The following is a 114,835-nucleotide window of genomic DNA, read 5'->3' as shown; positions in this document are numbered from 1 at the left end:
ACCTTGGATTATTAAATAGGCAATTTCTGTAAATTTACGGATCTTTTTGTATTGGGAACTACAAAAAATACGGATTAACGTTGGATCATTGATCTGTTGTTCGATCGCCCTGCCCGATCGAACAACAGTGAAAAAAGGCCCCTGAACTCGTAAAGCAGCAAAAATCGGTGAAATTGGGCGATCAATTCCCAAGACCGCCATTGGGCAACCAGTCCCGAGCGGAAAGCAAGGTGAACAGTCACATTTCACCCGCCAGCACTTCACCGATCCCTTGGCCCTCGGTCAGCCGCTTGAGGCGCAAAAGCCTTCATTAACGGCAGTTTGAAGACTTGACCTGGGATCTTGCGCACTGAAATCTTCATTGACCTGAGGGCCAGCCTTTCAACCCTTGAGTTACTTGAGTACCAATGGGGTTGTGGCATGATGGGTAGGCCCAATTTTGGTCATGGGTTGCGCCCAAAGCTGCGTTCCAGGCTGGCAACGCCCAAAGCCTGATGCGGCCCCAGGAAGGGCTGTGCCTTGCCTGCGATTCGAGTAGTCTGGTTTTGTCCTCCCCATGACCTTGGCCGTCATCAGGAATCGCCGCATGGTTAGCCCGCCCACTGCTCCGAACGACAATCCCGACTTTAATCCCGACTTTGGCCCCACCTTTGCCCCGGAAGGGCCCGATCGCCCCAACCGGCGATCGCTTCTGTGGCGGCGAATGGGGGCTTGGGCGGTGGAAGTGGCGCTGATTGCGGCCAGCGGCGGCTTGCCCTTTGCGATCGGGCAGGCGGCACGCACGGCCTTGGAGGGGCCGCCCGTTCCGCTGAATCCGGTGCTGGCCAGCGTCGAGGACGCGGCCGCTAAAACCTTTGCCATCCCGCCACACTTGCGCCCCACGGCCGTGGCTCCGATGACAAATCTCTTTTGGTCCGGGGCGTTGGTGTTGCCGGTGGCGCTGGGCGGCTTACAACTTTTTTTGCTGGCCACCACGGGCAAAACTTCGCCGAAGGCCTGGTTTGGTCTGCAATTAACAGATGAGCAGGGACGCGCTCCCGGTTTGGGGCGGGTGTTGTTGCGGGAAGGGGTGGGCCGTTGGGGGCTGCCGCTGGGAACGGCCTATGGCGTATGGCGGGCCAGTGGAGCCTATCCGGATTTATCGATTTTGCTGGGTTTGGCGGTGGTGGGGCTGGCGGTGGAGTCAGGAGCAGCACTGTTGGATCCTCAGCGGCGGCCCTGGCGCGATCGCCTGGCCAAGACGCGGGTTGTGGATTTGCGAGACCCGGAAGGCTGGGTGGAGCCGGGGATGGCGGCCATGGAGCCGGGGCCGATCGAACCGGCCACCATGGGCCGATCGATCCTGGTCAATGGTCGATCAGGCAGTGGTTCGCTCACGGAGCGATCGGCAGCGCGGCTGACGCTGAATCATCCCAACGGCCCGGAAACCACAAATTTGATTCTTTCCCCGATCGGGGCCCGGGGGCTGTGGGCTTGGGTGCGCCAAAACCCCGGCACGGCGATTGTGGTGGTGGGATCGCTCGGTCTGGTGCTGGTGTTGGGAACCTTTGCCGCTACGCAAATCTATGTCCAAGATCAGGCCGATCGACGGGCGGCCCAAGCCCAGAAGCAGGAACTGCTGCTGGATTTGGTGGCTAAATATAGCCAAAATGCCCCTGACCAGCGGCGGGGTTCCGTGCTGGCCCTGGGGGCCGTGCAGGATCCAAACCCGGAAATTGTGCTGTTGCTGAATTTGTTGGGTCAAGAGGAATCTCCACAACTCATCGAAGCCCTGCAACAGTCGATCACCAGCGCCGGGCCTGCCGCCTTGCCCTACTTGCAACGGTTAAACCAAACTCTCAAGACCGATGCGGATAGTTTGGCGGCGGGGCCCAACACCGGAGAGGCCACCCGGGCCGCCCTGCGGTTGCGAGCCACCCAACGGGCGATCGCCAAATTGCTGCGGTTGCGATCGGGCGCTGACGGGTCGATCGACCTCAGCCGCGTGGATTTGGGCCAATCCAATTCGCCCAATGCCCAATTTTCCCTGGTGCTCGATCGGGCTGATCTTTCGGGGCTAAAACTCCGCAGTGCCGTGCTCACCGGGGCCAATCTCCGCGGCTCCGTTTTTCGATCGGCCGGGCCCGATGGCCGCTGGAACACCTTTGACGATGCCCTCACCGACCTCTCCGGAGCCGATCTACGGGGAGCCGACCTGACCAGCGCATCCTTAATTACTGGTCAACTGGAGCGCACCAGCCTGGTTGGGGCCGCCCTGAATGGAACCAACCTCACCAGTGCGCGCCTGATTGGAGCCAACCTCAGCCAAGCCAAACTGCTGGGGGCCAACCTGGAAGCGGCCAACCTGGATGGAGCCAGCCTCACGGGGGCCGATCTCGGGGATGCCAAGCTGAACCAAGCCAGTCTGCATGGAGCCAAACTGGGTCAAGCCCGGGCCGTGGGAGCCAGCTTGGCCCAAGCCGATCTCACCGAAGCCAGTTGGCGCGGGGGCGATCTGTCCACCGCTGATTTAAACCGGGCTAACTTGCGGAATGCCGACCTGAGCGCCACCCGTCTGATTGGAGCCAATTTACAGGGGGCACAACTGCAAAGCGCCCAATTACAAGGCACCGATTTTTCCCAGGCCGATTTACGCGGGGCCCTGTTTGAGGGAGCGAACCTGAAAGGCGCGATCTTTGCCCCAACCAACGCAGCCCCGGCCGGCGGGTTTGTGGGGCGCACTGACAGCGAAAAACCCTCCGCCCTGGTGAAGGGGGCGGACTTCAGCCAAGCCAAAAATCTGGATCCTCGCCAGTTAGCCTATCTCTGCACCCAAGGGGCCATCCACCCCCAATGTCCCCAATAGATTGGCAACCATCGCTCTAGGGGTTGAGGGCGTGGGTTTGCCAACCGTCGGGGGTGCGATCGAACTCGGTGCGATTTTGCGGCTCCCCCTTCAGCTCCAACCAATCCACCCGCTCAGGGATGAGCCACAACAGCACAAAGGTCTCCAGCGGCGCGATCGGATCCGGCGGCGGCGGCGCAAAGGCGGCCGGGTCAACCGTGCGATCGCCACGAGGATTGGGCCAAGCAAATTGCAATCGGGCTGCATCCGAAAGGTTTTGCCACAGGCGCGATCGCTCGGCCTGTTCCGTGGGGTCGGGCGTAGTGGCCAGCACCGCCCGCAAGGTTCCGGCAATCCGAAATTGCTCGCGCGTTTTGGGAAAGTACCAACAGGCTTCCGCGCGGGGATTCGTAGCCAATTGCGGCATCTTTTCGCTGCGGCTGTCCGTGATCACCGTGAGCCAATCCGTGCGATCGCGAAATCCCCGAAAGACCACCGTTCGGTTCGCGGGACTGCCATCAGGGCGCACCGTGGCCAACTGCAAATAGCGGGCATAGATCAGCGATCGGTTGCGGTGCAAGGCTCGCGACAAGGGCGATCGCCAAGGGGCCAAATCAGGGGATGGGGGCGTTGGGGAGTTTGAGGGTTGGGAGTTTGAGATTTCGGGATTTGAGATTGGGGAATCTGAAGCTGGGATCATAGCCGTTGCAACGAGAGGATAGGGGCGATCGGGCGGAATCCTGGGGCGATCGATTGCGATCCCCCTAAGCCACCCCAAGACAGCAGCACCGATCCCATCACCCGCGATCGATCTAACTCATTGCCCACCGCCGAAACCGTCGTTCCCTTAGTGGCGTTGTAGATCGCATAGCGACCATTATTCAGAATGCGATTCTCGCCAGGACTGAAGGCCGTGCCCAAATCCGGCTGTGCGCGATCGATCATCACCAACCCATCGTTACTGTTGCCTTCAATTTGGTTACGGCGCAGCAGCGGTTGGGCCTGATTAGAAATCACCACCCCATCTCGGTTTTGGGTAATTTGATTATCTTGAATCACCGGGCTGGCATTGCCCCCGATCGCCAGGCCAAACCCCGTTGCCTGAAACCGGTTTTCGCGCACAATTCCCCCCGCATCACGGGTGATGGACAGGCCATTACCGCCGTTGTTTTGGAACCAATTTCGCAGAATTTGCGGTTGGGCCCGCCCCGTCACAAAAATGCCGTCGCGATGGTTGTTCAAAAGGCGGTTGTTGGCAATCACGGGCGTGGCTCCGTCGCTTTCCACCCAAATGCCCGTACCACGTGGCACAGGATTGCTGACCGTGACCCCCAACACCGACCCGCTCCCCGTCAGGGCGATCGCCACGGCCTGTTGAGAAAAACTGCGACTGCTGAAGCCGCCGGCCCCTTGAATGACCACCGCTTGGCCCTGGCCGTCGAGATCGCCGCTGAGGGTCACCCCATCGGGCACGCGCAGGGGAAACTGCTCGCCTAATTCCGCACTGTAGCGGCCCGGAGCCAGACGAATGGTGACCCCATTGCTGTATTGACTGGCATGGTCAAGGGCGCTGGTGATGGTGCGGAAGCTACCGCGGCCCGATCGAGCGGCCGCATCATTACCTTGGGGATCGACCGTTAACACCACGCTGGAACGGGCAGGCGGCTGAAACGGCCCGCCTAATGTCCCGATCGCCCCGACCAACAGCCCCAGCCCGATCGCCCGAACAGCCCGACCCGACCAGCAACGGGAAAAATGGCGCAGTGGCAGACCCATGAGATCACGCTCTGATCAAAACTAGGCTGCATTTTAAGCTGAATTGCGGGGCGATCGAGCCGGTCAGCCCAGCGGATGCGGTAGGATGGCAACACCAACTTTGTTGCAATTCCGTTACAAAATCTCGCCTCGATCGCTCGATTTAACGGCCCTTCAAACCCTGCCCTGCAAACCATGATTTACAGCAATCCCCACAGCACGCAATTCGTTCTGGTTACCCTGTTCTTTGCCCTGGCCTTTGGGCAAATTTTTAAGAACATGCTGGAATTTCAGGTGAACCGCTGGTATGAAAACCGCCGCACCCAGCCCACCGTGGAATATAAAAAGCCCCAAATGCGCATCGCCTACTTGGGTTTGGCAGTGTTCACCTTTTTGTGCATGGGCGAAAGCTTGAAGGTTTTGGGATTTTTCACCCTGTTGGCCTATGGGGTGAGCCTGTTGGTGGTGGTTCCCACGGCGATTTTCATTTGGCTGCAAATGGGATCGATGTTTAGCCTGATGGTGAAGGGGGGTTCCGCCGCGATCGACATTGAATCGAATTATGGTCTGTCGGCAGAACAGATCAAGATGAAGAATCAATAGCTTGAATTTAGGCCGCCCGATCGATTCGATCGCCCGATTGATTGCGGCCAAAATTCTGCGGGTCTTGATTTCAATCCCCCCATCGATCAAGATTTGCTTTAACAAGATTTGCTCTAATCAGATTCCCGCGCACCGCATCAAAGAGCGCAAGCTCCATCAAAAAAGTACAAACAAAAAGCACAAAAGCGCAAAACAAACCGATGAGTAAAAAGTGGACTTGGTACATCAAAGCCCAAGCGGGTGTCTTGCTGTTTCCCTTGGGTCTTTGTTTATTTGGGGAAGCGGTAACGCGCCGCATTAACGGCGATTCTTGGTTTTGGTGGGGCACGATCGCCCTAGCGGTGATTAATGCCGGTGTGGGGTTGATGATTGAAAGCGGCCTGATTGGTGGTTTTCCCCGCGACCAAAAACCCAATGAATAAATGAATAATTGGGGTCAAATCAATCAAAATGATCTGTGATCCCGCCATTGGATGATCCAGACATTCGCCCCTTAAGCCAACCATTGACCGATCGAGGCGATCGCCCAGTCAACGCGATCGCCCATGGAAATTGACCCGCTCGATCGACCCGTTCGATCAATCGGCTAGCGGGTTGATCGGGTTGATCAACGGCCTATTGCACCCAGCCGATCGCCCCAGACAGGTCAGCCCCACGGGTCACGGCCCCGTCTAAGGCGGCTCCGGTGAAATTGGTGTTGCGGGTCACGATGCTTCGCAAGTCTGCCTGAACCAGGTAGGCGCGATCAAGCCGAGCATCGGTGAGCACAGCCCCTTGCATCACGGCCCCGCCCATCTTGGCCTGTTGCAGATTCGTGCCAATCAGGCGAGCTTGCCGAAACACCGCCAAGCTGAGGCCCGCCCGCTGAAGATTTGCCTTGCTGAGGTCAGCTTGGGTGAAGTCGGCTCCCGTGGCGATCGCGCTGCGGAGGTTCGTTTCCAAAAACCGCGCCCCCACCGCCTTCACGCTGCTGAGGTTGGCTTCTTCCAAGTTGGTTTGCCGCAGACCCGCCCCCAACAACAGAGCATTGGCGAAGTTGGCTTGAAACCCGTCCGCGCCGCCCAGCTTGGCTTGGGAGAGATTGGCTCCTTCAAAATTCGCCATCACCAGGTTTGCCCCCAGCAGGGTGGCTCCCGTCAGGCTCGATCGCACCAATTTGCTCGATCGCAACTGAGCATCGGACAAATCCGCCCCATCCAACTGGGCAAACCGCAGATCAGCTCCCTGCAAGTTCGCTTCCTTCAGGCGACTGGCCACCAACAGGCTCTGCACCAAACTGGCGCGGGTCAGGGTGGCCCCTCGAAAGTTCGCTTCTCGCAGGCGGGCCTTGTCCAACACCGCTTCCGTGAGGTTAGCCCGCTGGAACTTGGCCCCACGCATCCGCGCATCGGTCAGGGTGGCCCCGCTCAAATCCGCATCCCGAAACTGGGCTTCTTGGCCGGCAATGCCATCGAGCCGGGCCCCGCGCAGGTTAGCCCCGTTCAAAACCGCTGCCGTCAGTGTGGCCCGCTGTAAGTCAACGCCCCGCAAGTCCAAGCCGCTCAGATCAACCCCAGACAGGTCGCACTCAACGCAGGCACGGGTGGTTTGCAACCGTTGCAGGGGGGTGAGCTGGTTGCTGGGGGCCGCCGCCAAGGGCTGGGCCCCCAAGCCCAAACCTAGCCCGATCGCCCCAAAAATCAGGCCCGATCGCCCGAGGCTATTTGCCGCCGTAGTAAAACGCAATTTCCTTCTCCTTGAGGGGGGTCAGGTCAGCATCCAGCAACATTTGATTTAATTCCGCTTGGGCAAAGTGCTTAGCCCCAATCCGCACAATTCGCGATCGCATGGTGTTGGTCACGCCGCTGCGTTGGCGCTGGGCTTCAATGGCCATCACCTTGCGATAGAGTTCCAGACGCGCGGCCGAGATCGGCGTTCCGTCAAAGTCAATCCCCTGCTCGATCGCCACATCGATCGCGTCTGCTCCAGTCGTTTGCGCCATGGTTTGACTAAATCCTTTTGGTTGAATCTTGGGGAATGAAAATGCCGTGGCCGATAAATGCGATCGCCACCGCCATCACAGAGTGCAATCGCAAAATGCCATCGCAAAGGGCAATTGCAAAAAACGCAATAGCAATAGGATGACATCAACCGCGATCGAACCGCTCACCCTCCTTGGGCGAAATTGCGTCGGGTCTAGCTGCTGGCGACCTCGGCCACCAATCGCTCCCAAGCGGCCACCGGATCCGCCGCCGCCGTCACAGGTCGGCCCACCACCAAATAACTGGCTCCGGCCGCGAAGGCCTCGGCAGGCGTGAGGGTGCGTTGTTGATCACCGGATGCGGCCCAAGCCGGCCGCACCCCAGGACAAACCAACAGAAAATCCGCACCACAGTGCGATCGCAAGGTGGCTGCCTCCTGGGGAGAGCAAACGGCCCCCGCCAAGCCAGCCGTTTTCGCCAATTGCGCCAAATGGGCGGTGTAGTCAGCCACGCCCGCAGACACCTGCAAATCGGCCGCCAAGCGATCGGGGCCAATGCTGGTGAGCAGGGTGACGGCAATCAGTTGGGGCGGCGTAACGCCCGCTTCGGTGGCTCCTGCGATCGCCGCCGCTTGGGCTGCTTCCAAGGCCGTCAGCCCGGCCGCCCCATGCACCGTCAACGAATCCACGCCATAACGCCCCACGGCCCGGGCCGCCCCAGCCATGGTGTTGGGAATGTCATGGAGCTTCAGATCCAGGAAAATCCGCTTTTGTCGCTGCTTCAGTTCCTGCACGATCGCAGGGCCCGCGCTGATGAACAGCTCCAAACCCACTTTCCAGAACGACACCTCCGGCAAGCGATCGACCCAAGCGATCGCCGCCTCATAGGTAGACACATCCAGCGCCACAATTACTCGATCGCCACTCACGGTTTTGTCCTCGATCGGCCCCATGGGCCCAAAAAGCAAAAACAGGATAACGCTTTGACTGCGCATCCTGTTGCTGCGGCCCTGGGGCCAGAATTTCAAACGAGAGCGAAAAAACCAACGCCTGAGCGCCAGCCCGCAAGCTGAGTCAGAAATCAGCACTCATGTGAGTGATTCGCCAGTGGCCGAACGCCCCAAATCATGAATCTTCAGGTGATCAGTCTTGGGATTTTGAATGGGGGTTCGGCTGCCAAACTTTTGCTAGATGACCGAGAAGCACTATGGCTTAGTCGTCGTAGAGACGGCATTCAGCCGCATCTGGGTTGTCATCGCAATACTTTTCAAAGGAATTCTTTTCAGGATGCCCTTCTTTTTGGTGCGATGCTTCGGCTTGCAGTTCTTCCAGTGCATCCCAAGCAGCCGCACATTCAGGCGAATGAACTCCATTCACACTGCACGCTTCGCGGGCAGCCTGCCGTTCTTCTTCGATTTGTTCGTGGATGTTGGTGTTGTCAGACACTTGACGATGGCCCTCCCAATAAAAGCCGAGTCCGTCCGAATAGTTTGGCAAAAATCTTCGCGATCGCGCCGCGAGTTTGCCAGAAAGTTTCGATCGGCTCTGGTGTCGTTGTTGGAACGACTCGATCGAGTCTTGGCGAAATGCCAAGGGTTAGGTTTGTTGCAACAGGGGCCCATCAGCCAGCACAACCGAGCATTAAGCCTGCACAGCAAATGCAGCGCAGATTCGGTGGCCAAGCCTCAAGGGTGTAGAGGACGAGTCTGGAACCGGGTAAGGTTCTCAGTCCCAAGGCCCACTCCCAATTCCATTGCTACTTGAGCCAAGCTAGGACGATCGCCTCATGCAGTGTTTTGCTGCGTTGGTGTATCGCTAGGGTGTTTGCCAAGCAGGTTGCTGACCTGTCTTCTACTGTACCCTGACCTGCCCTGACAATCTAGCGAAGAATTGTGGGAAAACCGTACTGCACAGCCCTGGAAACGACGGCTAGCCTTGCCTTGCAGCCCTTGGGAGTGATTACTCACCCTTGGTCTTTTGCAATGAGTCGCAATCAACCGAAATGCTATAGATTACGGGGATCACACCAAACTGGTCTAATCTGCCCAATTTGTCTAAGTTATTCATATTTAACTGGCCTGATTTGTTTATATTTAACTGGCCTAATTTGGTTAACTGGCCTGATTTGGCTGAGTCCCGTCTGAGCTGGCCTCAGGCGATCGGGACAAGGCATGGCGTTTTAAGGCCTCTAGGGGCACAATTCGCAGGGCCGCCTCATGGGTTGCTTGCAAATCCACGGGCGGAGCCGCTCCGGCCGCCACGGCCTCTAGCCACCGACTGGCGCATAAACACCACCGATCGCCCGGTTTCAGTCCCGGAAAATCAGCCCAAGGTAGCGGAGTGCTCAGATCATTGCCGCGCGATCGGGTGAATTCCAAAAATGCCGCCGTCACCTGGGCACAAACCGTATGGGATCCCCGATCGAGCGGCCCCGTTTCGCAACAGCCCGTGCGATAGAACCCCGTGATCGGATTTTGGCCACAAAGCGCCAGCGGCCCGCCCAAGACGTTTTTTGGCCCCTGGTCAGCGCCCTTTGATGGGTCAATGCCTTTTGATGGGTCAGATGGATCCGTTCGATCGCCAGCGGTGAAGGATTGCTGGTTTGGTTCTGGCCCTGGTTTCGGTTCCTGCTCGGGTTTGCGTCCGGTATTTTCAGTATTCATGCCAGGATTAATTGCAGGATTTGCGCCCATACTCCACATTCGGGTTAAAGAAACAAGCCACGCCCGGCGTACCGTTCCTCCGCCCAGGGTTCACCACGCTTGTGATAACCATTGCGTTCCCAAAATCCCAGGGCTTCGTGATCTAAAAATTCCAAGCCCTTCAGCCACTTGCCGCTTTTCCAAGCATACAAATGGGGAACCACCAACCGCAGCGGCCCGCCATGATCCGGGGGTAAAGGCTCGCCAAACAACGTGTGCGCAAAGAAGTTTTCCTCGCGCAGGAAGTCCTCGATCGCCAAGTTGGTGGTGTAGTCCCCATAGCAGTGCTGCATCACATGCACAGTTTTCGGATCTAGATCGATCGCCCGCATAAAGTCCGTCACCTTCACGCCGCGCCACTGCACATCCAACTTGGACCAGCGGGTAACGCAGTGAAAATCTGCCGTGAAGTCCGACTGGGGCATAGCCATCAGGTCATCCCAACGGAGCGTGACCGGCTGGGCACAACCCCAAGCCTCCAGTTCCCAATCCTCTAAGCGAATTTCCGGTGTATCACCATAGGTCAGCACCGGAAACCCCGTCGCTAGGTATTGACCCGGTGGCACGCGATCGCCCTGATTGGGTTCTGGTTTTTGGAAAAATTTGCCTAGCATAGTCACAGCACCGGGTAGAGACTGATTAGGAAAACAATTGCTTTAGTTTGCTGGCTCTAATTTTCTGGCTTCAATGAGCGGAATTTAGCTTGCTGGCTCTAGTTTTCTGGCTTTAATTTTTTGCCTGAGTGGTCTTGTTTTAGTGTTCTTGTGTTGATTTTAAAGCGCTCTCTTGGGACTTCCAATTTTAGTCTGGCTCGATGTTGACTAGGTTAATCCTGAGCAGCTCTGAGCAGCTCTGAACAGTTAAAAATTTAGCCATTCAGGATCACGAGCCAATAAACCAATCATTTCAATAGAAGAATTTTAATAACTAAGTAAATAGTGAATCAAGAATGAATTAAGTAACCATATGAATAGCTGGTTTAGAAACCCGATTGCCCCAAACTCGGGTCACGGGGCTAGGCAAAATAGACAAACGATCGAGGGCGGTGGTGGCGCACTTGCAGAGAGCGACATCAACCGCCGCAAGATGACTTATTCTTCGGTTTCGTCTTCGGTTTCTTTGGTGGGGAAGACAAAATTCGATCGACCGGTCAGGATCGACTTGCCCAGGGACAGGGCTTGCTGAGCACGCAAATTGGCTTTGCGCTTCCAAGTGGCACGGCGTTGATCGCGCTTGCCGTTGGAGGTTTTCTTCTTAGGGACTGCCATACGATCAGGTGTCGTGTCGCGACAAACAGACAACCTTTCGATTCTAGACTAGTCGGGTCGTGATCGCTAGACGGTCAATGGGGTTTCTCCCTAGGCAGCCACCCTGGATAATTCAAGCAGCGCCGTGCAAACCAAGTTGATACGCGATCGCCCTGGGTGATCGATTCGCCAGCGATCGATCCGGCCGGCTCAGCGTTCTGCCGCCATCCACCGCCCCTAACCACCGTCCGATGACTTTTCAAACCCTAAAACCATTTCAAACCTTTTTTGAGCATTGTGTTGGCGACTGGAGCGCCGAACGCACCTACCATTACTTACGCAGCCAAACCGTGGAGCGATCGCACACGGAATTTCAAATTCGCCCGATTTCACTCGAGCAAAAGCAACAAGTCCTACAGGACAATGAACGACCCGATCGGGCCGATCTCGACCAGATTCCGGGCTATCACCTCGACTTCCAAACGGTTTCCGAGCATGGCGAGCGGGTGGCCCAGAGCTTGAATTTTTTGTTCGTCCCCAACGCTGAAACGGGATCAATCCTGGAGGGCGACTACCTGCGCGATCGCGCCTACGAGGAAGCTAAACCAATGGTGGCCCAATTTCACTTCACCATCGCCACTCGGGAATTGATCATGACAACCCACTATCAACGGGTGGTGTCGGTGGATTCAATTACCCTGGTGAATCCTGCCCTTCGCCTGCGGCGAATTTTGAACTACCATCGCCCCGCCACAGCGGATGCGCCGTTGGATCAAATTGCGCTGGCGGGATTTGGTGTTGAACAGAAGATCAATTAGCCTAGAACCGTTGCGCCGGGTTCAACGGCTGGCAAGCAATCTGGACGAGACTGGGGCCGTGAGGGGCGATCGAAACAACAATGGCGAATTTTCGAGTGTGGCTCGTTTTGGTGGTTGGTTTCTTTCTGGCGGCGGAACTGTGGCAGTTGCTCCGAGCAGTGACGCTGCCCACTCCTCTACTGTGGGTGGGGGGCTTGGTTCTGGCCACCGCTTCCAATTGGCATCATCGGGCGGGCTGGCCCTTCAAGTGGTTAGATCAGTGGGCAGCGTTTTCCCGTTCCCAGTCCCAAGGGCCCGTTGCTCAACCGTTTCACGCGCCGGGTTCAGAGGTGCGATCGCCCGATCGTCGTTGAAATTAATCGTTGAAATTCACTGAAATTAATCACTGAGATTCACCGCTGAGATTGCCGCTGAAACCACCCTTGAGAGAAAAGGGCCCCTGTTGGTCTCAGGCGAAATTGGGAAAATTTAGCCAGTTACCCTGACCCGTTGTTCCTGGATTGTGGCCGATCGAGCATCAGTATCCCAAGCGCTTGGTGCAACTCTCCGGTGGCCAACGGAATCGCCAGGGCAACGCAAGCCGCCTGTAGCCCCGCATTCTGGGCTTCCAAGTCAAAAGTCTGGGCATCGATCGGCCCCGATCGCGCCGGCCATTGACCCGTTTCCCAACCCTGTTGGCAATCGGCAGCACAGGTGGAATAGTGCGATCGACAAGTGGCCGGCCGCACCGGATAGATTCCGCAAGTGCCATCGGATTCCAAAAAAGCACAGGGAATTTTATGACCCAGCCGATCGCCCGGGTTAATCAACTCAAGCTGCCCTAAGGTTTGCGCCAACCGCTCCAGGATCAGCCGCCGCTGAGCCATCGGCAGCTCGGCAATCCAATCGGCAATCACCTGGGCTTCGATCCCCGCGATCGGCACGTTCAGATAGCAGCACCAATCACAACCCCGATCGCAGGCCACAAGACAATCGGCCCGCTCCAGGCGCTCTGCAATCGCCCGATCGCCCGCAGCCCACAGTTCCCGTTGCAAGCGCAACAAACCAGGCAAGCCCGCCACCGACCACCGTTCGATCGCAGTCTGTTCCGTCTCTTGGGCTAATTGTTGTGCCCGTTGCCAGCGTTCTCGGGCGGCCCTGGGGTCAAGCTCTGCCATGTTTTTTCGCCTCGCCTGCAAAAACACAGAGACCCCCGACTAGCGAGGGTCTCTGTTAAGGGCGATCGGGTCATCCCGCAGGACAAACCCGATCAAATTGCCAATCGCTCGATCGATTAGTCGAGGTCGGGCATCGCCAGCGCGGGTTCGCTCTCGCGGTTGATCCCCTTCTCGAAGCCCGCTTCAGCCGCGCGAGCGCGACCAGCGTGCCACAGGTGACCCACCAGGAAGAAGAACGCCAACACAAAGTGCGACGTAGCCAACCAAGCGCGGGGCGACACATAGTTAAACGAGTTAATTTCGGTCGCCACACCGCCCACCGAGTTCAACGAACCCAGAGGAGCGTGCGTCATGTACTCAGCCGCGCGGCGAGCTTGCCAGGGCTGAATGTCATTCTTGATCTTGTTCAGATCCAAACCGTTGGGGCCGCGCAGGGGTTCCAGCCAAGGGCCTTGGAAGTCCCAGAAACGCATCGTTTCACCACCAAAGATGATTTCACCCGAGGGCGAACGCATCAGATATTTACCCAGACCCGTGGGGCCTTGAGCCGAACCCACGTTCGCACCCAAGCGTTGGTCACGGATCAAGAAGGTCAGCGCTTGAGCCTGCGATGCTTCAGGGCCGGTGGGGCCAAAGAACTCGCTCGGATAAGCGGTGTTGTTGTACCACACCATCGTCGAGGCAATGAAGCCCATCAACGACAGAGCGCCCAAGCTGTAAGACAGGTAAGCTTCACCAGACCAGATGAACGCACGACGCGCCCAAGCAAAAGGCTTGGTCAGGATGTGCCAGATACCACCGGCAATGCAGGTCAGACCCACCCAAATGTGGCCGCCGATGATGTCTTCCATGTTGTTCACGGAGACAATCCAGCCTTCGCCGCCAAAGGGAGCCTTGGTCAGGTAGCCAAAGATCCGAGCCGGGTTCAGCGTCGGGTTCGTGATCACGCGCACGTCACCGCCACCGGGAGCCCAGGTGTCGTAAACGCCGCCAAAGAACATGGCCTTGAACACCAGCAGCAACGCACCGCAACCCAGCAGGATCAGGTGATAGCCGATGATGTTGGTCATTTGGTTCTTGTCCTTCCAGTCGTAACCGAAGAAGGACGAGTACTCTTCGAGGGTTTCAGGGCCGCGGATGGCGTGGTAAATCCCACCCAAACCGAGCACCGCCGACGAAATCAAGTGCAGCACGCCCGTCACGAAGTAGGGGAAGGTATCCACCACTTCGCCACCGGGACCCACACCCAAGCCCAACGTGGCCAGGTGAGGCAGCAGGATGAAGCCCTGCTCATACATGGGCTTTTCGGGGATGAAGTGCGACAGTTCAAACAACGTCATCGCACCGGCCCAGAACACAATCAAGCCAGCGTGGGCCACGTGAGCACCCAGCAGCTTTCCGGACAGGTTAATCAGACGGGCGTTACCCGACCACCAGGCAAACCCGGTGGAATCTTGGTCACGGCCGCCCACGACCATTGCAGTATTAAAGGGCGTTTCCACGGGGCAGGACCTCTTCGGGGAAGATGAAGTTTTCGTGGGGTTGGTCTTGCGGAGCCATCCAAGCGCGGATGCCTTCGTTCAACAGGATGTTCTTCGTGTAGAACGTCTCGAATTCGGGGTCTTCAGCCGCCCGCAGCTCTTGCGACACAAAGTCGTAAGCTCGCAGGTTCAAGCCCAATCCCACAATCCCGATCGAGCTGGTCCACAATCCCATCACGGGCACGAACAGCATGAAGAAGTGCAGCCAACGCTTGTTCGAGAACGCAATCCCGAAGATTTGCGACCAGAATCGGTTCGCCGTCACCATCGAGTAGGTTTCTTCGGCTTGGGTCGGCTCAAATGCACCAAAGGTGTTCGCCTTTTCACCGTCTTGGAACAGGGTGTTCTCTACTGTTGCACCGTGAATGGCACACAGCAACGCACCGCCCAGAATCCCGGCGACACCCATCATATGGAACGGATTCAGCGTCCAGTTGTGGAACCCTTGCAGGAACAGCAGGAACCGGAAGATCGATGCCACTCCAAAGCTGGGCGCAAAGAACCAGCCCGATTGACCCAACGGGTACATCAGGAACACCGACACAAACACCGCGATCGGGCCTGAGAAGGCGATCGCGTTGTAAGGACGAATCCCCACCAGTCGCGCAATCTCAAACTGACGCAGCATGAAGCCAATCAGCCCAAATGCGCCATGCAACGCCACAAAGTTCCACAGGCCGCCCAACTGGCACCAGCGCACGAAGTCTCCCTGGGCTTCGGGACCCCACAGCAGCAGCAGCGAGTGACCCAAGCTATTCGCCGGGGTGGACACGGCGACAGTCAGGAAGTTGCACCCTTCCAGGTACGACGAAGCCAATCCGTGGGTGTACCACGAGGTGACGAAGGTGGTGCCGGTCAGCCAGCCTCCGAGGGCGAGGTATGCGCAGGGGAACAGCAGCAGACCCGACCAGCCGACGAAGACGAAGCGATCCCGCTTCAGCCAGTCGTCCACTACGTCGAACCACCCGCGTTCCGTGCCCACGCGTCCAACTGCGATGGTCATGGAGTTCCTCTCTATCTGTTAACAGAGGTTCAAAATTGCGATATCTACGGTCGTGAGGCGGGTTTGAAGCACTTCCGGTTCCGTAGAATTTTGACCCGTCTCGCGATCGGGGCCTGGGCAACGATGAGAATCCGCAGGGGGTTGGGGCATGAGTTGCACTTCCACCCAGAAGAGCGCCGTTGCCGATGCCATCGATTGCTGAGATCGGTTAATTTTTCTTAACCTACCACACTCATTTCGGGTGAGGGTAGGGCGATCGCAAGTCTGGCAACCAAATCAGAAAATTTGGACTGGTTTCCAGGGTTTAGTCGAACGATCACATCGATTACAAATCTCATGATAATTGAAGGGGCGATCGGGGGGGTGGGGAATCTCGTAACGGAGTTGATCAAACCCAGGCGAATCGCGTCAATCGGGCCCGCTGGCGGGATCACGGGCGGCGGAAACCCTTCCGATCAACTTCAGACTAATTTAAGAATTGCGGGGATCAACGCACGGCTCCGTAACAGACCACTGCCAATTCCCATGCCAATCCACAGCCCATGGGTGGTCAATCTCGCAGCCCGATCGCGATTCAGCGCCAAGTCACGATCACCGAGTTCGCGGCTCCGGGTGATCGCGCTGTTGCGATTTTTTTCATTTCCCCCAATCTAAGACCTTCGTTAAGAAAAAATAAGTAATTATGCTTAATGTTTGTTAGCCATTCTCGGATCGTTGTCTTTCGCCAAGATTTTTAGGAATCTGCCAAGTTTGCTTAGACTGTTGAAGGGACGGTTCCTGATGGAGCAACCGGGCCCGATCAAATCATGGCCGGTCTGAGCCAACAGTTTGGGGCAAACAAGCGTTTCATCCCCCCTGCGTTCCCACACCTGTTTTCGATACACAAGCAATTTTTAAGCCATACACCTATGACTGTCTCCACCGATCCCCAATCCGATCGCCTGTTGCGGACGGAGATTGTCGGCGCGCGCCGTCTCAGTAGCTATGCGATCGCCACGATCGTCACCATCGGCGCTACGGGCTTTTTGCTTGCCGGTTTGTCGAGCTACCTGGGCGTGAATCTGCTGTTGTTCTCAGACCCCACCAAGCTCGTGTTTGTCCCCCAAGGACTGGTGATGGGGCTGTATGGCACTGCCGGATCACTGCTGGCCACCTATCTGTGGTTAACCATTCGCTGGAACGTGGGCGGTGGTTATAACGAGTTCGATCGCACCACGGGTAAAGCCACCATTTTTCGCTGGGGCTATCCCGGCAAAAATCGTGAAGTGAAGCTCACCTGCGACCTGAGCGCGATTCAATCCGTGCGCGTAGACCTCAAGGAAGGGATTAACCCCCGGCGGGCCTTGTACCTGCGAGTGAAGAATATGCGCGATGTTCCCCTAACCCGTGTGGGCCAACCCCTGTCCTTGACGGCACTGGAAACGGAAGGAGCCGCTTTGGCCAAGTTTCTGCGTGTGCCGCTGGAGGGTCTGTAACGATGAACTATTTAGCAACCTACTGGATGAAAACCTGCGCCAAAGCATTCCGGGGGCTATGGCTGGCCCCGATTGCCGCGTTGCTGGTTTTTTCGACCGCGGGCTGTGCTGGCCAGCCGGCCGATAGTCGCCAAGTGAGCAGCCCCGCGCCGTCGGTTGCCGCCACGCCGGCCCAGTTGCCCGCCGGTTTGCCCCAGTTAACCGGAAAAGCAACCGTGACCATGACCATCAAGGGTCAGCCGGTGGAAATTGAGGTGGACGGAACCAACGCACCCATCACGGCCGGAAATTTTGTGGATTTGGTGAACCGTGGGGTATATGACGGCTTGATGTTCCATCGGGTGGTGCGGGAGCCGGTGCCCTTTGTGGTGCAAGGGGGCGACCCGCGCAGCAAGGATCCCAAGGTTCCGATCACGGAGTTGGGGATGAGCGGTTTCACGGATCCCAAAACGGGCCGCGAGCGCACCATTCCCCTCGAAATTAAGCCAAAGGGTCAAGCCCAACCGGTTTATAGTGCGACGTTCCCCGATTTGGGCATTGCAGAAACACCGGTTTTAACCCACAAGCGGGGCGCGGTGGCCATGGCGCGATCGATGTCGCCGGATTCTGCCTCGTCGCAGTTTTACTTTGCGCTAGCGGAGTTAACGCCGTTGGATGGTAGCTATGCGGTGTTTGGCTATGTGACCAAAGGCATGGAGACGATCGACCAGGTGCAACAGGGCGATCGAATTGAAAAAGCCAGCGTCACGGCAGGTCTGGAAAATCTGAAAACCACGCCCTAGTCCAAGCGATCGCAAAATTCAGTCTGCAAAATCACGCTCGCGTCCAACCAGGGATTTCCTAAGCCTGTTTTTTCAAGCTTGAATTAAATGAAAAGCAGATAAGTTGATTAACTTACCTGCTTTTTTATTGGGCACATTTTTCAATTTGTGTCAGCAGTGCAATCAGGCTATCGACACTCGATAACTTTCAACAATCGATAGCCTTGAAACAGGACTCAACCTAACTTTTGCGAGGCCGGTTGCTATTCAAAAACAAAGTTCTCTCGACCCAAACGTGCTGGGGCGACGTTATCAATAGTCACCACATCAAGCCCATCGAAACGAATCACAGAACCTGATCCTCGTGCAGAAATTTGCAAGCCACTGTAGCGGCCCACAACTCCCTTAAACACAATCAAGTCCACATCGGGAGTGAAATCAGTAATCGTGTTAATTCCCGCAGGCAACGAACCATTAGTCACAACAAAGCGATCGCGCCCTTCTCCTCCAGTGAGACGAGAGCTACTACCCGCATAGAGAATGTCATCACCTTGGTCGCCAAAGAGCTGATCGTTGGCAAAGCCCAATAGTGTGTCGTTACCTTTTCCACCGCGCAACGTGTTACGGCCTACGCCGCGAGACAGCAAGAGATCGTTACCCTCATTGCCGTTAATTGTTGCGTTACCAGCGCCAGTCAATGTGTCACCCTTGGGGGTAGATACAGTTGTCCGATTAATATTGAGTGTCATGACTGATGGAAGCCATAGCCGCAGAGATTAGGCGAATCATAACAACTAAGTTTTAGAATTTCAGTCTCGCGCGCTATTGTCAATTGTTAAATAATCTGATAGAGAGCCATACTCTTGCAAAAGAGTTTAATGAACGATTTTTAAGAAAGCCGCCAATTTCAATTGATCTTTGTTGTTTGATTAAAAAACGTCAAAATAAGCGTTGATTTGATCTGTAATCCTTAAGAAAAATTTCCTGAAAACAGTTATCATTAGCAATTGTGAGGCAATATTTCTATAAAGAGTTTCCAAAATACCAAAGATTTAATTTAAAGATTATTACTGAATGACAGCAACATCAGATTAACAAATCATTCATAAATTACTTTTGAGCGATTTGAACGTTTGAAATGAATCACATTCAAGAGAAATCCAGAAGGATTGTAGTCACTGGTATTGGATTGACTTCAGCTCTGGGTAATCGAAACGTTACTTGGCAATCACTGCTTGCTAGGCAATCAGCCATTCAACTCCATCAACCCTTTGTTTCAATTCCTGCGCGTCCATTAGCACTAATTGATTCGGAGCCAATTGAGCTAACACGGTTAGTAGACCAGGTAACTCAAGCAGCTTGGGTTGATGCAACCACGGTTCCCATTGATGCACCTATTGATCCAGATCTTGTTGATCAACATCTCGGGGTTTGTGTGGGATCCAGCCGCAGCTATCAGGGAGTTTTGGAGCAATACGCCGCCGGGCAACACCCCTTGGATGATCAATGGTTAAGGCATTTGCCCCACGGCCCAGCGGTGCGGATCGCCCAACAATTGGGGGCAGGGGGCCCGCTGCTGGCTCCGATGACTGCCTGCACAACCGGGATCAGCGCGATCGCCCGGGGAGCGGACTTAATTCGGGAAGGCTGGTGCGATCGGGTCTTGGCGGGAGCCGTGGAAGCCCCGATTACGCCCCTGACTTTGGCGGGGTTTGCCCAAATGGGGGCCCTGGCGGCCACGGGTTCCTATCCCTTTGACCGATCGCGCGAGGGGCTGGTGTTGGGAGAAGGGGCGGCTCTGCTGGTGTTGGAAGCGGCCGACCTGGCCCGATCGCGCGGAGCCAAAATCTATGGAGAAATTTTAGGGGCCGGCTTCAGCACCGATGCTTATCACCTCAGCGCGCCGGATCCAACGGGGCGATCGGCTCGGATTGCGGTGCATTGGGCCCTGGAACGTAGCGGCTGGCGACCGGAACAGGTGGACTATATCCACGCTCACGGCACGGCCACCAAGCTGAATGATGCCCAGGAAGCCAATTTAATTCAAGATCTTTTTCCCCAACAACCGCCCGTGAGTTCCACCAAAGGAGCCACCGGCCATACACTGGGGGCTTCCAGTGCCTTGGGCGTTGCGTTTTGTCTTTTGGCGATCGAGTCCGGCCAGTTGCCGCCCACGGTGGGATTGCAGGATCCAGGATTTGCCGGGTTTTGGCTGCAAACCTCGATCGCCCGACATGTCGATCGAACCCTTTGTTTTGCGTTTGGGTTTGGCGGCCAAAATGCGGTGCTCGCTGTTCAGCGATTTGAAGATTGAGAGTTGAGGATTGAGGAACAGGCTAGGCCGTCAATTTGCAGCAACCAGATTTGCAGCAACCTAGAAGCCTGGAGAGGCTCAGCACTTTAGCTTTCCACAATCCTGCGGCCCGACTCTCAGCGATCAGGTGTGGATTGCACTGGGCGATCGGGTCGAGCGGTTTTGACGGGCAAGGCGGAATCGGTTGCCAAAGTCCAGCCATGATTGGGCGATCGCCACAGTTCGATCGCGCTTTTGATCGTTCCCGCCAACGGAACCGCCAAAACCACCCCCAACAAGCCACCCACCTTAGCCCCCGCCAACAGGGACAACAGCACCCAAACTGGGTTCAGCCCCGTAAATTGCCCCAACAGGCGCGGAGCAACCGTATTTTCAATAATTTGATCCACCAAAAAGGCCAACAAAAGCACCTGTAGCCCCAGCCAAAAACTCTTGACCGCTAACAGCAAGCTCACCACCACAATGCTGATTCCCGCGCCAAAGGGCACTAGCGTCATGACCCCAATGCCCAGACCAAACAGCAACCCAAACGGCACTTGCAGCATCAGAAAGAGCAACACCATGGCCACCCCGATCGTGGTGGCCAAAGCCGCTTGACCGGCGTAGTAATTTTGGAAATTTTGGCGAAAACATTGGCGCACCTGCTCCCGTCGCTCGGGCGGCAACCAACTAAAAAAACCATCCCAAAATTGCTCGCCCCGCAACAGCAAATAAACCGCCAACACCATCGCAATCAGAGCATCAAAGGCCCGCCCAGCCATTTGCACCAACAGGCTCACCAGTTGGGTGGTTAGGTTTTGAATTTGGGCTGAGAATTGGGCGATCGCCTGGGTTCCCAACTGCTGAAGGTCGATCGGGAGCCGCTTGGCAATGGCCCAATTAGACAGGTTTTCAAGCTGTTGCCGACTCGAAGCCACCCAACCGGGCAACCCATTGGCAAAGGCGGCAAATTGGTCATAGAGCACCGGAGCCAGCGTTAGCCCCAACAGACTCACAATCCCCAAGGTCAACAGGACGATCGCCAACACCGCAAATTCCCGCCGCACATGCCAGCGTTTTCCCTGCGCTTCCAGCCACCGCACGGGATAGTCCAACAGAAAGGACACCAGCGTGGCCACCACGAAGGCAGACAGCAGGGACTGAAAGTAATTGAAGACCTGAAGCAACATCCAGCCGTTCAAAAACGCCAGCGGCAACAGCAACCCCAATAAAAACCAGCGCAGGAGTGATCGGATGGACATTAATTATCGAGATTGATCGAAGTCGAGCGGCCACCCCAAAAACGGAGGAGCCGCGCACTGAAAATGGTCAAGGCAGCTCACTCAGGCTTCCACCGTCGCCCAGCGCAGCGGAACTGATGGCAATCATTTTGGCGCAGGGAAAGCCGACCGTGGAGATCGATCACCCTTCCCCGCTGCCACATCGCCCTAGGGAGCCACCACCTCATCGGCAAAGCTGGCCACCTTCACAAAGTCAAAGGGCCCGGCCACCGCCCCCCACACATGCTCATCGGTTTCCGGGTCGCGGCCCCGATCCCAGCTCACAAATCGATCGGCTGTGATTTCAAACTGACTATCCAAGTAGGTTTCCTTGCCCTTGCGCGTGACCATGCAGGCCTTGCCGGGTTCCACCTGGCCCGTGAAGGTTTGCCCTGTCCGGCTCACCAAAAAATTGCAGTGACAGAGCCGCTCCAGGCGATCGGCCGTCAGCGCTTGCAGGCGATCGGGCTGTCGAGAAGCACCAAAAAATTCCTGCTCATGGGCAACGGCATAGTTTTCAATTTGGATTTGCCCATCCACCTCAATCAACTTCAACACCCGCACACGATAGGGCTGGTTGAGGGCGTAATCATAGGCCTGTTCCACATAGAAACTAATGCCGCCTAGCAGGGCGACCGGCAGGGGCCGCATACAGACCCGAATATGGGCGAAAAAGGGCGGATTTTCAAACGCTTGGGCTTGGTTGCTGAAGTCGGCGGCCATCCAACGGCCAAGGGTCACCAAATCAGCAGCGGGGGCGATCGCTTCAGACACTTGGGTCATGGTGTGATTAATCGGGGATTTCGTAAGGATTGAAAGGAATGAATGGTTATCGGAGCGAATCAAAATCGATCCCAACAATGGCGAGGGCAAGGCTGACCCCTGCCCGCAGCGGATGACCGTTGCAGTTCGTTGCAGTGGCTCCCCGCGATCGCATCTTAATCGCCAACGCGCCGATAGCGAAATGGGCCCATGATTGCCCCCCAAATCGGTTTGCCTGTGTCGGGATCGATGCCCTTGTCGTAGCTGAGAAATTCGCCCGATCGCACCTCAAACCCCAAGCTCACCTGGCGCAATTGCCCATCGGCCTGGAAACAACAACGCCGATCGGGCGGAAGCTGGGCCCGGAAACCTGCATCCTCTGCCAAAACCGCCATGGGCAACAGGCAACCGGGCAGTGGCTCCAAGTCCGCCAAGGTCAAGGGTTCCAAAATAGCGGGATCCAACCCCCCGCCGCGCCACCGCTCCGGCTGTCGCAGGGCAAAGTAGGCCACCGCCAGCGGAAAATCAGGATCAGAGGTGGGAGAAATCTGGAACACCCTGGGGCGATAGATTTTGGCAAAGGTGGGGGCGCTGGCCTGTTCCGCATAAATCCCCAAGTGACCGGGCCCAAAGACCCCGATCGATCGATGCCACAGCCGCACACCCACGTACCAAGTGGGATCCGCCAGGGCCTGTTCCCGATTTTCAAAAGTCCCCGGCAGCCAAAGGGCCAGGCGATCGAGCCAAGCAGAAACGTGATGGGTCATGGGAAACCAGAATCCATCTGGAACGATTGGGACTATTGCAATTTTTCCTTAAATTTTGTCCCCAAGCCTTGCCACCCAGCTTGGGTTACGTCCTAGCAGAAACCATTACTGAAAACTGTTATCTACTAATGCCCGAGCATTGGCTTCCCGGGGATTCAGAGTGGTCAAATCTTGCATGTTTTGGCGAACGGTGTTGCAAATGGCATCTAGGGGCAAATCATTTGGATCCGTGCCAAAGGGATTTTCGATTTCTTCGCCAATTTCTTCAATTCCAAATAGGGTGAAAGAAATGATGGCAACGAGTAATCCTGTCCACCAACCCACCTTGGACACCAATTCAAAAGGCAAAATTAAGCAGTAAATTAATAGCAATTGCCGCAGGTGAATGGCGTAGGCAAAGGGCATGGGCGTTCGCAAAATTCGCTCGCAGCCTCCCAAAGAGTCCACCAACACATCAAGCAGACGGTGCATGGAAGCCAGTTGATAGGGGTTGAGGTTACCGCGATCGCGCTGCTCCTCTAGAAAAGCGGCGATTCGTACTGATAAATCCAGAGGCGCATGATCAGTGGTTCGCAGGTTGTCCAGCACATTTGGCTCAACTAAATCCGCAACCGCTTCGGTGACGGATGCCCCTCGTAAATGTTGCTTGGTGGCAATGCCAAAGGCAGCAATGAGATTCAAAGCTGAGATTTTTTGTTCCCGAATTTCTGGCGTTGGTTCGTCAATTGCTACCCAAATTTGTCGCCCCAGGTTACGGGAGGTGTTAACAATTCCGCCCCAGAGTTTGCGCCCTTCCCAGAATCGTTCGTAGGCGGTATTGGTGCGGAAAACCAATAGCAACCCCAGCACCACGCTGGGAATTAAATTTGCCCAGCCCGGTTGGGCCACGGGAACTTTCAGGGCATGTAGCCAACTGATGATGGCGGCAAAGGTTCCACAAAGCAGCACGCGGGGCGCAATGGTGGGCACAACGGAGCCGCGCAGTTGCAGAATGACCCGCAGCCAGGGACGGCGATCTTTTTGTCTGAATTGAAAAATGCTGGTTGCCATTACGATTTCAGAGTTCTCGCAAAATCCTGAGTAGGGAAGTGGGTTGATTGTACTCAGTTGGCTGACTCTGCCGCAGGGCGATCGCTTGGGGCGATGGGTTTTGTGTTTTGTTGAGCAATTTCGCTAGAACGGTTTCCAGCACGCTGAAGACCGCAGGAATGGCGCAAGGTTGGCCGTGGCGGATGGGCAAGCCTAGGGCGATGAGCGAGGGGAGTCCGGGGTTTCGCCAGAGGGTGATGCGGGGCTTTCGGTGGTGGGTGCGGGGCTAGGTGTGGGGCTAGGGGTCGGGTCGGGGTTGGCGGTGCGACAAGGGGGATAGGTCAGGGTGTAGATATAGATGAGATAGCCCGGACGATCGGAGAGTTTTTTGCCGGTGAGCTGTTGGGTCAAAAAGGCGATCGCCTCGTCATCCAAGGCTGAGTAGCCGGAGCTTTGCGCCAACCGCACGGGGTTCAAACTGGGGGCCACCAATCCCCGATCGCCCACCAAGACAACCAAGCGGATCGGTTGGGGCGGGTTGGCGCTTAGGGTGGTGCAAGCCCGCAGGTCAGCAAATTTGCGCCATTGAATGGGGGTGTCTTTCTTTTGAATGGAGTCTCCGACGGTGAGCATGTCGCGGAAAACGCCGTTTAATTCTTTGCCCGTGCCCGGCAACAGGGATCCATCTGCGTTGCGCATGGGGAGATCGTTGACCCGTTTCACCCAATCGGCCAGTTGGCTCAGGCGGCCTTGGGTGGCGGTGCTGCTCACCAGGTTTGGATTGAAGGTGTAGTTAGCGGGGCGATCGGTGGGTTCCGGGTTCAGACCGCTGGCCAAGGCCTGGAAACCGGCCGCCATTCGCGATTGATCTCGAAATTGGGCGATCGCAACGTTGGCGGTGGACTGGGCCAGGCGATCGGCAGCGGTGGCGGGGGTGGCGGCCGCGGGCGATCGGGATTGGCCATTGGGCTGGCGACCCCGACGACCGCGATCGCCACCGTTGGGGCGAGGGGGCGGATTTTGGAACTGATCCCAGCCAGCGTAATCGTTATAGGGATTGATGTAGGAGTTGTTATAGGGGTTGTTATAGAGGTTGCTGTTGGGATTATTCTCAAACTGGTTCGCGGCCCGATCGCCCATGCGACTGTTGGAACGACCCTGGTTGCCCGCCGCGCCACCAAAGGTATTGAAGGGATCGGCGGCGGCTCCGCGACCAACGGACGGCGACGAACTGCCCAAACCTAAGCGATTGAACAGATCGTTGGCGCTCCCAGAATTGGGGTTGGCATTGGGGGGATTGGTCAGGCCGGTTGGATTTTGGGGTTGGGCGGCCGCTTCCCGGGCAAAGGCCGGCAGCTCTTGCAACTCCTCGGGGGTCAGCTCCAACAGGGCCACTTTGCGCTCGTCCTCGGGGGGTGAGGCCGGATTCCAGTCCGCCAGCAGAGGCAAGGCCGCCAAATGCACCACAAAGGACAAGACCATGGCCGACCCCAAGGGCGATCGCAGTCCTTGCAGCAGTTGCTGTGATCTTTTCAGGATTTGCTCCATGGTTTGTTTAGCCCTCCTCCCCAGTGCCACCGAGGAGAATTGTCCCGCATCTTATATGTTTCCCTCAGTGTAGAGGGCCGATCGAGCGAGGGGGACGATCCAGGCTCGATCGGAAAAAAGCCAAACCAAGCTAGACGAAATGACTGTTCAACGGCTAAGATGTGTGCTTGTGGTTTTTTGAACCAGTCATGAACGCGCAAGAAGTCATCCGCTCAATCGAAGCTGAGCAACTCAAATCAGACCTGCCCGTCCTTTATGTCGGGGACACGGTTCGAGTTGGTGTTGTGATCCAAGAAGGCGGCAAAGAGCGCGTCCAGCCCTACGAAGGCACCATCATCGCGATGCGCAACGGCGGAATTAACGAAACCGTCACCGTGCGTCGGGTGTTCCAAGGTGTTGGCGTAGAGCGCGTGTTCTTGCTGCACTCGCCCCGCGTCGCGAATATCAAAGTCGTGCGCCGTGGTAAAGTCCGTCGTGCCAAGCTGTACTACCTGCGTCAGCGCATTGGTAAGGCAACCCGCATCAAGGAACGGTTCGATCGCAAGAAGTAAGATCCTCCCCGGATCTTCGTTCGATCGGTTCATCCATTTCAAATGGTTTTTGAGCGACCGGCCTCGATTAGTGCTAAACTGAGAAAACGTCCAAACGTGCGCTCTTAGTTCAGTCGGTAGAACGCAGGTCTCCAAAACCTGATGTCGGGGGTTCGAGTCCTCCAGGGCGCGCTGGCATTCATCGCCGATGAATCTACCCAAAGGCTGACCGCCATCACCGGCAAGAGGTCTTTGGGTAGATTCTCATGAGGCGTGTTTTCCGATCAGCCCCGATCGACCAACCGGGTATCACGACCGATCGAACGCCTCTTCACCGGAGCCAGTCTGTGGCCCTATGGCCCATCAGCCTTTGGTCTTCCGTGCGATCGAGTCCCCATCCTAAGGAGCATTGGTCAACAGAGGAACCCACCCGTGAGCAAACCAGCGGAATCGCCAGCCCCAGATAACGAAAAATTCGACCCCACCGAGTTTCTGCGCGGCACTCGCGAAGAACTCAGCAAAGTCGTTTGGCCCAGTCGCCAACAACTCATCAGTGAGTCCGTGGCGGTGGTGTTGATGGTTGTTCTCTCCGCCACAACTATCTATCTGGTTGACAACCTCTTCACTTGGATCGCAAAGCAGGTGTTCCAATGAGCCTGAGCGACGAACAGTTTTACGACAGCGACGAACAAACCGAAGAGCAAGCGCCCAAGGTTTTAGCCCGTCGTGCTCGCTGGTATGCCGTGCAAGTGGCTTCCGGCTGTGAAAACCGCGTCAAGATGAACCTGCAACAACGGGTGCAAACCCTTGACGTGGCCGAACGAATTTTGCAGGTGGAAATTCCCCAAACCCCCACCGTCAAAATGCGCAAAGACGGTAGCCGTCAGCATGGCGACGAGAAGGTTTTCCCCGGCTATGTCCTGGTGCGGATGCATCTGGACGACGAAACCTGGATGGTTGTGAAGAATACCCCCAACGTGATTAACTTTGTGGGGGCAGAACAACGGCGCGGCCAAGGTCGCGGGCGCGGCCATGTCAAGCCCGTACCCCTGAGTCCCGCTGAAGTCGAGCGCATTTTCCGCCAGGCCCAGGAGCAAGAACCCGTCATCAAAATTGATATGGCGGCCGGTGACAAGATTGTGGTTTTGTCTGGGCCGTTTAAGGATTTTGAAGGCGAGGTGATTGAAGTGAGTCCCGAACGCAGCAAGCTGAAGGCTTTGCTGTCGATTTTTGGTCGGGATACCCCGGTTGAACTGGAGTTCAACCAAGTTCAAAAGCAAAGCTAGCTCGTCCCATAGCGCAATAAACGAATGGCTAAGAAAGTCGTCGCAATCATTAAGCTGGCGATTACCGCCGGCAAAGCGACCCCTGCTCCCCCGATCGGGCCTGCCCTGGGTCAGCATGGGGTCAACATCATGATGTTCTGCAAGGAATATAACGCCCGCACGGCCGACAAGGCTGGGCTGGTGGTTCCGGTAGAAATCTCGGTGTTTGAAGATCGGAGTTTTACCTTCGTTCTGAAAACACCGCCCGCTTCCGTTTTGATTTGCAAGGCCGCTGGCATCGATCGCGGTTCGAGTGATCCGAAGTCCAAAAAGGTGGGCAAAATTACCCGTGCCCAGCTTCAGGAAATCGCCCAAACTAAGCTGCCTGACCTGAACACCAACGATGTGGAAGCCGCCATGCGGATCATCGAAGGGACGGCCAACAACATGGGCGTGACGATCGTCGAGTAGGAGCCATTGGTTCGGTTGGGGGCAGTCGGCTCGATCGACTCCTAAATTCACCGAGTCATTGACCGATCGCAGACCGATCACAAACAGATTTGCTGAAAACCATCTGGGGGAGAAGATCACCTCTTCGCTAATGACCCCGAAGGAGTGTTTTAATTCATGACTCGTAAGATTTCGCGCCGGATGCGCGAGCTAATGGCCAAGGTGGAACCGCGTCCCTATGCGCCCGTGGAGGCGCTGGAGCTGGTGAAGGAACTGGCCACAGCTAAGTTTGTGGAAACGGTGGAAGCCCACATCAAGTTGGGCATTGACCCGAAATACACTGACCAACAATTGCGAACCACAGTGGCCCTGCCCAAGGGCACGGGTCAAACCGTGCGGGTGGCGGTGATTGCTCGGGGGGAAAAGGTCGCGGAAGCAACGGGCGCTGGCGCTGATATTGCCGGTTCCGAAGACCTGATTGAAGAAATCCAAAAGGGCATGATGGATTTTGACATCCTGATTGCCACGCCCGACATGATGCCCCAGGTGGCAAAGTTGGGTCGGCTGTTGGGTCCCCGGGGCTTGATGCCGTCGCCGAAAGGTGGTACGGTGACGTTCGACTTGCCTCAGGCGATTTCGGAGTTCAAGGCTGGTAAGCTGGAATTCCGGGCCGATCGCACGGGTATTGTCCACGTGGGCATCGGTAAGTCTGCCTTTACGGCAGAAGATTTGCTGGTGAACCTGAAGGCGTTGCAAGAGACGATCGATCGTAACCGTCCTTCGGGTGCCAAGGGTCGCTACTGGCGCAGCATCTACGTGACCTCCACCATGGGGCCGTCGGTAGAAGTAGATGTAGCTGCCCTGCGCGACTTGAAGATTGGCGAGAACGCTGCCTAAACGGGCGGTGCTGGGGGGTAGAGATTTACCCCTTCGCGAATCCAAGCTTCGGCTGTTGATCTAGCTCGATCGCGGTGCTAATCAACAGCCAAGACCTCCTCGATGTTGAACTAGCGGCCCAGCAGTCGCTTCTCAAAACCCTAGCTTCAAAACCCAACAACCAAAGACAGTGGGTGTGTTCGCAATTTCGCGATCGCTTAATCAATTCCCACCGAGGTCTGTCCTGTTTTGAGCCAACTCGCTACCCGCTCAGGGTGCTGTTTGGCTGTCAAATCGAACCCCCTCGACCCGTCTTTGGCTGACCGTCGAGGGGGTTCTCGTTTCCAGACTGCGCGACAAACCGAAAGGAGGTGATGACGAATGGGTCGCACGCTGGAGGACAAGCAAGCAATTGTCGCGGATCTGAAGTCGCTGCTCACTGAAACCGAAATGGTGGCAGTGATCGACTACGCGGGTCTGTCGGTTGCTGAATTGTCGGATCTACGCAATCGCATCGCTGCGAGCGGCGCGGTTTGCAAAGTGACGAAAAACACGCTGATGCGGATCGCCGTTGAGGGTGATGCCAACTGGCAGCCCATGACGGAGTTTCTGAAGGGTACTTCGGCATTTTTGTTGCTGAAGGGAGACCTGGGTGCTGCCCTGAAGGCATACCAAGACTTCCAGAAGGCCTCGAAGAAAACCGAGCTGCGCGGCGGTGTGATGGAAGGTCGCGCCCTGACGCAGGCCGAGGTTAAGGCAATTGCCGACCTGCCCTCGAAGGAGCAACTCATTGCTCAAATCGCTGGTGGGATCAATGGCCTGGCCACCAAGATCGCGTTCGGTGTCAAGGAAGTGCCTTCGATGCTGGCTCGTGGGATCAAGGCAATTTCCGAGAAGCAAGCCGCCTAGGCGATCGCTTCAGAATCGAGCAGTGCGATCGCCCGGCGGCCTAAGGTTTTGGCCCACAAGCCGACGGCCCCGATCGACTGTGTTGGTTTCCCCTGTTGCTGTTATTGCTGTTCAACCATTGCAAGGAGCAAATCCATGTCTGAGAAGGTCGCATTGATCATTGAAAGCTTGAAGTCGCTGACCCTGCTGGAAGCGGCTGAGCTGGTTAAAGAAATCGAAGAAGTGTTTGGCGTGAGCGCTGCGGCTCCCGCTGGTGGGGTGATCGTGGCGGCAGCTCCCGCTGCGGTTGAGGAAGTGGAAGAAAAGACCGCTTTCGATGTGGTGCTGGACAAAGTGCCCGCCGACAAGAAGATCGCCGTGCTGAAGGTGGTGCGCGAACTGACCGGTTTGGGTCTGAAGGAAGCCAAGGATTTGGTGGAAGCTGCTCCCAAGGTGGTCAAGGAAGGCGCTTCCAAGGACGATGCCGAAGCAGCCAAGAAGAAACTGGAAGACGCTGGCGCAGAAGCTTCGGTCAAGTAAGATTCGATCGACCTTTTTCGATCGGTCTGATCCAGTTATTTGGTCAATTAGATTGGTCAGTGGTTTTGGTCAGCCGGGGTGCAGATCCAGCGCGATCGCCCCTGGGCGACCAACAACCATCAACCATCAAATCAACCAAGCCAAGATCCAATCAACAGCAACTCTCCTAGTTCATGAACTGGGGGAGTTGTTGCTATTGGGGCCTTGGGAACCCGGTTGAACGCGCTTGAACTCGATCGAGGCTGGTCTCTTCAGCTTGCAACCTGTTCCCCAAGGCCTGAGCCGGAGCGATCGCCCCTTGCTGGCTGAACCGCTTTGGAGGCAAAATCCGAGAACAAGACTGCGTACTCCGTTGCGCGGCCGCAAGACAAAAGCCATGCGCGGGTTTGCTCAATTTGTGTTGATTGCCAACAGCCTATTTTTTGGGGCCTTGCTGCCTCCGGGGTTGTTGGCTGCGGTGGCTTCACCGTCTCTTTTCGTCCAGGCTGATTCAGCGGCCCCCATAGGAGCCGGGCTGGCGTGGGTTGCGATCGCCCTGTTTCCTCCGGTGGCCATTTTGGGGCTAACGGGGGGCTGGGTGCTATGGCTACGGGGGCGATCGCGTCAGGGGGCCATTTTCAGCAGCTTGCCCTACGCCAACTGGTTGTTGTTACTGTTGGGACAATGGGTGCAATGGGTGGCGGGGCTATCCTAAGCGCCACTGGTGCTCTCGCCCTCAGCCGATCGCTGAAAGATCACGACCCGATCGCCCACCACGGGACTGCGGGCCAACAGTTGTCCCTCTCGATCCTGTAGCTCCAGCTTGTTGAAATCTAAACGGCGCGATCGCTTCAATAAATCCGCCGCAAACCGATCCTGATTGCGATCGCCCAACCCGTACCACAAATCAGCCGGAACCGTCACAATCAGCCGACTGGCACGGAAGTCCGCTTGGATGGAGTCCACCAACGCCTGATCGCCGTAGCGAGTAGCAATTTCGCTGGTTTCGTCCTGAATCGCCGCAATTAATTGTTGTTCCGGCGATCGCTCCAGTTTGGGCGGCGGGCTAGAAACCGGGGTCGTCTCGGAAACTCCCACGTCCCCGGATTCTGCGGCGGTCTGACCAGGAATTTCCGTTGTTCGAGGCGTGGACTCCGATCCCGCCGCTCCGTTACCAGAAGGGGCGATCGGTTCCGCTTCCTCCGCGCCAGACGGCAGTTCCAACAGGGTGGGAATCAACGGCTTGAGAGGAGCAGGCTGAGACTCCGGCGGCTGTTGAGCCACCGTGGCAGGTTGAAACTTGGGCGGGAAAATGGCGATCGCGGCAACCAGCACCACACTCCCCATCATCGACAGGGCAATGGTCAGGTTGCGATCGGACAGCTTCCGTAGGGATTCGGGCAACCAAGGGCGGGCCCAGCCTAAAACTTGATGGCCCGCTTGGGCTGGGGTCAACCGGGGCGATCGCACCGAGGTGGCCGGAGGCAAGGCCGACTCCGTTTCCAGTTCCGTCGCCGCCCAGTCCAACAAGCGAATCAGGCCCCGCAGCAGGCGAGCGATCGCCCGCCGCCACGATCCCTTCGTGGGTTCGGTTCCAACCGACTTGGGTGAGTCCGACGACATAGCCATTTCCAAAACAGCGCAACAGCCAGCGACCCTCAATGGCTCAGGGCGGATGAATCCAGTCCCTGGGAATGCCCACAAATTGACCTGAACTCCATATGCCAGCGCCGCTAAATCGCATCGTAACAGCCTGGGTCACGGGTCGTAACAATCACGGCCGGGTTGTAACGTTGAGCAATGGAGGCAACCCAATCCCGCTTTTCGGTTCCATCCTTAGGATGTCGATCGCTCCTGCACACCCAACTCAACCAGCACCGTCGTGCCCCCTTCCGGTTCGCTGGTGATGGTCAGGGTTCCCCCGTAGAGGGTGCAAAGGCGCTGGGCCAGGGTTAACCCCAAACCCGACCCCTGTTGTTCATGCAACTTGCGATCGAACTGTTGATAGGCCCCCACCGATTTGATCTGATCCGAAGTCATGCCCCGGCCGCTATCTTTCACCACCAACTGGTAGCGATCGCCCTGAATTTCCGCAAACACCGCGATCGGCTGGCCCGGCTGCGAAAACTTGCAGGCATTATCCACCAGCTCAATCACCATCTTTTGCAGCGCCGATTCTGAAATGCCCACGATCGCATCCACCGCCTGCACCGACAAATCAGCCGATCGCCCCGCCCAGTCCTGCGCCTGTCGGCGTGCCGTTGTTTCAATCATTGCCGCCGGACTCTCCACTTGCAGTTGTCGCAGCTCGTGCAACCGCTGGGGATCCCGAGCCGCCAACTCCAAATCCGCGTAGAGCAAAAAGTTTTGAATTAACCGAAACAAGCGCTGACCCGAATTGTGAATATCCGTCAGCATCTCGCGGGTTTCTTCGGGATCCAAATCCTCCAACTCTTCAAGCATGAACTGCGACGTGGCCACAATCCCATTCAGCGGCGTTCGCAACTCATGGGGCAGCGAGAATGCAATGCTATAGCGCAACGCATCGAGCTGTTCTTGGGATTGCTTTTGGGTGGCCGATTGCCGTTGCAACCGAGCAGCCACCGCCCCCAGCAGCTCATCCCGCGTAAACGGCTTCGTTAAATAATCATCGGCTCCCAAGTGCATTCCTTGGCGCACATCGCCCTTGGTGGTGCGGGCCGTCAGGAACACAAAGGGAGTTGTGGCGGTAATGGGCGATTGGCGCAGGGCCGCCAGCACCCCGTAACCATCCAACTCCGGCATCATCACATCGCACAGAATTAAATCGGGTTGGAAGGCTTCGGCCAAACGAACGCCCGCATTGCCATCAGCGGCTCCCGCCACTTCATACCCCTCGGCTTCCAAAATATCGAGAATAATTTCCCGAACATCCGGTTCGTCTTCGATGGTCAAAATTTTGGTCACGGCGATCGCTCCCTTAACCCGATGCGTTGTCCACAAAGAATCGATTAACTCAATGGCCACCCATTTTATGGATTTCCTTTCCAGGATTGAACCTGGCCGGCCTGGATCAGAACAGCACCCGGTAGACCGCGGCCGCCGTGGTCTGCAAACCGCCCCCAACGCTCAAGACTGGTTCAAGACTCAAGCATCAAGGCTCAAGCATTGAGGTGATCTTCTTCACTGCTGAGCGGTTGCCAAGGGGTGACCGGTAGGGTGACCGAGAAGGTGGTTCCCATACCTTCAGTGCTGTCCACTTGGATTTGTCCCCCGTGTAAGTCAACCGATCGCTTAACGATCGCCAGGCCCAACCCAGTCCCGGGAATGGTTCCCACATTGCCAGCCCGGTGGAAGGACTCAAACAGACGCTCCCGATCGGCCGCTGGAATGCCAATGCCCTGATCTTGAATCACGAACCGCACAGACTCTGGAGCACAGATCAATCGAAACTGAGTGGTGCTGGCGTTGGGGGAATATTTCAAAGCATTAGACAGCAGATTAGACAGGATGTGCCGCAGCAGCTTTTCATCCATGGCCAACACCGGAGCCGCCGCCCCTCGGTTCACCACTCGAAACTCGATCGCCTGGTGTGCCTTCAGGTTCAAAGACATTTCCTCCACCAACCCGTTGCAGAACCCTTCCAGGTCAACGGGCCCCGGCCGAAACTGCAACCGCCCCGAGTCCGCCTGCCCCAACACCAACACCGACTCCAACAATTCCGTCAGGTGATGCACCATGGTTTGGATGCGGCGGAGATAGTTGCGACTTTTATCGGGCCCCCACCGATCGCCATAGTGCTCCAGGGCTTCCGCCGAGGCCAAGATGGTGGTTAAGGGGGTGCGGAATTCGTGGGAAGTCATGGACACGAACTGGGATTTCATGCGGTTCAGATCTTTTTCGGCTTCCAGGGCGCGGCGAATTTCCACCTCGGCCGCCTTGCGGGTGCTGACATCGGCCACCGTGCCCTCATAGCCAATGATTTGCCCCCGCACGTCATAGACCGCTCGGGCATTTTCCACAATCCAGGTGGTGGAACCGTCCGATCGATAAATTTGAGATTCAAAGGCGATCGCCTGGCCCTCTGTGGCCAGAATGTGGCAAAACTCATCCCGCCGCTTGGGATCTGAATACAAACTCGGAATTTCCGTAATCCCCGCGATCGCAGCTTCCGGCGAGTCATAGCCCAGAATGCGCGCCAGGGCAGGATTCATGCTGATGAAAGATCCATCCACCGTGGACTGAAAAATTCCCTCCACGGCGTTTTCAAAAATGCTGCGATATTTGGCCTCGGCCGCCTCCACTTGCTCATAGGCATCGGCGAGCTTGCTGCGAGCGCTAAATTCCGCGCGCTGGAGCCGTTCATAGAGATAAACCGACAAATCGCAAACCACACAAATCCAAAACAGCTCTAGCAACAGGCCAAAGCGCGATTGGATCGGTGAGGAGCGAATGGCCGCCCCCAGCAATTCCCGCAACCCAAAGGAATGGATCAACGCCAAGGCTTGGGACAACACATGCAGGGGCCAGCGCGCCGGAATGAGGGTCGCTTGGGCAAAAAAACCAAAGGCCCATCCAAAAAGACGCGGGGGCAACCGGTTCAGGGTCACGGGCGACAACAGAACCTGGCAAGTTTCGGGGACGATCTGGAAGGAAAATAAAAATCCCAAAAACAGAATCCGCAGATGGCGCGCTCCCCAGCGGGTGTCGGATAAATACCAAAACCCCAACAGGCTAATCAGGGTGGCCAACCGTGCGGCCACGTTATCCCAACTGAGAGTTTCCTGGCGCAAGACCGATCGCGCCAGGTCTAAGACCGCAAAGCTCCAGGAAATCAGCAGCCCTAACCCAAAGGCTAACCGAACCCGAGCTAGCAGGAAGCGATTTTGCCAGCCTTCATAGGACATACGATCGAGATTGCTCCCATCGTCCGCCGCCACATTGACCGCAGCTAAGTATTCGATCGCTGTCCTGACAACCGGAATTCGCTGAAGCCACTGTTGGATCAACCGCGTTACGCGCGCCCGCAACAAGGTTTGCATCAACTACATTAACGACCCTATGAATGGCTCGTACATTAACGACCCTACGAACGGCTCGACACCACCGTCACGATTTCCCTAAACCCTTGCCGCAAAATGCTAGCAATCAGGGAACTTCCTGCACCATCGCGGCGAAGTTGGCTTCATCCGCGGCCCAGGCTGACACGACCGAACTGGCCGTGTTTCGTGCAAATTTGCCAATGACCGTTTTGGCGATCGGTTTTGGTCATCGCTTGATCATCGCCCATGAGCCTTCTGATCAATGCCCTAAACAATCCCTAAACAAAACGAAACAACGCTGTCGAGCCGAGAACCGGGACATCGCCAGCGGGCAAAAACCGCCCCCAGCGTGACAATCGCCTGATGACAATCGCCTGATGAGTTGTCTTCTCTAGAATGGCATAGCTTGGGAAGGAGGCGAGATGTCTATTGCGATGGGCGCAAGCTAGATTAAAACTGGGGCTGCGATCGAACCGTGGTGGTCTTTGGTGCGATCGCTCGCCGGGCCTTGTTTGAATAGCCAAGGAGTGCCCAAGCCATGTGCATTTGTGTCAACTGCCTCCATATTGATCGCTGCACGACTTACCACGCGGTTGAAGCCCAACACCAACAGGCACATTTGACGGATTTCCCAGATTTTGAGCCGATCGAACCCAGCATTAATGTCAACATCCGACCGCGCGACAACGAGATTGAAATGGAGTGGGATGTGGTGGGTTGCCAAAGCTTCACGGCTGACCAAGGCCGCTGGGCCCGGCTGCGACCCGGCGAACTGGTTCCCACCTGATTGGGGATGTTGAGGGAGACCTCATCTGTGGGATCGCGGGGAGTTGGCGGTGATCGATCGTGCTCCCCGACTGATGATTTGTCGTCACTTCTGGTTTTAGTGACTGGTTTTCATGACTAGCTTTCATGACTAGCTTTCACGACTGGTTGCCGTTGCTGGTTAGCGTTCTCAATTCACCACGCCAGCCGCAAACCAAACCAACTATTCCCCAAAGCCCGCCGGATTCCGAATGGGTTTAATCCGCACATCTTGCCCCAATTGCAATCGTTCACCGGGCAGGGCTTGCAAAAATACTTCAACGGCTTGCAGATAGTCCCGAACCATTTGGATATCTAATTCGTATTTCTTTTCAATGGAAATGGTTAAGAACGGTTGATATTGACCGCTATAGCCATCATCATGCTTATAAGCATTCACCACTTTGCGCATGGCTTCCACGTCCTGAAACCCTGGCAATGTTTCTATTTCGACCTGAAATTCACGTTCAATAATTCGATAGATTTCCGCGATCGTTTTGTGGGAAAGTTTGCGGCGATAGTCGCGATGGGAGCCATATTTTTTTTGATAAATTGACCTCACCACCCACTTCAACTCATACTCCACCACGGAATTTAATTCACTTAAAGCGGCTCGTAGGACAATGCCTTCGTAATCTAACAGTAAACCTGTGGCGCGATCGTGTTCGGCGGCTCCGAAGCGCTGCCATTCTTCAGGGGTGTAGGCACGGTTTACGCTGTTGATGTTGGCATCGTCAACTTTGAAGGCGCGATCAATAAACATTGAAATTGCACTCAATCGCGCGGAAAAGTGCCGAATAGGCATAGGAGCAATTTGGCCGGGGCGATCAGGTTTTGAGTTTTGTGGTCAACTTTTCGTAGTCAACTTTTCACGGTTAACAATTTGTAGTCAACAATGGCAAGCTTGACAGTCGCCACCATTCTATACCTAGCGATCGCGCTCTCCCACGAATCAGTCAGGAGTTAGGAACACATGTCCGATCGATCATTTAGCTTTCGTCAACTACAAAGCCAATTTGGTCTTGGTCAGGCATTGCAGTCCTTATCCTTGGGAGCCAAGACCACCGCGATCGAGCCGTCTTCTTGGTTGCTCAGAACCTTGGAAATTGCCCAAAGTACAACTCTCCTCACCGAAAAGGAGCGATCGGAGCGGTTAATTTCTCCCATTTTATTGGAGCTGCGGGAACAAACCCACCGACAAGTTTCTATTTTTTCTGGTTTTGAATTAACCATTCAACCTGATCAAGGGCTAAATGGAGAATGTGATTGTATTGTCGCCCGATCGCCCCTAGATGTTGAGCTACAAGCCCCCATGTGCACGATTGTGGAAGCGAAGCGGGGAGAATTAGAATCAGCTCTGGCCCAATGTTCAGCACAAGTTTGGGGAGCATACCAATTCAATCAGAAATTTAATTCCCACTGGTTGTCGTCAATAATTAATCCCCCAAATATCAATCCCCCAGATATCGATCGCCCAGATCAGGAATCAAGATTACCCTTGCCCCTTTTCGGCTGCGTAACCACCGGGGAAATTTGGCGTTTCCTACAGCTCATGCGGACACCTAACGACCATTACTTGATTGCCATGGATCGGGAGTCCTACTACCTCGACCAAATCCCCACAATCCTAGGAATTTTGCACTACATTGCCATCGTGGCCTAGCCGGATGATGACTGCCACTCCCAAACATCAGGTCAACATTAATTGACCCTTTAGTTTCAGGATTTTGCAACAGAAGAGCCAAGGCAAAAGTTAGGGCAAGGCAGCGGGGGCTAACTCGGCCTGTTGGCGGGCCTGTTGGCTGTTTTGGCGGTAGCGTTGGGCCCGATCGCGCGCGGTGGCGGCCCGGCGATCGTCTGGGGTCACCTGCTCCATCAAGTCGGCGGCGGCTTGCCACTGGGTCGCCAGTTCTAGCCACTGCTGGCGCGTTTTGGCCGTTTGCCCCCCAAGAGCAGCCGTTTCCGCCAAGCGAACAGCCTTCACGAAGGGATCATTGGTGGTGCTGGCGATGGGGGTGGCCGGCGGGTTGCCAATGGTGATCCATTTCAAATTCCAGGCCACTAGCCCCAGCAAAAAGACACTCAAGATTGCTCCCCCGGCGGCTCCGACCCAAAATTGAGTGCGGGCGGCCTTGGCGGGCAAGGTGGATCCAAGGGTGGGTAGGTTGAGGTCTCGTTGGCGGGAGGTGAGATTGCGAAAAACCCACCGGAACCAGTGCGATCGCTTCAAAATCATCGGCTCTGACCACAACAGATCCTCCGGCTCTCGCTGGATCGCCTCTAGCCACAAAAGCTGCTGTTCTTGCACAAGACGGGCATAGAGCGTGACTTTGCGAATTCCTCGGGGGGCCACTTGTTCCAAGATGGCGCGTACCCGCTCGACCGTGTGGTCGCGATCGAGGTTTTCCGCTGTGGGGGCTTCACACAGCAACTGCAAGCTACCACCCGCAATGATGGCGCGGGTGCGAATTTGGTCGGAAGCCAACTTCTGATTCAGGATTTGGACGATCGCGGCAATGCTGCCACCACAGGCCTGACGATATACATCATCAAACCCGTTATCAGATGTCCAATCCTGGTCTTGGGAGGGAATCACGAGGGCATCGCCATGGCTGCTTTCAGGACGGTTTTATCATACTCGGGGATCAACCAAGGGGGCATAGGTGCGACTGCTCCTCAAGTCCGTACACTTTTGCCAAGGCCTGCGCCAAATCGGCCAATAAATCGTCTGGGTGCTCAAGGCCGATCGAGAGACGCAGCAGGTTTTCTGGGGTGGTGGTTCCGGGCCCCTCGATCGAGGCGCGGTGCTCAATGAGACTTTCCACGCCGCCGAGACTTGTACCCCGGGTGAAAATCTGGAGGGCGGCGGCAACGGCCAGGGCTTCCGGGCGATCGCCCCGCACTTGCACCGACACCATGCCCCCAAAGTCCTTCATTTGCGATCGGGCCAAGGCCGCTTGGGGATGATCTGGCAAGCCGGGATAGTGAACCGCCTCGATCGCCGGGTGCGATCGCAACCAGGCCGCCACCTGCCGCCCATTGGCACAGTGGGCCGCCATCCGCACCGGCAACGTGGCCACACTGCGCAGGGTCAGCCAGCAGTCAAAGGGAGCCAATCCGGATCCGCCCAGCCGCTGCACCTGTTGCACCCGCTCAAAGGCGGGGGTCAGTTCGCGAGCAATGACCGCCCCGCCGGTTACGTCGCTATGGCCCCCGAGATATTTGGTGGTGGAATGGACAACCCAATCGGCTCCCAATTCCAAGGGCCGTTGCAACAGGGGAGTGGCCCAAGTGTTGTCGCAAATGCAAAGGGCCCCGGCGGCTTGGGCTAACTGGGCGATCGCCCGAATATCCGACAGCTTCAGCAACGGATTGGAAGGCGTTTCCACCCAAACGGCGCGAGTTTCGGGCGTGAGGGCGGCGGCCACCTGTGCCAAATCCGTGGCATCGATCCAAACCACCGCTAAGCCCCAGGGCTGCAACACCTGTTCCATCAATTGGGCCGTGCCGCGATAGAGATCGCGCGGGGCCACCAACTGCCCGGGCCCGAGGGCTTGCAGCGCTGCCATCATGGCCGCTGCGCCGGAGCTGAAGGCCGCCGCCACTGCGCCGCCTTCGAGGGCGGCCAAACAGGTTTCGAGCGATCGACGGTTGGGATGATCTAACCGGCTGTAGAGATAGCCTTGGGGATAGGAACCATCGGCCGATCGCTCGAAGGTGCTGGTGAGATATAGCGGCGGTGCGATCGCTCCCGTGGCGGGGTCGGGGGCGCGGCCCGCATGAATGGCCAGGGTTTCCAGGTGGGGCGCGGCTGGCTCGATCGGGCGATCGGTTGCCTTGGCCGGTTGACCAGTCGGTTGCTCAGCGGGGTTAAATGTTGGGTTTTGCAAGGGAAAGGGCGATTGGGAAACGGAGCATGATACAACTCCTAATTAACGCAATTAACGCCACAGGATCACCACAAAAACCGCACCAGCGAACCTAAGACCGATGACCGCTCCCCCTTCTTCCCCCAATTGGCAAACTAAATTTTGGCTGTGGGCCGATCGCGCACTGATGGCCAATCTGTTTTTGGTGTTTTTGAGCTTTGCTTGGCTGGCGATCGCCGTGGTTGGTCGCAGTCTCCACAAGCCCTTCGGGTTTGATCTGTGGTATTCCCTGTGGCAACCCCTATGGCAGCCGGCCTTGGGCATTCTGATGGCAGGCGCAATTCTAAATGGGATTGGCCGCTGGATTGCAAAACGGCTCGATCGCTCCCAATCTTGAATCAGGAATCCAAACTTAGCAGCTCAATGCTCAACACTTTAAACACTTAACACTAAGCACTTAACGCTAAGCACTCAAACCCAAAAGCTCAAGCTTCAAAATTCAAGCTTCAAAATTCAAAAGGTCTAGCCCAGACGCGGACTAGACCTTTTTGCTTTCGCTGGCTATTTGAAGACAGGAATCACTCAACAGGTTTTACTCTCAACAGCTAATCAATCGGGTGGACAACGATACACAACTTCAGTCGATCGGGCATCACTTCAGTCGATTCAGACTGCTTTGTTAGCAGCGCCTGTGGTGCGAACCTCACGATTCATGACCTCCCGAATGAGCTAGTTTTATCAACAGCTACCGGTTCGATCGCCGCATGGCGCAAACGCTACTTGAACAACAAGTTTCGGATGCAACACAGAAGAGGAAGTCGTGCCAGTTTCCGGCAGGAGGTACGCACCGGGAACTGTCCTTGGAGAGAAGCGTTTCTTGCTTCTTTCGTACCTTGATTTGAAGATAAACCGGTTCTGAGTCAGCGTCTAGGGAAGTCAACAGAAGTTGACGTTATTTCAACTAGGTTCATAAATCCAGGGATCGAACATAGCAATCCATGAGAGTCTTGCTCTTGCGGAATACCGGGAGTTGCAACGAAACAATTACAAAGCAGCCATTTGTAACCACCCGCCAAACGATGGCGATCCCAATCAATTCCGATCGATCCCGATCGATCCCCAAGGCTTTTCCCAACGGTCGCTACGAGGGCGGCCATTCAGCACGATGGGGATTGCAAAGCAGATTCGCTTAGGGAAAATTTGGGTTTCGCAGCCTGAATTATGGCTGGAATGTCATGGGCAATTCACGGCTGCACTTGCCATTGCTCCCCACACAATCACCGATTTCAGAAGATGGAAATCAGGAGAGTTTTTGCTCATTGTTTGTAAAATTTTCTTTACGATGCATCCAACGAGCCACATCAAACCGGCTGGCAACATTGGGCAAGTCATTGGGCAAGTCATGGAGCAAGTCACCTAGCGCCAACGGTCAATCAGCCAACGTCCCAATTCCAAACCCAACCAACCGAGGGCAAAGCTGCCAAAACCATAGGCCAAGCTCATGGCCCAAGCGCCCGATCGCGCCAGATTTGACGCATCCAAGATGTAGCTAGAAAAGGTGGTGTAGGAGCCTAAGAATCCCACGGCAAACAACAGCCGCAATTCAGGATACAGGGGCGATCGATCCGTCATCCACCCCACAAACAGCCCCATCAACACCGCCCCAGACAAATTCACCAAAAACGTGCCGATCGGCCAACCCGTGCCCCACAGCCGCGCACAAAGCAGCGACAGATAATAACGCCCCAATGCGCCGGGAATGGCCCCCAAGACCACCGCGATCGGGGCCCGCAGGTCTGGCCGCTCTGAGGCGGCAGCTAACCACTGATGCCACAAATATTTCAAGAGACGCACACTCCCGATCGGCTCAAGAATTTCCTCAAAATCATTACCCTAAAATTCCCAGCCCAGATTCCCAGCCCAGATTCCCAGCCCAGATTCTCAGTCCAGATCTGGATCAACCGAATCCCGATCGAGGTCTTCTGGATTCTCTAGATCTTCCGGGTCTTCGGCCGCATCCTCATCCGGCGGCAGGCTCGATCGCAACTGATTGAGCGCCAACTCCAACTGGGCAGAATTCTGATTTTCCACATCCAACTGAAAGTAGCGGTGGAACTTTTCGCTCACCTGCACCATGGACGATCGGCCATAGCGCCGTTTTTTCACAAAATCTCGCTCCACCAGCTCCTGGACATGTTGATAGGCTCCGGAGCCGCGTAAATCGACCAAATCCGCCATCGGCAGCGGCCCCTTGAGCGCAATCACCGCCAACGTTCGCAACGCCGCCACTCCCAAGTCCGCCGGAATCAGCCGCTCCACCAGGGACTGGAATCGATCGCGCAATTGCAACGTGTAGCAGCCCTTGCGCAGTTCCACCACCTCCAACGCCGTGTCCCGCTGGGCATAGTCGTTCATCAAGTCCAGCAAGGCCTCGTGGGCCAGATCTCGCGCACAACCAGCACAGTCGGCAATCTCCGCCAAACTGAGGGGCTGTCCCTTGAGGTACAAAATTGCCTCGATCGTGCTAACCAGCGAGTTTGCCCGTAGGTCGGTTTGTGAATTGGCCAATCCAGACAACGGCGAATCTTCCTTGGCGTTCGTCAATTCTCCATTCAACCAGCACTGATGCCGTGGCGATCGCAATTTTGACCCCAATTTCTCCCCAAAATCCGGTTTTCCGGCCCCCCGAACGAAGAGATTCTAATTAGCTAATTACCACCCAAATTGCGGGGCCAGTTAAGGAATTGGCACTGAACCGTAAAGGGAATTAGTTCCGGAGAAAGATATCAAAATTCTTACTAAAAATGTTGATTCGTTTTCCTGATTCCGTTGATTTTTTTCAGAAGGAAGGAGCAGCAACGTTCGAGATGGATTTCTTCCTATGCGCCTGTTCCCTTCTGCTTCGATGCTGCTCGGTTTGTGCCTAGCGGTTGCGCCATCGCTGCCGGCGGGCGCAATGACTCCCTTGGTTTCCGAAACCCAAATGACCAATCATCAAGAACTGTCCGTAGAGGCTGCACCCACTGTGGTGCGCCGCACTCGGAACTCGCACCGGGGCAGCGGCCGCCGTGATTTTGTGCGGTATGTGTTCGCCGCTCCTATGAGCTAAGGATCGTTTGATGCAGCCTGTAATTGGGGGGTTGATTCCGTTTTCTTTCTAGGATTTTGTTATGCAATTTCTGAGAATTTGATTCCATCAAAAACGGAATTTTCAACCCTCCACCAATCAGCATTGGTCAGAATTAGCTAAAGCATGTTTGCGGTTCGTTTAGCCAGTTCAGTCTGGTATCCAGTAATTCTGAATTGGGTGTGGTGGAGTGTGGTTTTGGGGCGACAGTTCTGAGAGAACAAAACCAGATCAGAACTGCTGAGAATGACTCCCCCAATGCGTTACGGCGATGATTGGCTTTTGCAGTTGTTAATTGCCGGTTGCCAGTGGCCAGTGGCCATTGCTGATGACCCGTCGCTGTTTTGTTGATTCTGGTTTGTTGATTCTGGTTTGTTGATTCTGGTTTGTTGATTGTTATTGCGTTGATTGCCGTAGTCGCGGTGGATCGAGGCGAATCGAGGTGGATCGTGATTGATCGCCCTGCTCGGAGCCAATTTCGAGGGGCGCATCGAGCGATTAGCCTCGATTCGCTGTCTTGCTGGGCCGGGGGCCGTGGGGATCGATCGAGACTTTTTCTCTTTCGGGCAGGGCAGCCAAAATCCGGAACCGTCAAAGGCTGAAACCCTGAAAACCACCACTACCAAAGCATTTCAGCTTCTCAAGTTTTTTGTTGGGGAACCGCTTCCCTTGCGCTTCCAAACCGATCCAGGGATCGGGCTGTTCCTGATAGGATCGGAGTATGGCAACCATCACCATTCGCGGCGTTCCCCACAGTTACCGGCTCGATCCCGATCGCCCCACCCGCTGGGCTTTGGTCTTTGTCCATGGTTGGCTGCTCAGCCGCCACTATTGGCAGCCCCTCATTGACCAATTTCAGCCCCATATCCCCTGTTTGTCCTATGACCTGCGCGGTTTTGGGGCATCCCAACCCACCCAACCCCAGCAATTTTCAACGCCGCGCGAGCGTTACCAGAACTACGCCCCGGCAGCCTATGCCGAAGATTTAAATCGGCTGCTTGAGCATTTGGGAATTGAGACCGCCTGGATTGTGGGTCACTCCCTTGGCGGAGCAATCGCCCTGTGGAGCGCCCACAAATTTCCCGATCGGATTCAAGGGGTCATTTGCCTCAACTCCGGCGGCGGCATTTATCTCAAAGAAGAATTTGAGCGCTTTCGGGCCGTTGGCCAGCGCTTGGTGCAATTTCGGCCCCAATGGTTGCGGGCCTTTCCGGGTCTCGATTGGGTCTTCAGCCGCGACAGCGTGGCCCGCCCCGTAGACCGCCACTGGGGTCGGCAGCGACTGATCGACTTTGTGACCGCCCATCCCGAAGCGGCCCTCTGGACTCTGTTGGAGTCCACCACCGAAGCGGAAGTTCATCGCTTGCCCCAGGTGGTGGCCCAGCTTACCCAGCCGGCCTACTTCATTGCCGGAAACCAAGATTCTGTGATGGAGCCGCGCTATGTGCGCCACTTGGCCAGCTTCCATCCACTGTTTGACATGTCGGGCGAAAACCTGCGGGAAATTCCCGATTGTGGACATATGGGCATGGTGGAACAGCCCATCCCGATCGCCCAAGAAATTAAAACCATCTTGCAACGCCACGGGGTCGATCACGGGTTGCAAACCCAACCCGAAGCCCTGAAAAACGTCTAGGCCCGAATCGGAGGCCATCGGAGACAAGGGGCTGAAGCCCCTTGCCCCTCAAACGCACAACCTACACCCGACCGCGCAGGAATTGGGCCATTTCGTTCGGTGTGGGCGAGTTTTCCAGCGCCACTTCCTCCGTGATGCGGCCCTCTTGGTAGAGATTAAACAGCGCCTTATTCATGGTGATCATGCCGTCAAACTCTGACTTCAGCATCACCTGGTTAATCTCCTCCATCTCGCCCTTGATGATGTATTCCTTAATCGCATCCGTGGCGATCAAGATGTCATGGTAGGCCGCTCGTTTCCCATCGGTGGTTTTGCACAACCCTTGGGCAATGATCGCCACCAACGATTCGGCCAAACTCACCCGCAGGGCCGCGTGCTCATTGGGGGGAAACATCCCCAACACCCGCTCGATCGTCTTGATGGCGCTGTTGGTGTGCAGGGTTCCACAAACCAAGTGACCCGTTGAGGCTGCCTTCAGAGCGATTTTCATCGTTTCCGCGTCCCGAATTTCCCCCACCAACATGATGTCCGGGTCTTGGCGCAGGGCCCCCTTCAGGGCGTTGAAAAATTGCCGCGTGTGCCGCCCCACTTCCCGGTGCTTGATCAGGGATTTTTGGCTGACATGCACAAACTCCACCGGATCCTCGATCGTGATGATGTGCTTCGCCATGCTCTTGTTGATGTAGTCGAACATGGCGGCCATAGTGGTGGACTTCCCGGAACCTGTGGGCCCCGTCACCAAAATCAAGCCCTTGTGGTAGTGGCAAACATCCCGGAACACGGGCGGCAAATTAAGCTGCTCCATGCTCAGAATGGTGGCCCCAATCAGCCGCAACACCATGGCCGGGCCCGCCAACGAATCAAAGCAGCTAATCCGAATCCGCACAAAGCCCAGATCGGCAGCTCCGTCATAGTCCAAATTTTCTTGGAAGAAGGCGATATCTTCTTCGCTCATGATTTCCCCCAACCAACTCATGAAGGTGTCGAGGTCGGTGGTGGGATAGTCCAGAGGCACGATGTCACCGCGCTTCCGAAAACGGGGCACTTCGTTCACTCCCAAGTGAATATCGGAGCAGCCTTCTTCGTCTGCCCGCTTCACGATGTCAATCATGGTTGGCTGACCGGGAGAGGGCTTGCGCTTCGCAGGAGGAGCGACCACTTGGGCCGCCACCGGAGCGATGGGGGGCCCTGACTGCACCACGGTGGACGGTGGCGCGGGGGTGGTGACCGTGTTGGCGGCCGGTGGCGGCGGGGCCACCCGAGGCGGCGGAGCCGTGGGGGCCGGCGGTGGGGCCACGCGCGGCGGGGCCATGTTGATCGGGAGGGTTTGCTCGTTGTTCCCGATCGGGGGAGGCGACGGAGGACGACCAGCAACCGGCGGTGGCGGCGGCGGGGCCACCCGAGGCAGTGGTGGCGGTGGCGGCGGGGGAACCGGGGGACGGGAGGCGTTCGTCATGGTCGTTTCCTCGTCGATGTCCTTGAGTGCGTTGAGCCAGTTGGGTGGTTGAGGTCAACTGGGCCGAGGTGGCGTTGAGAGAATGCGATGGTGTGATTGATTGCCCTGGGGAAGTCGCCCTGGTGGCCTTCACGCTGGGGAAGTCACGCTGGGGAAGTCACGCTGGGAAAGGGCATGAGAAGACTTCAGGATTGAGATTGCGAGAAGTCTTCGGGTCGATCGCCCGCTGATCAGTCGGGATTGGGGGCGATCGGGTCTAGTCACGCCATAGCATGACCTGTTGTTTATTGTGGCTCATTGTTGGCCCTGACGGTGCATCAATCATCACTGAATCGGGATCAGCAATCTCACTCTCAAAATCGACCAAAATTCAGATAATTTCGACATTTTTTGAAAACACTGGTGCATTTTTAACTCAGTGTTTATACGGGGTGTAATGTGGCAATTTTCTAGATGCATTGAGTTCACTGTTGATTAACCCTCAATCACCAGGAGCCGGAAGAAACCTATGATGAACCCCCATGGACTGACCCCAACACAACCAAGGGGCCCATCGATCGAACTGATGCGGCACTAATGCGGCCACACGGTCAGATCAACGCTGATTCATAATCAGTGCATTCGCGGGCACACAAAATTCACGAGCACGCTCAGTTCTTGAACGATTAACCAACCAACAGATCTCAAGATTTCATCTCTCAGGATTTCATCCAAGATCTCAAGATCTCAAGACCTCAATCAACAGATCATCAAGACCAATCATCAAGACCAACGATCGACCGGTTCCCGAACGAATTGCCAAAGCGCTGGCCGACAAGATGGCGGGATAGATTTTTCAGACTTGGGCGGAGGGCAAAACAAATGAAGGTAGCCTATTTTGATTGCCCAACGGGGCTGGCGGGGGATATGTGTTTGGGGGCGCTGCTGGATGTGGGTGTGCCCTTGGATTATGTGCGATCGCAGCTTGATCGCCTGGGAATTGCCGAGGAATATCGCCTCAGCAGCCAAACCATGCACCACAACGGCCAGCGAGCCTTGAAAGCGATCGTGGAGTGGCGATCGCCCGGTGGTTCCTTTCAGGTGGAAGATCCCATGGATGAGCCGGGGGAAGGGGCTGAACCATCTGCCCGCTCACCTGAAGCTCTGGGAGATCACGGGCACGAGCATCACGGGCGCAAGCATCATGAGCACGGGCATGAGCATCATGATCATGGGCATCACGAGCACGAGCATCATGATCATGAGCACGAGCACGAGCATCATGATCATGAGCATCACGGGCACGATGATCACGACCATAGCCCCGATCACCATCATCACCACGATCCCCACAACCATCACACCCATCACCACAGCCGCCGTTGGCCAGACATTGAGGCCATGCTTCTGAATTCGTTGCTACCCGATCGGGTGGTGCAATGGAGTCGATCGATCTTTTGGCAGTTGGCCCAAGCAGAAGGGGCTGTTCATGGCATTGCGCCAGAACAGGTGCAGTTCCACGAGGTGGGGGCGATCGATGCGATCGTGGACGTGGTGGGAACCTGCTTAGGGCTGGATTGGCTGGGGGTTGAGCGGATTTTCTGTTCCGCTTTGCCCACGGGCGGCGGCACGGTTTGGGCGGCCCATGGGCGATTGCCCGTGCCGGTTCCGGCGGTGTTGAAGCTGTTTGAAATGGGACAAGTGCCGGTTTATGCCAACGGAATCGATCGGGAATTGGTGACCCCCACGGGAGCCGCGATCGCCGTGGGATTGGCCCAGGGGTTCGGGTCGCCGCCGGCCATGACCCTTCAGCGGGTGGGGTTGGGCGCGGGCCAGCGATCGCTCCCATTGCCCAACATTATGCGGCTGTGGTTGGGAGAGTTGGCAGCGCCCGCCGGTTTGTCGGCTCCGTTGGTGCGATCGGCCCCTTTGTCCCCGCTGATTGTGCCCCCGCCTCGGAGCGATCGGGGCCCGCAGTCTCCGGCTCCGGGCGATCGGCCCGAGTGGTCTGCCCAGGCGGCCCAGCCATTGCCATCAGGGCAGTCTCGATCGGGTCAATCCGGCCCAGCTTTGCCGGGGCCGGAAAGCCTAGCCAGTCCCCATGATCCTGACCTGGAAACAGTGGCGGTGTTGGAAACCCAAATTGATGATTGCAGCCCCCAGGCGATCGCCTACGCGATCGAGCGGTTGTTGCAGGTGGGGGCCCTGGATGCCTTTGTGCAGCCCGTGACCATGAAGAAATCGCGATCCGGCGTGGCCATCACGGTAATTACGCCCCTGGATCGGTTCACCGCCTGTGAGGATGTGTTGTTTCAAGAAACCACCACGATCGGGATTCGGCGATCGTTTCAACAGCGCCGTGTTTTGCCGCGCCATTTGGAAGTGGTGGACACGGACTATGGCCCCGTGCGGGTGAAGGTGGCTTGGCAAGACGAAACCCGCAAAACGGTTCAGAATGTTCATCCAGAATTTGAGGATGTGGCCGCTTTGGCACGCGATCGGGCCATTTCTTGGCTGGATATTCACCGAGCAGCTTGGATTGCTTGGGAACAGGCGCGTCGGGCCACGGAGGGCGATCGCTAAAATTCTGCAAGTCAATCACCATCCCAGACCCGTGATCTCGCCATGTATGACGAACTTTTTGCAACCATCAGCGCCCTAGTGATGTGTCATTCGCCCAGCGGGGCCGAACAGGAGGTCGATCGCTGGTTAATCGCTCGCGCCGAGGCTCTGGGGTTGACCTGGAATCAAGACGAGGCCGGTAATTTGATTTTTGTGATTCCCGGGCGCGATCGCACCGCCAAGCCGATCGCCATCACGGCCCACAAGGATGAGATCGGCGCGATTGTCAAAGGCGTTGAGTCCGATGGGCGGGTGCAGTTGCGCAAGCTGGGCGGGGCTTTCCCTTGGGTCTATGGCGAAGGGGCGATCGATCTGTTGGGCGATCGCCAAACTATCACCGGCGTACTCAGTTTTGGATCGCGCCATGTGTCCCACGAGTCCCCCCAGCGGAATTTGCAGGACAACCAGCCCCTGACCTGGGAGCGGGCCTGGGTGGAAACGGGTCGGATTCCTGCTGAGTTGGCCGCAGCGGGCATTCGGCCCGGCAGCCGCGCCGTGGTGAGCAAACACCGCAAACAACCGTTGCGCCTGGGCCCGAACCAAATCGCCAGCTACACCTTAGATAACAAAGCTTCCGTGGCCATTTTGCTGGATTTGGCAGAACGGCTATTGGCCCAGGAGGAGCCGCCGGCCATGGATCTATATCTGGTTGCTTCCGCCAAGGAAGAGGTGGGAGCCTTGGGAGCCATGTACTTTGCGCAACAACAGAAGCTGGCGGCCCTGATTGCATTGGAAATTGCCCCGATCGCCCCGGAATACCCGATCGCCCCGGGGCCCGTGCCGGTGTTGCTGTCCCAGGATGCCTATGGGCTGTATGACGAAGACCTGAACCGGGCGCTACAGGCGGCGGCCGAGCGATTGCACTTACCCATTCAATACGCCGTGATCAGCGGATTTGGCAGCGATGGTTCGATCGCCATGAAATTTGGCCATGTGCCCCGGGCCGCCTGCTTGGGCTTCCCCACCCAAAACACCCACGGTTACGAGATTGCCCACCTCAAGGCGATCGCCCGCTGCACAGACATTCTGATGGAATTTGTGCAGCAGCCTTTTCCACCGCCAGTCGAAAAGCCAGTCGAACAGGTGAACGCGCCCTAAGACCGATCACCAAATCGCCTGAAACCTTGATTCCACCGTTGCCAGATCGTGGGGGACAAGGGGCTTAAGCCCCTTGTTACAACGATGAGGGTTAAGCAATGACAACCAACCTTAAACCTGCTCTAGGTAATCATTCAGGTCAGACATCAGGCGATCGAGCGCCGTTTCCAAACTGAGCCGAATCCGATCGTCCCGCACGGTCAACAGCACCTTCGCCGCAAAGGGCGATGGCCAAATATTGGGGTTACAAAACACCTCCAAAAACACCTCTCCCGCATGTTGATAGTCCAAATTGGCTTGGGGCGTGGGGCGATCACCGGGAGTCACCTGGGTGGCGGCCTTGATTCGATCGATCAGCCCCTTCAATTCCGTTTGTAATTGCCGGGCCGCGGCGGGTGCATAACCAAAAGCAACGGAGCCAGTTTCTAAATTGAGGCGGCAGGTAGGCGTAGTCATCCACAAATTTCCTAAAAATAGCCACACTGCTCCAAGCGCAGAACAGCGGGGCCAAACTATGCCCAATGTCCAAAATTAATGGCAGCGAATGACTAAGCACATGATTAAGCAAATGACTCAGCATGACTAAGCAAATGATTAAGCCACTCACTGCCCAATCCCGAACAAGGGGTTTAAACCTTTTGTTACCACGAATGTTCTAAGGTTTTTGTCAATTCTGGTGAACGAGAGTCAAGGTAAATTGCAACAAATCTAATCAAACCAACAAATCTATAGAATTCGCAAAATCCTCAGAAATTGGGGCGATCGGGCGACTGCTCTGCATTCAACGCTTGATCCAATGCTTTTACCCCTAGCCCTCAATCCCAAGGAGTCTGGTTAGGATGGCGATTGACCAAGGTTGAAGACCCCCTTACAGCCATGTTTTCGACTGTTTCAATCTCTCAAATTTCCCAACGTCTCCTTGGGGCAGCGCTGGGTTTGGTTTGCACGTTGTCGATCGGCCCCCATGCGGTGCAGGCGACCCCATCCCCCAAGGAACGCTACAACGAGGCAATTCGGGATGCGGCGGTGGCGGAACCCACCGAGCAGGTTTCGGAGCTAATTCCCCTCACGCCGGATAATCCGAATTTGGTTTGGCATCCCGATCGCCAGCGATTGTTGATGGTGACCTGGAAGAGTCAAAGCTCGTTCGATCGCTTCATCAAGCCCGCCACCAACAGTTCCAGCAACGAAAACCAGCTGATTTGGGTCACGGCTGCTCCCCAGGTGCAACAGCTTTGTCGGCAATATCGCCAACAGAATCCCAACGCCACTGAAGCGGATTTGAAACTGCGGCTCCAGCAATATTTGGGCTTGGATCCGGCCTGGAACTATGACGTGTTTGTGGAAATGTGGGTGGATGTGCGGGATTTGTTTCGCCCCTGCGCGGATCCGGAAGTGAGCGATCGCCAGTGCCAAGCGGATTTTCCCCAATCCCTGGCGGCGGACTTGCCAAAGGTGGCGGGCATCACCCCCCGATCGGGCATTGCCAACTATCAAACCTTCTTCAGGGGGCTGTATTACCGCAGCATTCGCACTAATCTGCAACCTTTCACCGGCTTGGGCTACACCTACGATTGGGGCAACCCCAATAGCGAAGTGGGAGCCAGCGAATTTATCCTTGTGCCCGGTGCGGCCTACACGATCGAGCGGGCCGTGCCCACGGGGGATTATTGCAAACCCGAATGACGCATTCCGGGACTTGCTAGAAGCTCACAAATTATGACTAATCCTGAATAGGATGGGATGATCACGGAACCGCCTGAGGTCTCAAACCCGCGAACGAACCGGTTTGGGATGGGGGGTTAGGCGGTTACCTTGCTCGATCGCCCGTTTGGCACAAGGCTTAGGATTCACAACGCGGAAGCAAGACAAACTGAACAAGCAACCGGCCGAAAAGTTGCAACCAAAATGGGCCATGGGGGGTCTAAGGCTGGGGAATCATCGCCATCTCAGTCTTGGTCGGGTCTATTTTTGGCGGGTCTGTCGGGTCTATGGAGCAGTCTCCTGATGACCACAGCATCTTCGGAAGGTTAGGGCAGGGCAGCTCTTTGGCGATCGACTTTGGTTTTTCTGAACAATAACGGTGAGTGACATGTTTCCATGGCCCCTAAGGATCGGCTCCTTGATCTTGATCGGCGCGGGGTTGACTTGGGTGGGTCTGAAGGGCCCGATCGGGCAATCGGCCCCTTCAGATTCCCCCGCGTTGGCCCAAGCGGCCGACTCGTCCACGATCGCGCCGGCCGGCGGTGTCACCAGCATTCCGGCTCCGGAGCGCTCGACCGATGGTCGCTTGGCCCAGAGAACGGCCACCGCCCTGTTGCGCCGCCCGATCGATTGCCAACTGGGCAAAGATTGCTTTGTGATGCTCTATCCCGACCACGACCCCAGCACGGGCGAGCGGGATTCCATGTGTCGGCACTTGACCTATGACGGTCACAACGGCACGGATTTTGCAATTCCCTTCTGGACTCCGCAAACGGCCGTACCGGTGGTGGCCACGGCGGCGGGCACGGTGTCGGCCATGCGGGATGGTGTGCCCGATCGACGGCTCACTTCCCCGGAAGCGCGATCGACCGTGGCGGGCATTGAGTGCGGCAACGGCGTAATGCTAGACCATGGCAACGGCTGGCAAACCCAGTATTGCCACATGAAACAGGGCAGCGTGCGGGTCAAAATTGGCGATCGAGTCCAAGCGGGCAATCCCCTGGGTCTAGTGGGTCTATCGGGCATGACCACCTTTCCCCATGTGCATGTGACGGTGCGCAAGGATGGCAAGGAAGTGGATCCGCTGTTGGGGGGCGATCGGATTGCGGGCTGCGCGACGGGCAACAACACCAACACGGTTTGGAATGACGGGGCGCGCAACTATGTGGCCACGGGGCTAATTCGCAGCGGCTTTGCCCCCAAGCAACCGGTGGAGGATGAGCTGTGGCGCGGCGAGTTCCAAAGCAACCAAATTCCCGGCCAAGCGGAGGCGCTCACCTTTTGGGTTCATGCCTTTGGGGTGCAAAAGGGGGATGTGGAATATTTCAAGCTGTTGGCCCCCGATGGTTCGATCGTCACGGACTATCAACGGCCGATCGACCAAGATCACAAACAGTGGATTACCTACGTGGGCAAGGGCACTCGGCGATCGCCCCTGATGCCAGGCACTTGGACCGCTTCCTATCGGTTGATGCGGGGTAACCAAACCTTGATTCAGCTCGATCGCCAGCAGGCGGTGGTGCGCTAGGCAGCCAGCCTTAGCCGGGACGAAGCCACCTAGCTCGGAAACTGGGGCAGCAGGTTTTGAATCGTGGTCACCAACTGGCGCAGGCGCACCGGTTTCGTTAAATACTCATTGGCTCCGGCCGCCAAGCATCGATCGCGATCGCCCTCCATGGCCAGCGCCGTGAGGGCCACGATCGGTAAGTTAGCGTATTGCACATCTTGCCGCAGTAATTGCATCGCCTCCAGGCCATCCATCCCCGGCATTTGCACATCCATTAACACCAAATCGGGCTGCGATTGTTGCACTTGAGCGATCGCCTCTGCACCATTTTTGGCCAGAATCACCCGATATCCTTTGGCCGTTAAATAACTCACGATCGTGTTGATGTTGGCCTCTTGATCTTCCGCCAACAAAATGCAGGGCGATCGGCCCCCATCCGTTGATTCAATCACCAGCGATGAATCCAAATTGGCCGATGATTGATCATCACTAGCGTCCGCGATCGTGCGACCAGGATGGTAGGGCAAATCGACCGTGAAGCAACTGCCACTCCCCACCTTGCTCGTGACCCCCACCCGGCCGCCGTGGAGTTCCACAATCCGCTTCACCAGGGCCAAACCCAGCCCCGTTCCTTCGTATTGGCGATTCAGCGCACTATCAATTTGCACAAAGGGACGGAACAGCCGATCTAACTGATCCGGGGCAATCCCAATTCCCGTATCGATAATGGAAAACCGCAGCCAAGATTGAGACGGCTGCGATTCTTGAACGGCGTAATTTTCCAGGGAAACCAACAGCGTCACACGCCCATTTTCCGGCGTGAACTTCACGGCATTATTCAGCAAATTAATCAGCACTTGCCGCATTCGCCGTTCATCTAACAATGCGTGGGGCAACTGACTGGGAATTTGAGTATCTACCTGAATATGTTTCTTCAGGGCCTGTTGTTTAATGAAAGTCAAACTAGATTGACACAGAGGCACGATCGCCGTGGGCGCTTGATCCAATTCCAATTGCCCCGATTCAATTTTGGCCACATCCAAAATGTCATTAATCAGGGAGAGCAAATGGGAGCCGGTACGCTCGATCGTCCCCAAGGCTTTGAGCTGACTATCATTAATCGAGCCAAAAACCTGTTCCTGCAACCCTTCGGTCATGCCCAAAATGGCATTCAAGGGCGTGCGTAATTCATGGCTCATGTTGGCCAAAAACTCATCTTTCAGGCGAGTCGCCCGAATTAATTCATCATTGGTGCGCTGTAGTTGTTCTTCGGCTTGGCGGCGCTGGCGATCGACCCGATAGCCCTCAATTAGGGTGCTACAGGTGACCAAAAATGGCTCTAGATAACCCACCATGCTCGACTCATAACCGCCGGGCCGGTTGGCAATTCCAATCATCCCCACCAATTGATTACCTTGATAGAATGGAATGCCTAAAAATGCCTGCAAGGGAGGGTGGCCGGGTGGTGTGCCGCCACTGCGCGGGTCGGTGCTGGGACTGTTGGCAATCACGGGTTTACCGGTCATGATCACCGCGCCAAAGAGCGTGTTCATGTTGGTAAATTGCATTCCCGTTTCATAGTTATCTTCATAGAACTTTTGCGTAGTTTCATCCCAAGCGATGTTGGTGACACTGTGGGATTGCAGGTAGGGAACGCCTTTAATTTTGAGAAAGCCTTCTTCGATCGCGGCACTGCCATCGCCTCGAAATAGCGCTTCTCCGATAAAGCCATATTCACTTTCGGTCAGTTCTAATAAGCCATTCAGAAGGCCTTCAAAGATTGTTAATCGATTGGCAGCCGTAATAAATTCTGTTTGGGCTTGGCTGATGGTGGAAAGCAGGAAGTTGCTATTTTTGAGGTCAATTTCTGCTCGTTTGCGCGGGGTGATATCAAAACGAACGGCCAAAAATCGAATCGGTTTCCCTGCGCGATCGAGAAACGGCACGATCGTGCTGTCTACCCAATAGAGCCGACCATCTTTCGCGCGGTTGCAAATTTCCCCGCGCCAAATTTGCCCCGCCAAAATGGTGTCCCACAAGTCCTTAAAGAAGGAGGCGGGATGGTGGCCAGACTTCACGAGTCGATGGGTTTTGCCAATCAATTCCTCGCGGCTGTAGCCGGAAACCGCGATAAATCGATCGTTGACATAGGTCATGACCCCTTGGGCATCGGTAATCACCACGATCGCGGAGGCATCGAGCGCCAGCTTAAAGGCGGCCAATTCCTGAAGCAGCCGTTCTCGCTCCAGTTCTGCTTGCTTGAGGGGGGTGATGTCTTCGGCAATGCCCGCGAGGCGATAAACCTCTCCTTGGGCGTTGCAAATGGGGAATGCCCGATCGCGAATCCAACGCTGTTCGCCATCGGGCCGCAGGATCCGATATTCCTCGTCAAATTCGCCCAATAACTGTTTGGGAAGGGCGGTCAAGACCCGATCGTGATCCAGGGGGTGAATGCTGGTGGCCCAACTGTCGGGGGTGATATAGAGTTCTTCGCTGGGTCTGCCCCAAATCCGCTCATAGGCGGGGCTGACGTAGATCCGATTGGTGCGATTGAGATCCAAAATCCAAAATACCGAATCCACAGCTTCGGCCAATTGGCGGAATTTTTCTTCGCTCTCACGTAGGGCTTCTTCGGAACGTTTGCGATCGCTGATGTCCACCACCACGCAAACACAGCTACCGGTTGCGGGGGCAATCATGGCCACGCCGATTAGCACCCACACCCAATGGCCATTTCGATGCACGTAGGCCTTTTCCCAAGGGGCGATCGACTCGTGTTGCCGCAGGTGTTCAATGGCCGCGATGTCTTGCGCTCGATATTCGGGCGGTGTGAGTTCGGCCCAGTTTAAGCGCCCGGCTTGCAAGTCCAGGCGATCGTAGCCCAGCATTTCCAAGAAGCAATCGTTGGCATCAACAATCAGCCCCTCAAAGTTGGTGAAGATGGTTCCCACCACGTTGGAGTCAAACACACGGCGGAATTTCTCTTCGCTTTGCCGCAGGGCCGCCTCGGCCTGTTTGCGATCGCTGATGTCATAGTTCACGCCAATCATGCTTTGGGGCTGGCCTTGGGCATCACAAAGCAACTCGCCATAGGCCTTGATGTGGCGGACGGTGCCATCGGCAAGCATGACTCGAAATTCGGTGTCGTAACGGGCTTCGCCGCGTGTGGCGGCATGGAGTAACTGTTCGGTGGCCGGTCGATCGTCCGGATGGACGGAACTGGCCCAAATGTCGTAGGGCAGGCGCTGATTTTGGCCGGGTTCCACGGGCGCAACCCCATACAGGCTGTACATCCGCTCATCCCAAACCAGGGTGTTGGCTCGAATATTCCATTGCCAACAGCCGATCGCGCCGGATTCCAGGGCAAGGGTGAGCCGTTGGGACAGGTCGGCCAATTGGCGTTCGGCATTTTTGCGATCGCGAATATCCCGAAAGATGCCTTGCACCAGTTGGGTTTGGCCCACCTGCACGATCGAGCCGGTAATTTCCACCGGAATTGCTTGCCCATCGGCCCGCTGAATTTGACCATTGGTGAGCTGGCACAGACCATCCGTAATCACCGATTGGAAGGCCTGCACCATCTCCTCCTGGCAATCGATCGGGTGCAACTGGGATTGGTGCATCTGGATCAGTTGGGCGCGGTCATAGCCAAACAGTTCCTCCGCCTTGCGATTCACTTCCAGGATTTCCCCTTGAAGGTTGGTCACCACGATCGCGTCACTTGCCCCCGCCATCAAGCCACGATAGCGAGCTTCCCGTTCCTGAAGTTGGGCTTCGGCGGCCTTGCGCTCGGTCACATCCCGCACCATCACCAGGGCCGCATCCGCATCACTGCCCACAATCCGCAATTCCTCATCCAGAACCCGATCGCCCAGGATCCGCCGCTGTTCAATGACTTGCAGTTGGCCGGTTTCGATCGTCTGGTTCACCGCCTCCAACACCGCCTCCAACTGATCCGCCGCCACCCAATCGGTCAACTGGGAGAGGGTTGGGGTGTCCGCTGCCTCCAACGAATCGCCAGTCGCCTCAGCGCGGAAGCGGCCCCAGGGATGTTTCGCCTGGGTGAGGGTGCTGTAGTCCAAACATTGGCCCCGAGGGGTCACCCGCAGCAGGCGATCGGGAATGGCCGCCACCATTGCCCGAATCTGGGCTTCCCGAATTTGCAGCGTGGTGGTGCGCTTGGCCACCTTCCGCTCCAAGGACTGATTCAAGTCCCGCAGTTGCCATTCCACTTGTTTGCGATCGCTGATGTTGCGCACCAAAACCAACACCTCGTCATCGCGGTAAGGAACCACCCGCACTTCCTCAATTCGCAACACCTCATGGGTGGACAGATTTTGCTCATAGAACTGAACGGTTTTGGTGGCCAAGGCTCGCTGAATGGCTTTCATCCGCTTTTGGGCGGCCACCGGCGGCAGCAATTCCGACACATGCTTACCGACCCAACTACTTAAATCGCCAACCCGATCGAACTCAGGGTTGGCGACAAATTCCAGAAAAATCCCTTCAGCATTCAGCCGCACTAACAAATCCGGCAGCGCACTGACTAGGGCCCGTTGGTGTGCTTCCGCTTCCCGCAAGGCCGCCTCGGCCCGGCGACGCTCTTCCAACTCCGCGGCCAAGACCGCATGGGATGTGGCCTGCTTGAGGGCAATGCCCACCTGCACCCCCAGGGCTTGCAGCAAGTCAATTTCCGCGGCCTGCCAAAGTCGCGGGCGATCGTGCTCACTGGCCACCATCAACCCCCACAGGCGATCGCCCACCAGCAAGGGCAAAATCAGTTGGGCCCGCATCTGGAGGCCGAGCAGCAAATTTCGATGGCAGTCCGACAACGGCGCAGTGGTGACATCCTCCAGCACCCGCACTTGGCCCCGCCGAAAGGGATCCAAAAAAGCCGACCCCAAACAGTCATCCTGAACCCGCCGCCCCAACAGGGACTGACCCTGATCGCTCGGATCCGCCAAAGCCTCCGCGATCGTTACGCCGCTGCAATCGCCCTCAAATTGATAGACAATCACCCGCGCACAGTTCAGCAGCCGCTGCACTTGCTGCACCGTCGTTTCCAAAATGGTGTGCAAATCCAGGGCATTATGAATTTGCGTGGCCACTTCCCGCAACAGCGCTTCCCGTTCCGCCTGTTGCCGCAGTTGGGCAGTGCGCTCGGCCACCTCCCGCTCCAGTTCCTGCGCTCGGCTTTCCAGCAGCGCCAATCGTTCTTGCTCCAACTGCGACACCTGGGTTTCCAGCACCGTCGCCAAGTTGTAGATTTCCAGCGGATTCAAGGCCTGTAGCAGGCGCGTTTGGCTGAGGATGCCCAGCAATTGCCCCTGGTCATTGGTGATCACCAATCGCCGAATCCAGCGATCGGCCATCAACTGTTGCGCCTCCCACAGGCTGGTGTGGGGACTGACGCTAAACACCGGGCTGCTCATCACCAAATGGGCACTGGTTTGATCCAAGGGCAACCCCAGGGCCTGAAATTGCACCATATCCCGCTCGGTCACCAGGCCCACGGGCGGCCCACCCATCGGCTGTAGAGATGAGGCAGCGGCAAGATCGCCCTCAAGATCGTTCGCTGATTTCGCCGCTGAATCATCGATCGCCCCGATCACTGCGTGGGCCGGATCCACCAACACCACGCAACTCACCTGGTTCTCACTCATTAATTGCGCCAATTCCAACAGAGAGGCGTGAGAGCTGGTCACCACAATCGATCGGCTCATCACTTCCTGGACTTGGCGCAACCGCAACAGGTCGATCGGGCGGGCCAACTGGCGCAAACTTTCCTGGGTAATTAGCCCCAACAGGCGATCGGCCTCATCCACCACCGGCAAATGTCGAATTCGATGTTTCGTCAACAGATGAATGGTGGAAAACAAATCCGTAAACTCACTCTCCCGCAGCATCACCAGTTCCCGCGTCATCACGGCGGTCACCGGGCGATCGAGCGGGCACTGCTGCGCACTCAAGCGCACCAAATCTCGCTCCGTCAAAATGCCCACCACCCGATCGTCCACCCTCACCAGCACACAACTGGGGCGAGACCCGATCGCCGCCTTCTGTGGATCCGCCTGGGCCGCCGGCAGCCCACTCATCAGGGAAACCACATCCCAGACCGTTGCCGCCGCATCAACCACCAATGGTTGGCGGATAATAGCCGCCCTCAGTTCAGAAACCGTCAGCATAGGAAACGGAATGGACATGACAGGACTTGTTTTTGAGCGAGAAAAATCGAGCGCATCCGGCTAACGGAGGTCAAAGCAGCTAAATTTGCCCCCAATTAGCTTTAAAACTCCCCCAAAACACAGCAAAAGCCCATTGCTTGGCGCGAATACTAGCTTAGGTCTGGCCGATCCTGCATCAGACCATCTCCCCACTGGTTCTATCAATTTGTTCTCAGCTCAGGGGAGCGATCGGGATCACAGCCGAAAACAGCATCTCCTAACAGCTAAAGTACCCCGACCAAAAACCCAAGCGATCCCAGACCACCACGATAGGCCTTTGATCAATTGACCTCACCGAAAAGTTATGCAAGATCCACACCAGCCGTCACAGTTTACCGTCTTAATCAAGCTAGAAATGCTTTTAGATACTCTGACGGCGATCTGTGACTAAGCCATGGTAGATATCGCTTTTCCTCTAAAATTGACGTAAAACGAGCATAGCACGTGACTTTCTTTACCAAGAGTCATATCTTTATTTTATTTTTAATTCTTTCAAAAAGTCAAAAATGATACCTTGCATTGTCAAGCAGTCCCTAGAATCCATCCCAGTTAAAAACTAACCCTAAAAAGCAAAATGGTGAAATCTGATCAACAAAATTCAACAAAATCGACTCACGCGCAAATCTATAGAGTAAGCATTAATCACCGCAATGAATGGGTTTTTGGCGATCGCATTATCCAAAACACGATCCATCATTTGTTGAATTTCCTGTTGAATCGCAGCTTTGAGGAGCGAACTTTCCATAATCATTCCAGTGTTGCTAGTTTTCGGTCAGCGCAAAAAGTAAGATCAGAGACATTGCAAGATGGATTGCACGATCGCAGCGATTACCGGCACAGAAACCGCATTCCCGAATTGTTTCTTAGCGATGCTGCTATTGGGATACAGAATAAAGTTTTCTGGGAATCCCTGGAGTTTGGCATAGTCCTGGGCCGTGAGCGATCGAAACTGGCCGGGATAATAAATCTCTTCCAAAAATTGTTGCTTATAGGTATTCGGTTCACAGCCATTGAGAGCCGCTGTCGCCACAAAATCACGGGTTCCGCTGGCCGTTAGCGTCCCGATCGCTTCAGCAGTAGGCAAGAAAATTCGCGATACCCCCTGAATGCCGGTTGAGATTTTGGAGTTTTCAAAGTCAAAGCGATCGACTGTGACTTCTCGCAGAATTTCTTTCTGTACCAATACCGTAATTTCAGTCTGATCTAAATCCGGAATCAAACCCTGAAAATCTTCTAAGGAAAGGGGATTACCATCCTTGGGGCCATATTTCTTTTTACGACGATTTCTCAGCAGGGTCATGCAGATGAATTTTTCCCGATCGCTCGTTGGAATCAGATCCCAAGAGTGAATGGTGCTGTGGCCATCGCGCACATCGCTGAACAGGAAAAAGTCATTGAGTTCATCAATTTTTTGGAATCGCCCACGGGAGGCAGGAATCTTATCACCAAAGAGTGATCGCGGTGAAAACTTTAATTTGGGTTCCAAACAAACGGGCAGATCATCAAGCACTTCATAGAGTTTGCGGGGGCGATCGCTGGCGGCAGGGAACTGAAATTGCCCCGCACGTTCCAGATCGTTACGTAAACCGACTAATATGTTGGTCTCAATCTGCTTGAAGCCAATCAAGGTTTGATCAGAAAAAACCTAAGCTATTGCAGACTGTTTCGATGAGCTATTTCTATCAACATCAAGACGAGAACCGGTGGGGCAATCTGGTAAATATGCCAGGACAATCCTTTCAGGTGAAACTCCCTTTTTGACTAAATCGTAGAAAATTCCATGTTCTATGCCATCATATTCAATCCTAATCATTTCTTGATCTAGGACAACGTAGATCAAATTTCCGCGAATGCGGCGATCGCGATCCCATCCTGTTTGCATCAGGGCATAACGACCCTGGTGATCATCAAAAATTGTCTCTAGTCGAATCTTTCCGTGAGAAGGCTGGAACTGAGCATAATGCTCAATCACTTGCTTGATAATTTCACTGGCTGCTAAGGATTGATCCATTGAATAATTTCCTCATGCTCTAAATTGACAACAATCAAATTCAAAGGCAGTTTCTCAATTACCAATTGTCCAATTGGCTCTCTAAAAAAATTGTGATACACATCTTCTGAGATTGCCAAATATAAAATACGATCAGGATCAACTTCTTGGAGCAATAAAAGATAAAGCTGATATTGACCGATCGCCTGCTGAAGTTCAGTGATTAATGAAGCGCTGCGGAATGTTTTGATTTCAATTGCAATGCGCTCACTGGAGCGACTAGCCCCAACGATCGCACTCAACAATCCACTCTCTGTTGCACCAAGGTCGATGAATAGAAAACGCTCACCGTAGGCAATTACAAACGGATCGTCAGTAATTTGCCAGCCATCTTTGAGAATTGCTCGCCGAATAATGTCGTGAATTTGATCACGTTGTGGCATTGAATCTATCCATTATGTTAACCAAATATTCTGAGTGAGTCGGGGATAAATGGAGAAACTAATTGACGGGAGCGCGGCTGAGTTCGACGGCATCACGGCCATCGAGTTCTTGGAGGTAGACTTTCACCTTTTCGTCCTTGGCGGTGGGCAGCACTTTGCCGGTGTAGTCCGGGTGAATGGGCAGTTGACGATGGCCCCGATCGACCAAAGACAACAACCGAATCGACTCGGGCCGACCGTAATCCAAGGTGGCGTTTAAGGCTCCGCGAATGGTGCGGCCGGTGAAGATTACGTCATCGACCAAAATGGTGATTTTGCCCGTGAGATCAACGGGAATATCGCTGCGTTCGGGGGTGCGGGGGCCAATTTTGTCGAGGTCGTCGCGATAGAAGGTGATGTCCAGTGCGCCGACGGGAACGGTTACGCCTTCGAGCATTTCGATTTGGCGGGCCAGCAGTTTGGCCAGGGGTACGCCCCGGGTGTAGATGCCCACGAGCACGACTTTAGAGAGGTCGCCCGATCGCTCAACCACTTCGGACGCAAGCCGGTTGACGGTGCGGCGCAACTCGTCGGCGGACAAAATTTCGATCGTGGCGGCAATTTCGGGGGACATATCCGGCGCGGGCGTTGATTTATTTGTGGATTATGCACGCGATCGACCGTTTCGCGGTGGGGGCGATCGTGCGATCGCCCCCAATCATTACGCTTCCACCTTCACGCCGCGCCAGAAGGCCACATAACCGGCGATTTTCTTGGCAGCATCCTTGGGTTCGGGATAGTACCAGGCGGCATCGGGGTTGGTTTGGCCATCCACGGCGATCGTGTAGTAGCTGGCAACACCTTTCCAGCCGCAGGTGGTGTGGGTGTTGCTGGGTTGAAAATAGTCCGACTTAATCGCGTCGGGCGGGAAATAGTGATTTCCTTCCACAACTTCGGTGCGATCGCTCTCGGCAATCACGGTTCCGTTCCAAATTGCTTTGGCCATGGGCTTCTTAACTTGTCCTTTCGGGGTGATTGTGTGGTCTGTTTTTAAAGATAGCGGCACAGACGAACAATCAGATCACAGCGATTAGCCACAGCAACGTCGCAGACTCATCTGAGGTTTTTGATGGGCAGGACATCTCGATGGTTCAGTCTCGGTGGAAACGGCCGCTAGTAGTATTTAGGTAGAATGATGAGAGAAAGTCAGGAAGTGATGACAAAGACCATCTTACTAGTTACCTGTTTCTCTTCTATTCAAGCAAACTCACTATGAGAAACCACAGAGAATTTAAAGAATCAGGTAGTGCTGTAATTCAGTAGTAATTTTTAGCAATTCATCGATAACGCTGAAAGACTTTCATTGGCCTATTATTTCATAGGTAGTACTTGACAGTAATTATGCTGAACTAAAAGAGGAAGACCAGGATCTAAATCAATAAGTCCTTGCAGCCCAGGATCATCTGAAACCAGAAAAGACAGAAATTATCTAATTACTGAAGATCAATTCTCATAACGGTCACCTCATTCAAAAGAAGATACTGATTGATCCAACCTTAATCTATAAAGCAATAGAATGAAACCCATAAAGCAACAGCATCGATTTTATCTGTTTCAACAACTGATATGGGGTGTTTTATTTTCGCTGTTGATTGCTGGTTTTATTATTATGGCTCTTGGTGCTCTATTGACTGATAAACAAATAGATCAGCAGTTAAAACAACAGGCCCGATCCATTACTGAAGGTGTCGTTTTTTCCATCGAAGGATTAATTGAACTCGGTAACACCGGCGAAGGATTAATCGAACTGCGTAACACCAGTATTATTCAGCGGGTCGTCCAGAACTATGCCACCTTACCGTTAGTGATGGAAGTCGCGGTGATTAATCCCCAGAACAAGGTCTTAGCCCAGAGTGATACGTTTCCGACTCGTTTGTCCTTTTCAGCCTTACCCTCTCCATTCACAGAAGTTCTAGACCAAGCAGCTCAAACCGGTTTACCAACTAGTTTCAGTACGAAAATTGATCGTCATAGCGTCTTGGTTTCAGTACTACCGTTTAGCAACACCTTATTTGGTCAGGCTAACCGTCGGGGGCTAGCAATCGTTATTCTCGATGCCGATGCCCTTCGTAAACAGGCAGTACAAGCTCTCTCAATAACAGTTCTCATTTATATTTTTGGCATTGCTCTGACACTGATCCTCATGGCTATGTGGATCAATCGCATTCTCTTGCGCCCCCTCAAGCAACTCAGAAATACAATTGTCAGCCTAAATAGCATTGACCAATTTGTGATGCCTGAAGGATTACCAAATAATGAAATTCGACTGCTAGCCCAGTCTCTAAAGAGTTCAACCAATCAAATCAAACAATATCAGGAATTTCTTCACAAACAAGCTCAAGCTTTAGAAGTTGCTGTTCAAGATCTCAGCGCCAAAAATACTCAACTGGATAGCGCATTATCTGAATTACATCACACCCAAATTCAAATGATTCAGTCTGAGAAGATGTCATCTTTAGGGCAGATGGTAGCTGGTATTGCTCATGAAATTAATAACCCACTGGGGTTCATTCATAGCAACTTAGTCCATATCACTAGCTACGTTCAGGACTTGATTGGGGTGATTCAAGCATGTCAAGAACAAATTCCACAATTTCCGACTACATTGCAAGATAAAATTGATGAAATTGATCTTATTTTTGTGCAAGAGGATATCATCAAGACTCTTCAGTCAATGCAGATTGGTACTGAGCGGATTCGCGAAATTGTTTTGTCATTGCGTAATTTTGCACGATTAGATGAAGCAAAACTTAAAGTAGTCAATATTCATGATGGAATTGAAAGTACGCTGCTGATTCTGCAACACCGACTGCAAGCAACTGACCATCGTTCCGAAATTCAAATTCGCAAATATTACGGTGAACTACCATTGATTGAGTGCTATGCAGGACAAATCAACCAAGTATTGATGAGTGTGTTGATGAATGCTATTGATGCACTTGATAGCTTGAATCAACGATCCAAGACACCAGAAATTCATCCTCAGATTAAGATTCAGACAGAAGAAATCTCTGAGCAAAAAATCAAAATCGCAGTTAGTGACAATGGATCGGGAATGACTCAGGAGATTATGTCCAATATCTTTGATCCATTTTTTACAACCAAGCCAATTGGAAAGGGCACAGGACTCGGGCTTTCGATTAGCTATCAGATCATTACTGAAAATCATCATGGCAGGCTATTTTGTGAGTCAGAAATTGGTGTAGGAACAACTTTTACGATTGAACTTCCAACACACCAGACTCGGTGAGGGGTCTCTCATTGGGCTAGGCATCAGCGCGATCGCCTAGGCCGCACCCGGCAGCAGCAACCGACAAACCAACACCGAGGCGATCGCACTGACCGCATCCGCAAATAACCCCACCGGCAAGGCATAGCGCGTCCGAATAATCGCCACACTGCCGAAATAAACCGCCAGCGTATAGAACGTGGTGTCCGATGCGCCCTGCATGGTGGAAACCAAATCCGCCAGGAAGCTGTTGGGGTTGGCTTTCACAATTTCCGACATGAAGCCAAACGCGCCACTGCCGGACAGCGGCCGAATCAGGGCCATGGGCAGCGCTTCGGCGGGCATCCCAATTAAGGCGGTGACGGGAGTGAGCAGATTGGTCAGCAATTCCAACGCGCCGCTGGCCCGGAACATCCCGATCGCCACGAAAATTGCCACCATAAACGGAATTACCCGCACGGCAATTTCAAAGCCTTCCTTTGCACCCTCGGTCAGGGCTTCATAGACCCGCACGCCGCGAAAGTAGCCATAGATTAGGAAGCCGCTGATAAACATCGGCAGCACCCAGTTGGAAATGGTGGTGAAGCCTTCCAAGCTGAAGACAAAGCCAAAACCGTGGCGGATCACCTTTTGGACGATCGCCCCGAGAAACGCCAACACCAACCCACCAAAGACCAGTTGACCGACACGACTGGGGGGATGCAACACAGGCGGCGGGGCAGTGTCCACGGCCGGTTCGATCGCCTCTGAATCATCGGTTGCGGATGCGATCGGCTCGGTTGGCTCAATCACCGGGGCTGGATCGGGCGATCGACGGGCGGCAAACTTGGCGGCCAGCACCGCCGCTGTTGTCCCGATCGCCGTGGCGATCAAGGTGGTGAGGACGATCGAGGCCGGTTGGGTCGTGCCCGCGCTGGCCCGCACGGCGATCACCTCCAAGGGAATCAGCGTCACCGAGGCCGTATTGATCGCCAAAAACAAGCACATGGCGTTGGTGGCCGTACCGGGGTTGGGATTCAGGCGATCGAGTTCCTTCATCGCCTTCAAACCCAAGGGCGTGGCTGCGTTGCCCAAGCCCAGCGCGTTGGCCGCCAAGTTCATGATCATGGCGGACATGGCGGGATGCTCCGGCGGCACGGTGGGAAACAGCCGCACCATCACGGGCCGAATCGCCCGGGCGATCGCCTGCATCAACCCAGCTTCCTCCGCCACCCGCATAATCCCCAACCACAGGGCCATGGAACCCACCAGCCCGATCGCTAGTTCCACCGCGCTGCCCGCCCCTTTGAAGGAAGCCTCCGTCAGGGGTTTCATCTTGCCGCCATAGGCCGCCACCACCGTGGCGAAGGCAATTAGAAACAGCCAAATCGGGTTCAGGGGCGAAACTTTCGTTTTCATGGGCCGGGGCTACTCCACAGAAATTCCCGAGAAATCCCTTGCAGAAATAGCACGATTTGCCCCAGAACGTTTCGGAATTTCGTTGCTATAACCGAGGCGTAATCTGGCAACCAATCCAAAGATTATGACCAAGCGCCCCTTAGGTGTGACCATTCTGGCGGGCTTGCAGTTTTTCTATAGTGGTTTTGGGTTCTTGCTCAGTTTGTCGGTGTTGGTGATTCCCCAATGGCGGCAACTTTTAGTGGATAGCACGATCGAGAGCCTCAAACTGCAACTCCAAACCGCCGGTTCCAATTCAGATCCGCAAGCTCAGGCGATGATGCTGGGGATGGTTCCGACGTTGATTTTGGTGTTTGGGGGAATTGGGGTGTTGCTCTCGCTGGTGGGAGGATTGCTGGGATATGGCCTCTGGAAGTTGAAGCAATGGGCTTGGATTTTGACATTAATTTGGCAGATTTTGCAGGTTTTGAGTTTGGGACAGTCGCTCGTGAGTTCGATCGCCCTAGGATCGGCTTCAGTTCCGGCCTCAACCCTGTCGCAGTTAGGGTTTCAATTGGCGATCGCCCTTTTGATTTTGTTCTACCTGTTTCGGCCTAAAGTGCGTCAGGCCTTTAAATCGCCTCAATCGTCGGCCTGATGGTGGCTGTTGCCCAGGGGCGGCGGCGCGGAGCAGTTGTTTTTTTTCCAACATTCCGCTAGACAACGTTCATTGAGGCTGGAGACTTTCCATGACCCGGACGCGATCGCCCTTGGCTGTCAATTCAACGCCCCCCATAGCGGCCCCCGATCGAGCCAGGCAGCAACCCTGGCGGTGGGCCCTGGGCGGGTTGGGTTTTGTGCTGGCGATCGGGCTGGCGGTGCGCTGGCTGGGGGATGGCCTTTGGTTTGGCCAGTTGGGCTATGGCTCCCTTTGGTGGATGCGGCTGGCGGTGCAGGCGACTCTGTTTGGGGTAGGGGCGATCGGGTCGTTGGCGGTGCTGTGGGGCAATCTGTGGCTGGCGGAACAGCTCAACCGCCGGGAGTCGGTGGCCCTGGGCCCTGATCCCGATCGCCCCTGGTGGGTGATGCCTCGGGCGATCGAACCGCGTGGGGAACGACTGGTGGGCGGCCGGCTGGACTTGCTGCCATTGCTGCTGGTGTCGGGATTGTTGGCCCTGGGGTTGGCCCTGCTGGTGGTGCATTACGGGCAAATTGGCTGGACGGCAGGGCGGGAAGCCTTACCCACGGCGGTTCCTCGCTTGCAACCGCTGTTGTTATGGGAACTGCTGGAGCCGTTGCGATCGGGACAATGGTGGTGGTTGGCGCTGCCGGGATGCCTTTGGGCCCTGGGGGCGATCGCGCCGAGGTGGGGCTTGCGGGCCTTAGGGGCGATCGCCGCGTTGAACTTTGCCTGGATTGGCTCCCAACATTGGGCGACGATTTTGCTGGCCGCCCACCCCAGCCGATTTCAGCAGGTGGATCCAGTGTTTGGGTTGGATGTGGGCTGGTTTGTGTTTGGCTTGCCCCTGGTGGAACTGTTGGAGTTTTGGGCGATCGGGCTGTTGCTTTGGTCGGCCCTGTTGGTGGGGCTATATTACCTGCTCAGTCAGAAATCCTTGGCTCGGGGGCGATTTCCCGGCTTCACGGTGGGGGAATGGCGGCACGGCTGCGGCCTCTTGGGGTTGGTGTTGTTGGCAGCGGGCATCAGTGCCGGGGTTGCCTGTTTTGATTTGCTCAATTCCACCCGAGGTGCTGCCTATGGAGCCGGCTTTGCGGATATTCGCGTGCAGTTGCCAGCCAACATTGGCTTGGGGTTGGTGTCCTTGGGCAGTGGGGTTTGGCTGCTGGGCTATGCCTTGACGGGGTTGCAACCTCGGCGCTGGCTGGATGGCCGGGTGGCACAACCCACGGGCGATCGCCGGCCGGATTTGCCGCCCCGGTTGGTGGCGATCGGGCTGTTGTGCTACGCGATCGGGGGCATCAGTCTGGGTTTTCTGTTGCCCGAGGCGGTGCAGGGGGCAATTGTGGAACCCAACGAGCTGGAACGGGAACGGCCCTACATTGAGCGCAACATTGCCTTTACCCGATCGGCGTTTGGCCTCGATCGGGTGCAAGCGGAATCCTTTGACCCCCAAGCCACCCTCAGCGCGGCGGATCTGCAAACCTATGAACCCACCCTCGACAGTGTGCGCCTTTGGGACACGAACCCGCTACTAGATACCAATCGGCAGTTACAACAAATCCGCTCCTATTACCGCTTTGCCAACGCAGACCTCGATCGGTACCGATTGCCCGATCGGCCCAATCCGGCCCCGGCCGCCACAGACCGATCGACCCTCCATCCCACCATCCTCTCCATGCGGGAGTTGGACACCACCGCCCTATCTGCGCCGGCCCAAACTTGGCTGAACCGCCATTTGGTCTACACCCACGGCTATGGCTTCACCCTCAGTCCCGCCAACCAAGTGGGAGCCGGTGGCCTGCCGCTCTATTGGGTTCGGGATATTGGTTCCGGCACTGATGACACGGGCGGCGGCATCCTGCGGGCCGCCAATGAACAGGTGAGCCAGGGCATTCCCCTCGATCGGCCTCGGGTCTACTTTGGTGAGCTGACCAATACCTACATCCTGGCTCCGACCGCGGCCCAAGAGTTGGACTATCCCCGAGGCAATGACAACGCCTATAACCACTACGACGGTCAAGGCGGGGTGCTACTGGGCGATCACTGGTGGAAGCGGTGGCTGTTGGCGGCCTATCTACGCGATTGGCAATTACTGCTGACCAATAACCTCACGCCGGACACGCGCTTGCTCTGGCGGCGGAATGTGCGGGAACGGGTGCGGACGATTGCCCCCTTCTTGCAGTTCGATCGCGATCCCTACGCCGTGGCCGTGAACCTGCAATCGGCGGCAGATTCCGATGGGTTCGATCACCGCAGCCACCTGTTTTGGATTGTGGATGGCTACACCACCAGCCGCCGTTATCCCTATTCCGAACCCAGCCGCGCCGGTTTTAATTACATTCGCAATTCCGTGAAAGCGGTGATTGATGCCTATAACGGCACGGTGCGGTTTTATGTGGCCGATGGGGATGATCCGCTGATTCGCAGTTGGCAAGCGGTGTTCCCGGAACTCTTGCGCCCGATCGACCAATGCCCGCCGGCCATTCGATCGCACTTCCGCTACCCGATCGATTTGTTTGCCGTGCAATCGGAAAAGCTGCTGACCTATCACATGAGCAATCCCCAGGAATTCTATAACCGGGAGGATCTGTGGCAAATTCCCAACGAAATCTACGGCAACCAACCCCAACCGATTCAGCCCTACTTTGCCCTGATGCAACTGCCCGGCACCAGCCAACCGGAGTTTGTGCAGTTGTTGCCCTTCAGCCCCGCCAAGCGCAGCAACCTGATTGGCTGGTTGGCGGCCCGCTCCGATGGCGATCGCTACGGCCGACTCTTGCTCTATCAATTCCCCAAGGATCGGCTGGTGTTTGGGATTGAGCAGGTGGAAGCCCGCATTAATCAAGATCCGGACATTGCACGCCAAATTAGCCTTTGGAATCGCCAGGGTTCCAAGGTGATTCAAGGGAACTTGGTCGCCATCCCGATCGGGCGGTCTATTCTCTATGTGGAGCCGCTATATCTCGCGGCCGATGCGGGCGGCCTGCCGACCCTGATTCGGCTGGTGGTGGCCCATGGCGATCGAATTGTGATGCAACCCACCCTCGACACGGCAATCACGGCCATGTTTGGCCAACGATCGCCAGCCCCTCAGGCCGCTCCCCCATCAACCTCCTAGGAATTCAAAATCTAGGAATTCAAAATCTAGGAATTCAAAATGCCGGCCAAAGAGAGGGAAAACCCCGGTAGGCAACTATCGCCGCTCAAGGTGGTGGGGGATTTCAGGGTTTCCACCGGGCGATCGGGTCGGTAGATTTGGGCGATCGCCTCCGCCGGATCCAGCAACCACCCCAAACGCAGCCCATTGTTGAGATATTCCTGCATCTGCGCTTGCACTTGGCCCAAGTCATCACTGGGCGACTTTAGCTCCACCACAAAATCAGGACAAAGGGGCGGATAGCTATCCTGTTCCTTGGCGCTGAGGGCTAACCAGCGATCGCGGCTGACCCAAGCAACATCGGGCGATCGAATGGCTCCGTTCGGCAGTTTAAACCCCGTGGAAGAGTCAAACACCTCGCCCAAGCCCGTCTCTTCATTCCACAACACCAACCGCGCCGTGAGGCGTGAGTTGCGCTGTCCCGTTCCGCCTCCCGTGAGGGCCACGATCACTAATTCTTCTGCGGCGGTTCGTTCAAATTTGCAGTGGGGATTTTGGCGACAGATGCGGGCAAAGGTGGCATCGTCCAAGGCCAAGTCCGGCTGAAGATCGATCGCGATCGCGCTCATGGCAAGGGGCCCACCGGGGCCAACAAAGGAACGATCGGCCGCCGGGCCTCCAGGACAACCCCAAGACAACCCACGGCCGAAACAGACACAGCAACGAACCCTAAACCGCCAAGCCCACGGGACAGCTCACCCCCGTGCCGCCCAGGCCACAATAGCCGCCGGGATTTTTAGCCAAATATTGCTGGTGATAGTCTTCCGCGTAGTAAAACTCCGGCGCATCCAGAATTTCCGTGGTGATGTCCCCATGGCCCGCTTGGGCCAGCGCCCCTTGGTACTGTTCCTTGGAGCCGATCGCCGCCGCCTTTTGGGCTTCGTTGTAGGTATAGATGCCCGATCGATATTGGGTTCCCACATCGTTGCCCTGGCGCATCCCTTGGGTGGGGTTGTGGCTTTCCCAAAAGACCTTCAACAGTTGCTCGTAGCTCACCTGTTGCGGGTCATAGACCACCAGCACCACTTCGTTGTGGCCCGTCAGGCCCGTGCAAACTTCGTGGTAAGTGGGGTTGGGCGTGTGCCCGGCCGCATAGCCCACGGCCGTGGAAAATACGCCGGGGGTTTGCCAAAACTTGCGCTCGGCTCCCCAAAAACAACCCAACCCAAACAGGGCCGTTTCCAGACCGGCCGGGAAGGGCCCCTCGATCGGGTTGCCATTCACAAAATGCTGATTCTTGATGGGCATTTTGGTCGATCGCCCCGGTAACGCTTCTTTGGCGGTGGGCATCGTGGACTTTTGCTTTAAACCAAAAAACATGGCGAGGAGTTCCTGAACATTCATGGGCAATTTGATCGGGGTTCGATCAATCTCAAAGCAAGGCGCAATCCAATTTCAATGCAATTTCAATGCGATCGGTTCCGATTTGGGGGTGTGATCCCTGGGCCGCAACTGCTCGATCTTAAAAGGTTTTCCTAGGGCTGGGGAGGCACAGACGATTCCCGATCGCCCGCTGATGGGGCCGCGTCCCTTGATGGGTGCTTGGGCGATCGCCACCCGATCGGGCGGCGGGTTCCCATTTCCGTTGCTGCCGAAGCCAGTAAACACAACACCAACAGCCCCATGCCACCCGCCAGCCACCGCCAATCGCTGTCCGTGGTTGGGAGCGCCAACAGAATAGGCTCGATCGAACAGCCAGACCCGTAATTCATCCCCCAATTCATCCCAAAACCCATCCTGTCATCCATCCCCACAACAGTTCCCATACCCAGTTAAGCACCCGGTTCGGGCCCCGCTGAATTTCCGGCTGCCATCGGACAAATTATCGGTTTTCAGGCCCGCTTAAGTACGGTTTTCATCCTTGCAACTGTCTTAATTTGACTGCAATATCACTGCGCCTTTTTAGCATTTTTATTTCTTCGATTAAGCCTCAGCAGTCAGCAGCAAAAGCGATTAGGCAGTTTGGTCAGCAGTTTGGCTCTCAACACAATGTCTCAGCCATTGGCTTCTGAAAACTCAGGTGTGGGAACTGCCCTTGAATGGGTCGTGCAAACCGAATCTAGCTTCTGTTTGAGCGAGTTATCTTGAGATTGTGCAGAGCAAAATACTCCACGCAAAATTGAACCAATTCGAGCAAGATTGAACTCGATTCTTGAGGTTAATCCTCAAGCAAACCCTTCTCCCAAATTGTTGATTTCAGGAGTTCGCGAGGTGGCTAAAATGACCTTGATCCGTTGGGAACCCTATCGAGAAATTGAGTCGCTCCGTCGTCGTTTTGATCGACTCTTGGATGGCGCACTGATGACTCCTTTGGCGATCGACCCGGAATTGCACCACGCACCGGCTGCGGAATTGGAAGAAACCGCTGATGCGCTATTGTTGCGCCTGGAGCTACCGGGCGTTGATCCGAAAACCGTTGATGTGGAAGTGACGGCGGAGTCGGTTTCGATCGCTGGTGAGCGACGCTCCGAGAAAACCGTCCAAGAAGACAGCGCTTTCCGCACCGAATTTCGTTACGGCAAGTTTCAACGAGTGATTTCGTTGCCTACCCGCGTGCAAAATGCCCAAGCCACTGCCAACTATCAAAATGGCATTTTGGAACTGCGGTTGCCCAAGGTGGAAGAAGAAAAGAACAAGGTTGTGAAGCTGTCGATCGGCTAGGGTAAATGGCCCATGGTTGAAAGCGTTGCACTGCGGTTTTTCACTTTGGCTTTGAACTTTGATCTTGAGCGATGATGTTGCACTCCCGTTTCAGTGCAATTGCTGACCTAGAAGGATGAATGAATGCAGATTCGGGGGAATCCTGAACGGGTTCTCCCGGTTTTTTAATTCCAGTTCAATTCAGGTTTCTTCCAAACTCAATTCAAATTCAATCCAAATTCAACTAAAGCTCAATCCAAACTAAGCCCAAGCTGAAGTACGGTCAAACCAAGGTCAAATTCAAGCGAATTAAAGCACAATCAAGATCAAATCAAGACCAAATCAAGATTGATCAAGCATGAATGCTGCTCAACTGTCCCTCAATCACAAACAGAGGGCAACCTTAGAATTGGCTTTAAACCTTGGCTTAAAATCTTCGTTTTAAACCGTTGCTTTCACAATCAACTTTTAACATTAGTTTAAACTCCCAAAACAATAGGGATTGATAATCCCTCGCTTTGGAAATCATGACGGGTAGGGGCCACACAATCCAGAGTGGCGCGTCTACAATCGAGGAAGCTTCTCACACAGGTCGGCGGTCTTAATTCGGGTATGGAAACAGGCGATCGAATGCGGTTATTGGCGCTCTTGGGGTTGAGCGTGGTGGCATTTTGCACGGTGGTGGGCGTGGGCAGTGTGGTTAGCCACGGATCCACCCTGGGGCTGGCCAGCGTGGAGGTGACAGACTCCGCCTGGGGCCAAGGGGCCCTGTGGCAAAATGCAGCCCAAGCCTTGGGGGGACTGACGATCGGGGTGGTGTCCATGCGGGTGCTCGATCGCTGGCGCTATCAACAACGGTTGGAGCGGTTGCAGCGAGATTTGGATCACGAAAGCCACGAACGCCAAACCCTGGAAACCAGCCAGCGATCGCTACAACTGCAACTGGAAACCTTGGAAGAGCAGGCCACCAACCACCAACGGACGATCGAGGCGCTGAAAACCCAACTCCAAGAGCGCGATCGGCTGCTGCAAAAGGAGCGGACTGACCTGGAAGCCATTCGCACCGATGTGGAACAAACCTGGGATGAGCAAGCCGCCCTCCAAGGGGAGCTATCCCATTTACGGGATTACGTGGCGGAGTTGGAAGCGGAGCTAAACACAAGCCAAAGCAACTTGGCCAGCCTGTTGCAATATCAACCCAAACCAGCCGAAGCGGGAGAGAACAACTCGGAAACGGACGAGTTAGTCAGTGCAGGGGCCTTTGAAACGGTGTTGGCGGCGGTGGAAACGGCGGAACAACAGTTTGGGGATGTGTTGGAAATTTGGGATTCTGCCCGATCGGCTGCGGCTGAGTCCCAGTTTGGTCGCCCCAGCGAGGTTTATCAAGCTTTACGGGCGATCGCGGAAATTGGCCGCGCCTCCCTGCTGGCAAAACGGGAAGGGCGATCGATGGGCGGTTGGCGGGAGGGTTTCCGCGCCTATGGTTTGGACTTTAAGCCCACGGAACACCAAGTCACCGGTTCTCGATACGGGAGCGATCGGGACTTTCGGCATGGGGGCCGCAAACAGCGGATGTTTAAACATCTCACCTTGGGCAAAAACAACGCAGTCCACAACTTGCAAATTTATTTTGAGCTGGACTTTGAAACCGAAAAAGTGGCGATCGGCTACTGCGGCAAACATCTTCGCAGCTACGGTTGGGCTAGCTAACTATTCGGTTTCTATCAGTCTGGGCAGTTGCTCGCGACCAGCAATACTGGCACAGGGTTGAAATCAGCACTGTTGAAGGTAGCGAGCGATCGCCCCACATCGCCAACTGAATATTGCTGTGAGTATTGTGAATATGGAGAAAGGCGGGAACCCACAAATAGTCCTGATAGCACCTGCGAGGTGACAATTTTTGGTAACTGATCGCTTCCGCTGAAAGACTTTCACTAGCTGATCATGACTGAATTGCAGCACTATTCATTACTATTCATTGGTGTTTGCAAGGCATTATTCATCCGATGCATCTTTGCTAAACTTTGAAGAAAGCCTAAGTGTAACTACGATGATGTCTATTCCTAGCCCAACCATTCAAGATGTGTATGCATATATCACTCGCATCTTTCCACCAACTGCTTTATTACAGTTAGCAGCTTTGATTCTGAATGGCTTGACTCAGCAAAATCAGGCAGTGCTAGATGATAGCGACACTTGGACAGAACAGGATCAGTTAGACTTAGCAGCCTTTTCTTTCCAGCATTTCAACACAGATTTTGATAATGATGAGGAGATAGCTTAGTGATCTTCCAGCCAGGTGATGTCGTCACCGTGGACTTTCCTGGTGTCACGGGCATCAAGCGCCGTCCTGCGGTTGTTTTGTCTTCATCTATTTATCATGTCCATCGTCCTGATGTCATTGTGGGACTGATTACAACTCAAACAAAAGCTTTGGGCATCACAGACTATAAACTCCAAGATTGGAAATCAGCCGGTTTACGAGTTGAATCGATTTTCCGCAGCTTCATTGTGACATTGCCTCCTTCAGCAAACTTAGCTCGCATTGGGCAGCTATCAGAACGCGATTGGGAAGGTGTTCAAAGTTGTCTCAAAATAGCCCTTGCAGCCTTCGATGATTCAGACAGTTGAATTTCGTAAACGCCGATCGCCCTAATCAAATTGCTATAAGCTATTCATCTTGGTTCCTGCAAGTTTGGGCGATCGCTGAGGTAAGCCATGTCGAATTTACAGCCGGTGTATGTGATTGGCGGTGGGCTGGCCGGCACTGAAGCAGCCTGGCAGGTGGCGCGATCGGGCGTGCCGGTGGTGTTCTATGAAATGCGGCCCGAGCGTCTCAGCCCCGCCCACCACACGGAACATTTGGCGGAATTGGTTTGTAGCAACTCCTTTGGAGCGATGTCCGCCGATCGCGCGGCCGGTTTGCTGCATGAGGAATTGCGGCGGCTGGGGTCGATCGTGATTGGCAAGGCGGATCACCATGCCGTGCCAGCCGGCGGGGCGTTGGCGGTCGATCGCGCGGAGTTTAGCCGCGACCTGACCGAAACCCTGGCGCAACATCCGCTGGTGGACTTCCGGCGCGAGGAAGTGCGGCAAATTCCCACCGATGGCGTGGTGGTGTTGGCCACGGGGCCCCTGACCAGCCCGGACTTGACCGAGGATCTGCGGCAGTTCACGGGCCGGGACTACATGAGCTTTTTCGATGCGGCTAGCCCGATCGTGGTGGGCGAGTCGATCGATCGCGACGTGGCCTTCATGGCTTCCCGCTACGACAAGGGCGAGGCGGCCTATTTGAACTGCCCCATGAACCGGGAGCAATATTTGCAGTTCTATCAAGCTCTCTGTGCGGCGGAACAAGCGCCCCTGAAGGATTTCGATCGCGAAAGTGCCAAATTCTTTGAAGGCTGCCTGCCGATCGAAGAACTCGCCCAGCGCGGCGAAGACACCATGCGCTACGGCCCCCTGAAACCCGTGGGCCTGTTCGATTCCCGGCTGGGCGACGGGCGCGACCCCGCCAACCGCGACAAACGCCCCTACGCCGTGGTGCAACTGCGCCAAGAGGACAAGGCGGGGCAACTGTGGAACATGGTCGGCTTCCAAACCAACCTGCGCTGGGGCGAGCAACAGCGCGTGTTTCGGATGATTCCCGGCTTGGAAAATGCCGAGTTTGTGCGGATGGGCGTGATGCACCGCAACACCTTCATCAACGCGCCGGAATTGTTGAGCGCCACGTTGCAGTTCAAGGGCCGGACGACGCTGCTGGCGGCGGGCCAACTGATCGGCACGGAGGGCTACACGGCGGCCACGGCTGGCGGCTGGCTGGCGGGAACCAACGCGGCCCGGATTGCCCGCGGCCTGGAGCCGATCGCCCTGCCCCCCGTGACCATGAGCGGCGCGCTGTTCGAGTTCATCAGTTCCGCCTCGCCCAAGCATTTCCAGCCGATGCCGCCGAACTTTGGCATCCTGCCGGAGCTACCGACGAAGATCCGCAACAAACAGGAGCGCTACGGCCAATACCGCGATCGCGCCCTGGGTGAACTCGATCGCTGGAAAGTGGAATCGTTGGGTGAATCCTTGGGCGATCGACCCGCGGCCTTGGTAGGTGCGATGGTTTAAGCGATCAGTTGTGTGCCAGCCCCAGCCTAATCACAATGATTAAAATGGCCATAGGTGTTGATTTTCCACACCATCAATTCCAGGTCAATTCGTCTAATCCGTCGGATGCAGGCGAGCCAAAGTGATCAAGGCCAATTCGGGTAGGGGCGTACGGCCGTACGCCCCTACGGGGTTGACTTTTAGGAGCGTGAACCATGTTGGAGATCCGCAAGCCCGGTTACGCCGAATACCTCAACTTACCGGACTCCGATGACGAGCCTGTGGATCACGAAATTCAAAATTTGTTGCCCAATCTTTTGCTCTCGATCCTGGCTTGGCTCTGGAGCGATCGCGCCGATTGGACTTGGAATGTGGACATGGGCATTTTCTATTATCGAAATGGCCAGCTCCAGCCCGCCCTCTGTCCCGATGGGTTCTTGAGTGTGGGCGTTCCCAGGCAGCGGGGCGACCAGTTGCGGTTGAGCTATGCGATGTGGATGGAGGATGAAATTCCGCCCATCTTCGTGTTGGAAATTGTCTCGAAAACCAAGGGCGGCGAATACGATCAAAAACTGCTGCGCTACGCCGATTTAGGGGTGTTGTATTACTGCATCTACAACCCCGATCACTATCAGCGCGATCGCCACGATCCCTTTGAGATTTACAAACTAATTGATGGGGTTTATCAGCGGCAGAGCGGTGAACCGTTTTGGATGCCGGAATTAGAATTGGGAATTGGCCGGCAGGTTGGCTCGTTCCAAGCGATCAATCGCGAATGGCTCTATTGGTTCAACGAAACGGGCGATCGCTACCTGACTCCCGAGGAGCGATCGGCACTGTTCCAGGCCCAAGCCAAGACCCTTGCAGTCGAAACTCAAGCCCTCGAAGAACAAGCTCAGACAGCAAAGCAGCGAGCCGATCGCCTGGCAGCCAAGCTACGGGAATTAGGCTTGAATCCTGATGACCTATAGCGCCTAAGGCATATTCAAAACAAGCAATTCTAGCCGCCGAATCGTTAGCAGAATCATCAAAATACTTCGATCAGCATCAACATCATGCAAAAAAGATTGGGTTCAGCGATCGCCAAACCCAACCTCAACAGTACCAACTTGTGCAATTCAGTTGTGCAGTCCACAGGAGCGCAGTCAAGAACAGCTCGGGCTATCTTTTCAGTCCCCCAGCCTCATCCCTAAATTGGCTAGGGTTCGATCGACTGGCGAGCTAGTTCCGAGCTGCCATTGACAGGCCTTGCAACCTAGTTCCGGGGTGCTGCAGCCCGCAGACGACGCTGAACCATTGCCCCACCAGCCACCAAACCAAGACCCAACAGCGCGGTGGGTTCTGGCACTGAGGTGGATTCTTTTTCGTATTCGTAATCAACCCGCAGCGCACCTTTAGCCAGGGTCAGCACACCGGCACTCAAGTTACCAGGGCCAAAGACACTGAACAGAGCCGAAGCGGAGAAGGTGTAGTCGATCGAACCAGTGCCAATGAAGCCAGCCAAAGCTGCGGCATCAGTGATGGTTTTGGTTTGTTGATATTGACCGTTCAAAGAAGTGGAAAACTTCCGGCCCGAAGTGCCAGCAAAGTCAAGGCCCCCATCAAACGAGGATGCCGTGAAATCGTGAGCGCCCGTGAGGGGAATATCAAAAACTGACGTGCCGCCGCTTGATGTCAGGTTTAGATTAGCCTCAAAGTCAAATTTGATGGAGGCCACGTTGCCGGAGCGCAAACGACCGAGGTGCTCGTAGTAAGCCTTTTGCCAAAGTCCCGTATCAAAGGTCAACTTGGCCGATTTCAGAGTTCCGAGGCTAGGATCAAACTTCTGAATCGACAGGACATCTTCAATATCCGTGAAACCATAAAGGCCATTTCGGGCTTCTGCGTCTGTGAGGCCACCCGTAACGCCATCAATGGTATTCAGGGTCGTAACCGTGCTGGCATCCGGCACGTAGGCATCGGAGTAGCTGATGCTGAGGGCAAGGGCGGGAGCTGCGATGGAACTCAGCGAAATGGTTGCAAGTGCAACGCTGGGGGCAAACCAAGATTTCATATCTTCCACAGGAGGATGGGTATTTAGAGCAAAGTTCGACCGCGTGGCATTCCGCGTCGCTTTTATGACCCCTTATGGAATCTAACTTAGCTTTAAGATTTGGCGGAATCAAGGGGGATTTTTAAAGATTCAGCAAAGATTGGTTGATGATTACTTAAATTAAAGATTGGATGAAGAAGAAAATGCAATGGGACTCCAAAGTCGAGCGATCGAGAGTTGTGTTTTTCATGCATCCCAATGGTTAGGTTTTGGTTCAGGCTGCTAGGGCGAGGAATGATTTTGCAATCAAGTGCGGACTAGACCAATGCTGAATCATTCCAGGGTGAATGCAAGAGGACAGTCAAGATAGAAGATTTAGAGAAAACTGGGTGTTGATCGAGTCAAGGAATTACAGGAATGAATATCAAGATAGAATAAATTTAATTTGATTGATTGAATATCATTGATTGGATTTCATTACAATTTGATGCCATTTTTTGATGTAATAAATTGATAAGACTTATAAGTTGATTGCGGTTCTGAAAAGAGGTCTTTCATGAGTAGTTGTCAGGAGCCAAACTGCACGGAACGCTCAACGGTGGCGTTACCGGACGGATTCCCCGATCACTTGCCCAGTCTCACGATCGAGCTGCTGTGGGACATTTTAGACGATCGATTAGAGGATGACCGGGTGAATCAACTGCTGTGGCATGGGTTGGGTTACCAATGGGATCCAAACACCCAAGCTTGGTTGGCTCCGGCGGACTGGCAAGGGGATTATCCAGAACCGCCGAACTTTATTGAAAGCCGCCCAGCCACGGTGAAGCTGACTCGATCGATTCCCGCCGAGAATAAGCAATTGCTGAAGGAATATTTGGGCTTCAAGGGCTACAAGGTGGGGGAATTAGTGCCCCGCAAAACCCGACGGGCAACGGCGGTTAATTGGCTGTTGGGCTATCTGAAAGCACAGAACTTGTTACCAGTGCAGCCACCCGATCGCCCTTCTGCCCAGGATTCATTACAGTCAGCCAATGGCGAAGACGCATGATTCAGCCTTGAGGCGCTTCCTAGGCGTTAGGTGGCTGAGGTGGCTGGTGGGAATCGGTTTCGATCGGGCTTGCGGGCGTGTCGATCGCGGGGGAATCTTCATCCCACAGGTCGATCGGATCATCATCATCCGTCGCAGCATTCTCTGGGGCGGCGGGCAAATTCCCAGCGGGGCGATCGCGCTGGGGTGACTGACTTTCCTGGGTCAGGCGATCAGCTCGATCGCGCATGGTTTCTGTCAGCTCCGTGGCGCGGGTGCGGGCCGTGTCCGCCAAAGACTTGGCCCGATCGCGGGCTTCCCGGGCCAAATCTGCAAACCGACTGCGGGCCGTTTCGGCGATCGGCTTCGTCTTTTCCTGCACTTGGCGCAGGGTGGTTTGCACCGAAGTTTGCACCGAATCCAAAGCCTGATCCCAAGCGGCCGTCAAAGGAACCGCCTCGGCCGCCTCGGCCGCCTGGGTCACCACCAACAGCCGCTTGGGCCCGCCGCTGATGGCCGCTCCGGCCGGCAAGCTATAGGCCACATCCGCCACGCCTTCACGCCGGAAGAGGTAGCGATCGACCCGGCCCACGGCTGGATCCAACTCCAGATCCACCACCGTACCAATTCGATTGCCGCCGTCAGTCCAAACCTCGTGACCCACGAGGTCAAAGGCTCCCTCCGGCTGTTGCAGGCTCTCCCCTTGGGTCCCCAGATCCACCAACACGCTATCGGCCCCGATCGCCACCACCTGACCCCAGGCACAGGCTCGCAACGGGCCACCCAGCGGCAACTTCAGGGACAAATTCAGCGGCAACGGCCCCGATCGAATCACAATTCCCAACACCCGGGCTGCTCGCGGATCCACCCACAGGGCGGCCACATGGCCCAGAGTTTCCGTAGTGGCGCGATCGAGCACCAAGCGGCCCAGCAGTTGGCTTTGGCGAATAAACGATGCTGTCGCAGACATGGGAGTTATCCAAACGGCCTGAAAGTTGCGTCGATCCTAGCCGATGATCTTCGCCAATTTCTGATCAAAAATTCCTGATCAACACGGTTGCACTTTCACCCGAGACCCTGGCATCCCAGCCAACCGCCGCGATGGCTCAGGTTGCCAAGCGTCAGTTCCAGAACAAAACTTTAGCAATCACCCTTGGGGAAAACAGGAGTATTTTGGGTGCATTGATGAGGGTGACCTAATTTGCCACCCTGCCCAAGACAATTGGGTTATTTTTCTAACACTGACTATCCTAACTTTTGCGGAATCAAAAACCCGAATCATCGGTTAAGGTCTAGTCCAGAATAGCCGATTCCCAATCTGGTTTTTGCTGGAATTTTAAGTATCCTTAAGCCAAGATCAAATCTTGCACAATTTACCCTTTTCAAAATCAAGGGACTCATGTTGTTATCATCCTGGGATTCTTGTGATCTCTGGTGGACTAACTCGCCGTAATTTCCAGCAAGCCAAAATTCTTTCTCATGGGTTAGTATAGTCATTTAAGGTAATTTTTCAGCGGTTGACTAGGTGAATCGAACTTTCAACTAATCTGAGCCATCAAGGGCAATTTCTTGCCCGCTCAGCACACTTACAAAACTTATAAAACCTCAGTTCCATAAGTTGATATCAATAGAATTATCAATATGAGTTCAAGCGATCGAGCAAAGAACGCTGTGATATTTCTAACACTTCAGTAGATCTACTCGATTAGTAGGTAGATAGCGTTACAGATCATCAGTCGCTGATAGTGTTAATACCAGTTGTAAGCGATTGGTTAGGCAACGGCGCGATCGAACTGCGATCGGGCCCCGATTGTGATCGCAGTCGAGGATTGCAAACCGGTCGATCGCACCATTGCAGTCAGGTCATCCACCGTTGAGCGATTGGGATGCCACTACCCACCCATGCCCCAAATCAAACCGACCATTTCCGACCCAAGCCGCTGCCTCCAGTCTCCCCGTCATTTCCCAAACCGCTAGGACAAGGGCCCCTGAACGCGCCTGAATTGCCCCGTCAGTCCCGCATGAGCCTATGAATCTTCAACAGCCACGCTGGCGAAAAATGCGGCTCCCTCGTCGGATCCAAGGCCTTTGGCAAAGGATTTCGCTGTTGCGGCATGGCCAAAATCAGCCCGATCGATCTGTGGCCAATCGATCTGCGGCCATCAGCCTGTTTTGGGTGTTGACGGTTCCCTTTGTGGTGCAGGTGGTGGGGGCGGTGGGCTTGGTCGGCTATTGGTCTTACCGCAGCGGCCAAACCTCCGTAGAAAATTTGGCCAATCGCCTGCTGGATGCTGTGGACCACCGGGTGCGTGATCATGTGGATAGTCTGCTCAGCAAGCAACAACACACCTTGGCCGCCAATGGTCGAGCGATCCAAGGGGGCAAGTTGCCGTTGGATAACTCCACCCCTTGGCGCGATTATCTGTGGCAACAGATGGCCACGGATCCCAGTCTGGTGGCGACCATGTTTGCCAACGATCGGGGCTTGCTGGTGGGCTATGTGCGATCGGTCAATTTGGAGTTGCGCCAACAAATTGAGCAGTTGACGGGCAAATCCTATCCCGTAGGTACACAGTTCCTGGCAGAGGCCAGCCCCAACCTGCCCAACCAGCGCCTCTATTCGCGTGTGAATGACCAAGGGCAACCCTTGGAAGCCGCCTATCAAATTACCGATGATGTGCGACAAACGGCCTGGTTTCAACGGGCCCAAAATAGTCGCCAGCCCACTTGGTCACCGGTTTACACCCATCGCGTGATTCCAATGTTGGGCATTGATGCATTGTTGCCAATTTATGATGGCAATCGCAATTTTCGGGGCGTTTTAAGCCGCACGGTTTTATTGTCGGGGTTGAATACCTTTCTCAATCAGTTGCAGATTTCGCCCCGAGGTCAGGCGTTTATTGTGGATCGATCGGGCAATTTGGTGGCCACTTCAACCCTGGAATTGCCCTACATTCAGCAACCCAACCAACCCTATCCCACAAGATTATCGCTGGCCCAAAGTCGTAATTCAGAAACCAGGGCCATTGCCCAGCAACTTCAACAAAAAGATCCCCAATGGCAAGCAATTCAAACGGAACAACGGTGGCGATTAGCCTTTCAAGATGGCGCGTTGTTTACGAAAGTCACCCCCTACCAAGATGCCTATGGATTGCATTGGCTTGTGGTCACGGCGGTTCCGGAAGCCGATTTCATTGGTGAGATTGAGGCTAATCATCGCCAAAATCTTTGGTTTTGTTTGTTGGCTTTGGCAGGTTCCTTAGGAACGGGCACTTGGACGGCCAAACGCTTGAGCCGATCGCTGCGAAATTTGACAGAAGCAACCCGGGCGATCGCCGCCGGCCAACATGCCAACCCCCTGCCCAAAACGCGGGTGGCGGAAGTGAATCGCTTAACCCAAGCCTTTCAGCAAATGGTGGGAGCCTTGCAAGCGGCCGACCAACTCCGCCACACCTATGCCCGTGACCTGGAGCAACAGGTGGCCCAGAAAACGGCGGCCCTCACGGAAGCCCAACGGATTGCCCAGGTGGGCAGTTGGGAATTTGATGTGGCAACGGGCACAAGCACTTGGTCTGCGGAACAGTTTCGCATTTTGGGATTGGAACCCGATGGCCAGGAGCCGGGCCACCCTGACCTTTTTGATTTGCTCCCCGAGGCCGATCGCCCGCGATTTGTGGCCACGGTCACGGAGGCGATCGAGCAAGGAATTCCCTACACGATCGAACATGGCATCCAACGGCGCGACGGGTTAACCATCTATCTGATCAGTCGCGGCGAGCCGATTTTTGATCAACAGGGTCGAGTGGTAAAACTGGTGGGAACCATCACCAACATCACCGATCAAAAACGGATGGAACTGGCCCTGCGTCAATCGGAATTAAAATTCGCCACCATCTTTCAAGCCGGCCCAGAGGCCGCCTGGATTGCCAAAGTCAATGATGGTTATTGCTTGAATATTAATGATAATTTCACACGAATTTTGGGTTATTCTCACATGGAAATGGTGGGCAAAACCTGCACTGAAATGCAGCTTTGGAAAGATTTCAATGATTTGATTGAGTTTCGAAATATCGTGAAAGAGCAGGGATGGATTCGCGAATTTGAAACGGAATTTCGCACCAAATCTGGCGAAATTAAAACGGTTCTGCTCTCAGCCACCATCAGCTATTTGGAAGGTCAAGATTGCCTGATTGGCATCCTCAGTGACATCAGCGATCGAAAACAAGTGGAACGGGAGTTACATCAAGCCAAAGAGGCCGCAGAAGTGGCTAACCGCGCGAAAAGTACCTTCCTGGCCAAAATGAGCCATGAACTCCGAACCCCTCTCAACATTATTCTTGGATTTACCAATATTTTGCAGCGAGAAGCGGTTTTGTCACCCACCCAGCGGGACGACTTACAGCGAATTTATCGCAGTGGTGAGCATCTTTTAAAACTCATCAACGAGATCTTAGATCTATCTAAAATAGAAGCCGGTAAATTAACCCTCGCGCCTCAGGTCATTAACCTGCGGGAATTAATGCAAAGTGTGGCCGATCTATTTTTGTTGCAAGCCCAACATAAGGGCCTACAGCTAGATTTACAACTGGCCGAATTATTACCCACCCATGCCCTAGTTGATGGCCGAAAGCTAGAGCAAGTTTTGATTAATTTGATTAGCAACGCCCTGAAGTTTACGCAAACGGGCTTTATTCGAGTGCGGCTACGCTCCCACAACAGCAGCCCAAACCAGTTACCCCCTGTTACGGAAACTTCACCCCCAAATATTCCTGATTTTGAGGCAGTTTCCTCCGGGACAATGACCATTTCTAATGCGGTTGCAGCGAATGGCTCACCAACGGAGCGATCGCCCTCTACGCCCACCCAAACCACCTTACTGTTTGAGGTTCAAGATAGTGGAATTGGCATTGCTCCTGAACATTTGGAAACCATTTTTGATGATTTTGTGCAGGCAACGGATCACCAAGATACCCATAGTGGAACCGGCTTGGGCTTAGCCATTAGTCGGCAACTGGTGGAGTTAATGGGTGGAGAAATCACCGTTGAAAGTCAATTGGGCCAAGGCAGCCTTTTCCGCTTTTATCTCCCTGTTTTGGTGACTCATCAGGCGATGTCGCAAACCAATACGCCGATTCCCCAAATTGTGGGATTAGCGAGCGATCGCAAGGACTATCGAATTTTGGTGGTTGATGATCAAACGGAAAATCGCCAGCTTTTGGTGCGGCTACTGTCCTGTTTGGGTTTGCAAATTCGTGAAGCAAGCAACGGTTTAGAAGCGATCGCCCAATGGCAAGATTGGCAGCCCCATCTGATTTGGATGGATTTGCGAATGCCAGGATTAGATGGTTATGCCACAACGCGAAAAATTCGTACTCTGGAGCAACGGCGTTGGGAAAGTAAGCATCAAGCACCCTTTTCCTTAACCACGATCATTGCCATTACGGCCCAGGGGTCTGCCGATGATCCTTCGCTGGCGATCGCAGCCGGTTGTAATGACTATATGAGCAAGCCTTTTGCCCTCGATGAACCCTTTCAGATGATGGCAAAATATTTGCCCTTAAAGTACCGTTATGCAGAACTCAGAACCGATGCGCCCGATCACTCTGTCAGCTCCCTAGGCGCGATCAACCAGTCACCCACCGTGGATTTATCGGTGATGCCCCAGGCTTGGATTGCCGCTTTACACCATGCGGCCCTTACCTGTTCTGATCAAACCATTACTCAACTCTTGCAACAGATTCCTAGCCCTTATTACGACCTCTTTCAAACCCTGACCCACTTAACGGAAAACTTTGCGTTTCCGGAAATTGTCCAACTGACCCAATCGGTTTTGGATAGTCGATCGAGTGGCGCAACGGGCGATCGGGAACCATCCTCCTCTTCAATCTCTTTCCTGGGTTAAGGGCTAGGTGGTGCGACGGTTCCGGTCATCGAACTGGGCGATGACTGAATGACGGGTTGAGTGGGATCCGGTGCAACAGAATTTTTGCGTCCTGGATCGTCTTCCGTACAAAGGGGTAGTTTTTGGATGATCTCTCGGCTTGTGCCGCGCATCACAGCGCTGGTATCAACACAGGTCGCCATCCGTCCTTGCCCCACTTGGAAGAACCATTCATATTCTGTGAGGGTTTCCGGCCGCGATTTTTGCACACAGATGTTGTATTCCGCAGTGGCTTCCGTCTCCCGTTGTTCTTCACGATAAATTTGAGCCAGCAAGCAATGGGAAAGACCTGTGCCAAGCTGTTTTTCGGGAAAAGATTCATCTTCTCTAATGGCACGTTTCAAGACAGATTCCGCACCGATATAATCTCGTTGCCACCAACGCAACCACCCCAAATTTCGGTAGATTTGATAGCGCTGGTTAGCGGCATCAATGGTTGATAGACCCCTCATGTCAATGCGGTGCAGTGCCAGTTTTAAAAGGGCTTCGACTTCCGAGGTTTGTTGATTGCGAAGTAACGTGTCGGATCGCTTGGTTTTCAGCAACAAAGAGAACTGAACTCGTGCCAATCGACTGAGGGCGATCGGGTCGCCTTGGTCAGCCACTTGCCGATAAGAATCGCCAGCTTCTTTCAGTTGCCCCAGGGATTCATAAACCAATCCCAGCCCCAATGAGGCTTCGTCATTGTTGGGCATCAGAGAAAGCGTTTTTTGATAATTTACACGGGCTTCCTCTAGCTCGCCCTGTTGATAGTGCTGATTGGCGGCATAGTTAAACCACCGGGGCAGACCGTCTTGGGCGGCCCACATGGACAAAGCGCCAAGGGTGATGGAAAAGGCGGCGATCGCCTCGCTATACCACTGGCCGGGAATCGAAAACCTCGCGCAAAACTGTTTGAGGGCCTTGGTTCCTTCGGGGGTGAGCACACCACGCCCCAACACGGCCAGCCCGGTCACCTGGCCAGCGCTGGCCAGGGCTTCTCCTAAGCCAAATCCCCCGATCGAGAAAACCGGCAGGATGGTGCTGGCGGCACTGGCAGTGGCCAGGAGGGACACAACGGACACCCCCCGCCAGAAAATTTCCCGTCGTCGGGTTGCAATTTTGGGCTTGGAGCCTTCGGCTTCAGGAAACCACCACCAGGCGTTAGGGCCAGGATCAAAGGTATCTCGCCAACGGGGCAAGGCTGCAATGGCCAGAAATTTTGAGTCTAGGGTTGCCAGGCGACGATCGAGCGCGTCGATTTCTGAAACGGTGGCGGCTTCCAGTTGCTGATGCTTTGCCAAGTCCTTGAGGATGGCTTGCAAGGTATCTCGATCGCACAGAATGTCGAGTGCTAATTCATCACGAACCGTTGGATCAAGATCTTTTTGAGCAAATCGCTCAAGCTGTTCGGTCAGATGCGCAACTCGCTCCTGAAACGTCGGAGCATCCGAAACTGAAGCAAAGCTCAACTCACTTCTCCCAAAGACGATGACAAACCCTAAGCAATGCTGTTAAGCATGAGTTGGTCTCGTTTACTCATAATGCTGACTCATAATATTACTAATCAACCCTTGGATTAATCAGTAATTTCACGGGGCCGATCGGGCACTGGGCCACCAGTAGTGACTGATCGATCGCCCATCGCGGTAAATTTCGGGGGCTTCCAGGGGGCCCAACAGGATCGATCGCTGCACCACATCGGGTTTGCGCCGGGCCAGCCGATCGGGCACGCCCCACCCATAGACCATGTGGCCACGACCCAAAATGGTCACCACCCGATCGCCCGGCCGTTGCAGCAACCGAGCAATGCCCGCCGCCATGGTTTCGTCCCAAGCGGCCTGAGCGGCCAAAAATCGGTTAAAACGTTCCGTGCGATCGGCACTCCCAGAACTCTGGGCGCTACTTTGGGCGCTGGCTCCATGCTGTTGATGAATTTCGTCATAAATTTCTCGCAGCCAGGCCCGGTAACCCGCCGACCCCAGTTGCAATTCATTGGGCGGGGGCAACCATTGCCAAGCCTCAGCGGGGAGCGCATCCCAGCCCTGGCGACCAATTTGGCGAGTCACTTCCACGGGCAGGTTCAAGGCCACCACGGCCACACCCCGATCGCGTGCCCACCGCAAAATCGGCGCAATAATTTCCCAGTCAAATCCCCAACGTTGGTCAAATTCCGTGCGATCGCGCAGGGTGGCTTCGTCAATCCGCCCTGCCAAGTAATCATCCAAGGCCGACTGGAACGGTTGTTGAAACATTTCCAGCGCAATGACCAACCGGCCGGGCTGACCCTGGCGCGAAAAGTTTTCCACCTGTTGAAAAGTCCTGTGGATAACCTCCAATTTGATCGGCACATCGGCGGATCGGTCGTGAACTTCCCCCAGGTAAATCACTTGCGATCCAGCCAGGTCGGCCCAGAACCGATCAAAAACCCCCGGATCACCCGGATTGATTAAGAGGTCTTGTGCCAGTTGTGGGTTAGGCGTGGCAGGAATGGCGATCGGGGCGCTGACCGGAGCACTCGCCAAAGCGCTGGGGTCAGTCACGGACGGCGACACCACCATCGGGGCTGGTATCGGGGCTGATTCTGCCCAAACAGGAGCGGCCCAGCAGCAGGCGATCGCCCCCACAATCCCCAGCCATTGGCCCAACGGAGGCAGAAACTGCCACAAAAGCCGCTGATTTTGGAAATTCGAGCTATTCCTTGTCAGTTGCATTTCACTGGGCTTCCTGGGGCTGCTAGCAACCGCAACGGGCATGATCTTCAATATTTAGCCCTTGCTAGGAAATTTTATTTAGCCCTTGCTAGGAAATTCCAAAGCAAGGGCAACTGAACTAGCAATTAACACCAACACCACCAAGCGATTAACGCCTGCGGTCAACCTGAACCTAGCTCCGCACCTGCACCGGCATCACCAAATGGGTTGCCTTTGCGCCACCCAAGGGCGTGATCACCACCGGGCTGGTGGGCGTGTTCATTTGAAGCTGAATCTCTGTGGTGGTCAGGTTTTTCAGCGATTCCATCAAGTACTTGACGTTGAAGGCGATGTCGATGTCCTCGCCGGAAATTTGGGCCGATTCGATCGTTTCGCGACCGCTGCCCGCATCTTGCGCATCGGCTGAAATGCCTAGACTTTGGTTCGTTGCGTCGATCGAGAACTTGACGATGTGGTTGCTCTTTTGGTCAGCAATTACCGAGATTCGATCGAGCGCCCCCAGCAACAACTTCCGCTCCACGGTCACCTGGCGATCGAACTGGCGGGGGATGAGCTGGTTATAGGCCGGGTACTGCCCTTCCAGGGTGCGGCTGGTGAGGTAATAATCTCCCCACTGCAAGGCCAACTGCCCCCGATCGCAGTACAGGGCCACCGGTTCGCTCGACTGCTGCGCCGCCAAAATTCGCTCCAGCTCCCGCAGCGTCCGGCCCGGAACCGTCACCGCAAAGGGTTCCACCGTGTCCGTTTCCGTCTCTTCGTCCTCCACCATTGCCGCCCGCACCACCGCCAGCCGGTGGCCATCGGTCGCCGCAAACTCCAGGGAATCGGTCTCCACCGACAGGTGAACCCCGGTCAAAATCTGCTTCGTTTCGTCGTTGCTGGCGGCGAATAGGGAACCGCGCATCCCCTCCAACAGCGCCGCCACCGGCAGGTAAACCGCTTCGCCCGTTTCCACCACCGGCAGGGTTGTGAATTCTTCGGCGCTCATGCCCTGAATCTGGTAGCGGCTGGACTGGGCGGAAATTGCCGCTGAGCAGTCCTCGTTCGCATCCAGCGACACCGTGCCGTTGGGCAGCTTGCCCACAATGTCCGCGAAAAGCTTGGCCGGCAACGTGATTTCCCCAGAATCTTCCACTTCCGCCGGGAAGCTGGTCTGGATGCCCAAGCTGAGGTCAAAGGCGGTCAAACTCACGCGCTGAGTGCCCGCATCGCAGGTCAGCAGCACATTGCCCAAAACCGGGTGCGTCGGCCGTGACGGGACGGCACGGCTGACCAGGGACAGGTTGGCACTCAGGTCGCTTTGGGCGCAAAGCAGCTTCATGGCTTCTGGGGCTTGGGTTTCGGGGCTGTTCTGTGGAAAACGGCGACCGCCGCCGGGGGAAATTTGGCCCCGATGAGCAGCCCTGAGTTTAACCCAAAATCGCCGTTTTGGCCATCGGGAGCAACCCGTGACTTTGCAGCCCGATCGCCTGCTGGAGAGTCGAAGCGCGATCGCAACAATCAAAGCCTAGCTTGGGTTTTAGCCGTTTTCAAAGGGTTCGATCGCCCTCAAGCTTACCGATCGGTGCGGCCTCAAGCACAGCGAACTTTGAGCGCTCAGATCCTGATTCTGTCTGGGTTTTAGCCGTTTTCGGATCCGTCAACCGCTGGGTTTCAAACTCAGCCCAGCTCGAACCCTGTCGTCTCCAGCCCCTAGCGGCCACTGCCTCACCGGTCGGTTGCGATTCCGGCTCGATCGACTAGGCTAAAAACTGGATCCTGAGTTCGAGAGAAACAGACCGTCTCCCCGAAGAATTTTGGCCGTTTCCAAGAAAATTTTTGGGCTGGACTATCTATCTCTTCTTCTCTTTCTTATTTTTTAAATAGATAGTAGTAGTAGGGCCCTGTGGAAATGTGGAAAACTCAAAAAAATCCTTATTTCATGAACCTTTCAGCGATCACACCCTGTGGAAAACCCTGTGGAAAAAGGGGGGGTGTTTTTCCACAGGGTATTTATACCTAGTCAGGTTTTCCACAGACACTTTTTTTTTTCCACAGAAAGAGGGGTATTTTTCCACAGGTTTTCCACAGAATAGGGGTACTTTTCCACAGGTTTTCCACAGGTTTTGCCCCGATCGGGCAGTTTTCCACAAGGGAGTCAGGTGATCACCCCTTACCTGACAAAGCACAATTTGTTATACGATAAAAAGTTTTGAATTTTGCAATTTGCCCACAATTGATGGGTGGCCTAAATTGGGTTTTGAATAATTGATCCAAAATCTGTCAGAGCATATTTTGAATATCGTACATTAATTGGCTGCAAAAGTTACCCGATCGGGAAATGGGTCGATCGGGAAGTGGGTCGATCGAAATTAATCAAAAAATCTTGGAGTCGATCACCCCAGCCGTGATCGACTCGTAATCAATCCGTTCATCAACCCGCTGACCAACTGGTCAACCCAATACACCTGGATCAACCCCAACCACACCGCCCATCCCATCAAGACACTGTGACAGTTGCCCAGCGCGATCGCCCTCGGCTCAAAGGAATTTAAGTGATTTAAGCGTGATCCTGAGGTCGCGCTTCCCTTAATCAGCCGTGGGCGGCTCTGAAGCGCTGGGAGCCGTGCTGGGTTTGGAAACCAGGATTTTATCAACCCGGTTGCCATCCATATCCACCACCTCAAACCGGAAGCCATTCCAGTGAAACGTGTCCGTGGCCTTGGGAATGTGACCCAACGAAGCAATCACGAAGCCCGCCACGGTTTGGTAGCGTCCTTCCCGCTCACCGGGCAGTTCAGCCATATCCAATTCATCGCGCATCCGCTCGATCGCCAACATCCCATCCACCAGCCAGGAACCATCCTCCCGCTGTACCACCTTGGGCGTGTCTTCCTCATCCACATCGGTCAGGTCGCCCACGATCGCTTCGAGCATGTCGTTGATCGTCACCAACCCTTGCACCACGCCGTATTCATCCACCACCAAGGCAATATGCAGACCCGTTTCGCGGAACATCTCCAGAATCCGCAACGTGCCCGTGGTTTCCGGCACAATCAACGGCTGACGCAGGCAGTCCGTTAAATTCAGGGTCTGATTCATCAGGGTTTGGGCCAACAGGTCGTTTACCTGAATGAACCCAACGACCTCATCCAAACTGTCGCGACAGACGGGGAATCGCTGGTGGTGGCTGTTGATGATTTGCTCGATCGTTTCGTGCAAAGGCGCATCCAAATCCAGCCACACCACCTCTCGGCGGGAAGTCATCACGGAGCTGACGGGGCGATCGCCCAGAGACAACACCCGCTCTACAATTTCCTGCTCGGCTTCTTCGACCGTGCCCGCTTCCGTGCCCTGTTGCAACAGCAGCTTAATTTCTTCTTCCGTCACCTGCGGCTCGCTGGAAACCGTGGTTCCGAGCGATCGCACAATCAGATCCGTGGAATGGCTCAACAAATAGACCACCGGAGCCGTAATCCGCGACAACCACCGCATCGGTAGCGCCACATTGGCCGCAATCTGTTCTGGATTGCCTAGGGCCAACCGCTTGGGAACCAGCTCGCCCACCACCAACGAAAGATAAGTAATGCCCGCCACGGTGATTACCACCGACAGGGCCCCGCTCATGGGGGCTAATGGCGGCACGGCTTCCAGGATTGGCCGCAACTCCGCCGACAAAGAAGCGCCCCCAAAAGTCCCCGTGAGGATGCCGATCAGGGTGATGCCAATCTGGATGGTGGATAAAAACTGGTTGGGCGATTCCGCCAGGGCCAGGGCTGCGCGAGCCGCTCGATCGCCCCGTTCCGCTCGGTTTTGCAGGCGCGTCTTGCGGGACGAGACGATCGCCATTTCCGACATTGAAAAAATCCCGTTCGCAACCGTCAAGGCCGCAACGATCGCCAGTTCGGTAAGGGCAGAACTCATACGGGACGAGACAACAACATCGGTGATGGCTTGCCGGCCGGGCAAGAAGCGGGCGATCGCCCAGAGGGGGCAAATTTACACCGTAATCCTACTACTTCTTATCCCGTCTTGCCCCGATATGGCTTCGGCGTTGCCGCTGGCCTGGGGGTGATCGCGCTGCCTGACCGGGCCGAGCGATCGGTGGCAACCGGTTAAATCACCTCGATGACCCAGCCCTCCTCAGCCGTGGGCGGCTCAAAGAAGCGCGTGACTTCGTGAAACATCGCCTCCGTGTCAAATTGGGCGCGATCGGGTTGTTCTTGGCGGCGCTGGGCAATGCGGTATAGACAGGTTCGATCGTCCACATCCAAATAGATGAACCGATAAGCCAAATCATGCTCGCGGATCAGCTCTTGGAACCAAGCCCGCTGGGTTTTTGTATTAGCGGGAAAGTCCATCACGACTGAGAGTCCCGCCTTCAGCAACGTTGCCAAGTGCTGTTTAAGTAAACCTTTCAAGCGGCGAGAATACTGGATATAGTCTGCCAATCCTTGGATTTCCTGGGGATAAAGCTGACTGAGCCAGTCATCTTCTGAAATTAAAATCGCGTTTAACGCTTGGGCAATTTGGCGTGATCGGGTGGATTTTCCCGCCCCCATCTTTCCACAAAGAAAGATCAATATGCCTTGGGGTTGCATGGGTTAGTTGCTATCTACAAAAGCCGATAAAGTTCCACGACTTCCCGATCGGGATCCACCATCAGGGCCACCTCAGCGCCCTGCTCTAAATACATGGTGGGTTTGTCGCGCAACTTCACCACCCGATCGCTCTGGGATTTAATTTCCACCACCAAGTTGGGCACAACCTCCGCAAAATATCGAATCCTGCGGGGCATTCTGGCCCGAGAAACATGGGACACATCTGGAGCGGTCAGGTCACTGTTCGGCAAAATAAAGCCACTGCTAGAGTTGAACACCATTCCGAGCCGACGGCGATCGCCCCTCAATCAACCTCAAAACCCATCGGGATGCGATCGCACCAAGCGCCAAAGACCTGACCCCAAACAATAAAGCGAAATCGCCGCCAACAGCGCTCCCCAAAACCAATAGGGCAACCAAAGCTGCTTGGCCATTTGTCCCGTATCCGAGACCATCGCCACACCCTGAATTGTGCAGTTTTCAGTGAACAAATAGTCCAGCCGGGAAAAGGTACTGAGGCAAGCCTGCACACTCAAAAATTGCAGTGCAAAATATTGTACCCAAGGGGATCCATAGAGCGGAATTAACGTGATCGCAACGCCCAAAGCCCCGATCGCCAACACCCCAAACAACGTGCGCACCCACAACAACACCGACAGCAACAGCGCACAACCCAACAAAAACAGCCCCAACTGCACCCGAGGCAAGCGCTTTTGGGAAAGGCGCAATAGCCCGTAGCCGGCCAAAGGCGCACCCAAGGGCCCACCAGCCGACACCAAAGCCCGCCCGATCGGCCCCAACCAAAGCTGGCCGCTGTGTTGAGCCACGCCGCTGCCACTGGGATGGAGTAACAGCGTCTCAAACCGCCCGCCCAGCAACATCGCAGCAACCCCATGACCCATTTCGTGGAACCAAGTCGCCAGAATTGAAAAGGGATACAAAATTTGGTGACCCCACGGCAGTTGCCACAGGATCACCGTCGCGATCGCCGCTCCGATCAGCCACAGGTGTTGGGGCGATCGCACCCAGGGCAAGCCAGCATCATGATTCGGGATGGGGCGCTTAGGATCCGACATAGGCTGGGGGGAGCAAAAATCGTTGAGCCATTGTTGTGATCAAGCTAATCCCAACGTTATGGGAATGTCACTCATCGTAGTCAACAGTAGAATTTTTCAAGAATCTAGATGGCCAATGCGTTTAGCGAGAAACTAATAGAACTTCTGAATGATGTAAAGCAGTTGACGATCTAAATAAATCTTCAAAAATTGCTTTAATGACTGGCACAGATACAGAATTTCCTAGTTGATGATAGGTCGCTATATCATCAGTATGCAACTGAAAGTCATCAGGAAAACCCTGAAGTCTTGCACATTCCCTTGGGGTAATTCGCCTTGGAATTCCGTTCTGTACAACACCTAGACGATGAGAATCGCTAGCAGTGAGTGTAATAGAGATGCTATCAGGATCTAGAAACTTAAATACTTCAAACGACATGTTGCCGCATTTGGGATTGTACTTATTGTCAATGAATCGCAAATAACCTTTGCTCACTAAGTTCTGCAAAAGGTTTTCGAGATTTGGCTGATTCCAGAAGGTTTTAATTTGTTCTAACGTTAGAGCTTTTCCATCTTGATGTGTACCAAAATGCTTTTTGCGGCGATTTTCAATAATGGCATTCATTAAATCTCTCTCTTCAAGAGAGCAATTTCCCTTGAGACCCAAATCCCAGGAATGAATTGAGTTGCCACCTCGATAATCAATCAAACGAAAACCATGCAGAGTTTCTAAAGGTTTGCCATTGAGAGCAAGACGTAATTGCTCCGTGAATGTTTCTGAGCATTGATATCGTGGATCGGGGTTGCGCTCTAAAATATCTCGAACACAACAGTATTGTGATTGATTAAGAAATAAATCAATTTGAGAAAATGTTTTTTTAAATTGATGAGAATCTGGAGTTCCCACATTCGATTGTAGGGTTAACTTGGGTTCATGATCTAAAACACCAACAATGTAAACTCTTACTCGATTTTGTGGAACACCAAAATTTGAGCTATTTAGCAATAAAGTTTTAGTGCAATATCCCAATGCTTCTAATCTTTCGATGACAGTTTTATAAGTTCTGCCGGAATCATGGGTTGTGAATCCTCTAACATTTTCTAATAAAAGAACTTTGGGCTTCTTCTCTGAATTAGAAAGCAGTCTTTCGATTTCAAAAAAGAGTGTACCTCTGGTGTCAGCAAAACCTTTCTGCTTGCCAGCATAGGAAAAAGACTGGCAAGGAAAACCTGCTAAGAGAATGTCATGGGCTGGTAAGTGATCAATAGTTCTAATATCCCCATAAGGCTCTTCACCAAAATTAAGTTGATAAGTTTGCTTGGCTTTTTCATCAATTTCGCTGGAGAAAACACAATCTTCTTGCAGTCCGTGTTGTGCAAGAGCTAGCTCTAGCCCTTTCCTCATCCCGCCAATGCCTGCAAACAAATCAACAAACTTGATCATGCTTGTTCTCTTAAGTAATCTAGATTTCGAATATTTTAAAGATTTTTGACTAAGAATTCGGCTAGCTTCTGAATGCTCTCTGGTGACATAGTAGAAATGAAATCACTGTTTTCCAGAAGAATATTAATAGCACTCTTACGAATTTCGATATTGCCAACCCCGTCAATGACATAACAGATTTTATGATTTTCACTGTGAGCACTTGCCAAAAGAGAAGATGACTCTCGGGCTTTTCTTTCAATAACGCTATTAGTCGTGACTTGAAAACTAACTTCAATGCCACAATATCGATTTTGAGGAGACTGAACAACAATATCGAAGTTCGTTTCTCGTTGATCTTGAGTGTGCGAGACCCGTGGTAGAGACGAATCTTTGTGTAGCTCCCAATTGGATGGAAGCAAAGCTTTAAGATGGTTCAAGACATAATCTTGAGCCAGATGTCCAAGATCATTAGAAGTTGCACCAGCAACTTGACGACTCACTCGAAGATAGTTTTCTTTTGCAAAATTATCTAAATCTTGACATTTACCGAGTAAAGATCCGAGAATACATTTTTCTTTAATATCGCCTGGTAAGGTATCGCAAACTGCAGACGAGCTAAATAGTAGCAACATGGCTACATCTTGCATAATATCTGTTATTTTTCGATCAGACTTATCTTTGGTGAGAAGGCTTTGAGCATCAACACTTAAAGCTGAATTACTCAATGAGCATTTTGTTTGAATTTTTTTAAATGAGTATTCTTGAATTTGTCCCTGCCACTCAAATTTTAAAACTCCGTTGGGAAAATACCGAGATAAAGGGGGCAGCTTATTTAGTGCTTCTCCTCCTAAATCACTAGCAACCATCAAATGTTTTAGAAATAAGGAGCCTGATAGAAGACGGCTCTGTTCGAGTCCGCCAATCCAAGCTTCTGGGTGGCTGTCACAAACTTTCAGCAACGAGATGAAAGCGTCTTGAGTTTTTAAAAGAATTGGAAGTGTGCTTTTATGACCTGCTAGTTGAAGCAACTCCGTTGGCCAGTGGAGAATTGCTTCAGCTTGTAGGTCTGCTAGGGTTCTGTGCTTTGAGGACATTGCTCCCATCAAGAGTTGCTAACTTAGACACTGCAACGGCATGAGGAGAAGGGCAAAAGCTTATCGCCCCATGCCGTTGCTGGCTAATCCTAGCTCACGCTCGCCGGTAAGCGCAGGTCGATCGCCTGGGATTGGATATCGAGCAGGGTTTCGCCGTTGTCGGCGACATCCACCAACACCCGATCGCCTCCCTTGATCCGACCCGACAGAATCGCTTCTGCCAGGGCATCTTCCAGCAGTTGCGTCACCTTGCGGCGCAGCGGGCGGGCCCCCAAGCTACTGTCGAAGCCCTCATCGGCTACCTTGTCCTTGAAGCGATCGCTCGCGGTCAGGCGAATGTCTTGCTCCACCAGCCGATCGGCCACTTGTACCACCAACAGATCGACAATTTGCCGCACTTCCGATTTTTCCAAGGGGCGGAACACCACCACCTCGTCCAAGCGGTTCAGGAACTCGGGGCGGAAGAAGTTTTTCAGCTCGTCGGTGATGCGATCGCGGATTGCTTGATAACGACCCTCGGCGCTGTCGCTGGCGAGGCCAAAGCCCAGGTTCGCGCCGCCCTTGGCGATCGCCTTGGCCCCCAGGTTCGAGGTCATCACGATCAGCGAATTGCGGAAGCTGACGACGCGCCCTTGGGAATCCGTCAGCCGCCCTTCATCGAGCAACTGCAACATCAGGTTGAACACGTCCGGGTGGGCCTTTTCCACCTCGTCAAACAGCACCAGGCTGTAGGGACGACGGCGCACCGCTTCCGTGAGCTGGCCGCCATCGCCATAGCCGACGAATCCCGGCGGGCTGCCGATCAGCTTCGAGGTGGATTGGGGTTCCATGAATTCGGACATGTCGATCCGAATAATCGACTCATCGGAACCGAACATGAAGTTAGCCAACGCTTTGGCTAGTTCCGTTTTGCCCACACCCGTGGGGCCGAGGAACAGGAAGCTAGCGATCGGGCGCTCCAGGTTCCGCAGGCCGGAGCGGGCCCGGCGCAGGGCCTTCGAGACCGCTTCGATCGCCTCGTTTTGCCCAATCAACCGCTCGTGCAACTTCGCTTCCAGGTTCAGCAGTTGCCCCACTTCCGCCTCCGAAAGCTGCGTCACCGGTACGCCTGTCCAGAGGCTGACGATTTCAGCGATGTCTTCAGCGGTAATCGTTGGGCGGGGGCGCTCGGTGGCGGGGGTTTGACGGGCGATCGCCAATTCTTCCGTGATTACCAATTCCCGATCGCGCAGTTTGGCCGCCGTTTCAAAGTCTTGGTTTTCCACGGCTTGCTCTTTTTCCTCCACGGTTTGGGCCAGTTGCTGCTCCAAATCGCGGATGTGAGCGGGCTTTTTGCCAACGCTGACGCGGGCCCGGGAGCCAGCTTCGTCGATTAGGTCGATCGCCTTGTCGGGCAAGAACCGATCGGCAATGTAGCGATCGGCCAAGGTGACAGCCGCCGCGATCGCCTCATCGGTCATCAGCACGTTGTGGAAGGTTTCATAGGTGCTGCGGAGGCCGCGCAAAATCTCGATCGCCTCGGCTGGGGTCGGCTCACCCACCTTCACCGGCTGGAACCGCCGCTCCAGGGCCGCATCCCGCTCAATATATTGGCGGTACTCATCCAGCGTCGTCGCACCCAGGCATTGCAACTGACCGCGCGCCAGGGCCGGCTTCAGCAGGTTGCCCGCCGACAGGCCGCCCTGCATGCCGCCCGCGCCCAGCAGGGTGTGGACTTCATCAATGAACACAATCACGTTGCCGGCCCGCTGCACTTCGCTGACCAGTTCCTTCAGCCGCTCTTCAAAGGCTCCGCGATATTGCGTGCCCGCCAGCAACCGCCCCATATCCAGGGAATAGACTTGCTTATCGAGCAGGGTTTCCGGCACATCGGCCAGGGCAATTCGCTGGGCCAAGCCTTCCGCGATCGCGGTTTTGCCCACGCCCGGCTCACCAATCAGGATCGGGTTATTTTTGGTGCGGCGACCCAGGATTTGCACCACGCGCTCAATTTCCCGATCGCGCCCCACCACGGGATCAAGCTTGTCCTCGATCGCCGCTTGGGTCAGGTTGGTGCAGTAGGTGGCCAAAATGTTGCCGCTATCGGTGCGATCGCCCGTGGACTCTCGCCGGGACTCGCCCCGATCGCCCGCGGCCACCGCCGCCGTTTCCCCCAGCAACCGAATCAAGTTGATCCGCAATTGATCGGGATCCACATCCATACTCCGCAGCACCTTCACTGCCGAGTTGTCCCGATCGCGAATAATCGCCAATAACAAATGCTCCGGAGCCACCACCTTTTGCCCCTGTTGACGCGCTTCGGCCAAGGCCGCCTCAAACAGGGCCTTCACCTTGGGCGTAAAAGGCACTTCGTCCGGAACCATCCCCGCGCCGCGACCAATCAGCGCTTCCACCCGGGCCCGGGCCCCCTCCAGGGTGACCCCCGCCGCCGCCAACAACTGAGCCGCCGGGCTGGACTGTTCACCCAACAAACCGAGCAGGATTTGCTCACTGCCCACAAGGCGGTGGCCCAAGCGGCGAGATTCTTCCTGGGCGAGCAAGATGGCTTGGATGGCGCGATCGGTAAAGTACTCAAACATGGTGCAGAGAGGGGCAAGAGGGCAAGATTACGCAGTTGGACGGGGTTGGCTCGTGGTGGCGGAGCAATCACCAAAGGTCATCATGGGCAGATTGCAGTGAGCAGACCAAATGAACAGACCAAATGAACAGACCAAGGGATCCAAATAAGCCAGATAAATGGATCCATGGACAGATCCCGGGGATTCGTCATCAACCAAGTCAACAGCCCAACAATGGGCTAGCAACAGGCTCACAGCGGCTCCTTAGCCCCAAATCAGTACCGATGTTTTGAGCTAGGGGGTGGGAAACTGTGAATAAATGTTTACAACCTTAAAACTAATCTAAAGGATTCTGTATAGCCTGGCGCGATCGCGCGGGTACGGGAATTGCGACAAGGGTGGAGGTCATGGGGGGCAAGACCCCTCATAGAGGTGTTAAAGTGCTGGAATCCAAAGGCTGGCATCCCTTCCTGAGCCACGATCGCCCTGGTTGGTGAACAATCCGGCCGGGTTTGATTTCCCCCCAACCGGCCCCAAACCGGCGGCATGAGCCTTGGTTTGGTCATGATTGGGTTTTGATTGGGTTTTGATCAGGCATAGATCTCGCGTTAGTCGTTTTTGATTTACGTCTTCATGTCGATTTACGTCAATTCACGTCAATCGGCATCCCGATCAAGCCCCGCATGGGCGGGTATGGTGATTCACGATGCATCCTCTGGTCGGGCTGGGCCAAGAACACAGAACACCCATGGGTCAGGTTTCTTTTGATCGTCTCTACCGCTATGCGGAACTGTCGGAGATTTTGCAGAGCTACGCGGCCGCATTTCCGCAGCTTGTCCAATTGGCATCGATTGGCCGCAGCTACGAGGGCCGGGATATTTGGTTACTAACCATCACCAATAGCGAGACGGGGCCCGATCGCCACAAGCCAGCCCTCTGGGTGGATGGCAATATCCACGCCACGGAACTTGCGCCTTCCACGGCCTGCCTCTATCTCCTCGACTTTTTGACAAAGCACTACGGCAGCGATCCGGACGTTACCCGCTGTCTGGATTCGCGGACGTTTTATATTTGCCCTCGCGTGAATCCCGACGGAGCGGAGCTGGCCCTGGCCGATCGCCCCAAATTTGTGCGATCGAGCACTCGACCCTATCCAGGCGATCACTTGGCGGGCAGCCCCAGCGAACTGCAAATGGAAGATATCGATGGGGACGGGCGAATTCTCTGGATGCGCGTGCCTGATCCCAATGGGGCCTGGAAAGTATCCGATCGCGATCCCCGGTTGCTGGTGCGGCGCGACCCGATCGAAACGGGCGGCACTTACTATCGACTGCTGCCGGAGGGCCGGATCGATCGCTACGATGGCGCGACGATCGCCACGCCCCGCCCGATCGAAGGGTTGGATCTAAACCGTAATTTCCCGATGCAGTGGCGACCGGAACCGGAACAGACCGGCGCGGGCAACTATCCCACTTCGGAGCCGGAAACGCGGGCGATCGCGGACTTCATTGCCCATCATCCCAACCTGAACGCCGCCGTGGCCTTTCACACCTTTGGCGGCCTGCTGTTGCGTCCCTACAGCCACGCCACTGATATGGAACTGCCCCAAGCGGACTGGCTGAATTACCGGGCGATCGGGCAAAAGGGCACAGAACTGACGGACTACCCCGCCACCAGTGTGTTTGAGGGCTACTGCGACCATCCGAAAAACGTGATGACCGGAGCCTTTGACGATTGGTGCTATGAGGAGCGGGGGCTATTTGCCTGGACGGTGGAGCTGTGGAACTTGCCCCAGGCGGCGGGGGTGAAAACGCCCAAACTGCTGGAATGGCTGGACGACCACCCGATCGAGGAAGATTTGGCGCTGCTGAAGTGGAACGATGAGGTGCTGGACGGGCGCGGCTATGTGGATTGGTACGCCTGGGAGCATCCGCAACTGGGCAAGGTGGAACTGGGCGGCTGGAACCAAATTTGCACCTGGCGCAACCCACCGGCTCACCTGCTGGAGCGGGAAATCGAACGGTTTCCCCGCTGGCTGCTGTGGCAATTGCTGATTTCGCCGCGTCTGGAACCGGTGAAGGCCACGGCACAATCCTTGGGCGATCGGCTGTTCCAAGTGGAATGGGTGGTGCAAAACACGGGATGGCTGCCGACCAATGGCACGCAAAAGGCGATTGAAAAGGGGGCGGTGCAACCCTGCCGCGCGGCGATCGCTCTACCGCCGGGTGCGGAGCTGATCAGCGGTCAACCGGAAGTGAGCTTGGGTCATCTGGCGGGGCGATCGCACCAACCGACTACGCCCTATTACGACCACATGGATCCGACGGACGATCGATCGCGGGTGGTCTGGCTGGTGCGTGGTGAACCGGGAATGGTGGTGGAGCTAACGGCGCGGGGCGATCGGGCGGGTCAGGTACAACGGGCGATCGTCTTGCCGAGTTCGTAAACCCTGATCAGTTCAGAAGCGTTGCTTTCGGGTGGCGATCAGTTGATTTGTCCTCAACAAGGCCATTAACTGTATCCCACAGGATACAGTTAGCAGTATGTTTGAAATTCGCCAAACGGAAACTTATGCGCAATGGTTTAAAACTTTGCGCGATCGCCAAGCAAAAGCGCGCATCGATATTCGCATTCGTCGGTTATCGATGGGCAATCCGGGCGATGTGAAGCCAGTGGGGCAAGGTGTATCAGAACTTCGGATCGACTACGGCCCAGGCTATCGAGTGTATTTCGTCCAACGAGGGGAAACCTTGATTATCCTTTTGGCAGGAGGGGATAAGCGTACTCAGGAACGAGACATCAAAACAGCCTTAGATTTGGCGCAAGACCTATAGGAGGTTTCTATGGCGATCGTTCAAACTCATTCTTGGGATGCAGCGGATCATTTGGAAACCAAGGAAGATATTGCTGCTTATCTGGAAGCTGCTCTTGAAGAGGGTGATCCAAGCCTAATCGTGGCAGCGTTGGGAGATATTGCCCGTTCTAAAGGGATGACCCAGATTGCTCGTGAAACAGGGTTAGGACGTGAAAGTCTCTACAAAGCTTTGTCACTTGAAGGTAATCCGGAGTTTGCTACGGTTCTCAAAGTTTTACAGGTGCTTGGGTTACGTCTCCATGTTGTGCCCATTGCCTAACACTGCGTTGGTTCTGGTGGGCGATCGGGCTGGCTGGGTTCCACGGGCGATCGTCTTGCCGAATTGATAGATCCTGATGATGCCAGAAGCTACGATCGAAAGATGAGGGTGTCATCCTGTTGTTAAGGTCTAAGTATTAAACTTCAACCCCAGTGACAGTGTGATACTGATTGATAGAGGAGATTACTATGGGCACATTATTCGAGCAGGAACCACGGAACTACCGTCTCATTTCTTCAGGTGATTTGAGATCATTCTTGGAGAGTGCAACACGCCTAGCAAAGGAGTTCAACATCTCTGTTTCCGATGTCATTCAAGCCAAAAAGGCGTTGGAAATGGAGAGACAAAACTCACTCTACGCCGCTAACGGTGATGCATTTGATGAGCAACTAAGTGGGTTTGGGGAAATTCTCCAGGACGTAGTATCAGCTATCGAAAGCCTCAAACAGAATGAGTAGCTATACTAGCCAGTAGGGTGGGCATTGCCCACCTACACCTATAGCCCGTAGTGAAAGCAATCCAATCAAACTATATGGAAGATTTTAAGTTTTTACGCAAACTCGGTGTTGATCCTGATGTTGCGAGTCAGTATCAAATACTATGCCTTCCCGAAAACATTGAGAATCAAGGACAAACTACTCAGTTCACAGATTCAAACGAATCCATCACTTTGAGCAAACTTCTTAAAGAAGAAGGCGTTAAGTGTGCAAATTCCTATGATCTTGGACTAAACGCTAAGATTTCGGAGCGTAGAGGAGTAGATATATGGCTTGGTATCGTCTGGATTCTGAACTATGCAGCATTACCCTTGCTTATTAATGTGGTAGGTCGCTTAGTTGGGGAAAAAATTCAGAAAAAGATAGATGATGCAAATCAACTGAGAGAGTTCCCGAAACTTAGCGATTCTGAAGAAAGAAAAGTTCATGTAAATCTTAAATTTATGAATGGAGAGCGCTCTACAGAAATCAAATATGACGGTGATGCAGATACCTTGCTAGAAATTCTTAAGGGTATTAATGATGAACGGTGATTCTCTGAAGACCATCACAAGAGACTTTAAAGATTATGCATCCGACTTGGTGGGATCATGGCTAGACTTAATGAAAAAAAAGCAATATGACGAAGCAGGTCAACTTTGTATTGACTTTTTAGAGGACTATAGCCCTGCGTTTAGGTCGCGTACTCTTGCAGTGAATGAGGACAGCTATAATGAGTTACTTATTCTGTTAGTCCTTTTTAAGGGGTTGCATGAGTATGTTCAGCTATGCCAAATAACTAAGAATGGAAGCTGGCATGAAGATCATACAACTGTAGAAAATGTTTGGATTAAGTTCTGTGACTGCCGAGAGCGACTTCAATTTTCATCACAATGTTGTCGAAGTGAAGTTGTTGATCGAGTTCTCTCTAGCTTAAATGGGTTAGAAGAATTTTTCCGCAATGCTTTTGGAGGTGGCTCTTATTTCAGCCCTTGTATAGTAGCTGATGCAAGTTTATGTAACATCTGCAATCAAGACTGTAGGGCTTGTTCTCATGTAGCAGGTAGGCTTTACAATGGTAAAATTTGTTCTTATAAGCCAATTAATCCGCAACTTAATCATGTAGCTCTCGTAAAAACACCCAAGGATTTAAGATGTCGGATATGGAGCTGGCACATTAAAAATAATGAGGATGAAAGTATTCAAATCGATAAGGCGTGTATTCTGACATCGTTTAGTGTTGATGATTTTTTGCAAGATTCTGAGATTAGTTTCCGTGACATCTAGCTAGCAGGGTGGGCAATGCTCACCTACACCTATAGTCCATAGTGAAAGCAATCCAATTACCCTACGGGGAGAGGAAATTATTATTTTAAAAATGGATACTATTTTGGCTAGATAGTGGTGGGCATTGCCCACCCTACTGGCCGCGAACTGGATAGCTAAGTTGACCAAAATCGATTTAGGAATGGCCCGGCTTGGGAACCCTGCGCCGATGCTTCCACATCACGAAACCTGTGATTAACAGCGCTAGGGGAGCCAACCCAACGAAAACGTAAAGAATTCGAGTTGCCAGACCGCCAAAAGTCCCAAAGTGAACCGCATCAAATTGACTCATAATCGCCTCCGCCCGAGTCGGCTTCAGCCCATCAGTCAGTTGAATTAACTCACCGGTAAACTGATCGATCGCCACTCTAGTATTGCCCCATTGCGAGCTTTCTTGGGTTTGCCGCTTGCTCACAATCAATGGAGATTCCGGCTTTTTAGGGAGCACGATATAGGTCATCGTCGCATCGGGAATCACCGCTTCAGCTCGCTGGATCAACTCAGCAATGGATAAAGGCTGCTGACCTGGAATAGGCTTGGAAACTGGCGGGGCTGGCTTGGGCGTGAAAGTAACAGCATAAATCGCCTCATTCACCTTGGCTTGAGGCACATTCCAGGCAAATCCAGTGAACCCAATCAAGCCCAAAAAGATTGCAGTAATAATGCCTGAAACTTTATGAATATCAAAGTTGGTTCGTTTGATATGGGCATTTTTCCACTTGATTTTGAATCCAGCCATGAAGTTGCGCCAGCCCGGCCACAACACAATGCCAGTGAGGCCCAAGATCAGCGTCAGCAACGCAACAATGCCCATAATTAGGGTTCCTGTTTCCCCTGCCAGCAGTTTGTAATGGAGGTCATAAATTAGGCCAACCCAACTGGTTTCCCATTCCCGATCGCCCATAATTTGCCCCGTGTAGGGATGCACAAACACCTGCCAATGGTGATGCGCTGGGGTTTCCAACCAGGCTTGATAGGGTTCCTGGGCTGATTGGGGTGGCGCAACCGTGCTGAGGTTCCATTGCTTTTTCCCATAGGCCGTTTTGATCGATTCGATGATGGCAGCAACGGGCACTATTGTCCCGGCAGGCACAACGGTTCCCAGCCGCTGAACCAGCACCCAATGATCAATTTCGTGCCAAAAAACGAGAACGCTGCCAGTCAAACCCGCAATGCACAACAAAATCCCGATCGCCAAACCTAACCAGCGATGAATGAAGAAAGAAATCGTTCTGAGTTTGGCAGAAAGCAGGCGAGTGAGTGATTTTGGTAAAGGCTTTTGTGGTGATTCCATTTCATGCTTACCCCGGCTGATGAATACTGGGCGATCGCCGATCGCTGGGTTAAAACGTCCAAGAAAAACTGGCTTGCACGGTCAACGGTGCGCCATAAAAGATGCGGTTGCGGTTGAAAGACCCTTCAAAGTACTCCACATCAAAGAGGTTTTTGATGTTGATTGCCGCGCGGAATCCGTTCCGTTTATAAAAAATTGCGGCATCAGTTGTCAGGTAGCTCGGCAACTCAAACGTATTGGCGTTGTCACCTGCGCGATCGCCCACATAAAACAAGCCCACGCCAAATCCCAACCCTTGAAAATCGCCTTCCTGAATTTCGTAGGTTGTCCACAAACTTGCTGCATGGGGCGCAGTGCGTTGGACACGGTTATTCACCAGATCCGAGTTATTGTCCTCGGTGATTCTTGCGTCGTTGTAAGCATAGCTGGCAAAAATATTCCACCCTGGCAAAATCTCCCCTGCCACGCTGAGTTCAACACCCCGACTCCGCTGCTCTCCCGTTTGCACTGAGAAGTTGTCATCAACGGGATCGGTGGTTAGCACATTTTTTTGGGTGATGTTGTACCACGCTAAAGTTGCCGAAAGCCGATCGCTTAAATCGGCTTTCACCCCAATTTCAAACTGGGTTCCTCGGGTAGGCTCAAAAGTACTGTCGTCGCGAGAACGACCAATAGTTGGTTCAAACGATCGACTGTAGTTGGCATACAGAGAAATCGGTTCGATCGGTTGATAGACAATCCCTAGCCGAGGACTAAATGCCTCGCCCGTCTGAACCAGATCGGGATTGCCGAAATCGCCAGTCTGTCTAAACATGTCAAACCGACCACCGATCAGCACCTTCAAGTTATCTGCTAGGGTGATTTGATCTTGCAGCAAAATCCCCAGCTCATCGGTCACAATGCTGTCTTCACTGCTAAAGGTCACCGCGCCAGGCGATGCCCCAAAGGTGGGATCAAACAAATCAATGGGCGGCCCTTCTAGCCCCGTGAACTTCAGCTCAATATCCGATCGCCCTAAATCAACCCCAAATAATAATTGATGCTGAATGGAGCCGGTCGCAAACTTACCCACTACATTTGTAGTCATCCGATAGTCAAAATACTGATCGGAAATGTCAGAAAAGCTGGTTGATAAAGTTCGATTGTCAGCACCCAGCGCTCCCGGAAATCGGCCAAAGGTGTCAAACTCCATCCACCCATATCGAAACGCATGATTTAATGACCAATTTTCATTAAATTGATGCTCCAGCTTGTAGCCAATTCGGGTTTGTCGAACTTCAGCATCACTTTCCGTCAGGTTGCGGCTGCGCGGCACATTCCCCAGGGGGTTATCCAAAATTGTGCCCACAATCGGCAATCCGTGGGTGGCGTTATCACGGGACAAATGCTTGTAAGTGCCTTCAACGCTGAGTGTGGTGTCTTCACCCAAGGCAAAACTCAGAACCGGCGCAATCACGAAGTTTCTAGTTCGGCTGGAATCCGTGAAAAGCTCTTGGTCGCGATAGGAAGAATTCAGTCGATAAAGAATGTTTTTGTCGCGATCGAGGGAGCCAGACAGATCGACTTCGCCCCGGTAAAAATCGAAGCTACCCGCGCTTGCTTCCACGAAGTAATAGGGATCGCTCAAAGGACGCTTGGTGACAAAGTTGATCGTTCCTCCCGGCGAGGATGAGCCAAACAAAATGGAGTTGGGCCCTTGAAGCACTTCAATTTGCTCAATCCCCGTGAGGTCAGGGCCAATATTGGCAGAGACCCCGTTAAAGTCCCGCGCGACTATGCCATCGACGGTGGGCGAGGTGAAAAATCCTCGAACCTGGGCCCGCACCGCGTCAAAGTTAGACGGCGAGCCAACCCGCACACTGGGCGCATTCAGCAAGGCGCTGGTCACATCAGCCCGTTGGTCTTGCAGCAGTTCTTGGGGAATGATTTGGATCGATTGGGGAATATCGCGTAAGGGCGTATCTGTTCGCGTTGCGGCGGAGGAGTTTGGCACGCGATAGCCCCGTTGCCCTGCTCCGGTGACCACGAGTTCCTCGTCTGGCTCCTCCCCGGCAGGGTTGAGGCTATAGGCCAGGCCGGCGGTGGTCAGGGTCACTTCGGTGGTGGGCAGGGCGTTGGTTCCGGTGACGCTGACCCGGATGGTGTTGCTGCCTTGCTGCGTCACCTGCACCGTGGCGATGTCGGCGATCGGGTTCTCCGCCACAAAAGCTTGTCCTGCGGGTAGTGCCAGCACGGCATTCGGAATCTCGGCAACGAGGCTATTGCCCTCGGTGCGGAACTGAGTCGCATCAATTTGCAGGGGCTGATCTTCGGCGCTTTCTAGGACAATTTCAAGTTCCGTATCAGTACGGTTCAGTTGCACGCCGGTTACTTGCACGGTGGTGCGCTCAATTTGCGCCCGCCACTCTTGGAGGCTGGTGGCAGGCTGCCCTAGGTCTTGTACTCGGGGAATTTGAGCGTTGTCCTCGGCCCAGGCGACCTGTGGCCCTGCCACCGACAGCACAGTCGCCACAACCAGACCCGACAACCGATTCACCATGACCCCACACCGCAGTTGAGAAAGACTTTCAGGAGCCTAGCAAGGGCGCACAGCAAAACAAAGCCGTTTTGGTGAGTCGCGGTACTTTTTTTGGGGGCTAGCAGAACTTTTTGCGCTGGGCCTGATAGAGCTTGGGATTGATGCCGAACTTGGTTCTGAACTGCTTGGCGAAGTGGCTGCGATCGCCAAAGCCCACAGCAGCCGCGACTTCGGACACTTTTAGCTCACTGGTTTCGAGCAACTGTCTGGCTTGCTCTAGGCGATGGTCATGTAAATAGGTAAAAGGTGGCTGACCAAACACCTGCCGAAAGCCTTCTTTTAAAGCCCGACTGTTCAGCCCCACCTGTTGCGCCAGAGTCATCAATGAGGGGGGCTGCTCTAGGTGTTGCAGCAAGATCGATCGCGCCTGGTGCAGGCGATCGATATCATCGGGCTTCAGGTTTGCCAGCGCCGCACCGCCTTCCCAAGTCTCTGCTGGGCCATGGGTTGATGGCTGTTCCTGCTGAATTTTCAGCTCATCGGCCAGCACGAGCATCACCGCCTCCAGGGCCTTGCTCTCTAGAAACATCCGCTTGGTAATGCCCTGATAGGGACAGCGAATGATTTGCCACAGCACCCGCTGCATGGCTCTGGAGACTTTGCCCACGCGGGTGTAGTAGAGCTGGTCGGCTGGCCGCACAAGGTGGCGCAAGGCCGGAGGGAGTTCCCCGTCTTGACCCGCAAAGGACTGAAACACCTGCGGCGACAGCCAAATATGGACTTCTAGGATCGGGTTCCGGTCTGTGCCGATGATCCAATCTTTGGGAGCCAGGCCACTGCCGTAGAGGGCATATTCCAGATTGTGGACTTCGGTGTAACTGTCTTGGTGCTGCCCGGAGAGGTGGAAATGAAACGACAGCCACTCGGCGCGCTCAGCCAAGGCCGCATCCCAGCGATCGCGCAGCCGGTAGTGATGGACTTGGATTTCAAAGCCTTCCCGGAGTTCCACTTCTCGGATGTAACCGTCCCAGAGCCAAGCGGGGTAAACCAATAGGCGATCGTGCGGATCGGTTGCGTCTGGGTGTCGGGCTTGGGCAGCCGTCTCTTGATAAAGCTCAACGGCGGCTTGTTCAGAAGTGGTGATGGTCATGGCGATCGCGCTGGCTTAAAAGACAGATTCTAATTAATGCGAAATTGTTGCATTAGAATTTGTCCTTGAGCAAGCCAGCAACATCGTGGTCTCTGGACATTTGCTAACCCATAACGGCTGCAACAACGATCGAGTTCGGCCATTCCACCGGGGCGATCGCGCTGCATCTGGCCGTGGTTATGCGGCAGTATCCCATTGCCAAAATGAAGCACCTTGCCAAAACGGCAAAGTGCTTGAAGATGTTTTGGGTTGCCAGGGCCGGCTCCTGGATCGGGGAGCCGGTGGGACTAACGATAGTTAGTGAATTGCAGCGCCACGGGCAGATCTTCCTGCTTCAGGCGCTGGATCACCAGTTGCAGATCGTCTTTGGATTTGGCAGAAACGCGCACTGCGTCGCCTTGAATTTGGGCTTGGGCTTTTTTGAACTCATCGCGAATCAATTTGCTGATTTGTTTGGCAATGTCTTGGGGAATGCCCTTCTGCAACTTCACCTTTTGGCGAACACGGTTGCCGCTCGCGGATTCAATGTCGCCAAAGTCAAAGATTTTCAGGTCTAGTTTTCGTTTGGCGGCTTTCTCGCGCAAAACGGCCGTGACGGCTTCAAGGGTCATTTCGCTGGCGGTTTCGATCGTGAGATCGGTTTCGCCCAGCTCAACGATCGTGTTGGTGTCTTTCAGGTCGTAGCGGGATTTCAAATCTCGCTGCAATTGGTCGATCGCGTTGACCAACTCCTGTCGATCGAACTCACTCACCACATCAAAGGAAAACGTCGCAGCCATAACCCTAATTTTTCAATCCAAACCAATACAAAATGAATCGCCCAATTCGTGATCAATCTTCAGCCAGGGGCGATCGAGTTCCCATGAACCAGACTCGCCAATGGTGACTGATGCAGCCGTGGATTCAGCCCCCCTAGGCAATTTGCTGGAGCGCTTGCACAAACAGCGAAATCATTGCAATTTGCCCAATGCCAAACATCAGCGATCGCAGGGGAGGAATGTTGGCCAAATAGGCCACCGAAAACAGCGCTCGCGCTCCCACAAAGGCCACCGCTGCCCAACCGGCCGCAGGGGTGTTGACCCCGGTGGCATAGGCCGCCAGGGCCGCAGCGGCATAGGGAGCAAAGGTTTCAATGCTGTTTTGGTGGGCCCAAGTGGCTCGCTTACCATAGTCCGGCAGGCGATCGAACATGGCCCGGGGCGCACCCAAATCCATCCCGACCTGGAACCGGGCATAGGCCACCGCCAAGTAAGGGAAATAGACCAAAAAGCTCGCCACAAAAACTGAACCCAGCAGCAAAGTGGGAATGCTAAAACCCAAAATCATGCGTTTTCACCTAGTCGAATTTCAGGAAGTCGAATCAACTAGTCGAAATAGAACAGCGTGACCACCCGGCGCTGTTCTTCAGCTTCCCGGCAGGTTTGCAGCAGGGTCACACTGTCATGGAAGGCAAAGCAAATTAACTGCTGGCAACGGGAAATAATTTCGTGGTTGCACAGGGAGCTGGCTTCCGCCAAAGAAAGCTGGTCATTTTCTGGTTTTTCAACCAAATGAATCACCGATTCCAATTGATCGCGAGATTCGCGCGGTTGCCGCTCCAAACTTTGGGGCAAAATCACGGTCAACAAATTGGCATCGGCGCGCATGGCTCCGCGAATGGCGGCGGCGTTGGTTCCCGTAGCACCCGAAGTAATAATTTGATTCCCGGCCAGCACCAATGCATAGCTGAGGGTTTCAATCAATTGTTGATGCGTAATCGGCACGTGGCGCGAACCCAGGATGGCGATCCGCTTGGAGCCGGTTTGCTGGATTGCAGCGAGTTCCTGCAAAAAATCGTCAACCTTGGGAAGATCGAGAGACGGACTCAAGGGTGCTACGGGGCAATAACAACGCCGCCATTTTAACAGAGACTTGGAGGCTGGCGTTGCGGCCCAAGAATTTAAAAATGAGGTGAGCTGGCGGGTGCAAATTCAGGCCAGGATTGGCGGAAGGATGCTTTTGGGGATGGTAATTCAGGGGATCGATTCGCAGAACAACGGCTTTTGCTAGACTGAAGGTTCAATGGCGCGTGACTCAAAACAGTGACCCGTGAACCGGAGGGCTGCGCTCTCATCTTCATGACCCGATCGCCCCAGTTTGTTGCCACCGTTTAAGTTTTGCTTGGGGTGGAGGCTGGGTTGATCGATCGACCGTTCATCAGCGTTTTGGTTTCGGGTTCCTGCGTTGTGCCACTGTTTTGTGCCATTGTGTTGCGCCATTGTGTAGAACTCACCTCGCCAGCCGATCGCGGCGACGTAATTTTGATGAGTGATCCGGATTTGAAGTTGAACGCGCAAGAGCTGGCCCTGTTGACGGCTGAGGGCATTGAAGATGAAGGGGACGACGAGACGGTAGTGGAGTTTGCGCCGCCTGTGGCCAAGGGGGCGGTCTATCAACTGGGGCGTGGTTCCAGCTATGAAGTGGCGATCGCGGCGGCCAACGCGGCGGACGATCGCAAAGGGGAAGACATTGCGCTGCTGGAGGTGACGGAGGTTTCCTACCTGGCGGACTATTTCTTGATTGTGACCGGGTTTTCGCGGGCCCAAATTCGCGCCATTGCCGACGCGATCGAAATGAAGCTGAAAACCGAGTTCGATCGCCGGCCCCAAAACACCGCTGGCTATGGTGATGGCGGCTGGGTTTTGCATGACTACGGCGATGTGGTGGTGCATGTGATGATGCCCACGGAGCGCGAATACTACAACTTAGAAGCCTTTTGGGGCCACAGCAGGCGGCTGGAGTTTCGACCCCTGCCCGCCACCGAATCGTCCAACACGGCTGGCTAGGGATCTCGATTCGATCCCCCTGCTGATCATCCATGCCTGAGCGGCGCAACAGAGCTGATTCATCCCTTGTTTATGACGCGATCGCCCCGTTCGGTTTGCCCCGTTCCCGAAGAACAACAACCCCTCAACGAGTTTTCCGAGTTGAAGGAGGCCTGGCTGTTGTCTTGGCCCACCTTGCCGGGCCGAGGGTTGGTGATCAAGCTGCTGTGGATTTGGGTCTGGAGCTGGTTGGTGGTGGGGCCCGTGGCCGCCGCCAGCTTCCCCCTCAAGAAAGACCTGGCCCACTTTCTGTTGGGGGCCGGTGGCGGGGCGGTGTTGCCCGTGGTGCTGGTGTTGGCGCGGATCTATTCGGCCTGGAGCTATGTGGGCCGTCGCTTGTTCAGCGAAAAAATTATCTATGAAGAATCCGGCTGGTATGACGGCCAAGTTTGGGAAAAGGCTCCGGAAATGTTGGCCCAAGATCGGCTAGTGGTTTCCTATGAGGTGAAACCCACGCTCGATCGGCTCCGGCGGTTGGTGCTGATTCTGGCAGGAACCTTGCTGGCGGGGGCAGCCGTTTGGGGCCTGGTCTAGGGGCCGGTTCGGTTAACCTGGATGGGGAACGGTGGGCGCGATCGAGCGAGTTCGATCGCAAGGCCCCGATCCGCGCAAGATCCGTTGAAGAATGGAAAACACCGAAAAAATGGGCTGATTGCCGAAGCTGATCTTAAATTGCGATGAACAATCGCAGTTTTTGGCGGAATTAATGTCTAACTAAACAAGTTTCAAACCAGTTTTTATGACTCGGGGCAAATTAACGCGCGCGGCCGATATTGAAATTCGCTTGCTGCGGGAAGGGTTGGTGGAGTCCACCCACATGGTGCAAGCAGTGGCCTGCGATGATCGGGGGCGCTTGTTGATGTTGGCGGGCGATTCCGGCATCTCCAGCTTTGCGCGATCGGCTCTGAAACCCTTCCAGGCCCTGGCCGTGGTTGCCTCTGGAACCTTGGATCACTTTGGTCTCAGCAATCGCGACCTGGCGATTATGTGCAGTTCCCATCAGGGAGACATTGCCCAAGCCCGTCAAGTGTTCAACATCCTTTGGCATTGCGGCATTGAACCCAGCGCCCTCCAATGCCCGATTCCCCAAGGCAAATCCAGCGCACTTCAACACAACTGCTCTGGCAAACATGCGGGGATGTTGGCCATGTGTCGTCACGGCAATTGGTCGATCGGGGACTATCTGCAATATTCCCACCCCGCCCAGCAAGCCGTTTCCAGTGTCATTGGCGAGCTGCTCGGAATTCCTGCCCAAGAATTTGTCGTAGCCCGCGACGATTGCGGCGCGCCCACCTATCTGATGCCCCTTCAGGAGTTGGCCACCCTGTTTGCCAAGCTCACATCCGGCGACAATCTGCAATTGGAACGCATCGTGCGGGCCATGACCGGCTATCCGGAGCTGATTTCCGGCCATGGTGGCTTTGACACAGATCTGATGCGGCTGACGGGGGGCGAAATTGTCAGCAAAGCGGGAGCCGAAGGGATGCAGTGTATGGGCCGCGTGGGTGAGCGGCTGGGCATTGCCATCAAGGTGACGGACGGGGCCAAGCGGGCTAAATATGCCGCTGCGATCCACATCCTGAAACAACTGGGCTGGATTGGGCCCGATGTGTCGGAAGCGCTGGAAGAAAAATATGTGCAGCTCAATGCCTTTAAGCGGTTGGAGGCGATCGGGGAGCTAAAAATCGCCTAGATTTCGATCGGTTGAGCAGACTAAAATCAACTCAATTTCTGATCTTGATCCGTATCTTGATCGGCATCTTGATCGGTATACTCGATCGACATCGTGAGCGCCAATTCCCAGGAAAAGGGCGGCTCGATCGGGAACGTCTTCAAGGGCAATTTTGTTTCCACAAAAGCTTGCTCGCGGGCTTGGGGATAGGCCTGCTCGATCGCACCGGGGAGCCAGGGTTTCAAACTCGGATTGTCGGTGAGTAACTGTTGAATTTCACGGCGGGCGGAACGAATGCTAAACACCCAAGAATTCGATCGGCGATCGGGTTGAAACCGCCATTTCAGTAAATGCAGATAGAGCCGGGCAATTTGACTGGCTAAGGCTCGCTTTTCCAATCGCCCCAAGCTTTCAACCTCTTCTAACAAATTCTCCAAATCCAATTGATCAAACTGCCCCGATCGCAACAGTTCGGCCTGTTGCTGCACCCAGCCGTAATAGTCGCTGTCGTAGGTGATCGGGGCGATCGACTCGATAGTCGTCTGTGTTTCCATGCGGTGGCATCCTAATCCCGAGCAACATATTCGATCGGCAGGGTCATCGCTATTTCCCAAGTAAACGGTGGCTCGATCGGGAACGTATCGATTGGTAAGCCCGTTTCTCGGGCGGCTTTTTTGCGGGCCTGCTCATAGCTCTTGACGATCCAATCCGCAAGATCACGCCGAAAGCTGGGATTTTCGTCGAGTAATTCCAAGATTTCATCCCGCGCATCTTCAATGGAAAATGCCCAAGAGTTCGATCGCTTCTGGGGTTGGTATTGCCACTTCAGCAGATGCCAATAGAGCCGGATAATTTGACTGGTTAAGGCTCGCTTTTCCGATCGCCCCAAGCTTTCGACCTCTTCTAACAAATTCTCCAAATCCAATTGATCAAACTGCCCCGATCGCAACAGTTCGGCCTGTTGTTGCACCCAGCCGTAATAGTCGCTGTCGTAGGTGATCGGGGCGATCGTTTTGGAAGTCATTGGCTCAAACTCCTCAGCGCCTTGACCATCGAGAAACTGCAATTTTGCCCAGGGTCGCTGTTGCTATTGTGCAAGATCCAGAACCGTGGTGGCACAGTCCGTGAAAGGTCATCAAACCCGCCAAATCTTTATCCAAAAACCGTTTCACCCTGCTAAACAAGGGGCTTAAGCCCCTTGTTCCCTGATGATTTGGTCACAGCCAAGCTCCCGGCGGAACCC

Annotated in this window: 109 protein-coding genes and 1 tRNA gene (1 of these 110 only partly in view); 50 read left to right on the top strand and 60 right to left on the bottom strand. The window is 54.6% G+C overall.

Annotated features, from left to right (window positions below):
- Positions 1–201, bottom strand: the 5' portion of a protein-coding gene (locus tag ACZA91_RS08865; RefSeq protein WP_463186151.1) for a hypothetical protein. 195 nt of this gene lie to the left of the window's left edge; the window shows 201 of its 396 coding nt (coding positions 1–201); the start codon lies at positions 199–201; its stop codon lies beyond the left edge, outside the window.
- A gap of 385 nt (positions 202–586) precedes the next feature.
- On the opposite strand from ACZA91_RS08865, the gene ACZA91_RS08860 reads away from it, so the two are divergent.
- Positions 587–2,845: a pentapeptide repeat-containing protein gene (locus ACZA91_RS08860; protein ID WP_463186149.1), complete on the top strand. Its 2,259-nt coding sequence runs from the start codon at positions 587–589 to the stop codon at positions 2,843–2,845.
- A 16-nt stretch (positions 2,846–2,861) separates the two neighbouring features.
- Here the strand turns inward: ACZA91_RS08860 and ACZA91_RS08855 are convergent, their stop codons facing one another.
- Both ACZA91_RS08855 and ACZA91_RS08850 read right to left on the bottom strand, forming a co-directional pair.
- Positions 2,862–3,437 (bottom strand): Npun_F5749 family FMN-dependent PPOX-type flavoprotein, encoded by a 576-nt coding sequence (locus ACZA91_RS08855; RefSeq protein WP_463186147.1) that lies wholly within the window; start codon positions 3,435–3,437, stop codon positions 2,862–2,864.
- A gap of 83 nt (positions 3,438–3,520) precedes the next feature.
- A complete protein-coding gene (locus tag ACZA91_RS08850) occupies positions 3,521–4,600 on the bottom strand; it encodes a DUF1565 domain-containing protein (protein WP_463186146.1) in 1,080 nt (359 codons plus the stop codon).
- 174 nt (positions 4,601–4,774) lie between these two features.
- Here ACZA91_RS08850 and ACZA91_RS08845 point away from each other — a divergent pair, with 174 nt between their 5' ends.
- Both ACZA91_RS08845 and ACZA91_RS08840 read left to right on the top strand, forming a co-directional pair.
- Positions 4,775–5,182 carry a hypothetical protein gene (locus ACZA91_RS08845; protein ID WP_099532608.1) on the top strand — a complete coding sequence of 136 codons (408 nt, stop codon included), beginning with the start codon at positions 4,775–4,777 and terminating at the stop codon, positions 5,180–5,182.
- Between the two features lie 200 nt (positions 5,183–5,382).
- The gene (locus ACZA91_RS08840; protein ID WP_099532610.1) at positions 5,383–5,604 is read left to right on the top strand and encodes a hypothetical protein; all 222 of its coding nucleotides are present in this window, start codon (positions 5,383–5,385) and stop codon (positions 5,602–5,604) included.
- Positions 5,605–5,797: 193 nt separating this feature from the next.
- On the opposite strand, the gene ACZA91_RS08835 is transcribed toward ACZA91_RS08840, so the two are convergent.
- From ACZA91_RS08835 to rpmF, 7 genes are all read right to left on the bottom strand, one after another.
- Positions 5,798–6,907, bottom strand: coding sequence for a pentapeptide repeat-containing protein (locus tag ACZA91_RS08835; protein ID WP_463186143.1), 1,110 nt, complete (start codon positions 6,905–6,907; stop codon positions 5,798–5,800).
- Positions 6,882–7,163: a small RNA NsiR4-regulated ssr1528 family protein gene (locus tag ACZA91_RS08830; protein WP_463186142.1), complete on the bottom strand. Its 282-nt coding sequence runs from the start codon at positions 7,161–7,163 to the stop codon at positions 6,882–6,884. The genes ACZA91_RS08835 and ACZA91_RS08830 overlap by 26 nt, the downstream gene beginning before the upstream one ends.
- Before the next feature lie 194 nt (positions 7,164–7,357).
- Positions 7,358–8,137, bottom strand: a complete 780-nt coding sequence (pyrF, locus tag ACZA91_RS08825) for an orotidine-5'-phosphate decarboxylase (RefSeq protein ID WP_463186140.1) — start codon at positions 8,135–8,137, stop codon at positions 7,358–7,360.
- 217 nt (positions 8,138–8,354) lie between these two features.
- Entirely contained in the window at positions 8,355–8,588 is a 234-nt protein-coding gene (locus ACZA91_RS08820; protein ID WP_190355833.1) for a Calvin cycle protein CP12, read from the bottom strand.
- Positions 8,589–9,253: 665 nt separating this feature from the next.
- Positions 9,254–9,688, bottom strand: coding sequence for a DUF2237 family protein (locus ACZA91_RS08815; RefSeq protein ID WP_234406703.1), 435 nt, complete (start codon positions 9,686–9,688; stop codon positions 9,254–9,256).
- Between the two features lie 161 nt (positions 9,689–9,849).
- Positions 9,850–10,458 (bottom strand): sulfite oxidase-like oxidoreductase, encoded by a 609-nt coding sequence (locus ACZA91_RS08810; protein WP_463186138.1) that lies wholly within the window; start codon positions 10,456–10,458, stop codon positions 9,850–9,852.
- Positions 10,459–10,935: 477 nt separating this feature from the next.
- Positions 10,936–11,112 carry a 50S ribosomal protein L32 gene (gene rpmF / locus ACZA91_RS08805; RefSeq protein ID WP_099532616.1) on the bottom strand — a complete coding sequence of 59 codons (177 nt, stop codon included), beginning with the start codon at positions 11,110–11,112 and terminating at the stop codon, positions 10,936–10,938.
- A gap of 230 nt (positions 11,113–11,342) precedes the next feature.
- On the opposite strand from rpmF, the gene ACZA91_RS08800 reads away from it, so the two are divergent.
- Positions 11,343–11,909, top strand: a complete 567-nt coding sequence (locus ACZA91_RS08800; RefSeq protein ID WP_463186134.1) for a phycobiliprotein lyase — start codon at positions 11,343–11,345, stop codon at positions 11,907–11,909.
- Between the two features lie 80 nt (positions 11,910–11,989).
- A complete protein-coding gene (locus tag ACZA91_RS08795; RefSeq protein ID WP_099532618.1) occupies positions 11,990–12,262 on the top strand; it encodes a hypothetical protein in 273 nt (90 codons plus the stop codon).
- Positions 12,263–12,385: 123 nt separating this feature from the next.
- On the opposite strand, the gene ACZA91_RS08790 is transcribed toward ACZA91_RS08795, so the two are convergent.
- The 4 genes from ACZA91_RS08790 to ACZA91_RS08775 form a co-directional block, all read right to left on the bottom strand.
- Complete coding sequence (locus tag ACZA91_RS08790; RefSeq protein ID WP_190535519.1) at positions 12,386–13,066, bottom strand: YkgJ family cysteine cluster protein; 681 nt, start codon at positions 13,064–13,066, stop codon at positions 12,386–12,388.
- A 116-nt stretch (positions 13,067–13,182) separates the two neighbouring features.
- Positions 13,183–14,544 (bottom strand): photosystem II reaction center protein CP43, encoded by a 1,362-nt coding sequence (gene psbC, locus ACZA91_RS08785; protein WP_099532620.1) that lies wholly within the window; start codon positions 14,542–14,544, stop codon positions 13,183–13,185.
- 7 nt (positions 14,545–14,551) lie between these two features.
- A complete protein-coding gene (gene psbD / locus ACZA91_RS08780; RefSeq protein ID WP_463182408.1) occupies positions 14,552–15,610 on the bottom strand; it encodes a photosystem II D2 protein (photosystem q(a) protein) in 1,059 nt (352 codons plus the stop codon).
- A gap of 18 nt (positions 15,611–15,628) precedes the next feature.
- A complete protein-coding gene (locus ACZA91_RS08775) occupies positions 15,629–15,802 on the bottom strand; it encodes a hypothetical protein (RefSeq protein WP_190528080.1) in 174 nt (57 codons plus the stop codon).
- A gap of 716 nt (positions 15,803–16,518) precedes the next feature.
- Here ACZA91_RS08775 and ACZA91_RS08770 point away from each other — a divergent pair.
- Together ACZA91_RS08770 and ACZA91_RS08765 are read left to right on the top strand one after the other, a co-directional pair.
- Complete coding sequence (locus ACZA91_RS08770) at positions 16,519–17,085, top strand: photosystem I assembly protein Ycf4 (protein ID WP_190533733.1); 567 nt, start codon at positions 16,519–16,521, stop codon at positions 17,083–17,085.
- A gap of 2 nt (positions 17,086–17,087) precedes the next feature.
- Complete coding sequence (locus tag ACZA91_RS08765; RefSeq protein WP_242030915.1) at positions 17,088–17,867, top strand: peptidylprolyl isomerase; 780 nt, start codon at positions 17,088–17,090, stop codon at positions 17,865–17,867.
- Positions 17,868–18,109: 242 nt separating this feature from the next.
- Here the strand turns inward: ACZA91_RS08765 and ACZA91_RS08760 are convergent, their stop codons facing one another.
- Positions 18,110–18,595, bottom strand: a complete 486-nt coding sequence (locus ACZA91_RS08760) for a calcium-binding protein (RefSeq protein ID WP_463186129.1) — start codon at positions 18,593–18,595, stop codon at positions 18,110–18,112.
- A 389-nt stretch (positions 18,596–18,984) separates the two neighbouring features.
- Here ACZA91_RS08760 and ACZA91_RS08755 point away from each other — a divergent pair, with 389 nt between their 5' ends.
- Positions 18,985–20,160: a beta-ketoacyl-ACP synthase gene (locus tag ACZA91_RS08755; protein WP_463186128.1), complete on the top strand. Its 1,176-nt coding sequence runs from the start codon at positions 18,985–18,987 to the stop codon at positions 20,158–20,160.
- Between the two features lie 116 nt (positions 20,161–20,276).
- Here ACZA91_RS08755 and ACZA91_RS08750 read toward each other — a convergent pair whose 3' ends face one another.
- The 5 genes from ACZA91_RS08750 to ACZA91_RS08730 form a co-directional block, all read right to left on the bottom strand.
- Positions 20,277–21,401, bottom strand: a complete 1,125-nt coding sequence (locus ACZA91_RS08750; RefSeq protein ID WP_463186126.1) for an AI-2E family transporter — start codon at positions 21,399–21,401, stop codon at positions 20,277–20,279.
- Between the two features lie 186 nt (positions 21,402–21,587).
- Positions 21,588–22,202 carry a chromophore lyase CpcT/CpeT gene (locus tag ACZA91_RS08745; RefSeq protein WP_199312317.1) on the bottom strand — a complete coding sequence of 205 codons (615 nt, stop codon included), beginning with the start codon at positions 22,200–22,202 and terminating at the stop codon, positions 21,588–21,590.
- Between the two features lie 155 nt (positions 22,203–22,357).
- The gene (locus ACZA91_RS08740; protein ID WP_099534772.1) at positions 22,358–22,948 is read right to left on the bottom strand and encodes a chromophore lyase CpcT/CpeT; all 591 of its coding nucleotides are present in this window, start codon (positions 22,946–22,948) and stop codon (positions 22,358–22,360) included.
- A 105-nt stretch (positions 22,949–23,053) separates the two neighbouring features.
- Positions 23,054–23,998, bottom strand: coding sequence for a bestrophin family protein (locus tag ACZA91_RS08735; RefSeq protein WP_463186124.1), 945 nt, complete (start codon positions 23,996–23,998; stop codon positions 23,054–23,056).
- A 192-nt stretch (positions 23,999–24,190) separates the two neighbouring features.
- On the bottom strand, positions 24,191–25,525 hold the full coding sequence (locus ACZA91_RS08730; protein WP_463186122.1) for a hypothetical protein: 1,335 nt from the start codon (positions 25,523–25,525) through the stop codon (positions 24,191–24,193).
- A gap of 188 nt (positions 25,526–25,713) precedes the next feature.
- On the opposite strand from ACZA91_RS08730, the gene rplS reads away from it, so the two are divergent.
- The 10 genes from rplS (at position 25,714) to ACZA91_RS08680 (ending at position 30,768) form a co-directional block, all read left to right on the top strand.
- Positions 25,714–26,076, top strand: coding sequence for a 50S ribosomal protein L19 (gene rplS / locus ACZA91_RS08725; RefSeq protein WP_099534243.1), 363 nt, complete (start codon positions 25,714–25,716; stop codon positions 26,074–26,076).
- A gap of 98 nt (positions 26,077–26,174) precedes the next feature.
- Positions 26,175–26,247, top strand: a tRNA-Trp gene (locus ACZA91_RS08720).
- Between the two features lie 74 nt (positions 26,248–26,321).
- Positions 26,322–26,522 (top strand): hypothetical protein, encoded by a 201-nt coding sequence (locus tag ACZA91_RS08715; protein ID WP_143473101.1) that lies wholly within the window; start codon positions 26,322–26,324, stop codon positions 26,520–26,522.
- A complete protein-coding gene (secE, locus tag ACZA91_RS08710) occupies positions 26,488–26,709 on the top strand; it encodes a preprotein translocase subunit SecE (protein WP_099534244.1) in 222 nt (73 codons plus the stop codon). The genes ACZA91_RS08715 and secE overlap by 35 nt, the downstream gene beginning before the upstream one ends.
- A complete protein-coding gene (gene nusG / locus ACZA91_RS08705) occupies positions 26,706–27,341 on the top strand; it encodes a transcription termination/antitermination protein NusG (protein ID WP_099534245.1) in 636 nt (211 codons plus the stop codon). The genes secE and nusG overlap by 4 nt, the downstream gene beginning before the upstream one ends.
- 24 nt (positions 27,342–27,365) lie before the next feature.
- On the top strand, positions 27,366–27,791 hold the full coding sequence (gene rplK / locus ACZA91_RS08700; RefSeq protein ID WP_099534246.1) for a 50S ribosomal protein L11: 426 nt from the start codon (positions 27,366–27,368) through the stop codon (positions 27,789–27,791).
- Positions 27,792–27,947: 156 nt separating this feature from the next.
- Entirely contained in the window at positions 27,948–28,667 is a 720-nt protein-coding gene (rplA, locus tag ACZA91_RS08695; protein WP_099534247.1) for a 50S ribosomal protein L1, read from the top strand.
- 360 nt (positions 28,668–29,027) lie between these two features.
- On the top strand, positions 29,028–29,555 hold the full coding sequence (rplJ, locus tag ACZA91_RS08690) for a 50S ribosomal protein L10 (protein WP_099534249.1): 528 nt from the start codon (positions 29,028–29,030) through the stop codon (positions 29,553–29,555).
- Positions 29,556–29,690: 135 nt separating this feature from the next.
- The gene (gene rplL / locus ACZA91_RS08685; protein ID WP_099534250.1) at positions 29,691–30,074 is read left to right on the top strand and encodes a 50S ribosomal protein L7/L12; all 384 of its coding nucleotides are present in this window, start codon (positions 29,691–29,693) and stop codon (positions 30,072–30,074) included.
- A gap of 256 nt (positions 30,075–30,330) precedes the next feature.
- Positions 30,331–30,768, top strand: coding sequence for a hypothetical protein (locus ACZA91_RS08680; RefSeq protein WP_463186118.1), 438 nt, complete (start codon positions 30,331–30,333; stop codon positions 30,766–30,768).
- On the opposite strand, the gene ACZA91_RS08675 is transcribed toward ACZA91_RS08680, so the two are convergent.
- The 3 genes from ACZA91_RS08675 to ACZA91_RS08665 all read right to left on the bottom strand — a co-directional run bounded on the left by ACZA91_RS08675 (position 30,765) and on the right by ACZA91_RS08665 (position 35,074).
- Positions 30,765–31,682 (bottom strand): hypothetical protein, encoded by a 918-nt coding sequence (locus ACZA91_RS08675; protein WP_463186117.1) that lies wholly within the window; start codon positions 31,680–31,682, stop codon positions 30,765–30,767. The two genes, ACZA91_RS08680 and ACZA91_RS08675, sit on opposite strands and share 4 nt — an antisense overlap.
- A 207-nt stretch (positions 31,683–31,889) precedes the next feature.
- Positions 31,890–32,999, bottom strand: a complete 1,110-nt coding sequence (locus ACZA91_RS08670; protein ID WP_099534270.1) for a hybrid sensor histidine kinase/response regulator — start codon at positions 32,997–32,999, stop codon at positions 31,890–31,892.
- Between the two features lie 194 nt (positions 33,000–33,193).
- A complete protein-coding gene (locus ACZA91_RS08665) occupies positions 33,194–35,074 on the bottom strand; it encodes a sensor histidine kinase (RefSeq protein WP_190533704.1) in 1,881 nt (626 codons plus the stop codon).
- Between the two features lie 538 nt (positions 35,075–35,612).
- Here ACZA91_RS08665 and ACZA91_RS08660 point away from each other — a divergent pair.
- Positions 35,613–35,861 carry a Ycf34 family protein gene (locus ACZA91_RS08660; RefSeq protein WP_463186113.1) on the top strand — a complete coding sequence of 83 codons (249 nt, stop codon included), beginning with the start codon at positions 35,613–35,615 and terminating at the stop codon, positions 35,859–35,861.
- A gap of 201 nt (positions 35,862–36,062) precedes the next feature.
- Here ACZA91_RS08660 and ACZA91_RS08655 read toward each other — a convergent pair whose 3' ends face one another.
- A complete protein-coding gene (locus tag ACZA91_RS08655; RefSeq protein ID WP_099534256.1) occupies positions 36,063–36,641 on the bottom strand; it encodes a hypothetical protein in 579 nt (192 codons plus the stop codon).
- 210 nt (positions 36,642–36,851) lie between these two features.
- Between ACZA91_RS08655 and ACZA91_RS08650 the strand changes: the two genes are divergently transcribed.
- Positions 36,852–37,541, top strand: a complete 690-nt coding sequence (locus tag ACZA91_RS08650) for a hypothetical protein (RefSeq protein ID WP_463186111.1) — start codon at positions 36,852–36,854, stop codon at positions 37,539–37,541.
- Positions 37,542–37,631: 90 nt separating this feature from the next.
- Here ACZA91_RS08650 and ACZA91_RS08645 read toward each other — a convergent pair whose 3' ends face one another.
- A complete protein-coding gene (locus ACZA91_RS08645) occupies positions 37,632–38,474 on the bottom strand; it encodes a hypothetical protein (protein ID WP_463186109.1) in 843 nt (280 codons plus the stop codon).
- A gap of 49 nt (positions 38,475–38,523) precedes the next feature.
- Positions 38,524–39,699: a trans-sulfuration enzyme family protein gene (locus ACZA91_RS08640; RefSeq protein WP_463186412.1), complete on the bottom strand. Its 1,176-nt coding sequence runs from the start codon at positions 39,697–39,699 to the stop codon at positions 38,524–38,526.
- Between the two features lie 169 nt (positions 39,700–39,868).
- Between ACZA91_RS08640 and ACZA91_RS08635 the strand changes: the two genes are divergently transcribed.
- Both ACZA91_RS08635 and ACZA91_RS08630 read left to right on the top strand, forming a co-directional pair.
- Positions 39,869–40,144, top strand: coding sequence for a hypothetical protein (locus ACZA91_RS08635; RefSeq protein ID WP_234407004.1), 276 nt, complete (start codon positions 39,869–39,871; stop codon positions 40,142–40,144).
- Between the two features lie 768 nt (positions 40,145–40,912).
- Positions 40,913–41,167: a hypothetical protein gene (locus tag ACZA91_RS08630; protein WP_463186107.1), complete on the top strand. Its 255-nt coding sequence runs from the start codon at positions 40,913–40,915 to the stop codon at positions 41,165–41,167.
- Here the strand turns inward: ACZA91_RS08630 and crcB are convergent.
- Together crcB and scpB are read right to left on the bottom strand one after the other, a co-directional pair.
- Positions 41,164–41,601 carry a fluoride efflux transporter CrcB gene (crcB, locus tag ACZA91_RS08625; protein WP_347278358.1) on the bottom strand — a complete coding sequence of 146 codons (438 nt, stop codon included), beginning with the start codon at positions 41,599–41,601 and terminating at the stop codon, positions 41,164–41,166. The genes ACZA91_RS08630 and crcB overlap by 4 nt on opposite strands.
- Positions 41,602–41,688: 87 nt before the next feature.
- Entirely contained in the window at positions 41,689–42,315 is a 627-nt protein-coding gene (gene scpB / locus ACZA91_RS08620; protein WP_393011915.1) for an SMC-Scp complex subunit ScpB, read from the bottom strand.
- Positions 42,316–42,628: 313 nt separating this feature from the next.
- Between scpB and ACZA91_RS08615 the strand changes: the two genes are divergently transcribed.
- Positions 42,629–42,856: a hypothetical protein gene (locus ACZA91_RS08615; RefSeq protein WP_463186104.1), complete on the top strand. Its 228-nt coding sequence runs from the start codon at positions 42,629–42,631 to the stop codon at positions 42,854–42,856.
- Between the two features lie 739 nt (positions 42,857–43,595).
- The gene (locus tag ACZA91_RS08610; RefSeq protein ID WP_463186102.1) at positions 43,596–44,510 is read left to right on the top strand and encodes an alpha/beta fold hydrolase; all 915 of its coding nucleotides are present in this window, start codon (positions 43,596–43,598) and stop codon (positions 44,508–44,510) included.
- Positions 44,511–44,571: 61 nt separating this feature from the next.
- Here the strand turns inward: ACZA91_RS08610 and ACZA91_RS08605 are convergent, their stop codons facing one another.
- A complete protein-coding gene (locus ACZA91_RS08605; RefSeq protein ID WP_463186101.1) occupies positions 44,572–45,966 on the bottom strand; it encodes a type IV pilus twitching motility protein PilT in 1,395 nt (464 codons plus the stop codon).
- An 861-nt stretch (positions 45,967–46,827) separates the two neighbouring features.
- On the opposite strand from ACZA91_RS08605, the gene larC reads away from it, so the two are divergent.
- Together larC and ACZA91_RS08595 are read left to right on the top strand one after the other, a co-directional pair.
- A complete protein-coding gene (gene larC / locus ACZA91_RS08600; protein WP_463186099.1) occupies positions 46,828–48,528 on the top strand; it encodes a nickel pincer cofactor biosynthesis protein LarC in 1,701 nt (566 codons plus the stop codon).
- Between the two features lie 42 nt (positions 48,529–48,570).
- Entirely contained in the window at positions 48,571–49,665 is a 1,095-nt protein-coding gene (locus ACZA91_RS08595; protein WP_190533685.1) for a M42 family metallopeptidase, read from the top strand.
- A 111-nt stretch (positions 49,666–49,776) separates the two neighbouring features.
- Here the strand turns inward: ACZA91_RS08595 and ACZA91_RS08590 are convergent, their stop codons facing one another.
- Positions 49,777–50,121, bottom strand: coding sequence for a hypothetical protein (locus ACZA91_RS08590; RefSeq protein WP_099534925.1), 345 nt, complete (start codon positions 50,119–50,121; stop codon positions 49,777–49,779).
- A 420-nt stretch (positions 50,122–50,541) separates the two neighbouring features.
- Between ACZA91_RS08590 and ACZA91_RS08585 the strand changes: the two genes are divergently transcribed.
- Positions 50,542–51,351 carry a hypothetical protein gene (locus ACZA91_RS08585; protein ID WP_463186095.1) on the top strand — a complete coding sequence of 270 codons (810 nt, stop codon included), beginning with the start codon at positions 50,542–50,544 and terminating at the stop codon, positions 51,349–51,351.
- A 436-nt stretch (positions 51,352–51,787) separates the two neighbouring features.
- The gene (locus ACZA91_RS08580) at positions 51,788–52,897 is read left to right on the top strand and encodes a M23 family metallopeptidase (RefSeq protein WP_463186093.1); all 1,110 of its coding nucleotides are present in this window, start codon (positions 51,788–51,790) and stop codon (positions 52,895–52,897) included.
- A gap of 29 nt (positions 52,898–52,926) precedes the next feature.
- Here ACZA91_RS08580 and ACZA91_RS08575 read toward each other — a convergent pair whose 3' ends face one another.
- The 6 genes from ACZA91_RS08575 to ACZA91_RS08550 all read right to left on the bottom strand — a co-directional run bounded on the left by ACZA91_RS08575 (position 52,927) and on the right by ACZA91_RS08550 (position 62,518).
- A complete protein-coding gene (locus ACZA91_RS08575) occupies positions 52,927–59,061 on the bottom strand; it encodes a PAS domain S-box protein (RefSeq protein WP_463186091.1) in 6,135 nt (2,044 codons plus the stop codon).
- Between the two features lie 829 nt (positions 59,062–59,890).
- The gene (locus ACZA91_RS08570; protein ID WP_463186090.1) at positions 59,891–60,727 is read right to left on the bottom strand and encodes a DNA cytosine methyltransferase; all 837 of its coding nucleotides are present in this window, start codon (positions 60,725–60,727) and stop codon (positions 59,891–59,893) included.
- An 18-nt stretch (positions 60,728–60,745) separates the two neighbouring features.
- Positions 60,746–61,111 (bottom strand): element excision factor XisI family protein, encoded by a 366-nt coding sequence (locus ACZA91_RS08565; protein WP_463186088.1) that lies wholly within the window; start codon positions 61,109–61,111, stop codon positions 60,746–60,748.
- Positions 61,096–61,533 (bottom strand): element excision factor XisH family protein, encoded by a 438-nt coding sequence (locus ACZA91_RS08560; RefSeq protein ID WP_099534919.1) that lies wholly within the window; start codon positions 61,531–61,533, stop codon positions 61,096–61,098. The genes ACZA91_RS08565 and ACZA91_RS08560 overlap by 16 nt, the downstream gene beginning before the upstream one ends.
- 58 nt (positions 61,534–61,591) lie before the next feature.
- The gene (gene pyrR / locus ACZA91_RS08555) at positions 61,592–62,146 is read right to left on the bottom strand and encodes a bifunctional pyr operon transcriptional regulator/uracil phosphoribosyltransferase PyrR (RefSeq protein WP_463186085.1); all 555 of its coding nucleotides are present in this window, start codon (positions 62,144–62,146) and stop codon (positions 61,592–61,594) included.
- 87 nt (positions 62,147–62,233) lie between these two features.
- Entirely contained in the window at positions 62,234–62,518 is a 285-nt protein-coding gene (locus tag ACZA91_RS08550) for a DUF427 domain-containing protein (protein WP_099534917.1), read from the bottom strand.
- 570 nt (positions 62,519–63,088) lie between these two features.
- Between ACZA91_RS08550 and ACZA91_RS08545 the strand changes: the two genes are divergently transcribed.
- On the top strand, positions 63,089–64,822 hold the full coding sequence (locus tag ACZA91_RS08545) for a sensor histidine kinase (RefSeq protein ID WP_463186083.1): 1,734 nt from the start codon (positions 63,089–63,091) through the stop codon (positions 64,820–64,822).
- A 36-nt stretch (positions 64,823–64,858) separates the two neighbouring features.
- On the opposite strand, the gene ACZA91_RS08540 is transcribed toward ACZA91_RS08545, so the two are convergent.
- Positions 64,859–66,199 carry a nucleoside recognition domain-containing protein gene (locus tag ACZA91_RS08540; RefSeq protein WP_463186081.1) on the bottom strand — a complete coding sequence of 447 codons (1,341 nt, stop codon included), beginning with the start codon at positions 66,197–66,199 and terminating at the stop codon, positions 64,859–64,861.
- A gap of 124 nt (positions 66,200–66,323) precedes the next feature.
- On the opposite strand from ACZA91_RS08540, the gene ACZA91_RS08535 reads away from it, so the two are divergent.
- Together ACZA91_RS08535 and ACZA91_RS08530 are read left to right on the top strand one after the other, a co-directional pair.
- Entirely contained in the window at positions 66,324–66,836 is a 513-nt protein-coding gene (locus ACZA91_RS08535; protein ID WP_463186079.1) for a hypothetical protein, read from the top strand.
- A gap of 91 nt (positions 66,837–66,927) precedes the next feature.
- Positions 66,928–69,978, top strand: a complete 3,051-nt coding sequence (locus ACZA91_RS08530; protein ID WP_463186077.1) for a UPF0182 family protein — start codon at positions 66,928–66,930, stop codon at positions 69,976–69,978.
- A gap of 26 nt (positions 69,979–70,004) precedes the next feature.
- Here ACZA91_RS08530 and ACZA91_RS08525 read toward each other — a convergent pair whose 3' ends face one another.
- From ACZA91_RS08525 to ACZA91_RS08515, 3 genes are all read right to left on the bottom strand, one after another.
- Complete coding sequence (locus ACZA91_RS08525; RefSeq protein ID WP_463186075.1) at positions 70,005–70,586, bottom strand: Uma2 family endonuclease; 582 nt, start codon at positions 70,584–70,586, stop codon at positions 70,005–70,007.
- Positions 70,587–70,686: 100 nt separating this feature from the next.
- Positions 70,687–71,337: a peptide-methionine (S)-S-oxide reductase MsrA gene (msrA, locus tag ACZA91_RS08520; RefSeq protein WP_463186073.1), complete on the bottom strand. Its 651-nt coding sequence runs from the start codon at positions 71,335–71,337 to the stop codon at positions 70,687–70,689.
- Positions 71,338–71,492: 155 nt separating this feature from the next.
- Positions 71,493–71,729, bottom strand: a complete 237-nt coding sequence (locus ACZA91_RS08515; RefSeq protein ID WP_463186071.1) for a hypothetical protein — start codon at positions 71,727–71,729, stop codon at positions 71,493–71,495.
- A 508-nt stretch (positions 71,730–72,237) separates the two neighbouring features.
- On the opposite strand from ACZA91_RS08515, the gene ACZA91_RS08510 reads away from it, so the two are divergent.
- The 6 genes from ACZA91_RS08510 (at position 72,238) to ACZA91_RS08485 (ending at position 77,723) form a co-directional block, all read left to right on the top strand.
- Positions 72,238–72,678 carry an Hsp20/alpha crystallin family protein gene (locus tag ACZA91_RS08510; protein ID WP_190353693.1) on the top strand — a complete coding sequence of 147 codons (441 nt, stop codon included), beginning with the start codon at positions 72,238–72,240 and terminating at the stop codon, positions 72,676–72,678.
- Between the two features lie 591 nt (positions 72,679–73,269).
- On the top strand, positions 73,270–74,367 hold the full coding sequence (locus ACZA91_RS08505; protein ID WP_099534910.1) for a coiled-coil domain-containing protein: 1,098 nt from the start codon (positions 73,270–73,272) through the stop codon (positions 74,365–74,367).
- 340 nt (positions 74,368–74,707) lie between these two features.
- Entirely contained in the window at positions 74,708–74,941 is a 234-nt protein-coding gene (locus ACZA91_RS08500) for a hypothetical protein (RefSeq protein ID WP_242030913.1), read from the top strand.
- Positions 74,941–75,288, top strand: coding sequence for a type II toxin-antitoxin system PemK/MazF family toxin (locus ACZA91_RS08495; protein ID WP_190533656.1), 348 nt, complete (start codon positions 74,941–74,943; stop codon positions 75,286–75,288). Before ACZA91_RS08500 ends, ACZA91_RS08495 begins: the two co-directional genes overlap by 1 nt.
- A gap of 87 nt (positions 75,289–75,375) precedes the next feature.
- Complete coding sequence (gene trmFO, locus ACZA91_RS08490) at positions 75,376–76,773, top strand: FADH(2)-oxidizing methylenetetrahydrofolate--tRNA-(uracil(54)-C(5))-methyltransferase TrmFO (RefSeq protein WP_463186066.1); 1,398 nt, start codon at positions 75,376–75,378, stop codon at positions 76,771–76,773.
- 194 nt (positions 76,774–76,967) lie between these two features.
- Positions 76,968–77,723 carry a Uma2 family endonuclease gene (locus ACZA91_RS08485; protein WP_463186064.1) on the top strand — a complete coding sequence of 252 codons (756 nt, stop codon included), beginning with the start codon at positions 76,968–76,970 and terminating at the stop codon, positions 77,721–77,723.
- A 284-nt stretch (positions 77,724–78,007) separates the two neighbouring features.
- Here the strand turns inward: ACZA91_RS08485 and ACZA91_RS08480 are convergent, their stop codons facing one another.
- Positions 78,008–78,805 carry a choice-of-anchor E domain-containing protein gene (locus ACZA91_RS08480; RefSeq protein ID WP_463186062.1) on the bottom strand — a complete coding sequence of 266 codons (798 nt, stop codon included), beginning with the start codon at positions 78,803–78,805 and terminating at the stop codon, positions 78,008–78,010.
- A 577-nt stretch (positions 78,806–79,382) separates the two neighbouring features.
- On the opposite strand from ACZA91_RS08480, the gene ACZA91_RS08475 reads away from it, so the two are divergent.
- Positions 79,383–79,832: a DUF1823 family protein gene (locus ACZA91_RS08475; protein ID WP_463186411.1), complete on the top strand. Its 450-nt coding sequence runs from the start codon at positions 79,383–79,385 to the stop codon at positions 79,830–79,832.
- 19 nt (positions 79,833–79,851) lie between these two features.
- Here the strand turns inward: ACZA91_RS08475 and ACZA91_RS08470 are convergent, their stop codons facing one another.
- Positions 79,852–80,781, bottom strand: a complete 930-nt coding sequence (locus ACZA91_RS08470; RefSeq protein ID WP_463186061.1) for a hypothetical protein — start codon at positions 80,779–80,781, stop codon at positions 79,852–79,854.
- 1,170 nt (positions 80,782–81,951) lie between these two features.
- On the opposite strand from ACZA91_RS08470, the gene ACZA91_RS08465 reads away from it, so the two are divergent.
- Complete coding sequence (locus ACZA91_RS08465; protein WP_463186059.1) at positions 81,952–85,713, top strand: ATP-binding protein; 3,762 nt, start codon at positions 81,952–81,954, stop codon at positions 85,711–85,713.
- Here ACZA91_RS08465 and ACZA91_RS08460 read toward each other — a convergent pair.
- The 3 genes from ACZA91_RS08460 to dnaN all read right to left on the bottom strand — a co-directional run bounded on the left by ACZA91_RS08460 (position 85,710) and on the right by dnaN (position 89,766).
- Entirely contained in the window at positions 85,710–87,203 is a 1,494-nt protein-coding gene (locus tag ACZA91_RS08460; protein WP_463186057.1) for a tetratricopeptide repeat protein, read from the bottom strand. The genes ACZA91_RS08465 and ACZA91_RS08460 overlap by 4 nt on opposite strands.
- Positions 87,204–87,323: 120 nt before the next feature.
- On the bottom strand, positions 87,324–88,445 hold the full coding sequence (locus ACZA91_RS08455) for a ChaN family lipoprotein (RefSeq protein ID WP_463186055.1): 1,122 nt from the start codon (positions 88,443–88,445) through the stop codon (positions 87,324–87,326).
- Positions 88,446–88,617: 172 nt separating this feature from the next.
- Entirely contained in the window at positions 88,618–89,766 is a 1,149-nt protein-coding gene (dnaN, locus tag ACZA91_RS08450; RefSeq protein WP_463186053.1) for a DNA polymerase III subunit beta, read from the bottom strand.
- A 12-nt stretch (positions 89,767–89,778) separates the two neighbouring features.
- Here dnaN and ACZA91_RS08445 point away from each other — a divergent pair, with 12 nt between their 5' ends.
- On the top strand, positions 89,779–90,069 hold the full coding sequence (locus tag ACZA91_RS08445) for a hypothetical protein (protein ID WP_463186051.1): 291 nt from the start codon (positions 89,779–89,781) through the stop codon (positions 90,067–90,069).
- Between the two features lie 944 nt (positions 90,070–91,013).
- Here the strand turns inward: ACZA91_RS08445 and ACZA91_RS08440 are convergent.
- Positions 91,014–92,348, bottom strand: coding sequence for a hemolysin family protein (locus ACZA91_RS08440; protein WP_099533444.1), 1,335 nt, complete (start codon positions 92,346–92,348; stop codon positions 91,014–91,016).
- A 30-nt stretch (positions 92,349–92,378) separates the two neighbouring features.
- Between ACZA91_RS08440 and ACZA91_RS08435 the strand changes: the two genes are divergently transcribed.
- A complete protein-coding gene (locus ACZA91_RS08435) occupies positions 92,379–92,543 on the top strand; it encodes a hypothetical protein (protein WP_463186048.1) in 165 nt (54 codons plus the stop codon).
- On the opposite strand, the gene ACZA91_RS08430 is transcribed toward ACZA91_RS08435, so the two are convergent.
- The 6 genes from ACZA91_RS08430 to ACZA91_RS08405 all read right to left on the bottom strand — a co-directional run bounded on the left by ACZA91_RS08430 (position 92,540) and on the right by ACZA91_RS08405 (position 99,179).
- Entirely contained in the window at positions 92,540–93,025 is a 486-nt protein-coding gene (locus tag ACZA91_RS08430) for a P-loop nucleotide/nucleoside kinase family protein (protein WP_463186046.1), read from the bottom strand. The genes ACZA91_RS08435 and ACZA91_RS08430 overlap by 4 nt on opposite strands.
- 14 nt (positions 93,026–93,039) lie before the next feature.
- Positions 93,040–93,333, bottom strand: coding sequence for a Uma2 family endonuclease (locus tag ACZA91_RS08425; RefSeq protein ID WP_463186044.1), 294 nt, complete (start codon positions 93,331–93,333; stop codon positions 93,040–93,042).
- Between the two features lie 6 nt (positions 93,334–93,339).
- Positions 93,340–94,101 carry a M50 family metallopeptidase gene (locus tag ACZA91_RS08420; RefSeq protein WP_463186042.1) on the bottom strand — a complete coding sequence of 254 codons (762 nt, stop codon included), beginning with the start codon at positions 94,099–94,101 and terminating at the stop codon, positions 93,340–93,342.
- A 121-nt stretch (positions 94,102–94,222) separates the two neighbouring features.
- Positions 94,223–95,524 (bottom strand): DNA (cytosine-5-)-methyltransferase, encoded by a 1,302-nt coding sequence (gene dcm / locus ACZA91_RS08415; RefSeq protein ID WP_463186040.1) that lies wholly within the window; start codon positions 95,522–95,524, stop codon positions 94,223–94,225.
- A gap of 35 nt (positions 95,525–95,559) precedes the next feature.
- Positions 95,560–96,609: a hypothetical protein gene (locus ACZA91_RS08410; protein WP_463186038.1), complete on the bottom strand. Its 1,050-nt coding sequence runs from the start codon at positions 96,607–96,609 to the stop codon at positions 95,560–95,562.
- Positions 96,610–96,689: 80 nt separating this feature from the next.
- Positions 96,690–99,179, bottom strand: coding sequence for an ATP-dependent Clp protease ATP-binding subunit (locus ACZA91_RS08405; protein WP_463186036.1), 2,490 nt, complete (start codon positions 99,177–99,179; stop codon positions 96,690–96,692).
- A 727-nt stretch (positions 99,180–99,906) separates the two neighbouring features.
- On the opposite strand from ACZA91_RS08405, the gene ACZA91_RS08400 reads away from it, so the two are divergent.
- The 6 genes from ACZA91_RS08400 (at position 99,907) to ACZA91_RS08375 (ending at position 104,055) form a co-directional block, all read left to right on the top strand.
- Positions 99,907–101,604: a M14 family metallopeptidase gene (locus ACZA91_RS08400; RefSeq protein ID WP_463186034.1), complete on the top strand. Its 1,698-nt coding sequence runs from the start codon at positions 99,907–99,909 to the stop codon at positions 101,602–101,604.
- Positions 101,605–101,701: 97 nt separating this feature from the next.
- The gene (locus ACZA91_RS08395; protein WP_190353633.1) at positions 101,702–101,992 is read left to right on the top strand and encodes a type II toxin-antitoxin system RelE/ParE family toxin; all 291 of its coding nucleotides are present in this window, start codon (positions 101,702–101,704) and stop codon (positions 101,990–101,992) included.
- 9 nt (positions 101,993–102,001) lie between these two features.
- The gene (locus ACZA91_RS08390) at positions 102,002–102,292 is read left to right on the top strand and encodes an addiction module antidote protein (protein WP_463186032.1); all 291 of its coding nucleotides are present in this window, start codon (positions 102,002–102,004) and stop codon (positions 102,290–102,292) included.
- A 188-nt stretch (positions 102,293–102,480) separates the two neighbouring features.
- The gene (locus ACZA91_RS08385; protein WP_463186029.1) at positions 102,481–102,750 is read left to right on the top strand and encodes a hypothetical protein; all 270 of its coding nucleotides are present in this window, start codon (positions 102,481–102,483) and stop codon (positions 102,748–102,750) included.
- A 74-nt stretch (positions 102,751–102,824) separates the two neighbouring features.
- Positions 102,825–103,322: a hypothetical protein gene (locus ACZA91_RS08380; protein WP_463186027.1), complete on the top strand. Its 498-nt coding sequence runs from the start codon at positions 102,825–102,827 to the stop codon at positions 103,320–103,322.
- The gene (locus ACZA91_RS08375; RefSeq protein WP_463186025.1) at positions 103,309–104,055 is read left to right on the top strand and encodes a hypothetical protein; all 747 of its coding nucleotides are present in this window, start codon (positions 103,309–103,311) and stop codon (positions 104,053–104,055) included. Before ACZA91_RS08380 ends, ACZA91_RS08375 begins: the two co-directional genes overlap by 14 nt.
- A gap of 175 nt (positions 104,056–104,230) precedes the next feature.
- Here the strand turns inward: ACZA91_RS08375 and ACZA91_RS08370 are convergent, their stop codons facing one another.
- From ACZA91_RS08370 to ACZA91_RS08345, 6 genes are all read right to left on the bottom strand, one after another.
- Complete coding sequence (locus ACZA91_RS08370) at positions 104,231–105,388, bottom strand: PepSY-associated TM helix domain-containing protein (protein ID WP_190533603.1); 1,158 nt, start codon at positions 105,386–105,388, stop codon at positions 104,231–104,233.
- A gap of 49 nt (positions 105,389–105,437) precedes the next feature.
- The gene (locus ACZA91_RS08365; protein WP_463186022.1) at positions 105,438–107,927 is read right to left on the bottom strand and encodes a TonB-dependent siderophore receptor; all 2,490 of its coding nucleotides are present in this window, start codon (positions 107,925–107,927) and stop codon (positions 105,438–105,440) included.
- 97 nt (positions 107,928–108,024) lie between these two features.
- Positions 108,025–109,056, bottom strand: coding sequence for a helix-turn-helix domain-containing protein (locus ACZA91_RS08360; RefSeq protein ID WP_463186020.1), 1,032 nt, complete (start codon positions 109,054–109,056; stop codon positions 108,025–108,027).
- Between the two features lie 287 nt (positions 109,057–109,343).
- A complete protein-coding gene (locus tag ACZA91_RS08355) occupies positions 109,344–109,835 on the bottom strand; it encodes a YajQ family cyclic di-GMP-binding protein (protein ID WP_099533429.1) in 492 nt (163 codons plus the stop codon).
- A gap of 133 nt (positions 109,836–109,968) precedes the next feature.
- Complete coding sequence (locus tag ACZA91_RS08350; protein WP_393012707.1) at positions 109,969–110,382, bottom strand: MAPEG family protein; 414 nt, start codon at positions 110,380–110,382, stop codon at positions 109,969–109,971.
- A gap of 38 nt (positions 110,383–110,420) precedes the next feature.
- The gene (locus ACZA91_RS08345) at positions 110,421–110,924 is read right to left on the bottom strand and encodes a DNA-processing protein DprA (RefSeq protein ID WP_099533428.1); all 504 of its coding nucleotides are present in this window, start codon (positions 110,922–110,924) and stop codon (positions 110,421–110,423) included.
- Positions 110,925–111,491: 567 nt separating this feature from the next.
- Here ACZA91_RS08345 and rsfS point away from each other — a divergent pair.
- The 3 genes from rsfS (at position 111,492) to ACZA91_RS08330 (ending at position 113,613) form a co-directional block, all read left to right on the top strand.
- Positions 111,492–111,881 carry a ribosome silencing factor gene (rsfS, locus tag ACZA91_RS08340; protein ID WP_370567079.1) on the top strand — a complete coding sequence of 130 codons (390 nt, stop codon included), beginning with the start codon at positions 111,492–111,494 and terminating at the stop codon, positions 111,879–111,881.
- A gap of 72 nt (positions 111,882–111,953) precedes the next feature.
- The gene (locus ACZA91_RS08335) at positions 111,954–112,454 is read left to right on the top strand and encodes a CGLD27 family protein (RefSeq protein ID WP_463186015.1); all 501 of its coding nucleotides are present in this window, start codon (positions 111,954–111,956) and stop codon (positions 112,452–112,454) included.
- 205 nt (positions 112,455–112,659) lie between these two features.
- Positions 112,660–113,613: an asparaginase gene (locus tag ACZA91_RS08330; RefSeq protein WP_099533424.1), complete on the top strand. Its 954-nt coding sequence runs from the start codon at positions 112,660–112,662 to the stop codon at positions 113,611–113,613.
- Positions 113,614–113,639: 26 nt separating this feature from the next.
- Here the strand turns inward: ACZA91_RS08330 and ACZA91_RS08325 are convergent, their stop codons facing one another.
- Together ACZA91_RS08325 and ACZA91_RS08320 are read right to left on the bottom strand one after the other, a co-directional pair.
- The gene (locus ACZA91_RS08325; protein ID WP_463186014.1) at positions 113,640–114,146 is read right to left on the bottom strand and encodes a DUF29 domain-containing protein; all 507 of its coding nucleotides are present in this window, start codon (positions 114,144–114,146) and stop codon (positions 113,640–113,642) included.
- An 11-nt stretch (positions 114,147–114,157) separates the two neighbouring features.
- Positions 114,158–114,616, bottom strand: coding sequence for a DUF29 domain-containing protein (locus tag ACZA91_RS08320; RefSeq protein WP_463186013.1), 459 nt, complete (start codon positions 114,614–114,616; stop codon positions 114,158–114,160).
- Positions 114,617–114,835: the final 219 nt, after the last annotated feature.

It is taken from the genome of Limnothrix sp. CMB-01 (genome assembly GCF_055193175.1).
The sequence above is the reverse complement of the archived record's forward strand: the minus strand, read 5'-3'. Positions and strand labels throughout refer to the sequence as shown.

Coding starts and splice junctions, on each gene's coding strand:
- nusG (WP_099534245.1), top strand. CDS start 26,706: ATGAGCCTGAGCGACGAACAGTTTTACGACAGCGACGAACAAACCGAA.
- ACZA91_RS08655 (WP_099534256.1), bottom strand. CDS start 36,641: ATGTTTATTGATCGCGCCTTCAAAGTTGACGATGCCAACATCAACAGC.
- pyrR (WP_463186085.1), bottom strand. CDS start 62,146: ATGTCCCCCGAAATTGCCGCCACGATCGAAATTTTGTCCGCCGACGAG.
- ACZA91_RS08860 (WP_463186149.1), top strand. CDS start 587: ATGGTTAGCCCGCCCACTGCTCCGAACGACAATCCCGACTTTAATCCC.
- ACZA91_RS08635 (WP_234407004.1), top strand. CDS start 39,869: ATGACCGCTCCCCCTTCTTCCCCCAATTGGCAAACTAAATTTTGGCTG.
- ACZA91_RS08335 (WP_463186015.1), top strand. CDS start 111,954: ATGACGCGATCGCCCCGTTCGGTTTGCCCCGTTCCCGAAGAACAACAA.
- ACZA91_RS08535 (WP_463186079.1), top strand. CDS start 66,324: ATGACCAAGCGCCCCTTAGGTGTGACCATTCTGGCGGGCTTGCAGTTT.
- ACZA91_RS08550 (WP_099534917.1), bottom strand. CDS start 62,518: ATGGCCAAAGCAATTTGGAACGGAACCGTGATTGCCGAGAGCGATCGC.
- ACZA91_RS08325 (WP_463186014.1), bottom strand. CDS start 114,146: ATGGAAACACAGACGACTATCGAGTCGATCGCCCCGATCACCTACGAC.
- ACZA91_RS08740 (WP_099534772.1), bottom strand. CDS start 22,948: ATGACCCATCACGTTTCTGCTTGGCTCGATCGCCTGGCCCTTTGGCTG.
- ACZA91_RS08545 (WP_463186083.1), top strand. CDS start 63,089: ATGAAACCCATAAAGCAACAGCATCGATTTTATCTGTTTCAACAACTG.
- rpmF (WP_099532616.1), bottom strand. CDS start 11,112: ATGGCAGTCCCTAAGAAGAAAACCTCCAACGGCAAGCGCGATCAACGC.
- ACZA91_RS08850 (WP_463186146.1), bottom strand. CDS start 4,600: ATGGGTCTGCCACTGCGCCATTTTTCCCGTTGCTGGTCGGGTCGGGCT.
- dcm (WP_463186040.1), bottom strand. CDS start 95,524: ATGATCAAGTTTGTTGATTTGTTTGCAGGCATTGGCGGGATGAGGAAA.
- ACZA91_RS08650 (WP_463186111.1), top strand. CDS start 36,852: ATGTCCGATCGATCATTTAGCTTTCGTCAACTACAAAGCCAATTTGGT.
- ACZA91_RS08765 (WP_242030915.1), top strand. CDS start 17,088: ATGAACTATTTAGCAACCTACTGGATGAAAACCTGCGCCAAAGCATTC.
- ACZA91_RS08630 (WP_463186107.1), top strand. CDS start 40,913: ATGGGGATTGCAAAGCAGATTCGCTTAGGGAAAATTTGGGTTTCGCAG.
- rplL (WP_099534250.1), top strand. CDS start 29,691: ATGTCTGAGAAGGTCGCATTGATCATTGAAAGCTTGAAGTCGCTGACC.
- ACZA91_RS08515 (WP_463186071.1), bottom strand. CDS start 71,729: ATGAATTACGGGTCTGGCTGTTCGATCGAGCCTATTCTGTTGGCGCTC.
- ACZA91_RS08390 (WP_463186032.1), top strand. CDS start 102,002: ATGGCGATCGTTCAAACTCATTCTTGGGATGCAGCGGATCATTTGGAA.
- ACZA91_RS08605 (WP_463186101.1), bottom strand. CDS start 45,966: ATGACGAACGCCTCCCGTCCCCCGGTTCCCCCGCCGCCACCGCCACCA.
- psbD (WP_463182408.1), bottom strand. CDS start 15,610: ATGACCATCGCAGTTGGACGCGTGGGCACGGAACGCGGGTGGTTCGAC.
- rplK (WP_099534246.1), top strand. CDS start 27,366: ATGGCTAAGAAAGTCGTCGCAATCATTAAGCTGGCGATTACCGCCGGC.
- ACZA91_RS08840 (WP_099532610.1), top strand. CDS start 5,383: ATGAGTAAAAAGTGGACTTGGTACATCAAAGCCCAAGCGGGTGTCTTG.
- ACZA91_RS08755 (WP_463186128.1), top strand. CDS start 18,985: ATGAATCACATTCAAGAGAAATCCAGAAGGATTGTAGTCACTGGTATT.
- ACZA91_RS08790 (WP_190535519.1), bottom strand. CDS start 13,066: ATGGCAGAGCTTGACCCCAGGGCCGCCCGAGAACGCTGGCAACGGGCA.
- ACZA91_RS08350 (WP_393012707.1), bottom strand. CDS start 110,382: ATGATTTTGGGTTTTAGCATTCCCACTTTGCTGCTGGGTTCAGTTTTT.
- ACZA91_RS08675 (WP_463186117.1), bottom strand. CDS start 31,682: ATGGCTATGTCGTCGGACTCACCCAAGTCGGTTGGAACCGAACCCACG.
- ACZA91_RS08430 (WP_463186046.1), bottom strand. CDS start 93,025: ATGCAACCCCAAGGCATATTGATCTTTCTTTGTGGAAAGATGGGGGCG.
- ACZA91_RS08485 (WP_463186064.1), top strand. CDS start 76,968: ATGTTGGAGATCCGCAAGCCCGGTTACGCCGAATACCTCAACTTACCG.
- ACZA91_RS08660 (WP_463186113.1), top strand. CDS start 35,613: ATGTGCATTTGTGTCAACTGCCTCCATATTGATCGCTGCACGACTTAC.
- ACZA91_RS08360 (WP_463186020.1), bottom strand. CDS start 109,056: ATGACCATCACCACTTCTGAACAAGCCGCCGTTGAGCTTTATCAAGAG.
- ACZA91_RS08395 (WP_190353633.1), top strand. CDS start 101,702: ATGTTTGAAATTCGCCAAACGGAAACTTATGCGCAATGGTTTAAAACT.
- ACZA91_RS08540 (WP_463186081.1), bottom strand. CDS start 66,199: ATGAAAACGAAAGTTTCGCCCCTGAACCCGATTTGGCTGTTTCTAATT.
- psbC (WP_099532620.1), bottom strand. CDS start 14,544: ATGGTCGTGGGCGGCCGTGACCAAGATTCCACCGGGTTTGCCTGGTGG.
- ACZA91_RS08440 (WP_099533444.1), bottom strand. CDS start 92,348: ATGAGTTCTGCCCTTACCGAACTGGCGATCGTTGCGGCCTTGACGGTT.
- ACZA91_RS08510 (WP_190353693.1), top strand. CDS start 72,238: ATGACCTTGATCCGTTGGGAACCCTATCGAGAAATTGAGTCGCTCCGT.
- ACZA91_RS08505 (WP_099534910.1), top strand. CDS start 73,270: ATGGAAACAGGCGATCGAATGCGGTTATTGGCGCTCTTGGGGTTGAGC.
- ACZA91_RS08530 (WP_463186077.1), top strand. CDS start 66,928: ATGACCCGGACGCGATCGCCCTTGGCTGTCAATTCAACGCCCCCCATA.
- larC (WP_463186099.1), top strand. CDS start 46,828: ATGAAGGTAGCCTATTTTGATTGCCCAACGGGGCTGGCGGGGGATATG.
- ACZA91_RS08590 (WP_099534925.1), bottom strand. CDS start 50,121: ATGACTACGCCTACCTGCCGCCTCAATTTAGAAACTGGCTCCGTTGCT.
- ACZA91_RS08405 (WP_463186036.1), bottom strand. CDS start 99,179: ATGTTTGAGTACTTTACCGATCGCGCCATCCAAGCCATCTTGCTCGCC.
- pyrF (WP_463186140.1), bottom strand. CDS start 8,137: ATGCGCAGTCAAAGCGTTATCCTGTTTTTGCTTTTTGGGCCCATGGGG.
- ACZA91_RS08385 (WP_463186029.1), top strand. CDS start 102,481: ATGGGCACATTATTCGAGCAGGAACCACGGAACTACCGTCTCATTTCT.
- ACZA91_RS08575 (WP_463186091.1), bottom strand. CDS start 59,061: ATGCTGACGGTTTCTGAACTGAGGGCGGCTATTATCCGCCAACCATTG.
- ACZA91_RS08800 (WP_463186134.1), top strand. CDS start 11,343: ATGACTTTTCAAACCCTAAAACCATTTCAAACCTTTTTTGAGCATTGT.
- ACZA91_RS08795 (WP_099532618.1), top strand. CDS start 11,990: ATGGCGAATTTTCGAGTGTGGCTCGTTTTGGTGGTTGGTTTCTTTCTG.
- ACZA91_RS08365 (WP_463186022.1), bottom strand. CDS start 107,927: ATGGTGAATCGGTTGTCGGGTCTGGTTGTGGCGACTGTGCTGTCGGTG.
- ACZA91_RS08355 (WP_099533429.1), bottom strand. CDS start 109,835: ATGGCTGCGACGTTTTCCTTTGATGTGGTGAGTGAGTTCGATCGACAG.
- ACZA91_RS08775 (WP_190528080.1), bottom strand. CDS start 15,802: ATGGCATCGGCAACGGCGCTCTTCTGGGTGGAAGTGCAACTCATGCCC.
- ACZA91_RS08760 (WP_463186129.1), bottom strand. CDS start 18,595: ATGACACTCAATATTAATCGGACAACTGTATCTACCCCCAAGGGTGAC.
- ACZA91_RS08745 (WP_199312317.1), bottom strand. CDS start 22,202: ATGACCCAAGTGTCTGAAGCGATCGCCCCCGCTGCTGATTTGGTGACC.
- ACZA91_RS08770 (WP_190533733.1), top strand. CDS start 16,519: ATGACTGTCTCCACCGATCCCCAATCCGATCGCCTGTTGCGGACGGAG.
- ACZA91_RS08845 (WP_099532608.1), top strand. CDS start 4,775: ATGATTTACAGCAATCCCCACAGCACGCAATTCGTTCTGGTTACCCTG.
- ACZA91_RS08830 (WP_463186142.1), bottom strand. CDS start 7,163: ATGGCGCAAACGACTGGAGCAGACGCGATCGATGTGGCGATCGAGCAG.
- ACZA91_RS08525 (WP_463186075.1), bottom strand. CDS start 70,586: ATGAGCGCGATCGCGATCGATCTTCAGCCGGACTTGGCCTTGGACGAT.
- ACZA91_RS08470 (WP_463186061.1), bottom strand. CDS start 80,781: ATGTCTGCGACAGCATCGTTTATTCGCCAAAGCCAACTGCTGGGCCGC.
- ACZA91_RS08560 (WP_099534919.1), bottom strand. CDS start 61,533: ATGCCACAACGTGATCAAATTCACGACATTATTCGGCGAGCAATTCTC.
- ACZA91_RS08665 (WP_190533704.1), bottom strand. CDS start 35,074: ATGCAAACCTTGTTGCGGGCGCGCGTAACGCGGTTGATCCAACAGTGG.
- ACZA91_RS08595 (WP_190533685.1), top strand. CDS start 48,571: ATGTATGACGAACTTTTTGCAACCATCAGCGCCCTAGTGATGTGTCAT.
- ACZA91_RS08500 (WP_242030913.1), top strand. CDS start 74,708: ATGATGTCTATTCCTAGCCCAACCATTCAAGATGTGTATGCATATATC.
- ACZA91_RS08370 (WP_190533603.1), bottom strand. CDS start 105,388: ATGGAATCACCACAAAAGCCTTTACCAAAATCACTCACTCGCCTGCTT.
- ACZA91_RS08750 (WP_463186126.1), bottom strand. CDS start 21,401: ATGTCCATCCGATCACTCCTGCGCTGGTTTTTATTGGGGTTGCTGTTG.
- ACZA91_RS08455 (WP_463186055.1), bottom strand. CDS start 88,445: ATGCAACTGACAAGGAATAGCTCGAATTTCCAAAATCAGCGGCTTTTG.
- ACZA91_RS08735 (WP_463186124.1), bottom strand. CDS start 23,998: ATGGCAACCAGCATTTTTCAATTCAGACAAAAAGATCGCCGTCCCTGG.
- trmFO (WP_463186066.1), top strand. CDS start 75,376: ATGTCGAATTTACAGCCGGTGTATGTGATTGGCGGTGGGCTGGCCGGC.
- ACZA91_RS08715 (WP_143473101.1), top strand. CDS start 26,322: ATGAGGCGTGTTTTCCGATCAGCCCCGATCGACCAACCGGGTATCACG.
- ACZA91_RS08420 (WP_463186042.1), bottom strand. CDS start 94,101: ATGTCGGATCCTAAGCGCCCCATCCCGAATCATGATGCTGGCTTGCCC.
- msrA (WP_463186073.1), bottom strand. CDS start 71,337: ATGTTTTTTGGTTTAAAGCAAAAGTCCACGATGCCCACCGCCAAAGAA.
- rplS (WP_099534243.1), top strand. CDS start 25,714: ATGAACGCGCAAGAAGTCATCCGCTCAATCGAAGCTGAGCAACTCAAA.
- ACZA91_RS08375 (WP_463186025.1), top strand. CDS start 103,309: ATGATGAACGGTGATTCTCTGAAGACCATCACAAGAGACTTTAAAGAT.
- ACZA91_RS08480 (WP_463186062.1), bottom strand. CDS start 78,805: ATGAAATCTTGGTTTGCCCCCAGCGTTGCACTTGCAACCATTTCGCTG.
- ACZA91_RS08615 (WP_463186104.1), top strand. CDS start 42,629: ATGCGCCTGTTCCCTTCTGCTTCGATGCTGCTCGGTTTGTGCCTAGCG.
- ACZA91_RS08810 (WP_463186138.1), bottom strand. CDS start 10,458: ATGCTAGGCAAATTTTTCCAAAAACCAGAACCCAATCAGGGCGATCGC.
- ACZA91_RS08400 (WP_463186034.1), top strand. CDS start 99,907: ATGGGTCAGGTTTCTTTTGATCGTCTCTACCGCTATGCGGAACTGTCG.
- ACZA91_RS08610 (WP_463186102.1), top strand. CDS start 43,596: ATGGCAACCATCACCATTCGCGGCGTTCCCCACAGTTACCGGCTCGAT.
- ACZA91_RS08320 (WP_463186013.1), bottom strand. CDS start 114,616: ATGACTTCCAAAACGATCGCCCCGATCACCTACGACAGCGACTATTAC.
- ACZA91_RS08565 (WP_463186088.1), bottom strand. CDS start 61,111: ATGGATCAATCCTTAGCAGCCAGTGAAATTATCAAGCAAGTGATTGAG.
- ACZA91_RS08330 (WP_099533424.1), top strand. CDS start 112,660: ATGACTCGGGGCAAATTAACGCGCGCGGCCGATATTGAAATTCGCTTG.
- ACZA91_RS08585 (WP_463186095.1), top strand. CDS start 50,542: ATGTTTTCGACTGTTTCAATCTCTCAAATTTCCCAACGTCTCCTTGGG.
- dnaN (WP_463186053.1), bottom strand. CDS start 89,766: ATGAAGCTGCTTTGCGCCCAAAGCGACCTGAGTGCCAACCTGTCCCTG.
- ACZA91_RS08410 (WP_463186038.1), bottom strand. CDS start 96,609: ATGGGAGCAATGTCCTCAAAGCACAGAACCCTAGCAGACCTACAAGCT.
- rplA (WP_099534247.1), top strand. CDS start 27,948: ATGACTCGTAAGATTTCGCGCCGGATGCGCGAGCTAATGGCCAAGGTG.
- ACZA91_RS08380 (WP_463186027.1), top strand. CDS start 102,825: ATGGAAGATTTTAAGTTTTTACGCAAACTCGGTGTTGATCCTGATGTT.
- rplJ (WP_099534249.1), top strand. CDS start 29,028: ATGGGTCGCACGCTGGAGGACAAGCAAGCAATTGTCGCGGATCTGAAG.
- ACZA91_RS08730 (WP_463186122.1), bottom strand. CDS start 25,525: ATGGAGCAAATCCTGAAAAGATCACAGCAACTGCTGCAAGGACTGCGA.